Origin of the sequence: Nonomuraea jabiensis (assembly GCF_014204795.1) — a bacterium.
GTDB lineage: Bacteria > Actinomycetota > Actinomycetes > Streptosporangiales > Streptosporangiaceae > Nonomuraea > Nonomuraea jabiensis.
The window spans coordinates 3,630,605-3,741,562 of the sequence record NZ_JACHMB010000001.1; the positions used below are offsets into that span (position 1 = coordinate 3,630,605).

General features: G+C 70.1%; 116 protein-coding genes, 3 tRNA genes and 1 pseudogene (1 of these 120 running past the window's edge). 66 read left to right on the top strand and 54 right to left on the bottom strand.

Translation table 11 applies throughout. The features are described from left to right. The first annotated feature begins 249 nt into the window (after nt 1-249). The 5 genes from HD596_RS16390 to HD596_RS16410 all read left to right on the top strand — a co-directional run bounded on the left by HD596_RS16390 (nt 250) and on the right by HD596_RS16410 (nt 8,245). Nucleotides 250-2,142, top strand: a complete 1,893-nt coding sequence (locus tag HD596_RS16390) for an NADH-quinone oxidoreductase subunit 5 family protein (protein ID WP_185070071.1) — start codon at nt 250-252, stop codon at nt 2,140-2,142. Nucleotides 2,143-2,317: 175 nt separating this feature from the next. Continuing rightward, nucleotides 2,318-4,192, top strand: coding sequence for a complex I subunit 4 family protein (locus tag HD596_RS16395; protein ID WP_313044266.1), 1,875 nt, complete (start codon nt 2,318-2,320; stop codon nt 4,190-4,192). After that, nucleotides 4,189-5,775, top strand: coding sequence for an NADH-quinone oxidoreductase subunit N (locus HD596_RS16400; RefSeq protein WP_185070072.1), 1,587 nt, complete (start codon nt 4,189-4,191; stop codon nt 5,773-5,775). Before HD596_RS16395 ends, HD596_RS16400 begins: the two co-directional genes overlap by 4 nt. A gap of 130 nt (nt 5,776-5,905) precedes the next feature. After that, nucleotides 5,906-6,757, top strand: a complete 852-nt coding sequence (htpX, locus tag HD596_RS16405) for a zinc metalloprotease HtpX (protein ID WP_185070073.1) — start codon at nt 5,906-5,908, stop codon at nt 6,755-6,757. Between the two features lie 3 nt (nt 6,758-6,760). Beyond that, the gene (locus tag HD596_RS16410; RefSeq protein ID WP_185070074.1) at nt 6,761-8,245 is read left to right on the top strand and encodes a hypothetical protein; all 1,485 of its coding nucleotides are present in this window, start codon (nt 6,761-6,763) and stop codon (nt 8,243-8,245) included. Here the strand turns inward: HD596_RS16410 and HD596_RS16415 are convergent. Further along, nucleotides 8,220-8,693 carry an NUDIX hydrolase gene (locus tag HD596_RS16415; protein WP_185070075.1) on the bottom strand — a complete coding sequence of 158 codons (474 nt, stop codon included), beginning with the start codon at nt 8,691-8,693 and terminating at the stop codon, nt 8,220-8,222. The genes HD596_RS16410 and HD596_RS16415 overlap by 26 nt on opposite strands. A 731-nt stretch (nt 8,694-9,424) precedes the next feature. Beyond that, nucleotides 9,425-9,916 carry a YajQ family cyclic di-GMP-binding protein gene (locus tag HD596_RS16420; RefSeq protein WP_185070076.1) on the bottom strand — a complete coding sequence of 164 codons (492 nt, stop codon included), beginning with the start codon at nt 9,914-9,916 and terminating at the stop codon, nt 9,425-9,427. Nucleotides 9,917-10,183: 267 nt separating this feature from the next. Between HD596_RS16420 and HD596_RS16425 the strand changes: the two genes are divergently transcribed. After that, nucleotides 10,184-10,265 (top strand) — tRNA-Tyr (locus HD596_RS16425). Between the two features lie 196 nt (nt 10,266-10,461). Here the strand turns inward: HD596_RS16425 and HD596_RS16430 are convergent. The 5 genes from HD596_RS16430 to HD596_RS16450 form a co-directional block, all read right to left on the bottom strand. Beyond that, nucleotides 10,462-10,809: a hypothetical protein gene (locus tag HD596_RS16430; RefSeq protein WP_185070077.1), complete on the bottom strand. Its 348-nt coding sequence runs from the start codon at nt 10,807-10,809 to the stop codon at nt 10,462-10,464. 163 nt (nt 10,810-10,972) lie between these two features. Then, the gene (locus HD596_RS16435; RefSeq protein WP_313044270.1) at nt 10,973-11,239 is read right to left on the bottom strand and encodes a site-specific integrase; all 267 of its coding nucleotides are present in this window, start codon (nt 11,237-11,239) and stop codon (nt 10,973-10,975) included. A gap of 80 nt (nt 11,240-11,319) precedes the next feature. Beyond that, the gene (locus HD596_RS16440) at nt 11,320-11,712 is read right to left on the bottom strand and encodes a hypothetical protein (protein WP_185070078.1); all 393 of its coding nucleotides are present in this window, start codon (nt 11,710-11,712) and stop codon (nt 11,320-11,322) included. Next, nucleotides 11,713-12,138 carry a plasmid replication, integration and excision activator gene (locus tag HD596_RS16445; RefSeq protein ID WP_185070079.1) on the bottom strand — a complete coding sequence of 142 codons (426 nt, stop codon included), beginning with the start codon at nt 12,136-12,138 and terminating at the stop codon, nt 11,713-11,715. Nucleotides 12,139-12,259: 121 nt separating this feature from the next. Then, nucleotides 12,260-12,976 carry a GntR family transcriptional regulator gene (locus HD596_RS16450; protein ID WP_185070080.1) on the bottom strand — a complete coding sequence of 239 codons (717 nt, stop codon included), beginning with the start codon at nt 12,974-12,976 and terminating at the stop codon, nt 12,260-12,262. Nucleotides 12,977-13,216: 240 nt separating this feature from the next. Here HD596_RS16450 and HD596_RS16455 point away from each other — a divergent pair, with 240 nt between their 5' ends. Then, nucleotides 13,217-14,050, top strand: a complete 834-nt coding sequence (locus HD596_RS16455) for an NsdA family TPR-like regulatory protein (RefSeq protein ID WP_246554512.1) — start codon at nt 13,217-13,219, stop codon at nt 14,048-14,050. A 122-nt stretch (nt 14,051-14,172) separates the two neighbouring features. On the opposite strand, the gene HD596_RS64780 is transcribed toward HD596_RS16455, so the two are convergent. The 5 genes from HD596_RS64780 to HD596_RS16475 all read right to left on the bottom strand — a co-directional run bounded on the left by HD596_RS64780 (nt 14,173) and on the right by HD596_RS16475 (nt 16,238). Beyond that, nucleotides 14,173-14,400 carry an NUDIX domain-containing protein gene (locus tag HD596_RS64780; RefSeq protein WP_313047547.1) on the bottom strand — a complete coding sequence of 76 codons (228 nt, stop codon included), beginning with the start codon at nt 14,398-14,400 and terminating at the stop codon, nt 14,173-14,175. Next, complete coding sequence (locus tag HD596_RS64785; RefSeq protein WP_313044276.1) at nt 14,400-14,591, bottom strand: hypothetical protein; 192 nt, start codon at nt 14,589-14,591, stop codon at nt 14,400-14,402. The genes HD596_RS64780 and HD596_RS64785 overlap by 1 nt, the downstream gene beginning before the upstream one ends. Before the next feature lie 125 nt (nt 14,592-14,716). After that, nucleotides 14,717-14,971, bottom strand: a complete 255-nt coding sequence (locus HD596_RS16465) for a hypothetical protein (protein ID WP_185070081.1) — start codon at nt 14,969-14,971, stop codon at nt 14,717-14,719. 368 nt (nt 14,972-15,339) lie between these two features. After that, nucleotides 15,340-15,597, bottom strand: coding sequence for a hypothetical protein (locus tag HD596_RS16470; RefSeq protein ID WP_185070082.1), 258 nt, complete (start codon nt 15,595-15,597; stop codon nt 15,340-15,342). Nucleotides 15,598-16,022: 425 nt separating this feature from the next. Next, nucleotides 16,023-16,238: a bacteriocin immunity protein gene (locus tag HD596_RS16475; RefSeq protein WP_185078516.1), complete on the bottom strand. Its 216-nt coding sequence runs from the start codon at nt 16,236-16,238 to the stop codon at nt 16,023-16,025. Between the two features lie 1,769 nt (nt 16,239-18,007). On the opposite strand from HD596_RS16475, the gene HD596_RS16485 reads away from it, so the two are divergent. Beyond that, entirely contained in the window at nt 18,008-18,805 is a 798-nt protein-coding gene (locus tag HD596_RS16485) for a class I SAM-dependent methyltransferase (RefSeq protein WP_185070084.1), read from the top strand. Here HD596_RS16485 and HD596_RS16490 read toward each other — a convergent pair. The 3 genes from HD596_RS16490 to HD596_RS16500 form a co-directional block, all read right to left on the bottom strand. Continuing rightward, nucleotides 18,730-19,341, bottom strand: a complete 612-nt coding sequence (locus tag HD596_RS16490) for a hypothetical protein (protein ID WP_221519355.1) — start codon at nt 19,339-19,341, stop codon at nt 18,730-18,732. The two genes, HD596_RS16485 and HD596_RS16490, sit on opposite strands and share 76 nt — an antisense overlap. A gap of 239 nt (nt 19,342-19,580) precedes the next feature. Next, entirely contained in the window at nt 19,581-20,225 is a 645-nt protein-coding gene (locus tag HD596_RS16495) for an integrase core domain-containing protein (RefSeq protein WP_185070086.1), read from the bottom strand. Between the two features lie 76 nt (nt 20,226-20,301). Further along, on the bottom strand, nt 20,302-20,559 hold the full coding sequence (locus HD596_RS16500) for a helix-turn-helix domain-containing protein (RefSeq protein ID WP_185070087.1): 258 nt from the start codon (nt 20,557-20,559) through the stop codon (nt 20,302-20,304). Between the two features lie 481 nt (nt 20,560-21,040). On the opposite strand from HD596_RS16500, the gene HD596_RS16505 reads away from it, so the two are divergent. The 5 genes from HD596_RS16505 (at nt 21,041) to HD596_RS16520 (ending at nt 24,520) form a co-directional block, all read left to right on the top strand. Further along, nucleotides 21,041-21,637, top strand: coding sequence for an alpha/beta hydrolase family protein (locus HD596_RS16505; protein WP_221521416.1), 597 nt, complete (start codon nt 21,041-21,043; stop codon nt 21,635-21,637). A gap of 1 nt (nt 21,638) precedes the next feature. Then, complete coding sequence (locus HD596_RS65650) at nt 21,639-21,881, top strand: hypothetical protein (RefSeq protein ID WP_376775852.1); 243 nt, start codon at nt 21,639-21,641, stop codon at nt 21,879-21,881. Between the two features lie 676 nt (nt 21,882-22,557). Next, nucleotides 22,558-23,076, top strand: coding sequence for a hypothetical protein (locus tag HD596_RS16510; RefSeq protein ID WP_221519357.1), 519 nt, complete (start codon nt 22,558-22,560; stop codon nt 23,074-23,076). A 214-nt stretch (nt 23,077-23,290) separates the two neighbouring features. Continuing rightward, complete coding sequence (locus HD596_RS16515) at nt 23,291-23,545, top strand: DUF8617 domain-containing protein (RefSeq protein WP_185070089.1); 255 nt, start codon at nt 23,291-23,293, stop codon at nt 23,543-23,545. Nucleotides 23,546-23,902: 357 nt separating this feature from the next. Continuing rightward, nucleotides 23,903-24,520 carry a hypothetical protein gene (locus HD596_RS16520; protein ID WP_185070090.1) on the top strand — a complete coding sequence of 206 codons (618 nt, stop codon included), beginning with the start codon at nt 23,903-23,905 and terminating at the stop codon, nt 24,518-24,520. Between the two features lie 473 nt (nt 24,521-24,993). On the opposite strand, the gene HD596_RS16530 is transcribed toward HD596_RS16520, so the two are convergent. The 3 genes from HD596_RS16530 to HD596_RS16540 all read right to left on the bottom strand — a co-directional run bounded on the left by HD596_RS16530 (nt 24,994) and on the right by HD596_RS16540 (nt 26,706). Continuing rightward, complete coding sequence (locus HD596_RS16530; protein WP_185070091.1) at nt 24,994-25,467, bottom strand: hypothetical protein; 474 nt, start codon at nt 25,465-25,467, stop codon at nt 24,994-24,996. A 34-nt stretch (nt 25,468-25,501) separates the two neighbouring features. Next, on the bottom strand, nt 25,502-25,996 hold the full coding sequence (locus HD596_RS16535) for an SMI1/KNR4 family protein (RefSeq protein ID WP_313044280.1): 495 nt from the start codon (nt 25,994-25,996) through the stop codon (nt 25,502-25,504). A 152-nt stretch (nt 25,997-26,148) separates the two neighbouring features. Next, nucleotides 26,149-26,706, bottom strand: a complete 558-nt coding sequence (locus HD596_RS16540) for a DUF4240 domain-containing protein (RefSeq protein WP_185070093.1) — start codon at nt 26,704-26,706, stop codon at nt 26,149-26,151. 251 nt (nt 26,707-26,957) lie between these two features. Here HD596_RS16540 and HD596_RS16545 point away from each other — a divergent pair, with 251 nt between their 5' ends. From HD596_RS16545 to HD596_RS16560, 4 genes are all read left to right on the top strand, one after another. Beyond that, on the top strand, nt 26,958-27,338 hold the full coding sequence (locus tag HD596_RS16545) for a hypothetical protein (protein WP_185070094.1): 381 nt from the start codon (nt 26,958-26,960) through the stop codon (nt 27,336-27,338). Nucleotides 27,339-27,534: 196 nt separating this feature from the next. Next, nucleotides 27,535-28,089, top strand: coding sequence for an EF-hand domain-containing protein (locus HD596_RS64790; RefSeq protein WP_185070095.1), 555 nt, complete (start codon nt 27,535-27,537; stop codon nt 28,087-28,089). A gap of 403 nt (nt 28,090-28,492) precedes the next feature. Beyond that, a complete protein-coding gene (locus tag HD596_RS16555) occupies nt 28,493-28,876 on the top strand; it encodes a peptidase inhibitor family I36 protein (RefSeq protein WP_185070096.1) in 384 nt (127 codons plus the stop codon). Nucleotides 28,877-28,942: 66 nt separating this feature from the next. Next, nucleotides 28,943-29,800 carry a hypothetical protein gene (locus tag HD596_RS16560; RefSeq protein WP_185070097.1) on the top strand — a complete coding sequence of 286 codons (858 nt, stop codon included), beginning with the start codon at nt 28,943-28,945 and terminating at the stop codon, nt 29,798-29,800. 204 nt (nt 29,801-30,004) lie between these two features. Here HD596_RS16560 and HD596_RS16565 read toward each other — a convergent pair whose 3' ends face one another. Further along, nucleotides 30,005-31,543, bottom strand: coding sequence for a pectate lyase family protein (locus tag HD596_RS16565; RefSeq protein WP_185070098.1), 1,539 nt, complete (start codon nt 31,541-31,543; stop codon nt 30,005-30,007). A gap of 406 nt (nt 31,544-31,949) precedes the next feature. Beyond that, nucleotides 31,950-33,209 (bottom strand): serine hydrolase domain-containing protein, encoded by a 1,260-nt coding sequence (locus HD596_RS16570; protein ID WP_185070099.1) that lies wholly within the window; start codon nt 33,207-33,209, stop codon nt 31,950-31,952. A 201-nt stretch (nt 33,210-33,410) separates the two neighbouring features. Between HD596_RS16570 and HD596_RS16575 the strand changes: the two genes are divergently transcribed. From HD596_RS16575 to HD596_RS16585, 3 genes are read left to right on the top strand one after another with little or no spacing between them, the layout of a single operon-like run. Further along, nucleotides 33,411-34,028, top strand: coding sequence for a DUF1989 domain-containing protein (locus tag HD596_RS16575; RefSeq protein ID WP_185070100.1), 618 nt, complete (start codon nt 33,411-33,413; stop codon nt 34,026-34,028). A 7-nt stretch (nt 34,029-34,035) separates the two neighbouring features. Continuing rightward, nucleotides 34,036-35,163 (top strand): oxidoreductase, encoded by a 1,128-nt coding sequence (locus HD596_RS16580; protein ID WP_185070101.1) that lies wholly within the window; start codon nt 34,036-34,038, stop codon nt 35,161-35,163. Then, nucleotides 35,160-36,062 carry a polysaccharide deacetylase family protein gene (locus tag HD596_RS16585; protein ID WP_221519358.1) on the top strand — a complete coding sequence of 301 codons (903 nt, stop codon included), beginning with the start codon at nt 35,160-35,162 and terminating at the stop codon, nt 36,060-36,062. The genes HD596_RS16580 and HD596_RS16585 overlap by 4 nt, the downstream gene beginning before the upstream one ends. On the opposite strand, the gene HD596_RS16590 is transcribed toward HD596_RS16585, so the two are convergent. Then, nucleotides 36,050-37,624: a PucR family transcriptional regulator gene (locus tag HD596_RS16590; RefSeq protein WP_185070102.1), complete on the bottom strand. Its 1,575-nt coding sequence runs from the start codon at nt 37,622-37,624 to the stop codon at nt 36,050-36,052. The genes HD596_RS16585 and HD596_RS16590 overlap by 13 nt on opposite strands. Nucleotides 37,625-37,726: 102 nt before the next feature. Between HD596_RS16590 and HD596_RS16595 the strand changes: the two genes are divergently transcribed. The 3 genes from HD596_RS16595 (at nt 37,727) to HD596_RS16605 (ending at nt 40,651) form a co-directional block, all read left to right on the top strand. Then, nucleotides 37,727-38,812 (top strand): cytochrome P450, encoded by a 1,086-nt coding sequence (locus tag HD596_RS16595; RefSeq protein WP_185070103.1) that lies wholly within the window; start codon nt 37,727-37,729, stop codon nt 38,810-38,812. 161 nt (nt 38,813-38,973) lie between these two features. Then, entirely contained in the window at nt 38,974-40,203 is a 1,230-nt protein-coding gene (locus tag HD596_RS16600) for a serine hydrolase domain-containing protein (protein ID WP_185070104.1), read from the top strand. Between the two features lie 40 nt (nt 40,204-40,243). Next, nucleotides 40,244-40,651 (top strand): hypothetical protein, encoded by a 408-nt coding sequence (locus HD596_RS16605; RefSeq protein ID WP_185070105.1) that lies wholly within the window; start codon nt 40,244-40,246, stop codon nt 40,649-40,651. Nucleotides 40,652-40,762: 111 nt separating this feature from the next. Here HD596_RS16605 and HD596_RS16610 read toward each other — a convergent pair whose 3' ends face one another. The 4 genes from HD596_RS16610 to HD596_RS16625 all read right to left on the bottom strand — a co-directional run bounded on the left by HD596_RS16610 (nt 40,763) and on the right by HD596_RS16625 (nt 43,237). After that, nucleotides 40,763-41,122, bottom strand: coding sequence for a cupin domain-containing protein (locus tag HD596_RS16610; protein ID WP_185070106.1), 360 nt, complete (start codon nt 41,120-41,122; stop codon nt 40,763-40,765). After that, nucleotides 41,122-41,553, bottom strand: a complete 432-nt coding sequence (locus HD596_RS16615) for a hypothetical protein (protein WP_185070107.1) — start codon at nt 41,551-41,553, stop codon at nt 41,122-41,124. Before HD596_RS16615 ends, HD596_RS16610 begins: the two co-directional genes overlap by 1 nt. A gap of 403 nt (nt 41,554-41,956) precedes the next feature. Further along, complete coding sequence (locus tag HD596_RS16620; RefSeq protein ID WP_185070108.1) at nt 41,957-42,751, bottom strand: hypothetical protein; 795 nt, start codon at nt 42,749-42,751, stop codon at nt 41,957-41,959. 219 nt (nt 42,752-42,970) lie between these two features. Beyond that, nucleotides 42,971-43,237, bottom strand: a complete 267-nt coding sequence (locus tag HD596_RS16625; RefSeq protein ID WP_221519359.1) for a hypothetical protein — start codon at nt 43,235-43,237, stop codon at nt 42,971-42,973. Between the two features lie 620 nt (nt 43,238-43,857). Between HD596_RS16625 and HD596_RS16630 the strand changes: the two genes are divergently transcribed. The 6 genes from HD596_RS16630 (at nt 43,858) to HD596_RS16655 (ending at nt 50,655) form a co-directional block, all read left to right on the top strand. Next, nucleotides 43,858-44,592 carry an aminoglycoside 3'-phosphotransferase gene (locus HD596_RS16630; RefSeq protein WP_185070109.1) on the top strand — a complete coding sequence of 245 codons (735 nt, stop codon included), beginning with the start codon at nt 43,858-43,860 and terminating at the stop codon, nt 44,590-44,592. 131 nt (nt 44,593-44,723) lie between these two features. After that, nucleotides 44,724-45,959, top strand: a complete 1,236-nt coding sequence (locus tag HD596_RS16635) for a glycosyltransferase (RefSeq protein ID WP_185070110.1) — start codon at nt 44,724-44,726, stop codon at nt 45,957-45,959. Between the two features lie 115 nt (nt 45,960-46,074). Further along, nucleotides 46,075-48,234, top strand: coding sequence for an RNA polymerase recycling motor ATPase HelR (helR, locus tag HD596_RS16640; RefSeq protein WP_185070111.1), 2,160 nt, complete (start codon nt 46,075-46,077; stop codon nt 48,232-48,234). Nucleotides 48,235-48,359: 125 nt separating this feature from the next. Continuing rightward, nucleotides 48,360-48,779: a TOBE domain-containing protein gene (locus HD596_RS16645; protein ID WP_185070112.1), complete on the top strand. Its 420-nt coding sequence runs from the start codon at nt 48,360-48,362 to the stop codon at nt 48,777-48,779. Beyond that, nucleotides 48,776-49,627, top strand: coding sequence for an ABC transporter permease (locus tag HD596_RS16650; protein WP_185070113.1), 852 nt, complete (start codon nt 48,776-48,778; stop codon nt 49,625-49,627). The genes HD596_RS16645 and HD596_RS16650 overlap by 4 nt, the downstream gene beginning before the upstream one ends. Further along, a complete protein-coding gene (locus HD596_RS16655; RefSeq protein ID WP_185070114.1) occupies nt 49,624-50,655 on the top strand; it encodes an ABC transporter ATP-binding protein in 1,032 nt (343 codons plus the stop codon). The genes HD596_RS16650 and HD596_RS16655 overlap by 4 nt, the downstream gene beginning before the upstream one ends. Before the next feature lie 106 nt (nt 50,656-50,761). On the opposite strand, the gene HD596_RS16660 is transcribed toward HD596_RS16655, so the two are convergent. The 3 genes from HD596_RS16660 to HD596_RS16670 all read right to left on the bottom strand — a co-directional run bounded on the left by HD596_RS16660 (nt 50,762) and on the right by HD596_RS16670 (nt 56,121). Next, the gene (locus HD596_RS16660; protein ID WP_185070115.1) at nt 50,762-54,925 is read right to left on the bottom strand and encodes a bifunctional nitrate reductase/sulfite reductase flavoprotein subunit alpha; all 4,164 of its coding nucleotides are present in this window, start codon (nt 54,923-54,925) and stop codon (nt 50,762-50,764) included. A 223-nt stretch (nt 54,926-55,148) separates the two neighbouring features. Then, on the bottom strand, nt 55,149-55,436 hold the full coding sequence (locus HD596_RS16665; protein WP_185070116.1) for a DUF1905 domain-containing protein: 288 nt from the start codon (nt 55,434-55,436) through the stop codon (nt 55,149-55,151). Nucleotides 55,437-55,455: 19 nt separating this feature from the next. Continuing rightward, a complete protein-coding gene (locus HD596_RS16670; protein WP_221519360.1) occupies nt 55,456-56,121 on the bottom strand; it encodes a rhomboid family intramembrane serine protease in 666 nt (221 codons plus the stop codon). 121 nt (nt 56,122-56,242) lie between these two features. On the opposite strand from HD596_RS16670, the gene HD596_RS16675 reads away from it, so the two are divergent. Continuing rightward, a complete protein-coding gene (locus tag HD596_RS16675) occupies nt 56,243-56,425 on the top strand; it encodes a DUF4240 domain-containing protein (protein ID WP_185070117.1) in 183 nt (60 codons plus the stop codon). A gap of 4 nt (nt 56,426-56,429) precedes the next feature. On the opposite strand, the gene HD596_RS16680 is transcribed toward HD596_RS16675, so the two are convergent. Continuing rightward, nucleotides 56,430-57,077: a response regulator transcription factor gene (locus HD596_RS16680; RefSeq protein ID WP_185070118.1), complete on the bottom strand. Its 648-nt coding sequence runs from the start codon at nt 57,075-57,077 to the stop codon at nt 56,430-56,432. After that, complete coding sequence (locus HD596_RS16685) at nt 57,062-58,339, bottom strand: sensor histidine kinase (protein WP_185070119.1); 1,278 nt, start codon at nt 58,337-58,339, stop codon at nt 57,062-57,064. The genes HD596_RS16680 and HD596_RS16685 overlap by 16 nt, the downstream gene beginning before the upstream one ends. Before the next feature lie 189 nt (nt 58,340-58,528). Here HD596_RS16685 and HD596_RS16690 point away from each other — a divergent pair, with 189 nt between their 5' ends. The 7 genes from HD596_RS16690 (at nt 58,529) to HD596_RS16720 (ending at nt 65,408) form a co-directional block, all read left to right on the top strand. Next, nucleotides 58,529-58,912, top strand: a complete 384-nt coding sequence (locus HD596_RS16690; protein WP_185070120.1) for a hypothetical protein — start codon at nt 58,529-58,531, stop codon at nt 58,910-58,912. Further along, nucleotides 58,912-59,292 (top strand): hypothetical protein, encoded by a 381-nt coding sequence (locus HD596_RS16695; protein ID WP_185070121.1) that lies wholly within the window; start codon nt 58,912-58,914, stop codon nt 59,290-59,292. Before HD596_RS16690 ends, HD596_RS16695 begins: the two co-directional genes overlap by 1 nt. A gap of 96 nt (nt 59,293-59,388) precedes the next feature. Further along, complete coding sequence (gene lepB / locus HD596_RS16700) at nt 59,389-59,823, top strand: signal peptidase I (protein WP_221519361.1); 435 nt, start codon at nt 59,389-59,391, stop codon at nt 59,821-59,823. Between the two features lie 10 nt (nt 59,824-59,833). Continuing rightward, nucleotides 59,834-62,749, top strand: a complete 2,916-nt coding sequence (locus HD596_RS16705; protein WP_185070122.1) for an AfsR/SARP family transcriptional regulator — start codon at nt 59,834-59,836, stop codon at nt 62,747-62,749. A 74-nt stretch (nt 62,750-62,823) separates the two neighbouring features. Next, a complete protein-coding gene (locus HD596_RS16710; RefSeq protein ID WP_185070123.1) occupies nt 62,824-63,018 on the top strand; it encodes a hypothetical protein in 195 nt (64 codons plus the stop codon). A gap of 90 nt (nt 63,019-63,108) precedes the next feature. Continuing rightward, nucleotides 63,109-63,606 (top strand): hypothetical protein, encoded by a 498-nt coding sequence (locus HD596_RS16715; RefSeq protein ID WP_185070124.1) that lies wholly within the window; start codon nt 63,109-63,111, stop codon nt 63,604-63,606. Beyond that, the gene (locus HD596_RS16720; RefSeq protein ID WP_313044298.1) at nt 63,603-65,408 is read left to right on the top strand and encodes an ABC transporter ATP-binding protein; all 1,806 of its coding nucleotides are present in this window, start codon (nt 63,603-63,605) and stop codon (nt 65,406-65,408) included. The genes HD596_RS16715 and HD596_RS16720 overlap by 4 nt, the downstream gene beginning before the upstream one ends. Here HD596_RS16720 and HD596_RS16725 read toward each other — a convergent pair. The 5 genes from HD596_RS16725 to HD596_RS16745 all read right to left on the bottom strand — a co-directional run bounded on the left by HD596_RS16725 (nt 65,381) and on the right by HD596_RS16745 (nt 71,432). Then, complete coding sequence (locus HD596_RS16725) at nt 65,381-65,857, bottom strand: S26 family signal peptidase (RefSeq protein ID WP_221519362.1); 477 nt, start codon at nt 65,855-65,857, stop codon at nt 65,381-65,383. The two genes, HD596_RS16720 and HD596_RS16725, sit on opposite strands and share 28 nt — an antisense overlap. After that, on the bottom strand, nt 65,854-67,698 hold the full coding sequence (locus HD596_RS16730; protein WP_313044301.1) for an ABC transporter ATP-binding protein: 1,845 nt from the start codon (nt 67,696-67,698) through the stop codon (nt 65,854-65,856). Before HD596_RS16730 ends, HD596_RS16725 begins: the two co-directional genes overlap by 4 nt. Beyond that, nucleotides 67,695-68,252 carry a thioredoxin domain-containing protein gene (locus HD596_RS16735; protein WP_185070125.1) on the bottom strand — a complete coding sequence of 186 codons (558 nt, stop codon included), beginning with the start codon at nt 68,250-68,252 and terminating at the stop codon, nt 67,695-67,697. The genes HD596_RS16730 and HD596_RS16735 overlap by 4 nt, the downstream gene beginning before the upstream one ends. Nucleotides 68,253-68,348: 96 nt before the next feature. Beyond that, nucleotides 68,349-68,531, bottom strand: coding sequence for a hypothetical protein (locus tag HD596_RS16740; RefSeq protein WP_185070126.1), 183 nt, complete (start codon nt 68,529-68,531; stop codon nt 68,349-68,351). 180 nt (nt 68,532-68,711) lie between these two features. Next, nucleotides 68,712-71,432: an AfsR/SARP family transcriptional regulator gene (locus HD596_RS16745; RefSeq protein WP_185070128.1), complete on the bottom strand. Its 2,721-nt coding sequence runs from the start codon at nt 71,430-71,432 to the stop codon at nt 68,712-68,714. 86 nt (nt 71,433-71,518) lie between these two features. Here HD596_RS16745 and HD596_RS16750 point away from each other — a divergent pair, with 86 nt between their 5' ends. Genes HD596_RS16750 through HD596_RS16760 form a run of 3 tightly spaced genes read left to right on the top strand, consistent with a single transcriptional unit; the run spans nt 71,519 to nt 73,628 of the window. Continuing rightward, entirely contained in the window at nt 71,519-72,043 is a 525-nt protein-coding gene (locus HD596_RS16750) for a MauE/DoxX family redox-associated membrane protein (protein ID WP_185070130.1), read from the top strand. Between the two features lie 16 nt (nt 72,044-72,059). Next, the gene (locus tag HD596_RS16755) at nt 72,060-72,947 is read left to right on the top strand and encodes a hypothetical protein (RefSeq protein ID WP_185070131.1); all 888 of its coding nucleotides are present in this window, start codon (nt 72,060-72,062) and stop codon (nt 72,945-72,947) included. A gap of 48 nt (nt 72,948-72,995) precedes the next feature. Next, nucleotides 72,996-73,628, top strand: a complete 633-nt coding sequence (locus HD596_RS16760; protein ID WP_185070133.1) for a 2'-5' RNA ligase family protein — start codon at nt 72,996-72,998, stop codon at nt 73,626-73,628. Between the two features lie 131 nt (nt 73,629-73,759). On the opposite strand, the gene HD596_RS16765 is transcribed toward HD596_RS16760, so the two are convergent. Further along, nucleotides 73,760-74,650, bottom strand: a complete 891-nt coding sequence (locus HD596_RS16765) for a Rossmann-fold NAD(P)-binding domain-containing protein (protein WP_221519363.1) — start codon at nt 74,648-74,650, stop codon at nt 73,760-73,762. Between the two features lie 71 nt (nt 74,651-74,721). On the opposite strand from HD596_RS16765, the gene HD596_RS16770 reads away from it, so the two are divergent. Continuing rightward, nucleotides 74,722-75,651, top strand: coding sequence for a GlxA family transcriptional regulator (locus tag HD596_RS16770; protein ID WP_185070135.1), 930 nt, complete (start codon nt 74,722-74,724; stop codon nt 75,649-75,651). Here the strand turns inward: HD596_RS16770 and HD596_RS16775 are convergent, their stop codons facing one another. From HD596_RS16775 to HD596_RS16790, 4 genes are all read right to left on the bottom strand, one after another. Continuing rightward, a complete protein-coding gene (locus HD596_RS16775; RefSeq protein ID WP_221519364.1) occupies nt 75,652-75,924 on the bottom strand; it encodes a ribbon-helix-helix protein, CopG family in 273 nt (90 codons plus the stop codon). A 282-nt stretch (nt 75,925-76,206) separates the two neighbouring features. Next, nucleotides 76,207-76,710 (bottom strand): NUDIX domain-containing protein, encoded by a 504-nt coding sequence (locus tag HD596_RS16780; protein ID WP_185070136.1) that lies wholly within the window; start codon nt 76,708-76,710, stop codon nt 76,207-76,209. A gap of 12 nt (nt 76,711-76,722) precedes the next feature. After that, nucleotides 76,723-77,466: an ABC transporter permease gene (locus HD596_RS16785; RefSeq protein ID WP_185070137.1), complete on the bottom strand. Its 744-nt coding sequence runs from the start codon at nt 77,464-77,466 to the stop codon at nt 76,723-76,725. After that, entirely contained in the window at nt 77,447-78,391 is a 945-nt protein-coding gene (locus tag HD596_RS16790) for an ATP-binding cassette domain-containing protein (RefSeq protein ID WP_185070139.1), read from the bottom strand. Before HD596_RS16790 ends, HD596_RS16785 begins: the two co-directional genes overlap by 20 nt. Nucleotides 78,392-78,539: 148 nt before the next feature. Here HD596_RS16790 and HD596_RS16795 point away from each other — a divergent pair, with 148 nt between their 5' ends. From HD596_RS16795 to HD596_RS16815, 5 genes are all read left to right on the top strand, one after another. Next, nucleotides 78,540-78,887 carry a hypothetical protein gene (locus HD596_RS16795; RefSeq protein ID WP_185070141.1) on the top strand — a complete coding sequence of 116 codons (348 nt, stop codon included), beginning with the start codon at nt 78,540-78,542 and terminating at the stop codon, nt 78,885-78,887. A gap of 50 nt (nt 78,888-78,937) precedes the next feature. Then, entirely contained in the window at nt 78,938-79,900 is a 963-nt protein-coding gene (locus HD596_RS16800) for a GH25 family lysozyme (RefSeq protein WP_185070143.1), read from the top strand. A 103-nt stretch (nt 79,901-80,003) separates the two neighbouring features. Further along, entirely contained in the window at nt 80,004-80,531 is a 528-nt protein-coding gene (locus tag HD596_RS16805; protein WP_185070145.1) for a C40 family peptidase, read from the top strand. Between the two features lie 73 nt (nt 80,532-80,604). Then, on the top strand, nt 80,605-80,835 hold the full coding sequence (locus HD596_RS16810) for a transposase (RefSeq protein WP_185070147.1): 231 nt from the start codon (nt 80,605-80,607) through the stop codon (nt 80,833-80,835). Between the two features lie 39 nt (nt 80,836-80,874). Then, nucleotides 80,875-80,947, top strand: a tRNA-Thr gene (locus HD596_RS16815). 762 nt (nt 80,948-81,709) lie between these two features. Here HD596_RS16815 and HD596_RS16820 read toward each other — a convergent pair. Then, nucleotides 81,710-82,456: a DUF2071 domain-containing protein gene (locus HD596_RS16820; protein ID WP_185070149.1), complete on the bottom strand. Its 747-nt coding sequence runs from the start codon at nt 82,454-82,456 to the stop codon at nt 81,710-81,712. A 299-nt stretch (nt 82,457-82,755) separates the two neighbouring features. Here HD596_RS16820 and HD596_RS16825 point away from each other — a divergent pair. The 7 genes from HD596_RS16825 (at nt 82,756) to HD596_RS16855 (ending at nt 87,411) form a co-directional block, all read left to right on the top strand. Continuing rightward, nucleotides 82,756-82,829: transfer RNA gene (locus HD596_RS16825), tRNA-Met, on the top strand. A 71-nt stretch (nt 82,830-82,900) separates the two neighbouring features. Further along, complete coding sequence (rpmG, locus tag HD596_RS16830; RefSeq protein WP_019632658.1) at nt 82,901-83,065, top strand: 50S ribosomal protein L33; 165 nt, start codon at nt 82,901-82,903, stop codon at nt 83,063-83,065. A 487-nt stretch (nt 83,066-83,552) separates the two neighbouring features. Continuing rightward, on the top strand, nt 83,553-84,002 hold the full coding sequence (locus HD596_RS16835) for a MaoC family dehydratase N-terminal domain-containing protein (RefSeq protein WP_185070151.1): 450 nt from the start codon (nt 83,553-83,555) through the stop codon (nt 84,000-84,002). A gap of 1 nt (nt 84,003) precedes the next feature. Continuing rightward, nucleotides 84,004-84,432, top strand: coding sequence for a MaoC family dehydratase (locus HD596_RS16840; RefSeq protein ID WP_185070152.1), 429 nt, complete (start codon nt 84,004-84,006; stop codon nt 84,430-84,432). A 111-nt stretch (nt 84,433-84,543) separates the two neighbouring features. Continuing rightward, the gene (locus HD596_RS16845) at nt 84,544-85,554 is read left to right on the top strand and encodes a hypothetical protein (protein WP_185070153.1); all 1,011 of its coding nucleotides are present in this window, start codon (nt 84,544-84,546) and stop codon (nt 85,552-85,554) included. Nucleotides 85,555-85,565: 11 nt separating this feature from the next. Continuing rightward, nucleotides 85,566-86,603, top strand: a complete 1,038-nt coding sequence (locus HD596_RS16850) for a UDP-N-acetylmuramate dehydrogenase (protein WP_185070155.1) — start codon at nt 85,566-85,568, stop codon at nt 86,601-86,603. Between the two features lie 223 nt (nt 86,604-86,826). Beyond that, on the top strand, nt 86,827-87,411 hold the full coding sequence (locus HD596_RS16855; RefSeq protein WP_185070157.1) for a TMEM165/GDT1 family protein: 585 nt from the start codon (nt 86,827-86,829) through the stop codon (nt 87,409-87,411). On the opposite strand, the gene HD596_RS16860 is transcribed toward HD596_RS16855, so the two are convergent. Next, on the bottom strand, nt 87,394-90,249 hold the full coding sequence (locus HD596_RS16860; protein WP_246554518.1) for an ATP-binding protein: 2,856 nt from the start codon (nt 90,247-90,249) through the stop codon (nt 87,394-87,396). The two genes, HD596_RS16855 and HD596_RS16860, sit on opposite strands and share 18 nt — an antisense overlap. A gap of 115 nt (nt 90,250-90,364) precedes the next feature. Further along, a complete protein-coding gene (locus tag HD596_RS16865) occupies nt 90,365-90,511 on the bottom strand; it encodes a hypothetical protein (protein WP_185070161.1) in 147 nt (48 codons plus the stop codon). A gap of 198 nt (nt 90,512-90,709) precedes the next feature. On the opposite strand from HD596_RS16865, the gene deoC reads away from it, so the two are divergent. The 5 genes from deoC to HD596_RS16890 are packed head-to-tail and all read left to right on the top strand — an operon-like array spanning nt 90,710 to nt 94,923. After that, the gene (gene deoC, locus HD596_RS16870) at nt 90,710-91,639 is read left to right on the top strand and encodes a deoxyribose-phosphate aldolase (protein ID WP_185078525.1); all 930 of its coding nucleotides are present in this window, start codon (nt 90,710-90,712) and stop codon (nt 91,637-91,639) included. Next, entirely contained in the window at nt 91,639-93,066 is a 1,428-nt protein-coding gene (locus HD596_RS16875; protein WP_185070163.1) for an aldehyde dehydrogenase family protein, read from the top strand. The genes deoC and HD596_RS16875 overlap by 1 nt, the downstream gene beginning before the upstream one ends. Then, nucleotides 93,056-93,253: a hypothetical protein gene (locus HD596_RS16880; protein ID WP_185070165.1), complete on the top strand. Its 198-nt coding sequence runs from the start codon at nt 93,056-93,058 to the stop codon at nt 93,251-93,253. The genes HD596_RS16875 and HD596_RS16880 overlap by 11 nt, the downstream gene beginning before the upstream one ends. After that, nucleotides 93,246-94,091 carry an aldehyde dehydrogenase family protein gene (locus tag HD596_RS16885; protein WP_185070166.1) on the top strand — a complete coding sequence of 282 codons (846 nt, stop codon included), beginning with the start codon at nt 93,246-93,248 and terminating at the stop codon, nt 94,089-94,091. Before HD596_RS16880 ends, HD596_RS16885 begins: the two co-directional genes overlap by 8 nt. 13 nt (nt 94,092-94,104) lie before the next feature. Beyond that, entirely contained in the window at nt 94,105-94,923 is an 819-nt protein-coding gene (locus HD596_RS16890; RefSeq protein ID WP_185070167.1) for a helix-turn-helix transcriptional regulator, read from the top strand. Here HD596_RS16890 and HD596_RS16895 read toward each other — a convergent pair. Then, nucleotides 94,898-96,235 (bottom strand): MFS transporter, encoded by a 1,338-nt coding sequence (locus HD596_RS16895; RefSeq protein ID WP_185070168.1) that lies wholly within the window; start codon nt 96,233-96,235, stop codon nt 94,898-94,900. The genes HD596_RS16890 and HD596_RS16895 overlap by 26 nt on opposite strands. A gap of 105 nt (nt 96,236-96,340) precedes the next feature. Next, nucleotides 96,341-97,783 carry an amidase gene (locus tag HD596_RS16900; RefSeq protein WP_185070169.1) on the bottom strand — a complete coding sequence of 481 codons (1,443 nt, stop codon included), beginning with the start codon at nt 97,781-97,783 and terminating at the stop codon, nt 96,341-96,343. Between the two features lie 61 nt (nt 97,784-97,844). Between HD596_RS16900 and HD596_RS16905 the strand changes: the two genes are divergently transcribed. Further along, a complete protein-coding gene (locus HD596_RS16905) occupies nt 97,845-98,771 on the top strand; it encodes a threonine synthase (RefSeq protein WP_313044323.1) in 927 nt (308 codons plus the stop codon). Nucleotides 98,772-98,783: 12 nt separating this feature from the next. On the opposite strand, the gene hrpB is transcribed toward HD596_RS16905, so the two are convergent. Both hrpB and HD596_RS16915 read right to left on the bottom strand, forming a co-directional pair. Further along, entirely contained in the window at nt 98,784-101,264 is a 2,481-nt protein-coding gene (gene hrpB / locus HD596_RS16910) for an ATP-dependent helicase HrpB (RefSeq protein WP_185078526.1), read from the bottom strand. Then, nucleotides 101,264-101,620, bottom strand: coding sequence for an ArsR/SmtB family transcription factor (locus tag HD596_RS16915; RefSeq protein WP_185070173.1), 357 nt, complete (start codon nt 101,618-101,620; stop codon nt 101,264-101,266). The genes hrpB and HD596_RS16915 overlap by 1 nt, the downstream gene beginning before the upstream one ends. An 87-nt stretch (nt 101,621-101,707) precedes the next feature. Between HD596_RS16915 and HD596_RS16920 the strand changes: the two genes are divergently transcribed. The 3 genes from HD596_RS16920 to HD596_RS16930 all read left to right on the top strand — a co-directional run bounded on the left by HD596_RS16920 (nt 101,708) and on the right by HD596_RS16930 (nt 104,012). Continuing rightward, nucleotides 101,708-102,856: an MFS transporter gene (locus tag HD596_RS16920; protein WP_185070175.1), complete on the top strand. Its 1,149-nt coding sequence runs from the start codon at nt 101,708-101,710 to the stop codon at nt 102,854-102,856. Between the two features lie 23 nt (nt 102,857-102,879). Continuing rightward, nucleotides 102,880-103,257, top strand: a complete 378-nt coding sequence (locus HD596_RS16925) for a hypothetical protein (RefSeq protein WP_185070177.1) — start codon at nt 102,880-102,882, stop codon at nt 103,255-103,257. 80 nt (nt 103,258-103,337) lie between these two features. Then, a complete protein-coding gene (locus HD596_RS16930) occupies nt 103,338-104,012 on the top strand; it encodes a hypothetical protein (protein WP_185070178.1) in 675 nt (224 codons plus the stop codon). Here HD596_RS16930 and HD596_RS16935 read toward each other — a convergent pair. Both HD596_RS16935 and HD596_RS16940 read right to left on the bottom strand, forming a co-directional pair. Continuing rightward, nucleotides 104,004-104,834 carry an undecaprenyl-diphosphate phosphatase gene (locus tag HD596_RS16935; RefSeq protein ID WP_313044325.1) on the bottom strand — a complete coding sequence of 277 codons (831 nt, stop codon included), beginning with the start codon at nt 104,832-104,834 and terminating at the stop codon, nt 104,004-104,006. The two genes, HD596_RS16930 and HD596_RS16935, sit on opposite strands and share 9 nt — an antisense overlap. Before the next feature lie 119 nt (nt 104,835-104,953). Further along, entirely contained in the window at nt 104,954-105,757 is an 804-nt protein-coding gene (locus tag HD596_RS16940; RefSeq protein ID WP_185070181.1) for an NmrA family NAD(P)-binding protein, read from the bottom strand. Nucleotides 105,758-105,832: 75 nt separating this feature from the next. Between HD596_RS16940 and HD596_RS16945 the strand changes: the two genes are divergently transcribed. The 3 genes from HD596_RS16945 to HD596_RS16955 all read left to right on the top strand — a co-directional run bounded on the left by HD596_RS16945 (nt 105,833) and on the right by HD596_RS16955 (nt 107,507). After that, nucleotides 105,833-106,750 carry an AraC family transcriptional regulator gene (locus HD596_RS16945; RefSeq protein ID WP_185070182.1) on the top strand — a complete coding sequence of 306 codons (918 nt, stop codon included), beginning with the start codon at nt 105,833-105,835 and terminating at the stop codon, nt 106,748-106,750. After that, entirely contained in the window at nt 106,747-107,253 is a 507-nt protein-coding gene (locus tag HD596_RS16950) for an HAD domain-containing protein (RefSeq protein WP_185070183.1), read from the top strand. The genes HD596_RS16945 and HD596_RS16950 overlap by 4 nt, the downstream gene beginning before the upstream one ends. Before the next feature lie 62 nt (nt 107,254-107,315). Next, the gene (locus HD596_RS16955) at nt 107,316-107,507 is read left to right on the top strand and encodes a PspC domain-containing protein (RefSeq protein WP_185070185.1); all 192 of its coding nucleotides are present in this window, start codon (nt 107,316-107,318) and stop codon (nt 107,505-107,507) included. Between the two features lie 105 nt (nt 107,508-107,612). Here the strand turns inward: HD596_RS16955 and HD596_RS63770 are convergent. Further along, nucleotides 107,613-107,732, bottom strand: a pseudogene (locus HD596_RS63770) (RNA polymerase sigma factor); the annotation flags it as partial. Nucleotides 107,733-107,945: 213 nt separating this feature from the next. Here HD596_RS63770 and lipB point away from each other — a divergent pair. After that, the gene (lipB, locus tag HD596_RS16965; protein WP_185070187.1) at nt 107,946-108,581 is read left to right on the top strand and encodes a lipoyl(octanoyl) transferase LipB; all 636 of its coding nucleotides are present in this window, start codon (nt 107,946-107,948) and stop codon (nt 108,579-108,581) included. 8 nt (nt 108,582-108,589) lie between these two features. On the opposite strand, the gene HD596_RS16970 is transcribed toward lipB, so the two are convergent. From HD596_RS16970 to HD596_RS16985, 4 genes are all read right to left on the bottom strand, one after another. After that, a complete protein-coding gene (locus HD596_RS16970) occupies nt 108,590-108,979 on the bottom strand; it encodes a type II toxin-antitoxin system VapC family toxin (RefSeq protein ID WP_185070189.1) in 390 nt (129 codons plus the stop codon). Then, entirely contained in the window at nt 108,976-109,203 is a 228-nt protein-coding gene (locus tag HD596_RS16975) for a FitA-like ribbon-helix-helix domain-containing protein (RefSeq protein ID WP_185070191.1), read from the bottom strand. The genes HD596_RS16970 and HD596_RS16975 overlap by 4 nt, the downstream gene beginning before the upstream one ends. A 65-nt stretch (nt 109,204-109,268) precedes the next feature. Beyond that, a complete protein-coding gene (locus tag HD596_RS16980; RefSeq protein WP_185070193.1) occupies nt 109,269-110,798 on the bottom strand; it encodes an amino acid permease in 1,530 nt (509 codons plus the stop codon). A gap of 98 nt (nt 110,799-110,896) precedes the next feature. Further along, nucleotides 110,897-110,958, bottom strand: the end of a protein-coding gene (locus tag HD596_RS16985) for a zinc-binding dehydrogenase (protein WP_185070195.1). It continues 892 nt past the right edge of the window; 62 of the gene's 954 nt are visible here — the last part of the coding sequence; its start codon lies off the right edge, out of view; its stop codon occupies nt 110,897-110,899.

The window sequence follows — 110,958 nt, forward strand, 5'->3', positions numbered from 1 at the left end:
CGCGTCTGATCCCGCGCCGCCCAGCCCCGCCGAGTCCGATCCCACCCGGCCCGCCAACACGGTTGAACTCACCAAAGGCCGTCCGCCAACCCCCGCCGAGCCCAACCAGCACCACCACCCCCAGTCGGCTCAGCCACCCCAAGAGGCCTCAGACCACTCGGACGGGACAAGCGAGGCCGATCGGACAGGACAGCCGGAGACCGAAGGCGGCCGTGGCGGCGAGCACCCCGTCAAGCGAGGTGGCACCCTGTGACGACCTTCCCGCTCCTCGCCGTGCTCCTGCCCTTCATCGCCGCCGCGGCCGGCCTCCTGCTCTCCCGCTGGCCACATCAGCGCTCAGCGGCGACCCAGCGAGCCAACCCCCGGGCAGCCTGGATCGCGATCCTCCCCACCACGCTCTCGGCGATCCTGGCAGGCTGGCTAGCCTGGGGCCCGGGCGCCGCCTACCTGCACGGCGCGACCACCTCCACACCCACAGGCCAGACGTACGGCACCATCGTCACCGGCGGCGTCCCGATCACGCTCACCCTCCAGGCCGACAACCTGTCGAGCATCCTCGGCATCCTGGTCACCCTCGTCGCCCTGGCCGTACAGGTCTACTCCGTCGGCTACCTCAAGGACGACCCGCGCTACCCCTCCTACAGCGCGTTCATCAGCCTGTTCACCAGCGCCATGCTCCTCGTGGTCTACGCGGGCGACCTCCTGGTCCTCTACGTGGGCTGGGAGATCATGGGCCTCTGCTCGTACCTCCTCATCGGCCACTGGTGGGAAGACCGGAGCAATTCCCGCGCGGCGGTCAAGGCCTTCCTCGTCACCCGCCTGGGCGACGTCGGCTTCCTCTTCGGCATCTTCGTGCTCGGTCTCGCGGTAGGCAGCTTCCGCATCAGCGACGTGCTGGGCAAAGTGCCGGAGATGTCCACGGCTACGCTCGTGACCGCCACGATGCTCCTGCTGGCCGGTGTGGCGGGCAAGAGCGCGCAAGTCCCGCTGCACACGTGGCTCCCCGACGCCATGGCGGGCCCCACGCCGATCAGCGCCCTGATCCACGCCGCCACCATGGTCGCCGCCGGCATCTTCATCGTCGCCAGGCTGTTCCCCGCGTTCCTCGCGGCCCGGCCCACGCTCGACGTGCTGGCCGTCGTCGCGGCCCTGGGCATGCTGGGCTCCGCGCTGGCCGCGTTGGCCCAGGACGACCTGAAACGCGTGCTCGCCTACTCCACGATCAGCCAGCTCGCGTACATGGCAGGCGGCCTGGCCGCGGGCTCCGACACGGCGGCGATCTTCCACCTGCTGACTCACGGCGCGTTCAAGGCCCTGCTGTTCCTGTGCGCGGGTGCGGTGATCCACCACGTCGGCTCCAACCTGATGACCCAGATGGGCGGCCTGCGGCGCGAACTGCCGGTGACGTTCGTGACGATGACGATAGGTTTCGCCGCCTTGATGGGCATCCCTCCAGCCAGCGGCTTCTTCAGCAAGGACGGCGTCCTGCTGGCCATGGACCGCGCGCTGTCCACCGGCGGCCTGACGGACGCGGCCGCGCTCCTCCTGTACGGCTGCGCACTCGCGACCGTGGCCGTCACCGGCGCGTACGCCACCAGAGCCTGGCTACGCACGTTCTTCGGCCAGGCGCGGGCCGTGGCGCTCCCCGAGCCGGAGCCGGGCACGGCCCACGTCGTGGACGTCACCGAGGCCCCCCGCACGATGCTCGTTCCTGTCGTCGTCCTCGCCGTCCCCGCCCTCCTGCTGGGCTTCGCCGGGGACCTGCACCTGGACCTCGGCATGGCCGCCGTCAGCGTCGTGCTCGCCGCCCTCGGCGCCGGGACGGTGTACGCGTTCTGGCGCATTGATCCCATCGCCGACCCGGCCCGCCTGCTGGGGCCGTTGCGGGGGCCGTGCGAGCGAGCGTTCTTTGTGGACGGCCTCTACGCCGCACTGTTCGTACGCCCGGTCCTGGCCCTGGCCGGGCTCGTGGTGCGGACGGACGACGTGGTCGTGGACGGCGCGGTGCGCGCGTCCGTCAGATCGGCGCGCGGATTGTCCGGAGTGCTACGCCTGGCCCAGAACGGCAATGTCCAGCTCTACGTGAGCGGCGTGCTGGCCGGTGTCCTGCTGATCGCAGTGGGGGCGGTGGTCTTCTCATGACGGGCCCGGTGTCGCCTCGGGGCAGGGGCGGTGGTGTTCGCGTAATGGACCACATGGCGCCTCGGGGTAGAGGCGGTGGTGTTCGCGTGATGGGCCCGATGGCGCCTCGGGGCAGGGGCGGTGGTGCTCGCATGACGGCCCGATCGCGCCTCAGGGCAGAAGAGGGGGTGCTGGCATGATGGCCTGGCTCTCCGTCGCGCTCCCGGCCGTGCCGCTGCTCGGCGCCCTCCTGCTCCTCCTCGCGCCGAACCGGCTCCGGCCCCTGCTGCACACGTACGGACTGACCCTGTCCGGCCTGACGCTGGCACTGGCCGTGCTGATGGCGGCCACGTTCGACTACTCACGAGCCGCGCGGCCACAGTTCGAGGTCGACCAGGCGTGGATCCCCGGGCTGGGGCTCCGCTTCCACCTCGGCGTCGACGGGATCTCCCTGCCGCTGATCGTGCTGACGGCGCTGCTGACGTTCCTGTGCTTCGTCTACCTGTGCTGGGGCGCCGCGCGGAAGGGGTTCGTGGGGGCCCGGCCGAGGGCGCTGGTGTTCACGCTGCTGGTGCTCGAAGTGGGCATGATCGGTACGTTCCTCGCCCTCGACCTGCTGCTCTTCTTCGTGTTCTTCGAGATCGTCCTCATCCCGATGTACTTCCTGATCGGCATCTGGGGCGGCGGGGGTCGCCGGGCGGCGTCGGTCAAGTTCATCCTGTACACGCTGCTCGGCTCGGTCGTGATGCTGCTCGGCCTGCTGCTCGTATGGGCCCAGACCGGCACGCTCGACATCGAGGCCCTGAGCGCCGCCCACGGTGCCGGCATGGCGAGGTCCGTGCAGATCCTGGCGTTCGTGGCGATCGGCATCGGCCTGGCGGTGAAGACCCCCATGTGGCCTTTGCACACCTGGCTGCCTGACGCCCACACCGAGGCCCCCACCGTCGGCTCGGTGTTGCTCGCGGGGGTGCTCCTGAAGATGGGCACGTACGGCTTCGCCAGGATCGCCATCCCCATCCTTCCCGAGGGCGCGATGGCGGTGGCGCCGTGGCTCGGTGCGTTCGCCGTGGTGGGCATCATCTATGGCGCTCTGGCCTGCCTCGCCCAGCGTGACCTCAAACGCATGATCGCCTACTCGTCCGTCGGCCACATGGGCTTCGTCCTGCTGGGGTTCGCCACGCTGACCCCGGTCGGCATCAACGGCGCCCTCTTCGCGAACGTCGCCCACGGCCTCATCACCGGCCTGCTGTTCTTCCTCGCCGGGGCGATCAAGGACCGCTACCACACCGCCGACATGCCTTCCCTGGGCGGCGGCATGCTGGCGACGCTGCCGCGGCTGGGCTCGCTGCTCACCTTCGCGTCGATCGCCTCGCTGGGGCTGCCGGGGCTGGCCGGGTTCTGGGGGGAGATGCTGGCGCTGTTCGGGGCGTTCCAGCCGGCGAACGGGCTGCCCCGCGCGCTGTTCCTGACGTACATGGCCATCGGGGGTCTGGGGGCGGTCCTGACGGCCGCGTACTTCCTGGTCATGTTGTCCCGCGTGACCCACGGCCGCCCCCGAGCCCTCTCGGACGAGCGGGAAGGCGTCACACCGGACGAGCGTCCCGTCGTACCTCTCGGCTCGACGGCAAGACGCTCGGCGACGGCCACCCTGGATCCACCCCCGCGACCGGAGCCCTACAGCGGCCGGAACAAGCCTCCGAACACCCCCGAACCCGGCACCCCTCCGGACCACACCGCACCGTCCGGCGGCGAGGCGTACCTGGAAGATGCCGGACCCTTGAACAGCGGCACACCCTCAGACAACGCCCGACCGTCGGACGACGACGCCTGGCCACCAGATGCCAGAGCCGTGAGCAGCGGCGGTGCCCTCACGGGCGGCGCCGAACCTGCCGGCGGTCCTCAGCGGGCTATCGGCGCACCACCGCAGCAGGCCCCGGACGACATCAGGAGTTACGAACTGCTGGCATGGACGCCGCTGGTGGCCCTGATCCTGCTCTTCGGGCTCTGGCCGGGCCTCCTCCTGTCGCTCACCACACCGGCCGTGCAGACCCTGCTGGGAGCCGTCTCATGATCCAGCAGATCGACTACTTCGTGATCGCGCCCCCGCTGGCACTGGCCCTGGTAGCCGGTCTGGTGCTGCTGCTGGACGCCTTCCTCCCGGCCCGCCCCCGTACGAAGCCGGTGCTGGGACTCGTCACGCTGGCAGGCGTCCTGATCGCACTGGCCTTCGTCGTCGCCCAGGCGATCAAGGGCGGCCCGCCGCAGTCGACCTTCTGCGTCCCGGCCGACCTCGCCGGTCCCACCAGGCTCTGCTCCTTCGTGGCGGACGGGTTCACGCTGGTGTTCGCAGGTATGGTGCTGGTCGCGGCCGTGGTGGTTGTGCTGATGTCGATGACCGAGCTGGCGGGCGGCGGCATCCCGGTGGGTGAGTGGTACTTCCTTCTCCTTTGCACCCTCGTCGGCGCGGTCACCCTGCCCGCCTCCCGAGACCTGATCATGCTCGTGGTGGCGCTCGAACTGGTCTCGCTCCCGGTCTTCGCCCTCACCGCCATGAAGCGCTACGACGGCCGGGCCTCCGAGGCCGCCGTGAAGCTCTTCGTGGTTTCGGTGGTGTCGACGGCGATCATGCTGTTCGGCGTCTCGCTTCTGTACGGCATTGCGGGCACGATCTACCTGTCCCGCCTGGCGGTCGTGTTCAGCGGTCAGGCCCCAGCGCCGGGGTTGGCGGAGACCACGGCCCTCGCGACGGCCCAGAGCCTGCCCGCTGTCGTCTCGGTCGGCGTCGTGCTGGTCGTGGCCGGGTTCGCCTTCAAGATCGCCGCGGTGCCGTTCCACTCCTGGGCGGCCGACGTCTACCAGGGCGCCCCGGTCCCCGTGGCCGCACTGCTCTCGGTGATCTCCAAGGCGGCCGGGTTCGCCGGGTTGATCCTCGTCCTGGTCGCCGGACTGGCCGGACAGGCCGCCACGTGGGCGCCCATCGTCGGGGTCATCGCCGCGCTGACCATGACCGTGGGCAACCTGCTCGCGATGCGCCAACGCTCCGCCGTACGCCTGCTGGCCTGGTCCTCCGTCGCGCAGTCCGGCTACATCCTGGCGCCGCTGGCGGTGGCGGCCCAGGGCGTCACACCCCGGCTCGCCGGGGGAACCGGCGCATTCCCGGCCGGAACCAGGTCCGGCGCGGTCGGCACCTCCATGGCGTACCTGGTGATCTACGCCGCCATGAACCTCGGCGCGTTCGCGGTGGTCCTGCTCGTCTCCAGGACCGCCACCCGCAACGAGCTCGACGACTACCGGGGCCTGGCGTTCCGGCGCCCCGCCGCGGGGCTCGCGCTGGCGTTCTGCCTGGTCTGCCTGGCCGGCCTGCCGCCGGGCCTGGCCGGGCTGTTCGCCAAGGTGTTCGTCTTCCGCGAGATCGTGGAGGGCGGCTCGGGCTGGCTGGCCCTGATCATGGCCGTCAACACCGTGATCGGTCTCTACTACTACGCCGTCTGGACCGCGCGCCTCTTCACCCCGCCCACGGCACCGGTTCTCGCCCGGCACCGCCCGACGCCCACCACGTGGCTGGCCATCGGCGTCGCCTTCGCGGCGGCCGTGCTGTTCTCGATCGCCCCCCAACTGATCCTGGACATGACCACACTGTCCGCCTTCGGCTGAGAGACGGGCCATGGGTAAGGAGAAAGTCGCGCTCCGCCCGCAGCTGAGCACGCCGAGGAGCGGCTGGGGAACGAAGCACCGGGTCGTGGTCGTTGGAGGAGGTGAACCCAGACCACGAAGGGGGGAAACCTTGCACCACAACGGTCTGCGCACGGCCATCCTGCTGGGCGGCCTGTCGGCTCTGATTGTCGCGGTGGGCGCGTGGTTGGGCGGCGGCGCCGGTGTGCAGATCGCGCTCGTGCTCGCCCTGGCGAGCAACGGAGTCGCCTACTTCTTCTCCGACCGCATTGCCCTGTCGGCCATGCGTGCCAGGCCGGTCAGCGAGGTGGAGCAGCCCACGCTCTACCGGATCGTACGAGAGCTCTCGACCGAGGCTCGCCAGCCGATGCCGCGCCTGTACATCTCGCCGACGGTGCAGCCGAACGCGTTCGCGACCGGCAGAAGTCCTCGCCAGGCCGCGGTGTGCGTGACGTACGGTCTGACCAAGCTGCTCGACGAGGCCGAGCTGCGCGGCGTGATCGGGCACGAGCTGTCACACGTGTACAACCGGGACATCCTCATTTCCTCCGTCGCTGGCGCGCTGGCCACGATGATCACCTGGATCAGTTACGTGGCCGTGTTCTTCGGCGGCTCGGACGATGACGAGGGGCCGGGCTTCGTGGGTGCGCTGCTGATGATGGTGCTCGGACCGGTGGCGGCCGGGATGGTGCAGATGGCGATCTCCCGGACGAGAGAGTTTCAGGCCGACGAATCGGGCGCCAGGCTCACGGGCGACCCGCTCGCGCTGGCCTCCGCGCTCCGCAAGATCGAGATGGGTGCCCGCAGGCTTCCGCTCCCCGAGAACAGCCGCCTCACTTCGGCCTCCCACATGATGATCGCGAACCCGTTCAGCGGCTCGGGCTTCGGCCGCCTGTTCTCCACGCATCCGCCCACGTCCGAGCGGGTCGCCCGCCTCGAGCGGATGGCCGGCTACCGCCGCTGACCGATGCGCCGATTAACCAAGGCGGAGCGGAGGCTCTGGAACGCGTTCCCCGCGGGGCAGACCGTCGAGCTGGGCCCGGTCAAGATCGGTCCGTTCCGCACGGCCGGCGCGAACGCTCCCACGGACGGCCACACGTGGGGGCCCGAACGTTCGATCAGGGCGGAAGTGATCGCCCAGTTGCTCCTCGGCGCCCGTGACACCGGCACCGGCTCGGTCCCGGCGGTACGTCTGCGCGGCGCCCGGATCACCGGCCGGCTCGCGATCGTCGGCGGCACGATTCCGTACGAGCTCAACCTGATCGGCTGTCACCTGGACGAACCCATCCGTTTCACCGGCTCCACCACCCGCACCGTACGCGTGACCGACTGCCACCTCCCGGGCCTCAGCGGCGGCGGCATGCGGGTGGCCGGGCACCTCAGCCTGTCCGGCTCGAACATCACCGGCACCGTCGGCCTGAGCCGGTCCCAGTTCGAGAGCGGGCTGTGGCTGGGCGGCACCAAGGTGACGGCCGACGACGACGAGGGATGGGCGCTCTACGCGAACGCCGTCGTCGTGGACTCCGGCACGTACATGCGCAACGCCGACTTCACTGGAGCAATCGGCCTGGTCGGCGCCCGCCTCAACGGCGGACTCTTCCTGGACGGCGCAACCCTCCGCAATCCCGGCAAGCAGGCCCTCATCGCCGACAACATGGCTGTCGAGGACATCATGCGCTGCACCGACGGATTCCTGGCATTGGGCTGCGTACGGCTACGTGGAGCGCGCATCAACGGGACGCTCTCGCTCGACGGAATCATCCGAAGCCCGGACACCCGCTACGCCCTCCACGCAAGCCACATGGAGCTCCGCGAGCTCTACCTCAAGCCCGCAGAGCCCATCGAAGGCGTCGTCACCCTCGCACACACCACTCTCGGCACGCTGCACGACAATCCGGACACCTGGCCCGAGAAGCTACGCCTGAACGGCCTCACCTACGACCGCCTGCGCGGCTCCGGCGTAACCCGCCGAATCGACTGGGTGACCCGGGATCCGGAGGGGTTCAGGCCGCAGCCGTACGAGCAACTGGCCGCCTGGTTCCTCAGCGACGGCAACGACGCGCTCGCCCGGCGCACCCAACTCGCCAAACTCCGCGCCCGCCGGCAGACGCAGGGCCTCGGAAGCCGGGCGTGGGGGCGGCTGCTCGACGTCGCGGTCGGGTACGGCTACCGCCCCTGGCTGGCGGGCATGTGGTTCGCCCTGCTCCTGGCGATCGGGACGGTCGTCTTCGCCATCAACCCCCCAAGAGCGCTCAAACCCTCCGAGAGCCCCGATTTCAACGCCTTCGCCTATACCTTCGACCTCCTGCTCCCGATCCCCGCATTCGGGCAACGAGAGCTTTTCGACCCGGGCGGGTGGACGCAGTGGCTCGCGTACGGACTGATCGTCTCCGGCTGGATCCTGGCCACGGCGCTGATCGCCGGCGCTACGCGGGTCCTCCGCCCCCAGTGATCTCGCGCAGGATGGACGCGAGATTCGCCGGGAAGAAGACCTCCTGGGTGCTCTCGAGCTCCGCCGCGCTCCACCACCGATAGGCCGTCGTCGTGTCCTTCTCGATCTGCTCCATGTGATCGAACGACACGACCACATCGGCCCCCACCCAGAGCGCGAAGAACGTCTGATCCTGCGTGATGGCGTAATCGGACCAGTTGAACTCGATCACGCTGTTCCCGTACGGTCCGCTGAGCTCGTCCGCATTCGCCCGGATCCCGACCTCCTCGAACAACTCCCGCGCCGCCGCCTCCCGCAACGTCTCACCGTCCTCCGTCGCCCCGCCGATCGTGTACCAGAACGGCTCATCGGGCCTGGCCGGATCGAAGCCGTAGAGCAGCAGGACCCGATCTTGATCGTCAATGGGCAGGGCACGCGCCGTGAAGCGGCGCAGGGGGATCTTCGTCACGATTATGGAGCTTACGATCGAGCCCGGACATACTCATTCACGCCCACACCGCGCTCGAGCGGAATGCCGGGCTCAGCCTGAGCCGCCGTGAGCATATCGGCGGCTTTGACCGATACGGCAGAGCAGTTTGCCAACGTGCCGAGGGTGCTCGTAGTCAGGCAGTGGTTCTTTCGCACCGGTCCTGGATTCCGCCGTCCTGCCCGCCGGACCTACACCGCAGCGCCGGCCGATGGACGAAACGGCAGCTGATTGAGGGCGTCCGGTGCAGGTGGGAGCGCGTAGTCGATCATGCAAGCAGGCCACTCCGCGGGACATGGCATTAACCAGCACGATTCTCATTGGGCCGTGACCACCTAGCTCCGGCACGCTCGCCATCCGCTACAAAGCCGCCACCCCACATCGCCACAATCAACGAGTAGCCACACCCACGTCTGGCATACGGCCTCCAGACCGCGCATAGGGCCGTTGGCGACCAGCGGTGGGCGACCCACCTCTGACCGGCCTGCATCACTACCCACGGACCCATCTGGCCGACCCACAAGGGAATTTCGACCAAAGGCTGAACCGAGGACACGTACACACGCGGGGGGCGGCCCGAGGCACAGGAGAAGACGCGTGCCCTCGTGGACAGCGCGCTCGACCGTGTGCCCCGGATGTGCCCTCCGAGCCCTCCGAGCCCTGCGGAACGCTGGAACGCCAAGTCAGAAGCCTGAAGCCAGAAGTAGGCCCCGCTAGCGGTAGTTCACGAACTGGAGGGCGATGTCCAGATCCTTGCCCTTCAGAAGGGAGATGACCTCCTGGAGATCGTCCTTCTTCTTCGAGCTGACCCGAAGCTCCTCGCCCTGAATCTGCGCCTTGACCCCCTTCGGCCCCTCGTCGCGAATCAGCTTGGAGAGCTTCTTCGCGTTCTCCTGGTCGATGCCCTCCTTCAGGCTGACCAGCATCCGGTACTCCTTGCCCGACAGCTTGGGCTCACCCGCGTCGAGGATCTTCAGCGAGAGGCCTCGCTTGACCACCTTCTCCTTGAACACGTCGAGAGCGGCATTCGCCCGCTCCTCGCTGTTCGCCTTGATCTCGATGTTGTTCTGCCCTGACCAGCTGATCGCGGCCCCCGTACCCTTGAAGTCGAAGCGGTGCCCGATCTCCTTGACCGTCTGGTTCAGAGCGTTGTCGACCTCCTGGCGGTCGATCTTGCTCACGATGTCGAAAGACGAATCGGCCAAAACACTCATCCTCTCAGCGGCGAAAGCACTACCCGGATCCTGCTTCCCCGGCGTACGCGAAACGCGCGGACCCAGCGCACGAGCCTAGCCAGCATCGGCCCGCCGCGCAGGACACCGCTCCCCGTACGGAGAACCGTCCAGATTCGCGCTCCCTTCCACCCGTTTCGGCGCGATGCCAGACAGAGATCCGGCGCGCACCCAACCGTTGTCACGTACACCTCGGAAGTCCGCTATCCTTCTATCTGTCGCCGCGAGAGCGGATGGCAAGGCAGGTTGCCCGAGTGGCCAAAGGGAGCGGTCTGTAAAACCGTCGGCTCAGCCTACGCAAGTTCGAACCTTGCACCTGCCACACGCAGTAAGCGCAGCTCAGAGGCCCTTCGGGGCCTCTTCTGCGTTTCAGGGGTATGCAGCCGGATGCCGCTCTGAGCGGCCGGTTGTCGCTGGTCCACCAATATACGTGCAATGATCTTGAGCGCGTTTCCGCAGCTCGGACTCCGGATTCGGCTGGCCGTAGCCTCATGCGTGGGCGTGACCTGTCTGCTGAGTCATGGACGGAGGCATTCCATCTGTGGGTCGTAGCAGACCAGGCCGCGCTCGTGAGCGAGGTCGGCGGCGAACTCGGAGACCTCCTCGGCCTTGCTGTAGGCCATGCAGAAGTAGACGATCGGACCGCTGGCTTCGGGGCTCACGGACCACGCAGCGCCCGCGGAGTCATCGGCCTCGTCGAAGTCAGGCCATCGTTCGAGGACGGCCGCGACATAGGTGCTGATTCGAGAGGTAGGCGGCGTGTCGCCATCTTGATCCATCAGCTCCATGAGTGCTTCGTAGACGTCTCCGGCGATTTCATCGTTTGCGGGTCTTTTCCCTTCCCAGACCGCAAGGTCATAGCTCATGGAAACCTCCGGGTGAAGCTGTTGATCATGGTTCGGCTCACGGTACACGGGTAACCGCACGCTCAGTGTGTCGTAGGACGTGGCGCCTAGTTGATCGCAAGGCCACCGAACAGCACAAGGTCCCGGATAACGTCCGGAACCTTGTCGTCGATATGGTCGCACTTCATGCGGCCAGCGCATCGCCGATCCGCTTGTTGGCAATCTCCTGCTGGCCGTCGATGCACTTGGCGTAGACCCGCAGCAGGACATCGACGCTGTGGCCGGCTCGTTCGGCCACGTCTGGGGCTGAGACGCCTGCATTGAGCCAAAGGGAGACAGCCGCGTGCCGGAGATCGTACGGCCGTTTGGCGAGCGGAGAGGCGGCCTGGGCAGGCGTGAAGGCCAGCAGTCGGGCGTCCTGCCAGACCTCGGTGTAGGCGGTTGAGACCACGACGCCGCCGCGTTCGCTGCCGAAGATGCGGCCATTCTTGGCTGTGCCGTACTCGGCGACGTGCTCGCGAAGGATCTTGACTAGTTCTGGCGGGATGAGGACCGGGCGGACGTCTTGTCTGCCCCGGTGCTTGAGGCCACGTCGACGCCGACGTGCGGCGTGGACTCCGGTCGCAGGGACAGGGTGACGTAGGTGTAAGGGCGTTGACTCATGCCAACTCCCTGTCCGTCGGGCAGGCCGTAGAAGCTGCGCTCCAGCGAGCGGGCGAAGCGGTGGGCCTCGCGGGCGAGCTGGCGCGCGAACTCCAGGTCTTCCACGGTCACGGGTCCGTTCGTGGTGACCAGGACAGAGATGGCGCCGAAGTCGAGTGCCAGGACGGGCTCACGGCGGGTGAACGGGTGGTTGAGGGTGCGGGCGGCGTGCCCGGTGGTCAGTCGGATCACGCTGTTGCGCGGGGTACGGCGTCGGGTCATTTAGGCGGCGTCCTTTCCGGCCGAAGCCTTGCTCTGGGCGGGTTGGGTGGTCTGGCGGGGTGCGTGCATCTCGCGGACCTTGATCGAGTACGCGAGACGGCCGGCGGCGTTGACGTACGGCGTGATGGACATGCCGTCGAACTCGACCGGCGTGAACGGCAGGCCCGGCATCGGCTGCGGGGGCACCGGCTGAACGGGGGCCAGGATCTTGACCGCCACCGTCTTCTGGGCGGGTTTGAGGGTCGGGTCGCCGTCCATGACCGCGACCTGCCAGACCAACTCAGCGGTTTGCTTGTCGCGGGCCTGCACGAACCGACCGTTGGACGAGGCGTCGAAGTCCTTGACAGGCTCGACCTCGCCGCCGATGTAGCAGCCGTGCGGGAAGACCATGGTGTAGGTGACGGGGATGGGTCCCTGGATTGCCATGTGTTCCTCTCGATAGCGGTGGAGAGCCATTCGTTCGCTCGTCCACTTGTCCGTATGAGTTGAAAGTAAGCGATCGCAACTCGTCCGCACAAGTGGATGACAGGTAAGTGGCGAGTAAGAGTTAGCTCACCTTGAAGACATCTTCGAGCTCGTGCAGGCTCCCCGGCAGAGCCAGGCTCACCGCCATCAGCACGTTGCCGGCCGGATCATGCACGGTGGCCAGCACGCCGAGGACCGGGTTGGATGACCCGAGCAACTCGGCTTCTTCCTGAGTGGGCTTGCGCGCGCTGACCCGCTCGGTGATGTGATCGAAGCGCAGGTGCTTGACGGCCTGGAGGTGCTGGCGAATGCCGCGCCGCAGGGGTTCGGGCTTGTCCAGGTCGGTGCCGATGGCTTGCTCCAACGGCACCCAGAATGTCTCTACGGCCGAGATCACGTCCGCCTGTCGAGCCACCCGCTTACGTATGATCACTGGGGTTTGCTCGGCGACGCCCAACAGACGCGCTATATGCCGGGGGGCTGGAGCGCGGCCGGCTTCCACCACCGCATCGGCGCTCTCGCCCTGCTCGGTAGTCGCCTGGCTGGGCCGTACCCGCTCGGCCGCGCTCTCCGGACGACCCTTCACAAAGGAGCCACGCCCATGCTCGCGCTCGATCCAACCCTGCATGGCCAACGTCTGAAGGGCACGCACTACCGTGGTGCGGCCGACGCCCAACTCACGCACGAGCTGTGTTTCGGACGGCAGCATGTCGCCCGGGGCGTACTCGCCCGACTCGATACGCTCTTGAATAGCCCGCATCACCTGGGCGTATTTCGGTGGGGCGAAGTCCATGCTCATCTCAACCGCCCGTTCGCTCTTGCACTCATGCGCACAAGCACAGTACCGGCTAAGGATGTGCTTGTCAGGCCTCCTCGGGGTGCAGAAATAGTGACCGCGCTACCCTCTCTACGAGAGACATCGGGGAGCGTGAGGCACTTCGCGCACGTCTGGAGGACAGTGGGGGAGAAGGCCGGCGCCCGCTCTGGAGAAGTCGGCCACATACCCCTGGACGACGGTGTCAGGCTCTCACATCGGATCATGGATAGAGAGGTCATCCCAGGCAACAGCCCAACGCCGTACACCTTGCGGCAGGGTCTCGGAGGCCCCGCCATCGCCGACAAGATGCACGCCCAGATGGCCCAGATCCAGCGCGCCCACCGCCACGCCATCCGCCCCGGCCTCCGCGCCCAGCTGGCCCACCTACTCGCCGAAACCGCCTCACTCGCGGGATGGCAGGCCATCAACACCCTGGCACTCAACGACGCCTGGACGCACTACGAGCGCGCCAAGGCCGCCGCATACGAGGCTGATGACGCGGCCCTGCTGGCCTATGTCTCTGGCGAACAGGCGTACGTCCTCATGGAGCTCGGCCGCCCCGCCGAAGCCACCGAACTCCTGCAGCATGTTCACGAGCAGCACCGCGCCCACGCACCGGCTCGCCTCCGCACCTGGCTCTCAGCAGCCGAAGCGGAAGCCGCCGCCATCCTCGGCGACGAGAGCACCTGCCGCGCGGCTCTCTATCAGGCCGCCGCCCTTCTCCCCGAAGGGGACGGCGACCCGGAAACGCCGTACCTGTCCATCAACGCCCACCACATCGCCCGCTGGCGCGGCAACTGTCTCGTACGCTTCGGCGACCCAGACACCGTCGAAGACCTTCGCTCCGCCCTTGCCGGTATGGACGGCACCTACAACAGAGCCGAATCCGGCGTACGCTGCGACCTCGGCCACGCCCTCCTGGCCGCCGGCGACCCCGAAGCCGCCCAACCCCACATCCAACGCGCCCAGCAACTCGCCACCATGACCGGCAGCCGCCGCCAACGTCGCCGCATCGACGAACTCGCGAAAGCCGTCAACCACGCCCTCGGCCGTTAAGCCACACCTGAGCCTGAAGCAACCCGATCAACGTCCCAGACGTCCAAATGTCCCCGCGGGAAATCATGCCGGGAACCTCCGCCATCGGAACCCACTCGATCCGATCGGCCTCCACCTCACCCTCAGGCGAGCCCACCAGCTCGGCCCCGCGCGCCACGAACAGCAGGTGCTCCGCATCCACCATGCCGGCCATCGGCTGAGCTCACCAGGCGCTCGACGTTCTTCGGCCGATACCCGGTCTCCTCCTCCACCTCCCGGGCAGCGGTCACCATCGGATCCTCACCGGCTTCGACCAGCCCGCCGGGTAGTTCCCACCCCCACCGATCGAACACGAACCGATGCCGCCACATCAGCAAGACCCGATCCTGCTCATCGAGTACGACCGCGCGATGGCGGCCCGATCCAGATGCACTACGTGATGCTCGAACCGTTCCCCGCCGGGGATCTCCACATCGGCCAGCCCCAGCCGAATCCACCGGTTGTCGTAGATCAGCCGCTCCCCATGCACGACCCAGCGCGTCAGCTCAGCGTCGTCAGCCACACTGCGAAGCTACCGTCTTGCTCGTTCCCGGTACATGGCTAGAGCCGAGACAACGACATCAGACATTGTGGCGCTTGTGCCTGGCCACAGGCACCGCAACCCTCTCATCCCAGTTCAATAGTTAGCTAGATGGACTTCACCCAGGAACGGGCCACATTCGGAGGCATCGCCAATTCCTCCTGTACGAGCCGGATCGCCTGTTCTTCGTATCCGCGAACCTTTAGTTGGCGCACACGACCGGTGAGTTCGGTGGCCCTGACGGCGTCCGTGTACTTGAGGACACGGCGCTGCCGAAGTATCCGAACGGCCATCACGACCCAGAAGACGAGGAAGCAGGCGAAGAGCCCTAAGAAGCCCAGAGGGACCACGGTGTCAAGCATGAGCTGATCTTAGGTGTCGGGGGCCGAAATCTACGAGATCATTCATCGCTTTTCGGAAGTGCCTGGCTACAAGCCAGCAGAACCGCCTCCTGGATGTCGGCCTGAATCCGTTTCCGGATCTGTGCCTTCGGATCCAGCGAAGGCCGGCACGGCGCGATCTCGCCTGCCCTATGTTTACCAGCCAGCGACCCCAACCTCCGTCTCTTATGGGAAACCCTCATCGTGCACTTCTGCATGCGCTTGCCGAATTGTTCCTATAGGGATCAAGGCGGCGGCTGCGCCGCCGCAGCCCGCGCGGTTCCCGCGCGAGCTGCGGCCCGGGGGCCGGTCTCGCGCGGGAACCGCGCGGGCCTCAGCACAGGACCGGCCTACTCGCAGTACTCGTCCTCACGCCGGAGCCGCGTCTCTGTCCACGTCTGATTCACGCACTTGCCTTCAGCCTCCACCCAGTGGCCGGCCTGGCACTCGTTGTAGATGCCAAAGACCTCAGGCAGCGTGGCCAGCGCAGCCTCCTCGCGGTACTCCGGACGAGCACGCGGACCCGGATCACGCGAATACCGCTCGCCCTGTACCCATTCGAACAAGCGGCAAGGACCATCCTGGCCCTGCCAGTTGTCGTCCATCAAGACGTCACACCAGGGACAGCGCAGAGACGGAACCGGCATGTATCTGTCGAACATCCCCATGGACAACCGTCTCCGATCATCGGCCTCCGGCGGGGGCGCTCCGGCTCCGAGATGATCGCCGCGCGGTGTGCCAGGGCCGTGGGTGGCTGAGGTGGAAGCCTGATCATCCCGCCCACCATCGACCCGGGACAAGCCGAGCATGCCAGGGCCACGGGGCCAAGGTCGTTCCTCCAGTTGGGGGCTCCACCTTGTCCCCGTGGCCCTGGCATGCTTCCCCTGCGGGCGGGTCGACGGCAGACGAGATGATCAGGCGGGGTGAGGTACGTGTGCTGCGGCAGGCTCTCTCACTTCTGTCGGCGACATTGAGGTGTCCTGCATGGAGCTGGGATCACCGATCGCGATACATTGACGACGCTGGCGCTGCGTCAAAGCGCGATTGGACGGTAGGCCAACGCCTGATTAACGATTTGTTCCGCTGTGAGCTCAGCTTTTTCAGGCCAGAAGATCAGGTCGGAGACAGATCCACACACGAGCGATCGGTCTATTGCCCCCAGCCACCTGTCGAGTTCTCGCTCATCTGCGTACTCCCCGTCCATGATCCGCTGCACCAAGGAGATGGCTTCCGCGCGATTCAGATGCATGCTCAACCAGTACCCCCTTCCCGTCCTCCTGGTTCAAGGTTCGACTACCGCCTGTACGTCCGACGGCACTGTGCAATATACGTGCAATGATCACGGCTTCAGGGGCGGTTAGACCGGGTCCTGCCGCAGGTGGAAGGCCTTCTCTCGGCTGCAACGGTCACGCGCTGTAAAACCGTCGGTTCAGCCTACGCAAGTTCGAACCTTGTGCCTGCCACATCAGCGGGAAGAGGCCCGTCACCAGCGGAAACGCGGTGACGAGTCCCCCGCGTGGTGTCCGGGTGTCTACGGTTCACGCCGGTCCACTACGGGTGGCTACGCTGAATACGCGCTGAAGATCAGCGGGCTTGCCCGGGGGAGTCCCGCGGCTTCGGTGACGTCGGGGGTAGTGCTGCCTCGATGCGCCGCATGGCCTCAGTCGGGCCCGCCGGAGATGTACTTGGCGTAGACCCGTAGCAGCGCCTCAACACTGTGCCCGGCGCGCTCGGCAACCTGGGGTGGGTTCACGCCGGCGTTGAGCCACGCCGAGACGCACGCGTGCCGGAAGTCGTACCGACGGACAGAGATTCCCCACGCTCGTTCAGCGGGTGTGAGGGCGCGCTGACGTGCCGCGTGCGCCGAGATTGGCGAACGCAAACGACTGGCGGTACTTGCCTCCGCCGGTTTCCGGCTGCATCGACCGCCTCGGGAGACGACATACCGCATGCTCTCGGATCCTGCACCACCGCAACGGTTCGATACCGCGACGCGACCTCCACGGGATTGGCCCTACGTCTGCACCACTCGCCCAGACTTCCGGGCCCCGGATCGACCTGGAATGATCAGGCTCGGATGAAGCTACTCAAGGAGTACTTATGGCTACCAGGCTCCTCGCGTTCGTCGCCTTCTTGCTGATTGGCTCAGGAGTACTTGCTGGCCTGATGCCTGTTACTTCAGAAGGTGAGGCGTGTGGTTCTGCGTTCATTACTGCCTCTCTCCCTGATTACTTAATGGATGAGACTCGTAACTTGGCATTAGAAAAAATGGACTATAGGGACAGATGTGAGGATGTCCGAAACCTTGTTCAGATTCCCGCTACCGTCTTGATCGCCGCAGGGGCAACCACGTTGATCGCTGCTTTCTTCTCGCGGAGAACAGTCTCTATAGCGAGAAAGTGACCAACACGCTGTCGCACTACTGTCATCACGAGCAGCAGCAAAGTGCAGCAGCCGCGCCACGCGACAACGGCTGTGAGCGACCGCCTCCGACTGGCTTAACCAAGCACCCCTGACCGAACGCTCGGGCCGGGGTTGCTGCACTTGCCCCGCAGATGCAGCCCTCCCGATCGCCACTGCATGGCTGGCCGCCATACCTGCTTGGGGCGATCGACGATCCATGGTTCGTTCCTCACCTTGGCTCACCGGGGAACGTGGCTGATCCGCAGGCTCCGGGAGCGATCGTGGCTGGATCCGCCTCGCGGGATACACGCGGGATGATCTTCCTTGGTGAGGGAAAGGTGAGAGCCGTTCCCGGAGGCCAGAGGCCTGATGCAGGTAGGAACGTAGACCCGCTGTAAAACCGTCGGCTCAGCCTACGCAAGTTCGAACCTTGCACCTGCCACACCAGCGGGAAGAGGCCCGTCACCAGCGGAAACGCGGTGACGGGCCTCTCGCGTTGATCGCCCGTGAGTACCCGCGGTTCCCCCTGGTTTCCCGTGGCATCTGGCACGGATCTGGCACGTGGGCAAGATAATTCCGGCGACGGCAGTGTTGCGGCGCTGCCAGGATCGGAGCATGCCCCGCGATTTTCGGCTGCGAGCGACCTTCGACAAAGCTGCCGCCTTCTATCAAGACGCCCGCCCCGACTATCCGGACGAACTGTATTCCGACCTGCTGGCGATCACGGGGGTCACGCCACCCGCGCACCTGCTTGAAGTCGGATGTGGCCCAGGGAAAGCCACCCTGCCATTGGCACGGATGGGCTTCCGGATCACAGCCGTCGAACTCGGCGATGCCTTGGCGGCGGAGGCCCGGCACCGCCTCGCCGAATTCACCGACGTCTCCGTGATCACGTCGTCATTCGAAGGCTGGGAGCCGCCGACAGGGGTCCGCTTCGATCTCCTCTACGCGGCCACGGCGTGGAAGTGGGTGGACCCCGAGGTCAAGTACGCCAAGGCGGCCGCCCTCCTCGCCCAGGGCGGCCACTTGGCCGTATGGAACGCCGACCACGCAATGCCGGTCGGCTTCGACCCGTTCTTCACCGAGATCCAGAAGGTCTACGAGGAAATCGGCGAAGGTCATGGCGGTCCGTGGCCACCGCCACCGCCCGAGGAGCAGTCCGACCCCATGGCCTCCGAGTTCGATGCCTCCGGACACTTCACCGTGATCGGGACGAAGCTCTACGTATGGTCCTTGCGCTACACGGCAGACGAATACATCGCTCTCCTCGATACGTTCTCCGGCCACATCGCAATGGAGCCAGCCAAGAAGGAACACCTCTACCAGGAGATACGCCGCTACCTTGCCGCACGCCCGGACGGACGGCTCACCCGCCACTGGTCGGCAGTCCTCACCATCGGCCGGCGCCTGTGACGTTGAGGTAAACGTCGCGGTTGGAGCTTGCGGGCGTGGACCCGTCCGACCTGGATCTTCTGGCCGACGATCTGGAAGTGGCCACGGCTGCAGACCACCCGCTGAACGGTGACGGGCTCGGTCGGAGCGCCGGGCGGTGGTCCGGCGGGGCGGGCGTTGCGTAGGGTGACGCACTCGGCGAGCGAGAGTGGGCAGGGCACGGCGCGCAGCAGCAGGCGCTGCTCGTCCATGACGCGGGCGGTGATGCCGTCCAGGCGCACGGTGGCGCGGCGGCCGGCCAGGTGGGCGCCGATGCACAGGGCCCGGTCGGCCAGGCTGATCGTGCCGATCGAGCTGACCTGCCGATCCACCTCGACGGCGCTCGCCTCGATCGCAGGTTCGCCGACGGGCTCGTCCGGTGCCGGGCGGGCTTGTCCCGAGGCGAGCAGCGCGGCCAGGTCCTTGACGGTCAGCCGGGAGGCCACGCTCTTGAGCCTGCCACCGCTGGTGGTGAAGACGTGGAGCCGCTGGGTGCTGATCCACAAGGTGATGGGCATGCCCGCCCGATCGGGGCCGAGCCAGAGCTGCTGGCCACCGATCGACAAGTTCCCCGATGCGGGCACGATCCGATCGACCTCGATTGCCTGGCGCGAGAGCGGATCGATCGGGACCGTCAGGATGGGTTGGGGCCGTTCGGGCCGGGTGGGCTGATCAGCGGCAGAAACCGGGGGATCCGCGAGCGTGGGAGCAGGGCAGGCCGCAGGCGCGGCTTCAGAAGTGGAAGCGGGCGCCGCGGTCAGGCGGCGGGCAGGTGCAGTGGCAGTTCCAGCTCAGCCCGGCGCTGGCCGTCGCTGCGCTCGGCGAAGAGCCGATCGGCGGGGAAGGCCATGTCCAGCGCCTGATGCGGGCGGGCGGTGTTGTAATGCTCGGCGAAGGCGTCCATCTCGGCCTGGGCGGCCTCGAGCGAGGCGAACGGCAGTGCCTCGGCCAGCAGTTCGCGGCGCACGCTCTGGTGGAAACGCTCGATCTTGCCGGTAGCGGTCGGGGCGCGCGGCGCGGTGTGACGCAGCTTGATCCCGTTCTCCCGGCAGACCCGTTTAAACAGCACCTCACCTGCCTTCGGCCCGCCGAAGCGGCCGGTGAACTGCTTGCCGTTGTCGGTCAGCACCTCCAGCGGCACCCCATAGGCGCGCATCGCCTCGGCGAACGGCGCGCAGACCAGCCGCCCGGTCGGCCGCGCCACCACCGAGGCGATCACGCAGAACCGGGAATGATCGTCCACCCTGGTGATCGGCTTGGCCTCGCTGCCATCGCTCAGCAGTAGCCCGCCCATGATGTCCATCTGCCACAACCGCATCGGGCCCGGCCGCTCCCAGCGGCGGTAATCCTCGCGCCGGCGCCTGCGGGTGACCGGATCAACCAGGCCGTTACGCACGAGCACGCGATAGATGCTCGCCCGGGACGGCAGCGGCTCCACTTCGCGTCGACCCCAGCTCCCACAGCAGGGTGCGCGGCCCTCACCGCGGATGAGCGCGCCGCAGCTCACAGATCAGCGCCTCGATCGCGGCCGGCGTCTGCATCGGATGCGCTTTGGGCACATGCGAACGGTCAGCCAGCCCTGCCAGGCCGCCGTCCTGATACCGGCGCACCCAGGCATGCACCGATTGTCGCGACACCCCATACCGGCTGGCCACGTCGGTGACCTTCGCCCCCGACAACACCTCAATCACCGCGTGATAAGGCTGCTCCACGACGCTCAACTCCACCAATGCCACCTGAGCCTCCCCCGAAGCGCCGATAACGCCACGAGCAGGCACAGAAGACGATCAAGGTGTCAAGCATCAAGCGAGGCCAGAGTGTCAACCATCAAACGAGACAGGACACTGGGATCAACCGGAACATTGCCGAATAGCTCTTGTAGGTATCAAGGCGGCGGGACACCGGGCCGGGCATCGCACGCCAGCCTCACCGTACCGACCGAACGCTCCGACCGGAGTTGCCGCGGCGCCGCACGGATGCAGCCCGCACGATCGCCACTGCATGGCTGACCACCACACGTGCTTGGGGGCGATCGACGATCCAGGGTTTGTTCCTCACCCTGGCTCACCGGGGAGCGTGGCTGGTTGCCGCGTGTCGTGCGGGCTGTCCAGTGAGGTCAGCGTACGAACTGAAGGTGGTTGACTGCCGAATGCCTGCCGAGCGGTAGCACACGCACCTTTCAGTAGAGTGCGGTGCCGGCGAGTGCCAGAGGTGAGGATGAACATGGATGAGCAGGAACTGACCGAGCCATGGGAAGGCGTCCTGATCACGCCAGACGTCGTCGGCCACACGGGCGTTCTTGTTCTGGCGGGGTCGAGCGGACGTATCGACCGGGAGAGAGCTCGTATCCTCGCCCGGGAGGGAATGACCACGATGTCGATCCGATGGTTCGGCGGGCCCGGACAATCACCGGGCATCTGCGAGATTCCCTTGGAGACCTTTGTGTCCGCCATCGATCTGCTCGAATCCACCGGCGTACGCCGCATCTGCTTGCTGGGGTCGTCCAAAGGGGCGGAGGCCGCCCTGCTCACCTCCATCCATGACTCACGTGTTGACGGCGTCGTGGCGATGTCGCCGACCTCTGTGGTGTGGGGCAATGTCGGCCCAGGGCGAGATGGGCGGCATCATCCCTACCGATCGTCCTGGACCTGGAAGGGGCAGTCGCTGCCCTTCGTCCCCCTACGACGACGGCTGGGCAGCCCCGCAACCGGTGAACGGTCCGGCGGCCATTCGCGGCTGGTACGAGCGCAGCGAGCGGACGTTCGCAGACCTCCTCCCCGCCGCCGAGATCCCCATCGAGGAGACCAGAGCTGACATGTTGTTGGTCGCAGGAGGGAACGATGCGATGTGGCCGTCCCTCCCGTTCGCCGAGCGACTCATCGCCCGTCGCAGCACCGCTCGTCTGATCAGCCGGGCCGAAGCCGGCCATCGCCCACGACTTCCAGGTGAAGGCCCAGCTCTCGAATCGCCGCGATTCCTTTACGGGGGTGACGCTGCCTCCGATGCCGAGCTTGGAGCCGCAGCCTGGCCGCACATTCTCCATCTGCTTCGCGGCTGACCACTGTGCAAATACGTGCAATGATCTTGAGGTCTAGAGGCGAGTGGCAAGAGCGCGCCGCAGCTCAGGGTGCGTGTAGGGGCTGTATCGGTCGCGCGCTGTAAAGCCGTCGGCTCAGCTTGCGCAAGTTCGAATCTTGCACCTGCCACATGAGCCAAGAGAGGCCCGTTACCAGCGGAAACGTAGTGACTGGCCTCTCTCGTTGATCATCCGTGAGTACCCCTGATTCCCCTTGGTTTCGCGTGGCCTCTGGCACGGATCTGGCACGGGATCATGGGCGCCTGACGCGTGTACCCCGCCGGATCATCCCGTCGTCCCTGCCCTCTGGTCTGCTCGGCTTTCCTGGGCGGCGGCGGGAAGATCCGCCTCCACTCAGCCCGGGACCCACCAAGGTCTCCATTAGAGCCGGGCCGATTCGGGCCGATGTCCTTGATCCGCGGTGGCAGGTCATTTGATAATGACCGCTTTCCGGCAAGATCGGAGAACGACTGTGGAAACCCCCGCCTCGGGCGGCGAGCCGACGCCCCGTCGGCGTTCGGCACTGACAGGAGCCGCGTTACTCGCGCTCGGCGTCGTCGCGGGCGTCGCCCTGAGCACGGCCGGTCTCGTACCCTCTGCGCTCCGCCCCAAGCCGGCGGCGCCAACGGCCTCGCCCGATGCCTCGCCCCGGCCCACGATGAGTGATGCGCGCCTGAGCTTGCCCGCCGTTCGCGGCGCCACCGCGGTCACGCTACCGGCCCAGGTCGAGGGCATGACCCTGCGCCACGAGTTCGACGACGCCGTCGAGGACAACACTGCCGTCTTCCTCCGCGGCCTGCGCAACGGCGGCTACGGAGTCACGAAATCGGTCAGCGGCCTCTACGTTCTCCCCCAGGCCTCGTCCGCGCAGCCTCCGCTCACCTCCCCGGTGACCCTGTTCGCGGCCGAGTCCAAGGACCTGGATCCGGATGCGATCTTCAAGGACTGGTTGATGCCGTCGTTCGGCAAGGCCGCGAGGAAGTCGGAGACGCTCAACCCGTGGCCGTACGAGGGGCACACGATGTGCTGGCTCACCACGACGTACTTCTGCGCCTGGGCCAACCACACGTCCTTCGGCGTGGTCTCCTTCAATGCGACGGCCGAGACGACCACGCGGGCCCATGGGCACTTCGCCGCGATCCGAGCCGCCGTCGAGCGGCCGGTCCATCCGCAGTGAGCGGCCCTCGGCGATGCCCACCAGCTGTTCTGCCGAGTACTCCGCGTATATTCCGGATCTACGGAATGAGGGCAATCGCCTGTGAGACAGGGCAGGCAGCTCAGATCTGCGGTTGCGTATCTCGTAAGGGTGGCTCTCGTAGAAGGGGCAAGTCGGCCTCGCCGAGTTCCCCCGCGGAGGCGTCGCGACCGCGCGCTCCGCGTCTAGGATCAGAATGCCCAAGCTCGTCTGTCCTTGCGGCTATGTACATGACCTCTCGCCCATCCCTGATGCTGGGTACGTCACCTTCCTGGATGAGCTGTCCGACGCGATTCTCCATCCGGGTGCCGAGGAGCTGGACAGTGATGAACGGATGGGGCTTCTGATCTTCAAGACGGGGCTTCTCTACGAGTGTCCCGATTGCGGCCGGGTCATGTGGCGGAAGGACTATGACGCCACGTTCCGGATCTACATGCCTGACGACCTGTAGAGGCCTCTCGAAACAAGATCCGGGATATGCGCGGGATGATCTTCCGGTCTGGTTGAGCGAGACAGGCACTTGCCCCAGGTGGGAGGTGGCTTCTAGTCAAGGCTCCGGCTCCCGGTAAAACCGTCGGCTCGACCTACGCAAGTTCGAACCTTGCACCTGCCTCACGCAGTAAGCGTAGCTCGGAGGCCCTTCGGGGGCCTTTTCTGCGTTTCTGTGGTGTGCAGCCATACGCAGCTCTGGACAGCCGGATGTCGCTGGTCCCGGAATATGCCCGGCATGGATCATGGCGCGATTCCCCTGGTCGGCATCCGTGATCCGAAAAGCCGCGACCAAACCGAAGAGCCCCGGAGATGATCTATGCTGGTCGTCTCCACCGACGATCAAGTGGCGGCACCCTTGCTTCCGTTACCGGCGATTCCCCCGCGCTGGGGGTTGCCCTTGCTGACTCTGGCTGCGCTGGCGGCTCCCGCCTTGCGTACCGCGTGGTGGTACTTCCCTGAGGGGCCGACTTACTCCACGCAGGGATTTGTCTGCCCCTTGAGTGCTGAGCCGCCGTTCCATGCGGATGTCGGGTGGCTGATAGAGATCAACTGGCGGACTATGTCGGCGGAGTTGAATGGCTGGCCCACTGCGGTGATGGCGCTTGGTCTGAGTGCGACACTCGCCCTCCGGGGTTGGTGGCGCACGATTGCTGGGTGGACGACGGCGGCACTCTTCGTGGTGATCGCCGGGCTATTCACGATCCCCTACGCCATCGAGATCGTTTCGGATGGCTGCAGGGACACACTTCGTTTCGGAGGTTGGGACATCGTTGAGTACGGGCCGCACTTGCACTATTTGACCGGCGCAGTCCTGGTCGTGTTCCTGACGCTGGTTTCGCAGGGGGAGACGAATCGTTACGTTCCGCTTGGGGAAACGCTGCCGTCGCCACTTGTGGGGTGCGCGGACAAGTCACGGGGCTCCGGAGGCCTGTAGTTCTTTCAGGTATGACCTCAGGCGAGAAGCGTGTCCTCGATCCGCTGGTTGACGATCTGCTCCTGGCCGTCGACGCACTTGGCGTAGGCACGGAGCGGGACGTCCACGCCATGCCCGGCTCGGCCGGCCACCTTGGGGGCCGGGATGCCGCTGTTGAGCCAGAGGGAGACGGCCGCGGGCCGGAGGATGTACGGCCTGAGCGCTGAGCCAGGGGCGCATTAGGGGCTGCCAGCCTCTTGGGTCTTGTTGTTGGTGTCGACATGTCGAATGGTGGTGAGGGGCCCGACGGTCATGATCTGGCTGATGAGGAGTCGCCCGGTCGCATGTCTTGCGGCTGCTCCCCGCGAGCCGCCGGGTGGCGGTGGCGCGGTCAAGCGGTAGAGCGGTAGAGCGGTAGAGCGGTAGAACCGATGGCGGACGCTTCTAGGTCGAGCGGTGATCCCCGCTCGGGAGTCTGATGCTGGGCTTGGGGGTCAGGCGTCGCGGAGATCGCCTGCTCCGTCCTGCTCGGTCAGGAAATAGACGGAGTGGGAGACAACCTGGCGCGCGGATGTGGGTAGGGCGTCCGGTCCGTAGTAGTTGTTCAGCTGGCGCCAGAAGTCTTCTTCTGTAGAGGCCGCGCCGATGATCGGGTCGTCATCGATCACCACCTCCCACACCAACAGTTCTCTCAATCCCGGGCCGTCGAGTTCTTCCGAAATGGTCTCGTGTAAGACGTTCATCAGCCGGGACTCGTGTTCGCGTTGGCAGTCACGGGGCAACAGCCAGCGCTGCCACCAGGTCCGGAGGTGGTTGGCCGCGGAATCCGCGAAATCCTCAGCCGCGTCTTCGGCCGACTGATCGTAGTTCGGGTAGCTTGGCCGATTCACCCGGACCAGCAATTTGTGTTCACACTCTTCGGCGCACGCGTATCGATATAAACGAAACTGGGTGAGCTGGATACCCATGGGCTGATCGTAGTGGGTGTCTTCGCGCCCGGACTCAGCGGCACATCGCGTCGATGAGATCTGAGAAATGTGGGAACTCGGCTCGTGCGGCAGTCACGATCTGGGTGGGGGAACGGCGGCGGCCGGGTGCGTGTCGCTCGGCGATGGTCTGGAAGGCCTCGTTCGCTTGTGCGGGGGAGTCGGGGTCGGTGAAGGCCTCGGCGGGGCCCAAGCCGGCGGCGAACAGCCAGAGCAGGTCGCCGAGATCGCGGGCGATCACACCGCGATCACCCTCGGAACCGAGGTAGACGACGGGTTGCTCCATGATCGCCGCATCGGGCCGTACCAGCCAGAAGCCGGTGTAGTCACCCGCCCCGGTCGTGCCGAAGAAGCGGAACTCGCTGCCGTCGACCTCTTGGTTGCCGGTCCACAGGCGGAACCACCACGCCGTCCGGTCGGGCTCCTCGAACTGGTCGTACGGCTCGAAGTCACAGCCGCGGGCCTCGTCGGTTTCCTCGTCCCATTCCCACTCGAAGCCGACCTCGGCCACCTCGGCCAGGGCAGGAGGCAATGCGAGATCTTCGGACATGTTCGCCACCCCAGAAAGATTAGACGATCACTGGAAGCGGCCGAGGTGAGGATGTCCTGCACGGTGGCCTCCCGAGCTGCTACAGCGGTGTCACGTAATTGGTGCACTTGGCCTCAACCGGCTGGTAGGAAGAGCGCCGCCAGTCGGGGCAGGCGCTGACGCATCTGGGCGTCGTCGTCGAAGTCGAAGTCTTCTCCCATGTCGTCTCCTGCGACCTGGTCTACTACTGCTTCCTCGCGAGCAGCCGAAGCCTCGTAGAAGGCATCTACATCGCCATCGGTGTGCCGTTCGTAGGCGGCGTCGGCCGCAAATTGAACTTCTTCGTAGAAGATGGCAGGGTCGCCGCCCTGGGCTGCGGCTTCAATGACGGCCGGGTGGTCGGCCAGGTTGTCGGGGGACTGCGCCGCCCTCTCGAACCAGCCGTGGCCCAACGCGATTAACCCGGCCCGGAAGTCGCTGAAGCTGTCATCCGAGCATCCGCCGCCGATGAGGTAAGCGGCAGCCCAGACGTCCCACCGGTTCACCGCGCCTTCTACCTCATTGAACCGCTCATGGAAATCAAGGATCTCGTTCATCGAGAGAGCGGCAAGTCGATCAACGAGTGCCTCGTCGGTAGGCTTGGCATCCGTGCGGGCAGACTCGACAATGCTCCAGAATTCATCCAGATTCACGTGGACACTTTGCCACAGCAGTCTGCCAATGCGGTTTGGTCCGACTTGTAGTGCCGCCATGACCGGAGGGGGATCCGGGATATGCGCGAGATGATTCCGTGCGCCAGTGAATGAGCTAAGCGCGCCGGCCGCCGCGTGCCTGCCCCGGTCGTCGTACGGACCGAACACTTCCGCAGGGGTTGCCACGACCCTGCACACAGAGTGGCTTCTGGACATCGACCTGGCCGCCCCCGATCCGTGACAATCACTCTGTGCGTCTCTTGTTGAAGTCGGCCTTGGCAGGGGCGGCGGTAGGGTTTCTCCTGCTGCTCCTCCTCCATTGGCCGACTCGCGATTCGGATTCCGAGCTCAAGCTGGCAATGGCGTTCGCGCTCGCGCCTTTCCCGCTCAGCATGGTGGCCGCGCTACTTGCTCGGCTGCCTGCCTGGCCGGCCGTCGGGCTGGTGGCGCCCTTCGCCATGCTGGCGGTCGTCTTCATCCAACCGGACTATGGCTCCTGGGTGTCTGGCGAGAATCTCGCGTTGTACCTCTTGATCGCGGTCCCTGCGGTGACCGGCTTCACGCTCACGGCCCTGCTCTGTGCTCTGCTCTTCGGTAAGGCCGCAGAATCGCCAGGAGTAGACACAGCGTAGGGCAGGTGTAGAAGGCCGGTTAGGCGTTCCAGGGGGTTGGTCGGCCAGATCTTCTTCCAGCGCGCGGCTGGGAAGGCCGCGAAGGCACATTAGTGTTGCGGCGTCGCCACCCTGACACCCTCTGTCACTGAGCGGAGTCATCCGGATACTTAGGGATCGGTCGTGATCCACGCCGTTCGATCCGGGAGGTACACCTGTGACCCGCTCTCTGCATGAGTCCAACGTCGCTGCCCTGTTCGCTCTGCTCGACAGCACCGGCGACGGGCGGATCGCTGCCGATGACTTCAAGCGCATCGCGGACAAGACCTGTGCCGCGGTGGCCCCTGACCCGGACTCGCGTGAGCATCAGGCCATTCAGCAGCTGTGCGCCGACTGGTGGGAACGCATCCGCGAGGACGCCGACGTCGATGGCGATGGCGCGGTGAGCGAGGCGGAATTCGCCCAGGCGGTGGACCACTTGGTCGCGAGCCATCCGCAGTTCCAGCAGATGACCAGCGCGCTGACGTGTGCCGCCTTCGACGCCGCCGACACCGACGAAGACGGGTTCATCTCAGCGCCTGAACTCGATCGCTTCTTCAGCGCGTTGGGTATTCCCCACGAGGTGGTCGAGGGTGCTTTCGCCCAATTGGACACCGACGGCGACGGCAGAATCTCCCGCCAGGAGTACGCCGAAGGTGTTTGGGTGCTGCTCACGAGTGAAGACCCCGCCGCCCCTGGATCGGCGATCCTGGGGCAGACGCGTGGGCGCTGAGCTCCTGTGAGTGCAGGTCGCCAGGACGCGGGTAACCGTCGGCTCAGCCTACGTACCTTGCACCTGCCGCGGCAGCGCGAAGAGGCCCGTCACCAGTTGAAACGCGGTGACGGGCCTCTCGCTTTGTGTCCCGCCGTCTATTCCCGTCGAGACGGGGGTGGGGCCGGGAGACCGTTCTCGCCTCCGCCGCCACTGGGACCGGATCAGGGGCTTCGCCCTGTGACTGCCTGGGAGGGTGCTCCCCGCACCCGTGGGACTACCAGCGGCAGCAGCTCGAAGATCGCTAGGGGCGGCTGGGGTGCCGGCGCGGCGCATGCTCGCCACTTACCCGAATTCGTGGAATTTTCCGGCATGTACCTGACTATGATCACAACGATTTCGGCTCCGCGAGAATGAGGTGTGCATGAAGCGAGCGAGGGTGCGCAGCGCCGGTGTGGTGGCGCTGGCCCTGGTCAGCCTGGTGGGGGTCGGCTCCACCGCGCAGGCCGAGGCGGACCCGGCGGTGAGCTCCTGCGAGCTGGACTTCTGCCTGTACGAGCACGACAAGTTCAAAGGCGCAGAAGAGGAGTTCATGTTCGAGGGCTGGGGCCTGTGCTACAACGTGCTCAGAGTGAACAACAAGGCGAGCTCCATGCGGAACAACACCGCCGCCAGGGTGCAGTTCTACAACTCCGCCAACTGCTCCGGCGCGTACGGCTACGCGGCAAAGCCGAGTTCCTCGGATGGTGACCTGACGAACAACGGGTTCGACAACAAGACCAGCTCCATCAGGTACGTCAGGCCGTAAGGCCCTGAACCGCTCGCAGGACATCGAGTTCGACACCCCGCCCCGCGGCCGATCGGAGGAATCAGCGTGTCTGTTCGGCTGCGGGGAGCGGTCGGGGTGCTCTTGACCGTGGCGACAGCCGCCTGTTCGACGGCGGCGGCGACGGAGCCGCGGGTTGCGGTACCGACGCCGGGGGTGGAGGCGCGCGAGCTCTCGATCCCCTTCGACCGGTACAACCTGTCCCCGTCGGACATCGGCATCCTTGAGGGCGCCGAAGAGCTCCTCATCCGCGACTGCATGCGGCGGCGGGACATGGGGTGGGAGGTGCTGCCGCAGAGCGCGGCGGAGGACGTGGAGCCGGCCAACCGCCGCCGCTACGGTGTCGTCGAACCGGAGATCGCTCGCCTCTTCGGCTATCACAACCCGCCGGACCGCCCTACCGTGGCCCGGCGGGCCGCCGCACGTGCCGGCCGTATGCGAAGCCTGTCGGCGAAGGAACGGCAGTTCGCGTACGGCGAGAAGGACGGCTGCCTGCAACAGGCGCGCAACCACCTGGAGCAGGGCACCCCGCAGGTCGACGAGGCCCTGTTCAACAGGCTCATCTCGGAGACCTTCGAGCGGTCTCAGGCGGATCCGGAGGTCGTCCAGGTCTTCCGGGCCTGGAGCACGTGCATGCGGGAGCAGGGCCTGCAGTACGCCGACCCGCTCGCCGCCATCACCGACCGGCGGTGGATGAAGGGCGGCCCCGCCTCCCAGGAGGAGATCCGCGCGGCGCAGGCGGACGTGGGATGCAAGGCGCAGACCGACCTCGTCTCCATCTGGTCCGCCGTGGAGAAACGCATCCAGGACGATGCCGTCGCAGCTCACCCCGCCGAGTTCCATGCGCTTCGGGAGGCCAAGGATCGGCAGCTCGCCGCGGCCCGCGCCGTCCTCGCCCGCGGCTGACCGGCACCTCGTGCATACCTGGCGGCAGTGCTGGAGGGCCTTGCACCTGCCACAGCAGCGGGAAGAGGCCTGTCACCAGTGGAAACGTGGTGACGGGCCTCTTGTGTCGTGTTCGGCTGTCCACGGGGTTCACTGGGCGGCTGGGGCTGATGTTCCTCGTGCGTTCCCAGCCGAGGTGATCGGTGTGGACGGCGGAAGCGGCCGTTACCCTGCGTAGGTCTCGAACTCGGCGACCTTCGGGGTGCTCGCCGACCCGGTGATCCTGAACGTGATCTTGCTCAGTGAGGTCGGCGTGAAGGAGATGGCGCCCGCCCCGCTGCCGGACTTCAGGACCGCTCCGGTGCCGGCGTTGATGAGCTGCCAGGCTCCGATGCCGCCCTCGGCGCCTGACGCCTCCCGGATGACGACCCTGGAGACCGTCGTGGCGGAGCCCCACTTGATCGAGATGTCACCGGTCGAGCCGGCCGGCGACCAGAAGGTGCTCATGTTGCCGTCCCGCACGTTGCCGTAGCTCGTCCCGTCGGCCTTGCTGGAACCGTCGGAGCCGGCTCCGATGCTGAGGTTGGGCCCGCCGGGCGAAGGGGTGGGTGACGGCGTGGGGCTGATGGTCGGTGTCGGTGTGGCCGGCGGGGTCTGCGGCGTGCAGCTGCCGTTCGACTCCTGAAGACCCTTGTTGGCGCCGGCCGTCTGGAGTACGACGCTCGGCACGCAGCTCGCCCCGTCGAGGCTGTAGGAGTAGGGGACGCTGACGGTGGTGTTGGATTGCGGGTTGGGTCCGGCGGGGTTGTTCTCGCTGCCCGGGGCGGACCAGGTCACGTTGTCGAAGATGTTGCCGCTGACCTGCCAGTAGCCGGCCTCGCTGGTGTAGAAGGTGCCCAGGACGTCCTTGGAGTTCTTGAAGTAGTTGTTCTCCACTTTGGCGCGAGCGCCGGCCCGGGAGTTGATACCCGACTCGTGGAGGCTCACGTACGAGTTGTTGTAGATGTGGGCGATGCCACCACGCAGCAGGGGTGTGCGAGAGTCGATGTTCTCGTACAGGTTGTGGTGGAAGCTGATGTAGCCGTTCGAGCGGTCGCTCTCGCTGGATCCGATGAGCCCGCCGCGGCCGGAGTTGCGCAGGATGCTGTAGGACAGGGTCACGTACTGGGTGTCGTTCTTCATGTCGAAGAGGCCGTCGAAGCCCTCTGCCTCGCCGCCCGAGGCTTCCAGGGTGACGTGATCGACCCACACGTTGCGGACGCCGCTCTCCATGCCGATGGCGTCACCGCCGTTGGACGTGGGCGAGCCCGACTTCTTGACGTTGCGGACGGTCACGTTGCGGATGATGATGTTGCGGGCTTCGCGGATGTGGATGCCCAACTGGTCGAAGACGGCGCCGCCGCCGACCCCGATGATCGTGACGTTGCTGATCTGCTTGAGTTCGATCGCGTCGGCGGCGGTGTTGCAGCTTCCGCCCGAGACCTTGGTGGTGTTGCCGTGGTTGATGGTCCCTGAGACCTCGATGATGATCGGGGTGCTGCTGCTGGCGCGGTTGCACAGGGCCGTATGAATCGCGGTCCCCGTGGTGGCCCGCACCGTCTGCCCGCCTGCTCCACCGGTGGTCCCGCCGTTGGCGGTGGCGTAGCCGCTGGCGCCGCCGGCCGCCGCTGATGCCTGCAGTGCTGGTAAGGCCGCACCGGCCGCGGCCGCGATGGCCACCGCGGCCAGCACCGCCTGGAGTCGCAACGCGACTGCTCGTCTCATCCTCGTTTCACCTTCGCCTTCTCCTTCGAACAACGGATGCGGTCTTCTCTGCGCGGTCGCTGTCGCGGCATCGGGCTTGTTGCAGGGTCAGGTCGGCCGCTGAGGCCCGGCTCTGGCCCTTCGACGGCACGGTGAAGGACGGAGCCGGCAGCGAATGCGCGCCGCTCACATGAACGGACACCCCCGTGTTGGGGGGTGACCCACACCGTAGGAAAGCGCTTTCCGAGTGTCAATGCGGCGTGAAACTTTCATGTCACCGCATCGAGGCGTGCCGGAGACAGCGTTGAACTCACCGAACGATCTGCCGCTCCTCGGTGGATGCGCACGTCGGGTAACGAGGCTGCCGGGCATCGGGCTCGAGCAGGCTGTGGGTGAGCCAGGCGCCCTGAACGTTGGCTTCGGCGGGCTACGCGCCGGTGATCAGGCGTCTTTCCAGGTCGATGATCGGCTCGATGCTCTGCAGGTCGTAGTTGCTCAGAATCACGGCCGTCCAGTCCATGTCGAGGTAGACGGACCAGCTCGTGGATATGCCGCCCGCGCCGCCTCCGTGGGTGATGATGCGCTGGTTGTTGAAGGTGGCGGCCACTGGCCCGTACGCCTGGAAGCCCTCCCCGCGGAGGGAGTTGCCGGAGGTGTCCTCCTTCAGTGGCTTGGCGGAGATCTTTCCGTTCACGTACAGCTCGGTGTAGGGCCGGGTGGTGAGCTTGCCGCCTTGCAGCGCGATCGCGAAGCGTACGAGGTCGGGGGCGGTGGTGAAGCCGTTGCCCCCGCCCGTTCCCATCCATGCCCGGGCGGAGTTGCTGCCTTGGCCGGCGTCGCCGTAGACGGAGCCCTTGTCGAGGTTGCGGACGGCGTCGACGCGCGTGCCGTCCTTTTGATACATGTACGGGTGCGCGATGCGCTGGTCGGCCAGCCACTGGCGGCGGTCGTAGTAGGCGGAGTCACCCATGCCGGCCGGGAGGAAGATGTTCTGGCGGACGTAGTCCTGGAACGACGTGCCGGAGACCTTCGCCACGAGTTCGCCGAGCAGCGTGTAGCCCATGCTGCTGTAGGCCTTCTTCGTCCCTGGGGCGAACTCCAGCTCGAAGGTCTTCAGGTTCGCCCAGAAGTCCGCCATCTGTTCCTCGTAGCTGTTGTGGATCTGCTCCGGTGGCGGCTTCTCGCCTGGGCGCCGGGCGTCGCCCAGGCCACTGGTGTGGGTGAGAAGGTGATGCACGGTGATGCGTTCGGCCATCTCCGCCGGCAGGCCGTCCAGATGCTTGCTCACCAGGTCGTAGAACTTGAGCTTCCCCTGCTGGGCGAGTTGCACGACAGCCAGCCCGGTGAACGGCTTGGAGGTTGAGGCCAGAGCGTAGATGGTGTCGGTCTTGTTCGGGATCCGGCCTTCCCTGTCCGCCCAGCCGTAGGCGCGGGCCAGGACCTGGCGGCCGCGGTGTGCGAGCATCACGGTGCCGGAGAACTGGTCCTTGTCCGCCAGTTCTTTGAGGTGCCGGTCGAAGGCGCCGCCAGGACGCAGGTCCTTGGGAATGCGGCCAGGGCCTGAGGAGAGGCCGGCGTTTTCTTGCGAGGCCGGCAGGCCGCCAGCCGCCAGCGGGACCGCGCCCAGGAAGCCGAGGGCGGAGCGGCGCGAAGGGCCGTGGTCGGGCGAGGGATGCGACAACGCCATGGAAATCCTTTCGCGAGGAAAGAGCTGCGAGGGGATGCAAGCACGCAGTTTGTTTCTTCGGCGTTTCTGCGGCCTTCTGCCGTTGTGGCCTGGAAAGAAGCTCCCGCGGATCCTTCACAGCTGTAGGTTCATCCACTATCCCGAACAAAGGCGGGGCGAATCTCCATAGCCCGCCCGTGTGCCGCCTGGTTGGCTGTCGGTATGCGAGTTGTCGTGCCCGCCACCGAAGCGCGGGCGATAAAGGTCAGGACCGGCCAGCGCGTACGGGTCACCGACCTCGAGGGAGGTCAGGTCGGCGACGTGTTCGCGTTCGCCGCCGACGACGTGAACGAGCACCTCAGCGCGTCACACACCCGAGCCGCCACCAGCCGCCTGTTCCCGGCGATCGGCGAGCAGTTCGTCACTGATCGCCGCAGGCCCATCCTCACCCTGGTGGAGGACACCTCCCCTGGATGGCATGACATGCTCATCGCCGCCTGCGACCCGGCCCGTTACCGTGCCCTGGGCGTGTCGGGGTTCCACGCGTCCTGCGCGGACAACCTGGCGAGAAGCATGGCCGGACTCGGGCTCGCCACGCCGGTCATCCCGCAGCCCGTCAACGTGTTCATGAGGATCCCCGTGGCGGACGACGGCGGGCTGAGCTGGCTGAACTCGATCAGCCGCCCGAACGACGCGATCACGTTGGAGGCGGCGATGGACTGCGTGTTCGTGGTCTCGGCCTGCCCGCAGGACCTGGTCGGAATCAACGGGCACAAACCGACACCGTTGGCGATCGATCTCCTCAACGGTCAGGACGACACCAGTGACGTCAAGGAGTGAACGAACGATGAACGATGTCCAGCATCCCGCCCTGCGACCGGACCGCATCGGCGATCTCCACCTCGCCAACCGGCTGGCCGTCTCGCCCATGACCCGGGTGTCCGCCGCCGCCGACGGAACGCCGACGGCCGAGATGGCGGAGTACTACACGGCTTTCGCCCGGGGCGGTTTCTCCCTCGTCCTGACCGAGGGGACGTACACCGACACGCGCTACAGCCAGGGGTACGCCAACCAGCCCGGCATCGTCACCGACGGCCACGAGGCCGCCTGGCGGGACATCACCAGCCGCGTGCACGACGCCGGTGCGCCGATGATCCTCCAGCTCATGCACGCGGGCGCGCTGTCGCAGGGCAACCGTTACCGCGGCGACACGGCGGCGCCGTCGGCCGTCCTGCCGCGCGGGCAGAAGCTGCCGGAGTACGGCGGGTACGGCCCCTGGCCGACGCCCCGCGCGATGAGCGAGGACGACATCGCCCAGGTGGTGCACGGTTTCGTGACGTCGGCAGTCCGCGCCCGGCGGGCGGGTTTCGACGGGGTCGAGGTGCACGGCGCCAACGGCTACCTCGTGGACCAGTTCCTGACCGACTACACCAACCAGCGCGACGATCGCTATGGTGGCACGGTCGCCAACCGGGTACGACTCGCGGCAGAGATCGTCTCCGCCATCCGCGCGGAGGTCGGTCCGCGCTTCTGCGTGGGGATCCGCTTGTCGCAGGGCAAGGTCAACGACTTCACCCACAGATGGGCGGGCGGCTCCAGGGACGCGGAGATCATCTTCGCCGCGCTCGCCGAGGCAGGCGCGAGCTACCTGCACATCGCGAGCGAAGGACGGGACTGGGTGGAGACCGCGACCCTGGACGGGCAGGTGACGATCACGGGCCTGGCCCGGAAGGTGACCGGGCTGCCCGTGCTGGCCAACGGCGGCATGCACGACCTCGCCCGGGCGGCCATGGTGCTGCAGGACGGTCACGCGGACGTACTGACCCTCGGCAGGGGAGCGCTCGCCAACCCGGACTTCCCGCGGCGCCTGGCCCAAGGGCTGCCCATGGCGAACTTCGACCACCAGATGCTCCAGCCCATGGCGACGCTGAGCAACGCCCGCCTGTGGCGACAGGCGGCCGGAGTGCCGGCTTGAGCGCGCCCCGGCGGGTCGAGGAGACGGGCGAGATCCGCGGCGGCTGGCGGGGCCGGTCCGCCGCGGTCGTGGCGCTCACCTTCGACGTGGACGCGGAGACGCCTGTGCTCGCGCAGGGCCGCGGCTTCGCCGACCACGCGAGCACGATGTCCCACCAGGCGTACGGTCCCGAGGTCGGCCTGCCCCGCATCCTCGACCTGCTGGACGAGCTGGGCGTCCCGGCCACGTTCTTCGTGCCCGGCTGGGTCGCCGAGCACCGCCCCGCACTCGCCCCGTCGATCGTCGAGCGGGGCCACGAGGTGGCGCACCACTCCTACAGCCACCGGCCGCCCACGTCGATGACCGCCGCGGAGGAACGCGCGGACTTCGAGCGCGCGCTGGCGGTCTTCGACAGCCAGGGCATCGACATCCAGGGGCACCGAGCGGCGCTGTGGGAGGCGTCCTGGCGGACGGCTGACCTGGTCGCGGAGCACGGCCTGCGCTACGACTCCTCTCTCATGGGGGACGACAGGCCGTACAAGCTGGACACGCCCGCCGGTGAGATCGTCGAGCTGCCCGTCCACTGGTCGCTCGACGACTGGGAGCAGTACGCGTTCCTGCCCGCACCTCATGTCGGCTCCGTCATCGAGTCCCCGGTGAAGGTGCTGGAGCTGTGGCGGGCCGAACTCGACGGGATGCGTCACTACGGCGGCCTGTTCAACCTGTGCGTCCACCCGTTCCTGTCCGGCCGGCCCGGCCGTGCCCTGGCGTTGCGGCAGTTCCTGGAGTACGCGCAGAGCTGCGCGGACGTGTCCTTCGCCCGCTGCCGCGACGTGGCCGAGCGGGCGGCCGCGGACGCCGGCCTGACCGTGCGCCGGCCCCGTCCCCCGGTGGTGGATCCGGACGTCTACCCTGGCTGAGGCCGGTCCATCGCCTCGACGGTCAGCGCCAGGAACAGATCGACCCGGTCCTCCGTGCGTCCCACGTCCCTGCCGGTGAGCTCGGCGATCTTGGCCAGCCGGTTGCGCAGGGTGTTGACGTGGATGTGCAACGCTCCGGCCGTCGCCGCCCATTGCCCGTCATGTTCGAGGAACGTCCGCAGCGTCAGTTCGAGCTCGCCGCTCCGCCGCGCGTCATGGTCCTTCATCGGGCCGAGGATCTGGCCGGCGAACTCGTTCAAGGTCTCGGCGTCGAGCAGCCCGAGGAGCAGCCGGTGCGTGCCCAGCTCGGCGAAGGCCCGCACGGAGGGACCCGTGCGGGTGCGCCGCAGCACGCGGCAGGCCTCCCTGGACTGCAGGAGCTGAGGGCGCAGCTCGGCCGCGTGCGCCGCGAGCCCTCCCAGGCCGACGACCGGGCGCAGCCCGGGGAAGCGCCGCTCGATGCTCCGTGCCAGGCGCCGGCCGAGCAGCGGCAGCTCGTGCTCGGGATGACGCCACGGCAGGACGGCGACGACGTCCTGCGTGCCGCCGGCCACGACCGCCGGCACTCCCTCGACGGCGAAGAACTCCACGATCACCTCCGCGAGCCCGTGCATCGTCGCGGTCTCGCCGTCCGAGAAGGCCACGGCGCACACGGCCAGCGGACCGCTCGGATCCACGCCGAACGCGCGGAGCCGGCCAGGAACCTCCGTCGCCCGCCAGCCTCCCGACAGGACCATCTCCAGCAGCTCGCTGGCGAAGCGCATCTCGATCGCCTGGACCGCCTGCTGTTTCGCCACCTCCAGGCTGAGGAACCGGGCCGTCTGCTCCAGCGCCTGCCGCTCGGGGGTCGTGAGCTCGCGCAAGGGACGCAGGCAGATGAGAGCCGCGTCGATGTCGCCGACGGCGCCCACCGGGAACAGCGCCGCGGGCCCCAGCTCTGCCAGATCCACCTCCAGCGCCGGAGGCTTCTTGGCCAGCGCCGTGGCCACGGCATGCAGCTGGTCGCCGTCCAGCCTCGCGCCGGCCACCGCGAGGGACCGCGCCATCCTGTCGACCACCGCCAGGGGCAGGTCATGTTCGCGGCGCAGGATGTCGAGCACGCCGGAGGCGCCGGCGCCCCGGGAGATCGCCGTGGCCAGGGCGTCCCCGCGGCGCACCATGCCGACCAGCGACTGCTTGCGTTCGTCGGCCAGCATGTCGGCCATGGCCTGCGAGACCGCTGTTAACGGCACCGCGACGGAGATCTCCAGCAGCGGCAGCTCCTCTTCGCGACAGGCCTCGACCAGCGCGGCGGGAGTGTCCGGCATTTCCGCGCGCAGGCCGAACACGATGCCGCCGGCCTTGGCCTTCTTGACGTTCGTCACGAACTGCGCGGCAGGCACCCGTTCGAGCCACAACCCGTTGGTCAGCACGATCTCTCCTTCGCGTACGTAGTGCGAAGGGTCGGGCAGCTCGGTGTTGTGCACCCACGCGACGGGCGCGTCCAGCGCGCCCGGCCGGCCCGGCACCAGCACGCGGAGTTCGAGCGAGGTGCGATCCAGCAGGGATCGGAGCGTGAACACGCTGTCACCATATACAGCCTTATCCACCTCGCCTTGGGCAAACATCCTGGCCGGCAGCGATCTGGCAGCGGTTTGCCAGGCCGTTCGCTCAGGGTGGGGCGCATGTCTGTCAAGGAACGCATCTTCGCCCCTCCACCCGCGCCCGGCCCGGTCCAGTTCGACGAGCGGTTCGAGGCGTGGGTGGTCTCCCGGCACGCCGACGTCCGCAGGGTCCTCGGCGACCACGCCGCCTTCTCCTCCGACGAACTGGCCCACGGCGCACATCCGGCACCTCACCGCGACAATCCCGTGTTACGCAGCCTGCCGTCGCTGGACCCGCCCCGCCATCACGAGCTGCGCCGCCTGGTGGCCAGGGTCTTCACTCCCCGCGCGGTGTCGGCCCTGGAGCCCTCCATCGCCGAGACCGCCAGGACGCTGCTGGTCGGCGGCGCTGGTGAGGTGGTGGAGGGGTTCGCTTCGCCGCTGACGGTCGCCACGCTCGCCGGGCTGCTCGGGATCTCGCCGGAACGCAGGGCCGACTTCGTCCGCTGGACGATCACGATCTCCGAGTTCGCCGGTGCCAACGCCGAGGATCCCGTACGGCAGGCGCGCTTCCACCAGGACCTGGCCGAACTACGTACCTGCATCCGCGAGGTGGTCGCCAAGCCGGCGGGTGGCCTGATCCCGGCCCTGGCGGCGGCGCTCGACGAGAGCGAACTGCTCGATCTGGTCACCACGCTCATCGTCATGGGCCACGAGACGACCACCAGGCTGATCTATCACGCCGTCCTGTGCCTGGAACGCTTCCCCGCGGCGCCGACGCCGGGCCTGGTGGAGGAGGTGCTGCGCTACCTGCCGCCGGTGGGCGGCACGGAACGCTTCACCACCACCCGGGTGGACGTGGACGGCGTCACGATTCCACGCGGTGCGCGGGTGGTGGCCTCGATCCGCCGGGCCAACCGGGATCCGCTGGTGTTCGCCGCCCCCGACGCGTTCGACGCCACCCGCGACCCCAACCCGCACCTGTCCTTCGGCACGGGCATCCACGTCTGCCTGGGCCTGCGACTCGCCGCCGGCCAGGCGGCCGTCGCCATCCGGGCGCTGCGGGAGGCCGTCCCCGGCCGCTGGCGCGTGCCCGAGGACGGTCTGGAGGCCACGATCTCCCCCGTCGGGGTCGACATCCAGCGGATGCGCCTGACCGCCCAGTGAACCGCGCCGCTCCAGCAGCTGCGTGTCAGTGGCGGTGTCAGGACGGCGACGGCCCGGTATCAGAGCGGTCCGCGACAGTGAATGCCATGAACGGTTCAGCGATCGCGGCCCCGGAGCTGCGAGCTGGGCCAGATCGAACACCGTATTCAAGGAGAATGATGATGGGACACAGCAACAGCGGCTTCTCCGAGGCGGGACTGCGCCGGCTGCGTGAGGTGCTGGTGCGGCATGTCGAGTCGGGGGCGATCCCCGGGCTGGTCGCCCTGGTCGGCCGTGGTGATGAGACGCACGTCGAGGCGATCGGGACGATGCGTCATGACGGTGGCGCGCCGATGCGCCGGGACACGATCTTCCGGATGGCCTCCACGTCGAAGCCGGTCTCGATGGCGGCGGCGATGGTGCTGCTGGACGAGTGCCGGCTGCGGCTGGACGACCCGGTGGAGCCGTGGCTGCCGGAGCTGGCCGACCGGCGGGTGCTGAAGCGGATCGACAGCCCGTTGGACGACACCGTGCCGGCGCGCCGGCCGATCACCGTACGGGACGTGCTGACCTCCACGTTCGGGCTCGGCATGGACATGACGTCGCTGGGCACGCCGATCATGAACGCGATCTTCGAGCGGGGGCTCACCCCCGACCTGCCGGTGCCGATGCCCGAACCGGACGAGTGGATGCGCCGCCTGGGCGAGCTGCCGCTGATGCACCAGCCGGGCGAGCGCTGGCAGTACCACATCAGCAACGATCTGGTCGGCGTGCTGGTGGCCAGGGTGACGGGGCAGCCGTTCGAGGAGTTCCTGCGGGAGCGCATCTTCGAGCCGCTGGGGATGGCCGACACCGGCTTCCACGTGCCCGAGGACAAGATCGACCGGCTGCCGACCCTGTACGCCCCCGACCCGCAGAGCGGCGAGTTCCACGTGTGGGACGAGGCCAAGGGCGGGCGGTGGAGCCAGGCTCCGGCGTTCCCGGGCGGCGGTGGCGGGCTGGCCTCCACCGCCGACGACTACCACGCCTACTTCCGGATGCTGCTCAACGGCGGCATGCACGGCGGCGAGCGGATCCTGTCGCGGCCCGCCGTCGAGCTGATGACCACCGACCGCCTCACCCCCGAGCAGAACGCCGCCCGCAACGCCATGGCCCGCGACAACGTCCATGTCTCCTTCGGCCAGGGCCAGCACGGCGGCTGGGGCTTCGGGATGGCGGTACGCACCTACCGCGGCGACTACGCCTCCGTCGGCCAGTTCGGCTGGGACGGTGGCGCCGGCACCTCGACCTACGCCGACCCCGGCAAGCAGCTCACCGGAATCCTGCTCACCCAGGTCGGCATGTCCGTCCCGAACTCGGCGCGGCTGATCCACGACTTCTGGACCACCCTCTACCAGGCCATCGACGCCTGACCCCGAATCCCGGCAGCACCCCGTAAAGGAGCACACCACCATGTCCCTCACCCTGACCGACCAGGACAAGACCACCCTGCGCACCGCCGCCTACGGCGCCGTCTCGCTGCTGGCCGCCGCGGACGCCACCGGCTCGCCCCACAAGGTCGCCACCGAGGGCTCCATCGCCCTGGCCTCCGCGACCGGCCCCATCGGGCACGTGCTCGCCGCGAAGACCAGGGACATCAAGCTGAACGGCAAGTCCGTGGCCGAACTCGCCGACCACGTGCTGCCGGCCCTGACGGCAACCATGAGCCTGCTCAACAAGCAGGCCCCGGCCGAGGCGGACGACTTCCGCAACACCGTCAATGTCGCCGTCGAAGCGGCCGCCCGTACCCACCAGGGCCGGCCCAGCCCCACCCTGGCCGACATGATCCGCAAGATCACCGCAGCCCTCGACGCCGCTTGATGCGATGACGAGTGCGGTCGCCAATCGAAAAGAGGCCCTTTGCCCGCGGAAACGCGGGGAAGGGCCTCTCGTCGTGCCCGGCCGTCCATGGTCATCAACTCGCGCCGGCGGTCAGACGGGGATGAACAGCGCCTCGAACGGCGGGTCGCCGACGCCGGTCGTGACGTGCCCCATCCCCGTGGTGTCGGCGGCGAGTACGAGGTCGCCGGGGCCGAAGCGACGCCGGCTGCCGTCGCTGACCGTCACCTCGATCGCCCCGCGCAGCATCACCACCCACTGCTCACGGGGGGCCGGATGCGCGGTGCTGTCGAACGCGGCACTGCGCAGGAACTGCACGCCGTTTCTCGACGCCAGCTCACCGACGGCCATGGCCGGCACCCCATCGGCCACCTGCCGGTGTTCCAATGCGATCTCGCCGTCCTCGAACGCTGATCTGCCGTCCTCCATGCGGATGATCCTGGTGAAGCGCATCAATTCGCTCCGATGAACTGGTGGTCGGTGCGGATCCGGCCATCGCTGTCCAGGGCGAGGATGTCCAGGCCGCCGCCGACGGCCTGTCCCGTGTGGGTCGACACCATCGACCACCGGATGCTGAGCACATGGGGGAGGAGGGACGCCGCTTCGGCGCACTCGAAGACGTGCTCGCCCGACGCCACGAACATCTCGTACGCGCGGGTCACCCTGGCGTTCAAGGCGTCGTGACCCCGGACCTCCAGTGGCGGCACCGCGAACGCCAGCCCCGTGGCGGCCTCACGGATCTCCTGGGGCGGGTCGACCAGCACCTGGACCCCGTCAAGCGCCCACACTTCGCGGATGAGCGCGGCCCGCGCCGCCGGATCGGGTTCGTTCCACTGGGCGACGTAGCGGTCGGCGCATTGCTTGATATCGAGTGGGTTGCTCATGCACAGCAGTGTGCGGATTCGCCTGCGGTCGCGCGATTCCCTGCAGGGAATCGCGGCGCGCGTCGGCTTCGTGCCGCCCCTGGAGGATGGGCGCCGCCTCAGGTGACCGGGCAGGCGACGACGGCCTGCGCGACGTCCGGGCCGACCTTCAGGAGATCGGCTACCCGGTTGGGTGACACGGGTACGGTCGGTGCAAAACCCGAATGGCGTCAAGCGACAAATGCCGTGGCAAAATGATTTGCCACGGCATTTGTCATCCGCCTTTTCGGGGCGGCCGAGAGCGATTTCGACTCAATCGCCGGTCACAGCGCCAGGGGATGCCCTCGGCCGTGAGGGAGGACGTCGTCGCCGAGCTCGTCCCCGGGCGGGCCTGCTCACCTTGGTCTGTACCGTGCGCTACGACTTACCAGTCGTGGTGGTGGTCGAACTTCCGGTCGTGCTCGAACTTCCGGTCGTGCTCGAACTTCTTGTCGTGCTCGTCCTCGTCGTGCTCGAACTTCTTGTCGTGTTCGTTCTCGTCGTGCTCGAACTTCTTGTCGTGCTCGGACTCTTCGTGCTCGAACTTCTTGTCGCGCTCGTCCCTGTCGCGCTTGAACTTCTTCTCGCGCTCGTCCCTGTCGCGGTCGATCTTCTTCTCGTGCTCGGACTTCTTGTCATGGTCGAACTTGAGGTGGTCGATCCTGACGTGGTCGAACTTGAAGCGGTCGAACTTCTTGTCCCGGTCGAACTTCTTGTCGTGCTCGGACTTGTCGCGGTCGAACTTCTTCTCGTGTTCGTTCTCGTCGTGCTCGAACTTCTTGTCGCGCTCGTTCTCGTCGTGCTCGAACTTCTTGTCGTGTTCGTTCTCGTCGTGCTCGAACTTCTTCTCGTGTTCGTTCTCGTCGTGCTCGAACTTCTTCTCGTGCTCGAACTCGTCGTGGTCGAATTTGTCGTGGCCGAAGTCGTCGTGGCCGAACTTCTTCTCGTGCTCGGACTTCTCGTGCTCGGACTTCTCCTCACGACCCCACCAGAGGACGTCGCACACGCCCCATTCGCTCGCGCAGCCCGCGGCCGGCTGAGTCGGGACGTACCCCGCGGTCGCGCTCGCCACTGCCTGGCCGAGCGGAACGAACATGAGGCCGGTGGCGGAAGCGGCCAGAGCCAGTTTTGCGATACGCCTGGTGCGCGACGTCGGCAACTGCCGAATTTCAGTATTCACGTGCTCTCGTTTCCGTTCATGAATAAATCGACGCGAAATCCGACACCCACATCTAGGTAGGCATTCAGACAGAAACGTACATACCCGCAAGGATTGTCTCATTCACCTCAATGAACCCCAATAACCTGTCAAATTCGAAACCTTTCAACGGGCAATTGTCGAGCAGATATTTTGGCGTTTTTTTGCATGTCGGGAGACATGTCATGACGCTGGTTCCGGCTAATTCGCATTCGCGGATGCGCGGCAAGGATTACGCGCCCATTTGAGGGCGGTTCGCTCAGGAGCGCGTCCCCAGGCCGACACCATGGGCGCGGTCGCCAGGTCGCAGGCGGGGGAGGCGATCGGGAAGATCCGGTTGGCCAGCCGCTCGCGCTCCCCCTGCTCGTACGGGGAGCTCAGCGGTTGCAGCGCGGGGTCGGCGTCCTCCAGAGCGGTCGGCGACGTGTACCAGCACCAGGCGCGCGTGTACGAGGTCGAACGCCTCATCGGGAGGGTCGGAACGGGCGATGCCCCACCCGGGCGCGATGCCGAAGCTGTCGATCCGCCGGAACATCGGGGGATCGAAGATCGCGGACAGCGCCCCAGGGCGTGCCGAACGGCGTCAGGGGTTCCCGAGTCGATCCCAGACCAGGCGGCCGCCGACGAGTTCCGCCGCCGCCGGGGGCTCACCTTCGCCGGCGAACCCGCCCGCCGCCACCTGGCCGAGCACCCGGAGGACTTCACGATGCGGCGCGTGGTGTGGGCGTCCTGCGGGAGGGCCCGATGCAGGACTTCGCGGTCCGTTCCCTGGCCGCCCTCGAACTCCTGCCCGGGCACAGGCTGCAGCTGGACGCCGCCACCGCGCTGACCCCGCGGCTGCCCGAGCCCCTGCGGACGGCCGCCGGGGGAACGGCGATCGGGCCGGTCCTCCATGAAGGCGGCTATCTGGCCGGGGCCGTCCACGAGGTCGTCCCGCCCGACCCCGACGCGCCGGAAGTGTTTCACCCTGCCGAAGTACGTCGTGACGAACACCCTCACCGAGGGGACCTGGAACCCCACCGTCGTCCTGAAGGGCGACCCGGTCCACGCGGTCACCGAACTCAGGAGGGCATCGGAGAATGTGATCCATGCAGCTTCCTGATCAACTTCGCCGGCTGATCGAGGATGACGCGTCCTGGTCGTCTGATCACGAAGGAGCCAGCGGTACCGCCCTGAGGGTCAGGTCGGGGTCGAAGGTCTTCTACGTCAAGCACGGCCCCCTCGCCAGGGCCGAGCACCTGCGACTGCGCTGGCTCCACGGACGCGTCCCCGTCCCTGACGTGGTCGCCTTCCACGACCCTTTCCTCGTCCTCGCCGACGTGGGGGCCCCGTCCCTGGAGGCCGCCGCGCCCGCCGACATGGGCGCCGTGCTGGGCCGGACGCTGCGCCTGCTGCACGAGCTGCCCGTCGCCGGCTGCCCCTTCGACGGCCGGCTCCCGGTGGTGCTCGAACGCGCCGCCGCCAACGTCCGTGACGGCCTGGTCGACCCGGACGACTTCGATGCCGACCATCTCGGGCTGACCCCCGAGACGGTCCACGAACGGCTGCTGGCCACCCGCCCCCGCGTGGAGGATCTCGTCGTCGCGCACGGGGACTACACGCCGTCCAACGTGCTGCTGCCTGCCTCGGGAGAGCCCGTCGTCATCGATCTTCCGGCGCTGGGGGTGGCCGACCGGTACCGTGACCTCGCCATCGCGCACCGGGACCTGTACGAGGACCACGGCCCGGCGGCCTGGGAGGAGTTCGTTTCCGCCTACGGCCTCGTCGACCACATCGAGGAGGATCGGCTGTACTACTACCGGCTACTGGATGAGCTTCTCTGAGGCGGGGAAAGGGGAGTGCCTGCACCTTTCCACTCTCAACGTATAGCGCACCGGGGGGCTTGCCACAAGACCCGGGTCATGCCGCAGAATCGTCCGCCGAGGCCAGAAGCTGCGGAAATGGGGGACGCGAAGTGCGTGTGGTGTTGTCGACGTACGGGTCGCGCGGGGACGTCGAACCGATGGCGGCACTCGCGGCGCGGCTGCGGGAGCTCGGCGCGGAGGTGCGGGTGTGCGCGCCGCCGGACGAGGAGTTCGCGCAGCGGCTGGCCGGGGTCGGCGTGCGGTTCGTGCCGGTCGGAAGGTCGGCGCGGGCGCTGACGACCGCGGCGCCGGCCCCGTCATCGCTGCCGCAGCGCGCGGCCGAGTTGATCGCCGGCCAGTTCGAGGCGGTCACGGCGGCGGCCGAGGGATGTGACGTGCTGGTGGCGACCGGCATGATGCCGGCCGCCGCAGGTGCGCGGTCGGTGGCCGAGAAGCTCGGCATCCGCTCCGTGTCCGTGACGTTCCAGCAGCTCACCCTGCCGTCGCCGGACCGCCCGCCGCTGGCGTACGCGGGCCGGCCGTTCCCGCCGGAGGTGACCGACAACCGGGTGCTGTGGGACCTGGACGCCCAGAGCATCAACGAGCTGTTCGGCGCCGCGCTCAACACCAACCGGGCGTCGAACGGCCTGCCACCGGTGGACGACGTCCGCGACTACGTCATCGGCGACCAGCCGTGGCTGGCGACGGACCCGGCCCTGGACCCGTGGCGGGCGACGCCGGAGCTCGACGTCGTACAGACCGGCGCGTGGATCCTGCCGGACACCCGCCCGCTCCCGGCCGAGCTGGTGGCGTTCCTGGACGCCGGCGAACCGCCGGTGTACGTGGGCTTCGGCAGCATGCCCATGCACGCTTCGAAGGACGTCGCCCGGGTGGCCATCGAGGCGGTCCGGGCGCAGGGCCGCCGCGCGCTCGTCAGGCGTGGCTGGGCCGACCTGGCCCTGATCGACGACCGGGACGACTGCTTCGTCGTGGGCGAGGTCAACCAGCAGGCGCTGTTCGGCCGGGTGGCCGCCGTCGTGCACCACGGCGGGGCGGGCACCACGACGACGGCCGCGCTGGCCGGCGCGCCTCAGGTGGTGGTGCCCCAGGCGGCGGACCAGCCGTACTGGGCCGCTCGGGTGGCTGACCTGGGCATCGGCGCGGCACACGACGGTCCGGCTCCGACCGCCGAGTCCCTGCCGGCCGCGCTCAGGACGGCCCTGGCCCCCGAGACCCGCGTACGAGCGGCCGCCGTGGCCGGCACGATCCGCACCGACGGGGCGGCGGTGGCCGCGAAGCTGCTGCTCGACGTGGTCAGCCAGGAAAGGGCGTCCGCGTCCGTGTAGTCACGCGCGGCCAGGACCCACGTACGCACCCTGGCGAGCCGTGACGGCCACGGGGCCACGTCACGCCGGGCCAGACGCCAACCTTCGCAAGCGACCTCAAAACGGAGCTGATGACTTGAATCCCCTGACCACCGGCGCGTTCGACCTGCCCGAGCATCTTGCGCCCAAGGCCGACCCGGCGCTGATCGCCGGCGACGAGCGGCACTTCGCGGCCATCGCGCAGAGCCTTGAGCAGTCGATCGCCGAGCTGTCCGGCCGCCTCGACGCCGAGCGCAAGGCGCCCGGCGGAAAGGGGCGGGCGGCGCTGGACCGGGACCTGGAGATCCACCGGCTGTCCGCTCGCCTGCGTGCACTGCGCCGGTTCGGCCTGGACCTGTGCCTCGGACACATGGTCAGCGCGGACGACCCCGAACCGGTGTACATCGGGCGGCTCGGCCTCACCGACAGCGAGGGCCGCCGGCTGCTGCTCGACTGGCGTTCCCCCGCGGCCGAGCCGTTCTTCGGAGCCACCCACGGCAACCCGATGGGCCTGGCGAGCCGCCGCAGGTACCGCTGGACCCGGGGCCGGATCAGCGACTACTGGGACGAGGTGTTCACCTCGGACGGGTTCGAAGGGCACCAGGCCGCGCTCGACGACCAGTCCGCCTTCATCGCCAGCCTGGGCGGCAGCCGGTCGCCACGGATGCGGGACGTGCTCGGCACCATCCAGGCCGACCAGGACGCCATCATCCGCGCGGGATCCAGCGGCGCTCTCGTCGTGGACGGCGGTCCGGGTACGGGCAAGACCGTCGTCGCGCTGCACCGCTCCGCGTATCTCCTCTACTCCGACCCGCGCCTCGGTCACCGCCGGGGTGGCGTGCTGTTCGTCGGTCCGCACCAGCCGTACCTGGCCTACGTCGCCGACGTGCTCCCCAGCCTCGGCGAGGAGGGCGTGCAGACCTGCACCCTGCGTGACCTCGTCGCCGAGGGGGCCACGGCGGCGATCGAGACGGACCCGGACGTGGCCCGCCTGAAGTCGTCCGCGGACCTGGTCAAGGCGATCGAGCCGGCCGTCAGGTTCTACGAGAACCCGCCGACCAAGGGGATGACGGTCACGACCCACTGGTCCGACATCTGGCTGAGCCCCGAGGACTGGGCCGAGGCGTTCGAGGCGGCGGAGCCCGGCACCCCGCACAACGAGGCGCGCGACCAGATCTGGGAGGAACTGCTCACGATCCTGGCGGACAAGCACGACGAGGAGGACATCTCTGCCGACCTGCTCCGCAAGTCGCTGCTGCGGAACAGGGAGCTGCTCACGACGTTCAACCGCGCCTGGCCGCTGATCGAAGCGGCCGACCTCGTCGGAGACCTGTGGTCGGTGCCCGCCTACCTGCGGATGTGCGCTCCCTGGCTCAGCGCCGACGAGGTACGGCGGTTGCAGCGCGCCGACCCCCAGGCCTGGACGGTGTCCGACCTGCCGCTCCTGGACGCGGCGCGGCAGCGCCTCGGCGACCCGGAGGCGGCGCGGCGCAAGCGGCGGCAGGAAGCCTCCGTGGCCGCCGAACGCGAGCGCATGGCCAGGGTCGTCGACAACCTGCTCGAAGCCGACGACGACGGCGAAGGCGCGGTGACGATGCTGCTCGGCCGGGACCTGCAGGACGCCCTGGTCGACGAGACCGCATCGCCCGGCATCGAACCGGACCAGCTCGCCGGCCCGTTCGCGCACATCGTGGTGGACGAGGCCCAGGAGCTGACCGACGCCGAATGGCAGATGCTGCTGCTCCGGTGCCCGTCCCGGAGCTTCACCATCGTCGGGGACCGGGCCCAGGCCAGGCACGGGTTCACGGAGTCGTGGCAGGAACGGCTGGAGCGGGTCGGGCTCGACCGCGTCAAGCTGGCATCCCTGACCGTCAACTACCGTACGCCGGAAGCGATCATGGCGGAGGCCGAGCCGGTCATCCGGGCCGCGCTCCCGGACGCCAACGTGCCGACCTCCATCCGCAGCACCGACGTGCCCGTCGTACACGGGTCCGTTTCGGAGCTGAATTCGATCCTCGACACGTGGCTCGCCGCGCATGCCGACGGGATCGCCTGCGTGATCGGTGATCCCACCTTCCAGGGGACGTCCCGCGTCCGGTCGCTGACGCCGGAGCTGTCGAAGGGGCTCGAGTTCGACCTGGTCGTTCTCGTCGACCCGGAGGCGTTCGGCGAGGGCATCGAAGGAGCGGTCGACCGCTATGTGGCGATGACCCGAGCGACCCAGCAGCTGGTCATCCTCACGAGCTCACGTGGATGAGCGCCGGATGACTCGTGGATCGGCCGAGATGCTGGTAGGGCGGGTGGACCGGCCGGCCGGGCGCCGTGGGTGCCAGGGCTGAGCCGTACTTTGGCTGGAATGTGCGAAAGGTATGGTGAGGGCCTATGACGACGTTTCGGATCAGCGAGGCCGCGGCGCTGCTCGGGGTCAGCGCCGACACCGTCCGCCGGTGGGTGGACGCGGGGCGGCTGGCGGCCGAGCGGGACGAGCACGGTCATCGGCAGGTGAACGGCGCCGACCTGGCCGCCTTCGCCCGGGCCCAGGTGGAGGAGATCGAGAGCGGCAGCCGTTCCTCGGCGCGTAACCGCTTCCGCGGGATCGTGACCGAGGTGATCCGGGACGCGGTGATGGCGCAGGTGGAGATCGCCGCCGGGCCGTTCCGGGTGGTGTCGCTGATGAGCCGCCAGGCCGCCGACGAGCTGGGCCTGGAGGCGGGGGTGGTGGCGGTCGCCGTGATCAAGTCCACGAACGTCGTCGTCGAGGTCCCCGGTCACGAGCGCGTGACCAGCAGCCAGTCCGCATGACCGATCCGCAGCGCGCCGGCCGGGCGGACCCGAAAGCCGGGTCCGCCGGTCGCCCGGCCCGTCAGGCTTCCGGGCGGTTGCCGTGGATGCTGGTCGTGCCCGCGCTGGCAGGTCTGGCCTTCCTGGTGTTGCCGCTGGCCGGGCTGCTGGTCCGCGCGCCCTGGTCCACGCTGCTGGAGCGGCTGGCCGAGCCGCAGGTGCTGGAGGCGTTGCGGCTGTCGCTGGTGTGCGCGACCATCGCGACGGCTCTGTGCCTGGTGTTCGGGGTGCCGCTGGCGTGGCTGCTGGCGAGGGTGGACTTCCCGGGGCGGCGGGTGGTGCGGGCGCTGGTGACCGTCCCGCTGGTGCTGCCGCCGGTGGTCGGCGGCGTGGCGCTGCTGCTGGTGCTGGGGCGGCGCGGGCTGGTCGGGCAGTGGCTGGAGTCGTCGCTGGGGGTCACGCTGCCGTTCACCACGGCGGGGGTGGTCGTCGCGGAGGCGTTCGTGGCGATGCCGTTCCTGGTGATCAGCGTGGAGGGGGCGCTGCGTGGCGCCGACCGGCGCTTCGAGGAGGCCGCCGCCACGCTGGGCGCCTCCCGCTGGACGGTCTTCCGCCGGGTGACGCTGCCGCTGATCGCGCCGGGCGTGGTGGCCGGGGCGGTGTTGTGCTGGGCGCGGGCGCTGGGCGAGTTCGGCGCGACGATCACGTTCGCGGGCAACTTCCCCGGCACCACCCGGACGATGCCGCTGGCCGTCTACCTGGCCCTGGAGACCGAACCGGAGGCGGCCATCGTGCTCAGCCTCGTCCTGCTGGCCGTCTCCGTGATCATCCTGGCCAGCCTGCGGGATCGGTGGGTGAGCAGCCCATGACACTGCAGGCTCATCTGGTGGTCAGCCGGGCCGCCTTCACCCTCGACCTCGCGTTCGAGGTGGCCGCGGGTGAGGTCGTGGCGCTGCTCGGCCCCAACGGCGCGGGCAAGACGACAGCGTTGCGCGCCCTGGCCGGGCTCGTCGCGCTGTCCGGCGGCCACATCGTGCTGGACGGCCGCGAGCTGCACCCGCTGGCCGCCGAGCAGCGTCCGATCGGCATGGTCTTCCAGGACTACCTGCTCTTCCCGCACCTGACCGCGCTCGACAACGTCGCCTTCGGGCCGCGCTGCCAGGGCGTCCCCAAGGCCGAGGCCCGCCGTACGGCCGCCGCCCTGCTGGACCGGGTCGGCCTGGCCGAGCGGGCCGCCGCCAAACCGCGCCAGCTCTCCGGCGGCCAGGCCCAGCGGGTCGCGCTGGCGCGGGCGCTGGCCGTGCGGCCCGGCCTGCTGCTGCTGGACGAGCCGCTGGCCGCGCTGGACGCCCACACCCGGCTGGAGATCCGCTCCCAGCTGCGCCGCCATCTGGCCGCCTTCGACGGCGCGACCGTCCTGGTCACCCACGACCCCCTGGATGCGATGGTGCTGGCCGACCGGCTGATCGTCATCGAGAACGGCACCGTCGTCCAGCAGGGCACCCCCGCCGAGGTGGCCCGCCATCCCCGCACCGACTACGTGGCCCGGCTGGTCGGGCTCAACCTGTATCGCGGCGTGGCGCACGGGGCTGGGGTCAAGGTGGGTGAGCTGCTGCTGCACACCTCCGAACGGCTCGACGGGCCCGCGTTCGTCGCCTTCCCGCCCGCTGCCGTCGCCCTCTACCGGACCCGCCCGGACGGGAGCCCGCGCAACCTGTGGCAGGCGCGCATCGAGGGCATCGAACGGCACGGCGACAACGTACGCGTCCACCTCGACGGGCCGATCGCCGCCTTCGCCGACATCACCCCCGCCGCCCTGGCCGACCTCGACCTGACCCCGGGCCAGCAGATCTGGGCCTCGGTCAAGGCCGGCGAGACCCACGCCTACCCGGCATGAGTGCTACATCCATAACCGGCTGCTCGGTCAGGTCCCGGCAGTCCATGCTGACGGCGAGCAGCGCCGCCGCGGCCTGGAGCACGTCGATGAGCAGCGGCGGCCGCTTTCAGTACACGTCGCGTACGTAGCGTTTCGTCGAGGCCAGCTGCTTGACGTACGCGGTGGCGTCGTCGGGGGACAGGCCGCCGTGGCGGGCCGCGATGTCGCGCAGGGTCTGGTCGACGTCCTTGGCCATCCGGGCGGCGTCGCCGCACACGTACACGTGCGCGCCCTCCTGCAGCCAGCTCCACAGCTGCACGCCGTGCTCGCGCATCCGGTCCTGCACGTAGACCTTGGCCCGCTGGTCTCGGGAGAACGCCAGGTCCAGGCGGGTCAGCAGGCCGTCGTCGTGCAGCGCGGCCAGTTCGTCGCGGTAGTAGAAGTCGGTGGTGCGGCGCTGCTCGCCGAAGAAGAGCCAGTTGCGGCCGTGGTGGCCGAGGGCCCGGCGTTCGTCGAGGAAGCCGAGGAAGGGGGCCACGCCGGTACCCGGGCCGATCATCACCATGGGGGTGCCGGGGTCGGAGGGCGGCCGGAAGTGCGTGGTGGGCTGGACGTGCACCGGAACGGTGGTCTGCTCGGGGCTGTCGGCCAGGTACGCCGAGCAGGCGCCGCCCCGCCTCGTGCCGCGCGGGTTGCGGAAGCGCACCACCGAGACCGTCAGGCTGATCCGGTCAGGGCTGGTGAGCGGGCTGGAGGAGATGGAGTACAGGCGCGGTTGGAGCCGCTTGAGCACGTCGGCCCACTCCTGTGCCGTGGCGCGTACGGGGAGCTCGGCGAGCACGTCCACGGGCTGCCGGCCCCACACCCATTTGTCCAGCTCGCCCTTGTTGCCGGGGCGCAGGAGCCGGGCGAGGTCGCGGTCGCGGGTGCGTTCGGCGACGAACTTCAGCAGGCCGGGGGTGATCCTGGTGATGTCGAGGTGCCGGTACAGGGCCTCGCGGAGCGGCAGCGCGCCCAGGCCGGGGAGCTCGACGGTGTCGGCGGGGCTGAGGCCGGTGCCGGCCAGCCACTCCATGACCAGGTCCAGGCTGTTGACGGGCAGCACGCCGAGGGCGTCGCCCGCCTGGTAGGCCAGCTCGCCGCCGGTGTCGAAGGTGAACTGGCGGACCTCCTTGGCCGACCCCGGCAGGCTGAGCAGCCTGTTCCCCGTCAGCGTCGCGGTGAAGGGGGTGGCGCGGGTGCCGGACGGCACGGCCGTCCTCGTTTCGCTCCGCGCCGGTCCGGGGGCGGCGAGGGTGGACAGGAGCTGGTCGAGCCAGTCCAGGGCGCGTTCGTGCTCGTCCGGCTCGCAGTCGACGCGTGGCGCGAGGCGGAGCGCGCCGAGCTCCTCCAGGCGCCGGTCGAGGCGGCGGCCGTGGCCGCAGAAGTCGTCGTAGCTGGAGTCGCCGAAGGCGAGGACGGCATAGCGTACGCCGTCGAGCCGCGGCGCCCCGGGTTCGGCGAGCGCCTCCCAGAACGCGGTGCCGTTGTCGGGGGCCTCGCCGTCGCCGAACGTGCTGGAGATGATCAGCAGGTCCGCGTCCGGCGTCAGGGCCTGCGGGGCGCAGTCGTCCATGCTGACCAGCCGGGCGCTGCGGCCGGCGCCCGCCAGCCGCTCGGCGCTGGCCGCGGCGAACTCCTCGGCGTTGCCCGTCTGCGAGGCCCACAGGATGACGATCTCGCGTGCGGGGGTCTCCGGCTCGGCGGGCGGGGGTGCGGGCGCGGGCGCCGGTTCGGTGGGCTGCCGCGCCGGGAGGACGATGCGGGAGAAGGCGCCGGCCAGCGCGCCGTTCACCCACAGGGCGTGGTCCGGCGCGAAGGGAGCGTGATCCGGCAGCACCGGTACGTCCGCTCCGTCGAGCGGGGTGCTCGCCAGGCCGGACAGGAATCCGGACAGATAGCGGCGTTCCGACGGGGAGAGCTCCGGCGGGGTCACGTCGGCGAGCCCGAACAGGCCGTGCAGCGCGCCGACGGCGACCGGCGTCCGCGCCCCCTCGGCGGTCGCGGCTGTAGGAACGTCGGACGCGGACGCGGACGCGGGGGCGGGAGTGGTCGTGGCGGGGTCCGGGGCGACCTTGGTGAGGGAGACCGCGCACACCTTCAGCTCGGGCTGGAAGGAGATGGGGTCGACGGCGTCGCTGGTGACCGCGTTGACGCTGAGGTACTCGCCGAAGAGATCGTTCCAGTGGAACGGCGCGAACAGGTTGCCCGGCATGACCCGGTCCGTCACCACCGCCGGCAACACGGCCCGCCCGCGCCGGGAGGAGACCGTCACGAGGTCGCCCTCGCCGATGCCGTGCTCGGCGGCGTCGGCCGGGTTGATCTCCACGAACGGGCCGGGGTTGAGCTTGTTCAGCTTCGCGATCTTGGCCGTCTTGGTGAGCGTGTGCCACTGGTGCTGCACCCGCCCGGTGTTGAGCACGTACGGGAAGGTGTCGTCGGGCAGCTCGGCGGCGGGCAGATGCGGGCGCGGGAAGAAGACGGCCCGGCCGTCGGGGGTGGCGAAGGCCAGCCGCGGTCCGCTGCCGTCCTCGCGGGTGAGCGTCGCCCGGCCGCGGCCGTCGTTGAGGTAGCGGACCGGGTTGCGCTCGCCGGAGCCGGGCGGGGCGGGCCACTGCACGGGAGTCTCGCGCAGCCGCTCGTACGTCACGCCGCGCAGGTCGTACCCGGTCGCCGGGTTCCACGCCCGCTTGATCTCCTCGAACACCTCCTCCGCGCTGGAGTAGGAGAAGCCGTCCTCGAACCCCATCTCGCAGGCGACCCGGGCGATGATCATCCAGTCCGGCAGCGCCTCGCCGGCCGGCTCGACGGCCTGCCGGAGCAGGGTGAGGTTGCGCTCGGAGTTGATCATCACGCCTTCGGTCTCGGCCCACAGGGCGGCGGGCAGGACCACGTCGGCGTAGGCGTTGGTCTCGGTGGCGGCGAAGACGTCCTGCGTGACGACGAACTCGGCGGCCTCCAGGCCCGCGATCACGGTCCTGCGGTTGGCGACGCTGGCCACGGGGTTGGTGCAGATGATCCAGCATGCCTTGATCTCGCCCTCGGCCATCCGGGAGAACATCTCGATCGTGCCCTGCCCGACGTCGGTACGCAGCGTTCCGGGCGCGATGCCCCACAGCTCCTCGACGAACCGGCGGTCCTGCTCCACCAGCACCGAGCGCTGGCCGGGCAGGCCGGGGCCCATGTAACCCATCTCGCGGCCGCCCATCGCGTTCGGCTGGCCGGTCAGCGAGAACGGGCCGCTGCCCGGGCGGCAGATCGCGCCCGTGGCCAGGTGCAGGTTGCACAGCGCGTTGGTGTTCCAGGTGCCGTGGGTGCTCTGGTTGAGGCCCATCGTCCAGCAGCTCATCCACTCGCCGGCCTCGCCGATCCACCGGGCCGCCTGGCGCAGGTCGACCTCGGGGATGCCGGTGAGCTCGGAGACCTTGGCGGGCGGGTAGTCGAGCAGGAACTCCGGCATGGCCTCCCAGCCGCGGGTGTGCTCGGCGACGAACTCCTCGTCGACGTGCCCGTTCTCCACCAGCAGGTGCAGCAGCCCGTTGAGCAGGGCCAGGTCCGTGCCGGGGCGGATCTGCAGGAACAGGTCGGCCTTGGCGGCGGTGGCGGTGCGCCGCGGGTCCACCACGATCAGCTTGGCGCCGGCCTTGACGCGGTCCATCATGCGCAGGAACAGGATGGGGTGGCAGTCGGCCATGTTCGCGCCGATGACGAAGAACACCTCGGCGCGCTCGAAGTCCTCGTACGAGCCGGGCGGGCCGTCCGAGCCCAGCGACAGCTTGTAGCCGCTGCCCGCACTGGCCATGCACAGCCGCGAGTTCGACTCGATCTGGTTGGTGCCGACGAAGCCCTTGGCCAGCTTGTTGGCCAGGTACTGGGCCTCCAGCGTCATCTGCCCGGACACGTAGAACGACAGCGCGTCGGGCCCGTGCTCGTCCAGGATCGCGCGCAGGCGCCGGGCGGTCGCCGTGATCGCCGCGTCGATGCCGCTCTCCTCCGGCTGCACGCCCCTGGCGGGCCGGACGAGCGCGCGTTCCAGCCGGCCGGGAGCGGCGAGCATGTCGGCGCTGGTCGCACCCTTGGTGCACAGGCGACCGGCGTTGGCCGGATGGCTCTTGTCGCCGGCGACCTTGACCACCCGGCGCCGCCCGTCCGCGCCCCGGGCCACGTCCAGGACGATCCCGCACCCTACGCCGCAGTAGGAGCAGACGGTCTTCACACGCGCGATGGCGTTGTCCGGGTCTGTCGCCGTCATCGGCCCTTCCCCTTCGACAGGGCCTGAACGACGTTCCCTCTCAGCGGGCGCGCCGCAGCCGCACCGGGCAGATCCAACGCGCAAAACGTAGGAAACAGGCGTTACGTGGATGTCACAGCAACCGACCGCCGCCGGTTACATCCAGATCACCGCCGATCCTCGCCCGCCACACGCCCAGGGTCACGCGACGCCGCTCCAGCACCGCTACCGGGGACCCGGCGGGTCAGAACTCCACGGTCAGGCGAACGGTCACCACGTCCCCCACGTCGAGCCCTTCCGCCTTCCGCACCCCCGCCTTCACCGGCACGATGTAGCGCCCGTCCTTCGGGAACAGCGACGTCTTCCACCGGGTCTCCCGGATCTGGGCCGTGACCGGAATCATGCCCCAGCCGTAGCTCACCGCCGCGGCAGTCGTCTCCAGATCGCGGCACTCCTCGTCCGGAACGGTGATGAAGTGCCAGGGCGCCGGCCCCCGCCAGAACCACAGCTCACTGCTGAACTCCACGTTCATCGCCCCAGGATAGGAGCCGCTACAGCCCGAGATCGTCCAGTTCCTTCAGCAGCGCGCTTCGAGAGCCCTGCTGCTGCGGCGGGGTGGGCGGAGTGCGCCGGGACCGGTTGCGTTCGCGGAATATCCAGCCGCCCGCCAGGCCGCCGAGGAAGCCGAACAGGTGAGCCTGCCAGCCGATCCCCTCCTGCGGCAGCAGGCCGGCGAACTGGTAGGCGAAGCACAGCGCCATGACCACGCCCACCACGATGTCGATGAGATGCCGGTCGAACGCGCCGCGCACCAGGATGTAGCCGAAGTAGCCGAAGACGACCCCGCTCGCGCCCGCCCCGGTGGCCTCGGGGTTGGCGGTGAACCAGGCGCCGAGACCGCTGACCAGGATGATGAGCCCTGTCACGCTGAGGAACTTGCGTACACCGCGATAGGCGGACAGGAAGCCGAAGATGAACAGCGGTCCCGAGTTCGCCTCGATGTGCGCCCAGCTCCAGTGCAGGAACGGCGCCGAGATGATGTCGGGCAGGCTGGCGGGGTTCCACGCCTGGATCCCGTACTCGTAGCTCAGCGTGTAGCCCGAGACCCAGTTGGCGATCTGGATCGTCCAGATGACGGCCAGCGCCCCGACCATCACCCAGAGCGCCTTGCGCGCCTCGGCGATCATGATCTCCGCTGTGGGGCCCTTGGCTTCCACGTGATTCCTCCCGAGCGCCTGTGCTTTTCCGGGCCTCAGTATCGGGGCCGTCGATAACGAATACAGCAGCAGCCGCTTATGAGATGGATTGCATTTCGGCCCGGCGCCCAGAATGGCGATCATGACGCGTGACGACTTCTGGGCGATCCTCGCGCAGTGCCCTCCGCCGGCAGGCCCCGACGACGACTGCGACGAACTCGTCTCAAGGCTCGGCCGATTATCGCCGCCGGAGATCGTCGAGGAGATGCGCCGCCGTTACCCGCGACTGCCCGCGCTGCTCGACGAGGCCGACGCGCTCGCCTGAGGCGTCACGGTCTGTTCAGGTAGGTGAGTACGGCGAGGACGCGGCGGTTGTTGTTGCCGTCATCGGTGATGCCGAGTTTGCCGAACATGGAGGTCGTGTACTTGCTGACGGCGCTCTCGCTGAGAAAGAGCCGCCGGCCGATGGCCTGATTGGACAATCCTTCGGCCATCAGGCCGAGCACGGAGTATTCGCGTTCGGTGAGTTGATCGAGCCGTTGGTCGGACGACCCGGTGGACAGCAATTTGGCGATCACGGCCGGGTCCATGGCGGTCCCGCCGCCCGCGACGCGTTCGAGGGCGTCGATGAACTGATCGGCGTCGAAAACGCTCTCCTTCAGGAAATAGCCGATGCCGCCGGCGCCGTCGGCCAGGAGTTCGCGGGCGTACAACTGCTCGACGTGCTGCGAAAGGATCAGGACCGGCAGGCCGGGCACCTCGCCGCGGGCGGCGAGGGCCGCCCGCAGGCCCTCGTCGGACTGGGTGGGCGGCATGCGGACGTCGACGATGGAGACGTCCGCCCGCCACCTCAGCAGCGCGTCGAGCGTCTCGGGGCCGGTCGTCGCCGTCGCCACCACCTCGTGCCCGTACGCCTGGAGCAGGCGGACCATCCCGTCGCGCAGGAGGTAGAGGTCTTCGGCTACAACGATTCGCATGGCACGACCATCCTCACCCGCGTCGGGCCGCCCGCCGGACTGGTGATCTCCACGGTGCCGTCGAAGACCGCCAGGCGCCGGCACAGCCCCGCGAGTCCGCCCCCGGCGCTCGCGCTCGCCCCGCCCCGGCCGTCGTCCTCGACGTCGACGACGATGCCGGTGTCGTCGCGGGCGATGGAGATCCGCGCCCGGGTCGCGTGGGCGTGCTTGACGGCGTTGGTCAGCAGCTCGGCGACGCCGAAGTAGACGGCGGACTCGATCGGCGGGTCCAGGCGCAGCCGAACGTCGGCGCTCACGGCCACGTCGAGCGGGCTGTCCAGGGCGAGGGCCCGGACGGCGTCGACGAGTCCCCGCTCGGTCAGCACCGGCGGGCTGATGCCCTTGACCAGTTCGCGCAGCTCGTTCAGGGAGGTGGCGGCGCCGGCCCGCGCGTCCCGCAGCAGCGCCTTGGCCTGGTCGGGGCTGGTTTCCATGAGTTTCTCCGCGGTCGCCAGGGAGAGCCCGAGCGCGACGAGGCGTGCCTGGGCTCCGTCGTGCAGGTCCCGCTCGATCCGGCGGATCTCGGCGGCCTGCGCGACCGTCGTGTCCGCGCGCTGGGCCGTCAGCTCATCGACCCGGTCCGCCAGCGCCATCGCGGGCGTCGGGCGCAGGAAGCGGAGAGCCACCGGTACGACGGGCCGCCAGGCGTACGGGGCGGCGGCGACCGCCACGACCAGCCCGAGCACCCCGACGAGGAGCGCCGGCCGGCTGAACCCGAGGACCCCGGCCAGGAACGCCGGCCGGCTGAACCCGAGGACCGCCGCCACGGCGCCGGCCGGCGGGACGGCGGCGATCAGGCCCGCGGTGAGCGGCGCGATCGCCGTGAACCGCAGGTCGCGCCAGAAGGCGGGATCTCTCCACCGGGTCCGCCACCGCTGGTCCATGAGGGCGTCGCGTCTGGTGCGCTCGTAGCTGAAGCCGTTCCACCAGTACCCGGTGGAAAGCCGCGTCACCGGCGTGGCCTGCCGATATCCGGCGGGGATGACGGTCCCCGTCCACTTCGCGACAAGAGCGCGGACCATCCGGCTCACCGGGCGCGCCAGGGCGAGCGTGCCGATGCACGCCCACACGAACGGCACCGTCCCCGACCACGGGTCCCCGCCCCACCACCAGATCCACAGCGTCGCGGCGGCGGCCCACACGGCCGGGACCGGCATGGTGACGGCCACCACCACGCATGCGCGCACGAACCCCACGCAGGCGCTCGACACCCACTGTCGCATGACTCTTCCTTCTCGCTTCACGGCCACGGCTTGGCGTCTTCACTGTGCACCGCGCCAGAGCCGCTCCCCGCCGGATCGGCCCTGAAGTGGGTCTGGACCCACCCAACCGTACGTCCAGCCCCATACCGCCCCACCCATGCGCTCCCTAGCGTGATCACCACTCCAGACAACACAAGGGACGAAAGAGACATGGAATCCTTCGGCAAGGTCAAGATCCTCGTCGCCGCCTACGGCGCGCTCAGCGCCGCGGTCCTCGCCACGGTCGCCGTCCTCGCGATCGGCGATCAGACGGTGACCTCGTTCATGTGGGGCCGCTCGGCGGGGGTGCTCGCGAGCGCCGCGGTGACCTACTGGCTGACCGTCCTCGCCGCACGGGGGGCGCGGTGGGCCTATCTGCGGGTACGCGTCATCTCGATCGTCATGCCGGTCGCGATCGTCGCCGTCGACATGATCCCTGGCATCTGCCCGATGTGGTTCGCCATGATGCAGGCGGTATGTGCCCTCGCCGTCGCCGCGGCCGCGTTCGTCGTCAACGGATCCGGCCTGCGCGCCGCCTTCCCCAAGGAGCGCTGATGTACGTACGGTTCCAGAGCCCCACGCCGAACGCGAGAGGGACGTATCCCGGCGTGTTCGGCCTCGTCAACGCCCTGGCCGCCCAAGGACTGCTGTCCCCCGGAGAGGAGGCGTTCAGGCGCGGCAACAACGACTGGTACGAGGCGAACTTCACCGATCCCGCGAGCGTGGACCCCACGGTCTATGACCGTGCGCTCAACCCGGGAGCCGCGGCCTGGTTCAAGCCGTCGGCCCGTCACTTGATGGAGCGGGTGCCGGGTTATCTCGCGATCCTCGCCGCCCACGGTGTGGAGTGCGTGCGGCTCGAAGCGGCCGACCCCGGCAAGGTGATCTACGAAGATGACGATCAGATCGTCGTGGTCCCCCGTTCGACCGAGTAGCCCATGATCGGGAGTGGTTGACAGCGTGCGGAGCCAACGGCGATCCTCAGCCGGATAAAGATCAATATTTCCCAGAGGCCGACGGTGGAAAAGCGGATGAAGCTGATCAGCATGGGATTGCTCGCCGGTGTGCTCGCGGCGGCGGCCGGCGCCTTGGTGGCCCGCCGGCGCTACGTGGTGGTCACCGTCGAGGGGACGAGCATGGCGCCGACCTTGCACGACGGCGACCGGGTGCTGGTCCGGCGGCGCCGGATCGGCCAGGTGGCCAGGGGCGACGTCGTGGTGCTCGAACCCCCGTCCGGCCCGCGGCTGGACGCGGACGGCACGCGCTGGAACATCAAGCGCGCCGTCGCCCTGCCGGGTGACCCGGTCCCGCCGGACGTGGACGGGGCCGCGGAGCGCGTGCCCGCGGGTGCGCTGGTGGTCTACGGCGACAACCCCCACAGCGTCGACTCGCGGCAGCGCGGTTTCTTCCCGGCCGACCGCCTGCTCGGCGTCGCGCTGCGCCGGTTGGGCGGGGCTGCCCTCTAGGCGGCGGGACGTGAAGTTCCGGATGCTCGGACCGCTGCGGATCGAGGGCGACGGCTCGCCGGCGGGAGGGGCGAGGATCACGGCGCCCAAGCAGCGGACCGTCCTGGCCATGCTGCTCGCCCGGGCGGGCCACGTCGTCCCGATCCGGTCGCTGGTGGCGGAGGTCTGGGACGACCAGCCGCCCCGCTCCGCGGTGGCGAACCTGCGTACGTACCTCATGCAGTTGCGCAAGCTGATGCCCTCCGCGGCCGACCCGGCCGTGGAGCGGCTGGTGACCTCGGACGCCGGTTATCTGTTGCGGGTCGAGCCCGAGGAGTTCGACCTCTTCCAGTTCGAGGCGCTGACCGCGCACGCCCGCCAGGCGCTGGGCAGGCGCGATCTCAGCACCGCCCTGGACTCCTACACCCGGGCCCTGGCGCTGTGGCAGGGGATGGCGGCCGAGGATGTGCCGCTGGGGCCGACGCTGCGGGAGGTGGTCGCGCGCCTCACGGACCACTACCTGAGCGTGGTGGAGGAGCACGCGGACATCCAGCTCGCCCTCGGCAGGCACGCGACGGCAGCCAAGCGGCTGCGCGAGGTGATCGGGCAGTACCCGCTGCGCGAGCGGCTGCACGGCCAGCTCATGGTGGCCCTGTACCAGAGCGGCGACGTGGTCGGCGCGCTGGACGCGTTCGGGGCCGCCCGAAAGGTGCTCGCCGACGAGCTGGGCATCGATCCCGGCCCTGACCTGCGCAGGCTGCATCAGCTGATCCTGCGCAGGGACCCGGCCCTGATCTCAGCGGAGGAGGGGGAGGGGAAGGAAGCCCCCGCCGACGACGGGCGGGCCCGGCCGCGCCAGCTGCCGCGGGCGCCGAGCGTGTTCGTGGGCCGTTCGGCCGAGCTCGCCCGCATCCACGCCGTGCTGGGCGCCGGCGCGGGGCCGCCCGTGCTGGCACTGCACGGCCCCGGCGGGATCGGCAAGTCGACGCTCGCCCTGAAGGCCGCGTACGGCGTGGCCGACCGGTACCCCGACGGCCACCTCTACGCCGACCTGCAGGGATCGACACCGAGCCTGTCGCCGTTGCGCCCCGACGAGGTGCTCGGCCGGTTCCTGCGCGCGCTGGGGGTGCCTCCGGGAGAGGTGCCCGCGGCGCCGGGGGAGGCGGCCGCCCTCTACCAGTCGGTGCTGGCCGACCGGCGCGTCCTGGTCGTCCTCGACAACGCCGTCGGCGCCGCCCAGGTGGCTCCCCTGCTGCCGGCGGGCGGTGGCTGCGCGGCGCTGGTCACCAGCCGGTCGGCTTTGACCACGTTGGACGCCGTACCGATCGCCGTGAGCATGTTCGACGAGGAGCAGTCGGTACGGATGCTGGCCCTGCTGGCCGGTCCGGCGCGCGTGGCCGCCGAGGCGGAGGCGGCGGCCGAGATCGCGCGCTGGTGCTGCCACCATCCGCTGGCGCTGCGCATCGCCGGCGCCCGCCTCGCGGGCCGGCCGGACTGGTCGCTCGCGGGCTTCAACGAGCGCCTGAGCAACCAGCGGCGGCGGCTGGACGAGCTGCAGGCGGCCGACCTGCGGGTCCGCTCCTGCTTCGAGGTCGGGTACGCGACCCTGACGAGCGCCGCGCGGACCGTCTTCCGCCTGTTCGGCGTGCTGGAGGTGCCGGAGGTGGGCGTCGAGCTCGTCGCCGCGCTGGCCGACACCGACGTGAAGGCCGCCGAGGTCGTGCTCGACGAGCTGGTCGAGGCACGCCTGATCGAGCCGGTCGGCGAGAGCCGGTTCCGCACGCACGACCTGCTGCGGCTCTTCGCGGGGGAGCTGGCCGCCTCCCACGACGCGCCGGCAGACCTGGACCTGGCCGTACGGCGGGCCCTGGACTGGTACCTCGACCTCTGCCACCAGCTGCGCGACCTGCTGCAGCCGCACCTGCGAGCCGGCGGCGGGAGCGGGGAGCGCCGGCGCGATCCCGGCCTGGTGCTGCCTGACCCCGCCGCGGCGGTGCGGTGGCTCGACACAGAGCTGCGCTGCCTCGTCGCGGCCGCCGTCCAGGCCGCGCGCGGGGAGCCGGACGTGGCGCGCTTCGCCATCGAGCTGATGACCCTGGTCAAGGCCACGGTGATGAAGGGCGGCTACTGGCGCGAGCTGGAGACCATCGCGCGGCTGGCCATCGAGGTGGCGCGGCGCGACGGCGACCGCGGCGCGGAGGCGTCCACGCTCGCGACCCTGGGGCTGCTGGAATGGCGGGCCGGCCAGGCGGAGGCGGCCGACGGCCACCTGCGGCGCGCGCTCGGGATCTGGCGCGACCTGGGCAACCGCGAGGAGGAAGGGATGGCGCTGCACAACCTCGGCTGGCTGCACATGCAGACCGGCGACCTCGACGCGGCCCTCGGCCACATCAGCGCGAGCCTGCGGCTGCTCAAGAGGCACGGGTCCAGGCGCGTCGGGCTGGTCGGCCACAACCTGGGCGAGCTCCTGCTCCAGCTGGGCAGGGACGCCGAGGCGGTGGACCGCTTCGAACGGTGCCTGGCCGTCCGCCGGGCCGATCGCGACCTGAACGGCGAGAGCATCACGCTGGCGGCGCTCGGCCGCGCCTACTGCCTGCTCGACCGGCGGGACGAGGCGCTGGCCGCGATGGACGAGGCGCTCGCCCGCTGCGAGGAGACCGGCAACCGGGAGGACGAGTGGGAGGTGCTGCTGAGCAGGTCCGAGATCCGGCTGCGGCAGGGCGCCCTCGCCGCGGCCGAGCGCGACCTGGCCAGGGCCCTGGAGGTGACCGCCCAGATCGGCGACGCGTACGGCTACGCCGCCTGCACCCGCCAGCTCGCCAGGGCCCGGGCGGCGTCGGGCGACCCGCGTGCCGCGGGGGACGCCCGCAGGGCCGAGGAGCTGTTCGCGGATCCGGCGATGCGCCTCAACCCGGTGCTGGAAAGGCTGCTCACCGCCCAGGTGTAGCGCGGCTGTATCGGTCGCTGTATCTCCCCCAAATAGCGTTTCGGCCTGACCGCATCGCTATACAGGGAGCGAACATGACTGCTGTCTTGGGCAAGCTCGGCGACAGGATTCTGGACAGGCTCGTCCCGAAGGCGTCCGCCAAGGCGGCCGCGGAGTGGTACGTGCACTGCTACTGCAGGGAGCGTTCCGACTTCAGGAAGCTCTGCACGACCGCCGGCGGCACCACCCGCTGCGGGGCCTGCTACGCCTTCAGGGTCTGCGGCGGCTAGGTAGAGCTCGCGGACCGGCGGCGGCCACCTCCGCCGCCGGTCCGCGAACACGAGGGTGCTGCTGTTCACCGCCTGAAGAGGGGTTGTCCGATGCCTTTCCTGATCGTCGCCGTCGTGCTGGTCGGCCTGCTGTGCCTGCTGGACCTGGTGCTCACCCTGGGCGTGCTGCGCCGGCTCCGCGAGCACACCGCCGAGCTGGAACGCCTCGCAGGGACCTCGACGCTCATGCCGTACGATCCCCGCGTGCTGGTCGGGCGCACGCTGCCGCAGGACGTGGCGGGAGCGCGGCTCGTGGGCTTCTTCGACGTCGGCTGCGACACCTGCCACGAGCGAGCGCCGCAGTTCGCCGCGCGGGCCAAGGGGCAGAGCGCCCTGGCGGTCGTCTCCGGCGCCGCCGACGAGGCCGCGGACCTGGTCGAGGTGGTGGGCGGCGTGGCGAGCGTCGTCACGGGCGAGGACGCGCTGCGCATCGTGCAGGCTCTCGACATCCACGCGTTCCCCACGTTCCTGAGGGCCGACCAGGACGGCAGAGTCGTGGCCGCGGACACGGACCTGACCGACCTCGTCGCCATGGCACCGGCGAGGTGACCCGTCGCGCCGCCACCCTGGCGCTGCTGTGCTGGCGGGCCGGGCCGGTGCTGGCGGCGTCCCAGCTGGTCGCCACGGTCCTGGCCGGGCTGCTGCCCTCGGCCACCGTGTGGGCCACCAAGATGCTCGTCGACGGGCTGGCGACGGGCCGGCCGGAACGCGTTCTGGCGCCGGTCGCCGCCCTCGTCGTGCTGGGGCTGGTCGCCGGGGTGCTGCCGCAGCTGACCGGCTACCTGCGGGGCGAGACGGATCGCCGGCTGGACCTGCTGCTGCAGGATCGCCTGTACACGCGGGTGAACACGTTCCACGGCCTGTCGCGGTTCGAGAACCCGGTGTTCCTCGACGAGCTGCGCATGGCCGCGCAGGCGACGGGCAACGCGATGGGGCCGATCACCTCGGGCCTGTTCGACCTCGGGCGCAACGTCATCGCCCTGGCCGGGCTCCTCACCGCCCTCGCCGTGCTGAGCCCGCTCATGGCGGGCCTGGTGGCGCTCGCGGCGCTGCCCGTCCTCGCGGCGCGGATGTCCCTGGAGAAGCGGCGGATCAGGATGATCGCCGGACAGTCCGCCGCGGCCCGGCGGCAGATCTTCTACTCCTCCCTGATCACCGACGTGGAGGCCGCCAAGGAGGTCCGGCTCTTCGGGCTGGGCGACTTCCTCAAGCGCCGGGTGCTCGGCGAGCTGGCCGTCCTGCAGTCGGGGGAGCGGCGGCTGGACCAGCGGGAGGCGTTCACGCAGTCGGCGCTCGCGGCGCTGTCCGCCGCGGTCAGCGGCGCCGGGCTGCTCTGGGCGGTGTACTCCGCGCTGGACGGCCGGCTCACCCTCGGCGACGTGACCGCGTTCGCCGCCGCCGTGGCGGGCACGCAGGCCGCGCTGACCGCCACCGTGGACAACGCCGCGAACGCCCGCCAGGCGCTGCTCCTGTTCGCCCACCACGAACGGGTGATGTCGCTGCCCGGCGACCTGCCCACACCGGGGGAGCCGCAGGCGCTGCCCGCGCTGCGCCGCGGCATCGAGCTGCACGACGTGTGGTTCCGGTACGACGAGAGCCATCCCTGGGTGCTGCGCGGGGTGGACCTGACGATCCCCCACGGCGCCTCGGTCGCGCTGGTGGGACTCAACGGAGCCGGCAAGAGCACGCTGATCAAGCTGCTGTGCCGCTTCTACGACCCGTCCCGCGGCGCGATCCTCTGGGACGGCATCGACATCCGCGACGTGCCACCCGCCGAGCTGCGCGCCAGGATGGGCGTGCTCTTCCAGGACTACATGAGCTACGACCTGACCGCGGCGGAGAACATCGGGGTGGGCGAGGTCGAGGCGATGTCCGACCGCGCCAGGCTCCAGGCCGCCGCCGAGCTGGCGGGCGCGCACGAGACCGTCCGGGCACTGCCCCGGGGCTACGACACCATGCTGAGCCGCGTCTTCTTCGGCCCCGAGGACGACGACGACCCGCAGGCGGGGGTGACGCTCTCCGGAGGCCAGTGGCAGCGCCTGGCCCTGGCCCGCGCTCTGGTGCGCGAGCGCCGTGACCTGCTCATCCTCGACGAGCCCAGCTCCGGCCTGGACGCGCAGGCCGAGTACGAGGTGCACCGGCGGCTGCGCGAGCACCGCGCGGGCAACACCAGCCTGCTGGTCTCGCACCGGCTCGGAGCGGTCCGCGACGCCGACCTGATCGTGGTGCTCGGCGACGGCCGGATCATCGAGCGGGGCACCCACGACGAGCTGATCGCGCTGGGCGGCCGGTACGCCCACCTGTTCGCCACCCAGGCCAGCGGCTACCGCGAGGGCGCCGACCTCGGCTGATCGACCTTGCGCAGCACCACGCCGAACAGCCGATCCGCCGTCAGGTAGCCGGACTGCCGGGAGTCGAGCGAGTGGTCCGGATTGTCGCCCAGCACCACCAGGCGTCCGCCCGGCACCCGCGTGCCCGGCTCGGCCCGCAGCGCGGGGACGGTGTCGCGCGGGATCGGGTCACCCGGGACGGCCACGACCCGCTTGATGATCCAGCGCGGCCCCATCCGAGGCCCGCGCGGGCGCTCGCCGGGCCGGGCCTGGGCGAAGCCGCTCAGCACGACGACCTGGCCGGCACGCAGCGAACCGGGCGGCGTCCGCCGTACGAGCACGCGCTCGCCCGGCCGGTACGCCGGCAGCATGCTCTCCCCCTGGACGGTCACCACCAGGTACCGCCGGCGCAACCGGGCGACGGCGAGAGCCACGCCGAGCACGGCGAGCATGGCGATCGCGCCGGTCACCCCGGCACCTCCACGTCGTCCCGGTAGCCGGTCGCCTGCCGGGCGAACAGCTCGGCGTACGTGCCGCCGCCGGCCAGCAGGCCGGCATGCGTGCCCTCCTCGGCGACGACGCCGCCGGCCAGCACCACGATCCGGTCGGCCGAGCGGACCGCGCCGAGGCGGTGGGTGATGACCACGCTGGTGCGCCCCGACCGCAGCGTGGCGAGCCGGCCGTGCACCTCGTACTCGGCCTCGGGGTCCAGGCCGGAGCTGGGCTCGTCGAGGATCATCAGGTCCCGGTCGCGGCGCAGGAACGCCCTGGCCAGCGCCAGCCGCTGCCACTGCCCGCCGGAGAGCAGCACCCCGGAGTCCGCGTCGCTCTCCCCGTCGTCCGGGTCCTGGGCAAAGCCACGGCTCAGCAGCGTGCGATAGCCGTACGGCAGCGCCGCGAGCGCGTCGTGGACGCCGGCGTCGCGGGCCGCCCGCTCGATCCGCTCCTGGTCCGGGGCGGCGCCGAGGTCGCCCACCGCGATGTTGTCGGCCGCCGTCAGCTCGTACGCCACGAAGTCCTGGAAGACGGCGCCGATCCGGGCGCGCAGCGCCTCCGGCGGCACGTCGCGGAGGTCCACGCCGTCCCACAGGATCGCCCCGCGCGTCGGGTCGTAGAACCGGCACAGGAGCTTGACCAGCGTGCTCTTGCCGGTGCCGTTGCGCCCGACCAGCGCGACCGTGTGCCCGTTCGGGATGAACAGGTTGACGCCGCGCAGGATCCACGGATGGTCCGGGCTGTAGCGGAACCAGACGTCGCGCAGCTCGATGCCCCGGCGCAGGGGCGGCAGCGCCGGGCGGGCGCCCGGCGCCGGCAGGTCGGGGCCGTCGTCGACGATGGCGACGTGGTGGTGGAAGGTCAGCAGGTGCTCGTACGCCATCACGCCGGCCGCCACCGTGCCGCTCAGCGCCGCCTGCACGCCGGCGACCGCCGCCACGAACATCGACACGTCCCCCACGCTCAGCCGCCCCTGACCGGCCGCGAGGATCGCCCAGACCAGTCCCGCGCCGGCCACGACCGCCGCGGCGCCGGCCAGGCCCGCCTGGACGGCGAGCTCGCGCCGGTCCAGCCGGCGTCGGGCGGCGTTCACGGTGCGCAGCTCGGCCAGCATGCGAAGGCGCAGGAAGGCGCCGAGGTCGAACAGCCGGATCTCCTTGGCGGCGTCCGCGGTGGACATGAGCTGCGCGTAGAAGATCTCGCGGCGCTCGGCCGGCCCGATCCGCCACAGCATCGCGGCCCGCTGCCGCGACATCCGCAGCTCGATGAGCAGGCCCGGGAGGGCGGACAGCAGGACCAGAACGGTGAAGGCGGAGTTGACGAGCGCCAGGGACCCGACGAAGCCGGCGACGGTCACCGTGCCGCGGGCCGCCGTGAGCGCGGTGTCGACCAGCCTGCCGGGGTTGCTCGCGCTCTGCTGGGCCAGGCGCAGCCGGTCGAGGAACGCCGGGCTCTCGAACCGGGCCAGCCCCGTGACGCGGGACACCGCCGCGAACAGCTCGTCCTTGGCCCGCAGCGCCGCGCGGCGGTCCACTTCGGCGCGCAGGTAGTGTCCGGCGTGCGCCGCCGCCGCGGCCACCGTGGTGACGACGGCGATCGCCACCGCCAGAGCGAGCAGCGCGCCGGTCCGCCGCGCCGCCACCCCGTCCAGCACGGCCCTGGTCAGCCAGGCCACCGCGATCGGGGTGGCGGCGCCCACCAGCGTGACCGCCAGGTATCCGAGCACGTGGACCGGCGCCGACCGCCACACCGTCGCGGCGGCGCGCCCGGCGCATCGCGCCAGGCCCCGCGCCGCCTGCGGCCGGCCGTCGCTCACGCGGGCGACCCGGCCGGCAGCCGGTCGAGGCGGGGCGCCACCGCGAGCAGCCTGCCGCCCGCGGCCAGCTGGAGGAGGGTCGGGAACACGTGCACGCCGAACGTGTCGGCGAGCGGCTTGGCCGCGTCGTCCACGATCACCTGAGCCACGGGCGCGAGCGCCGAGACCACCTGCGCGGGATCGCCCGACCGGCTGTCGACCACCACCAGGACGCGCGCCGGGTCCTGGCCCGCCGCCCAGGAGGCGAGCTCCGGGATCTGCTCGCGGCAGCCCTGGCAGTCGGGCGACAGGAACGCGACGACCGTCCCTTCGGGCAGGAGGTCGCGCGTGACGCGGTTCCCGTCCACGGTGGTGGCGGCGAACTCGCCGACGACGTCACCGGCGGCCGGACCTCCGCCGCCCGCGCCGGGGGCGCCCATCATGCCGACCATCTCGTACAGGGCGTCCAGCAGCTTGGTGTGCTCCCGGAGCCGCCGGACCAGGCCGAGCATCAGCATCATGTTCACCAGGCACAGGGCGCCGAGGAGGGCCACGACGGCGATCAGATAGGACACAAGACACCTCCATGTCGACAGGACTGCGAAAGGCGCGTGCCCGGCCCGCACCGGCCGGGCCGGGCACCGGTCATCACCGCTCGGCGATGCCCGTGCTCAGGCGCAACGCCAGTACGACTGGCACGACCCGCACGACGAGCTGCCGTTCGGGTAGTAGCAGCAGTACCTCGCGGAGCCGTAGCCGCGGCAGCACTCCCAGTCGCAGTCGGCCGCCCGGGCCACGGAGTGCGGCGCGATCAGCTCGAGGAGCCGGTCGGCCATTCTGGTCACGACGCGCATCGAACCTTCCTTTCGCTCGTCCCGGCGGGTCCGCGCCCGCCCGTGCGGAAGCGGTACGCCGGACCAATGCCGCCGTCCCGCCTCGCCGTCGCAGCCTGCGCCAGAGGTCTGAGCGATTTCTCAACGAATTCTTAACGGCCTGTTCCGGCAGCTCAGGCGGGTGATCGCAGGCGCGGCGGATCAGGGACGGTGGAAGGAGACGATGCGCTCGCGGACCTTCGCCGCCTGCGCGTCGCCGACGGTGTCGAAGAACTCCGCCGCCTGCTTCCAGGCGTCGAGCGCGGCCGCGATGTCACCCGCGGCGACGTGCGTCTCGCCCAGGCGGACCAGCGTCTCGGCGGCCGCGTGCGGGTCGTCGCAGCCGTGCAGCAGCTCGGCCGCCCGCTCGAAGCACGCCACCGCCTGCGCGTAGTCGCCTTTGAGGTGCAGGACGTGGGCGACGCTGTCCCACGCGTGCCCCTCGCCCTGGGCGTACCCGAGGTCGGCGAGGAGCCGCTGGGCCCGGCGGCAGTCGGCCAGCGCCTCGTCGTACGCGCCGAGCTGGGCCCGCAGCCAGCCGGCGTTGTTCAGCGCCCGCGCCTCGCCGACGACGTCGCCGGCCTGCCGGAACAGCTCCAGCGCGTGCAGGGTGTGGCTCAGCGCCTCCTCGGGCCGCGTCCGGCTCAGCGCGACGGTCAGGCCGAGGTGGACGTGGGCCCGCAGGACGGGTTCGCCGAGGTCGCGGTGGAGCTCGACGGCCCGCTCGAAGTGCTCGACCGCCTCGCCGTCGCGGCCGAGCCGGGCGTGGGCGCGGGCGATGCTGTTGTGGCAGCGGGCCTCGGCCAGCCGGTCGCCGAGCCGTCCGGCCGCGGCCAGCGCCACCGCATGGGTGCGCAGGATCTCCTCCCAGAGGCCACGCCGCTGCATGAACTCCGCGAAGGCCCACGCCAGCTGCCACGCGTGGGCGTCGAACCCGGCCGCGGTGGCCTCCACCAGCAGCGCGGGCAGCGCCACCAATGCGTCGGCGTACCACCCCAGGGCCTCCGCAGGATCGGCGAACCGCTCCACCACGGTGCCCCGCGCCGGCGCGTCCAGGGGCAGGTTGTCGCGGTGCGGGTAACACATCCCGTTCGCGGCGCAGGCCGAGTGCAGGTAGTGGTCCAGCAGCCGCCGCGTCGCCGACCGCCGTGCTGCCCGGGTGTCGGCGGCCCGCGCCTGCTCCGAGGCGTACACGCGCAGCAGGTCGTGCAGGCGCAGCCGGCCGGGCGCGCGGATCTCGACCAGGTTGGCGCGGTCGAGGTGCGCGGCCAGCTCCCGCGTGCGCGCCACCGGCAGAGCGGCCAGGCTCGCCGCCGCCGACAGCGGCACGTGCGGCCCGGGGTGCTGCCCGAGCCGCCGGAACAGCCGGGCCGCCGGCACGGGCAGGTCCCGGTACGAGCGCCCGAACACGTGGCGCAGGTCGATCGCGGGGTCGCTGTGCGCGAACGGTTCGAGGTCGGCGGCGGCCCGTTCGAGGTCCGCGGCGGCCTCGGCCAGCGGCAGATCGGTGCGCCGCGCCAGCTGCGCCGCGACGATCGCCAGCGCCAGCGGCAGCCGGCCGCACCGCCGGATGATGTTCGCGGTGGCCTCCGGCTCGGCCGCCGGGCGGGCCTCGCCCAGCCACGCCACCAGGAGGTCGTACGCGTCGTCGCCGGGCAGGACGTCCAGGCCGACCAGGTGCGCCCCCGCCGTGACCGCGAGCCCGGACAGCTCGGAGCGGCCGGTCACCAGCGTCAGGCACCCCGGCGCGGTGGCCAGCAGCGGGCGGACCTGGGTGGCGCTGCGGGCGTCGTCGAGCACGACCAGGACCCGGCGGCAGTCCAGCAGGCTGCGGTAGAGCCCGATCTGCGCCTCCACGCCCGACGGCACCTGCGACTCCGCGACCCCGAGCGCGCCGAGGAACCGGGGCAGCACCACGGCCCCGTCGGCCGGGTCGATCGTGCTGAGATCGGCGTACAGCTGCCCGTCGGGAAAGCGGTCGCGGTGCAGGTGGGCCCAGCGCAGGGCGAGCGACGACTTGCCCACCCCGGGCGGCCCGGAGATCGCGCAGACCGCCGCGGTGGCCGGGTGTTCGCCGATCGCGGCCAGCCGTTCCAGCTCGGCCGACCGGCCGACGAAGTGCCGCAGGCCGACCGGCAGCTGTGCCGGGACCGGGCGCGCGGTCTCGGTCGTGCCGGCGGGCCGCAGCAGCTTCCGGTGGACGCGCCGCAGCTCCGTACCCGGTTCGACGCCCAGCTCCTCGGCGAGCGTCCGGCGTACCCGGGCGAAGTGGGCCAGGGCCTCGGCGGTCCGGCCCCACGCGTGCAGCGCCTCGATCAGCGCGGCGGCCACCAGTTCGTCCAGGGGGTACTCCTCGGCCAGCGGCGACAGCGCCGACACCGCGGCGGAGGCGTCCCGGCCGGTCACCACCCGCGCCCAGCGCAGCAGGAGCTCCCTGCGCTCGTCGCGCAGGCGGTGGCGGGCCCGTTCGGCCCATTCGCCGGGCAGCCCGGTCAGCGGATCGCCACGCCACAGCGCCAGGGCCGCGGCCAGCGGCGGCACCGGGTCCGGTACGGCCATCGCCTGGTCTGCGAGGCCGCGGAAGCGCGGCACGTCCACCGCGGACTCGTCCACGTCGAGCAGGTAACCCCCGAGCCGGCGGACGACGGCGCCCTCATCGGCGAGCACGTCGCGCCGGACGCGGGTGATGATCGTGTACAGGGTGCGCCGCGCGCCGGGCGGGACCTGCTCGCCCCAGACCCGGGCGAGGAGCGTGTCGACCGGCACGACCCGGCCGACCTCCCAGGCGAGCGCGGCCAGAGCGAGCGCGACCTGCGGAGGGCGCACGGGCCGGCTCTGCCCCGAGCGCTCCACCTCCACCGGGCCGAGTAACCGGATCAGCACGACGGTCCACCCCTTGCTCGTGGATCTTCGAGAGTAACGCAGTGAGGCTCTTGCCGGATTTGCGTGGCCGTGGCAGGTTGCGGTCTATGCAGTATGTCGATGTGGCGAGCAGACTGCTGCTGCTCACGGTGTTCGTGCTCGCGCTGGCGAGCAAGGTCTCCAGCCGCCGGGCCTGGAGCGAGTTCGTCCAGTCGATCAAGGCGATGGCCGTGATCGACAAGGCCAGGGCGCCGGCGGCCGCGACGGCGACGGCGGTGGCCGAGGCCGGTGTCATCGTGCTGGCCGCGGTCCCCCTGCGCTGGGCGGGATCGGCGTCGTTCGCGCTCGCGGCGGGGCTGCTCGGCTGCCTCACCGTCGCCGTCGTCATGGTGGTACGGAGGGGCGCCGCCGTCCCCTGCCGCTGCTTCGGCGCCTCCCGGACGCCCCTGAGCATGGCGCACGTGGCCCGCAACGGCATCCTCATCGCGGTGGCGCTGATCGGGCTGGCCGCGTCCTTGGTGAACGGCACCTTCGACCCGGCCATCGGCGCGATCGTCGGCGTCTTCGGCGCCGTGCTGGGCCTGCTCATGGCCCGGTGGGACGATCTCGTCTCGCTGCTCCGGACGACCTGAGCCGGCGGCGGCTCACGTGGCGGGCTGGCGGGTGGCCGAGCGCGCGGTGCGCGCGAAGGGCGCGGGGCCCGGCGAGGACCGGGTGGTCGTCCTCGAGGACGACGGCGGTGTCCGCTGCGCGGCGGTGATCGACGGCGTCACCGACAAGTCCGGCCGCGACTACGGCGGGGCGAGCGGCGGGGCCCTGGCCGCCGACCGCGTCGCGCAGGCCCTCGCCACCCTGCCGGACGGCGTCACCGTGGCGGAGGCGGTCGCGGCCGTCTCGGCGGAGCTCATGGAGCTGCGCCGCAAGTGGTCCGTCGCCGGCGACGACCTTCTGGCGCCGGCCGCCGTCGCGGCGGTGGCGTGGCCGCGCCGGCGGCTGGTGTGGCGCGTGGGCGACGTCCACGTCGCCCTGGGTCACCGCGACGGCCGGTGGCGTCCTCACCCCGGCGGGAAGCTGATCGACACGGTGCTGGCCGGCGCCCGGGCCGCCTACCTCCACTGCCTGCTGCTGCAGGGCGAACACCCGCAGGAGCTGGCGGCCACCGACCCGGGACGGGCGCTGATCCGGCCGGTGCTGGAGCGCCAGGCTGTGCTGGCCAACCGGGAGGAAGCCGGTCCTTTCGGATTTGGCTTGCTGGACGGGCGGCCGGTCCCGGAGCGGTTCGTGGAGACGTTCGAGCTGGCGGAGGACGTGGACGAGGTGGTGCTGGCCTCGGACGGCTACCTCGGCCCGGCGCGGACCCTCGCGGCCGCCGAGGCGGAGCTCCGGGCGTCGTTACGGGCCGATCGGCTGCGCATCAGGGAACACCCGGCCACCAAGGCGATGGCGGCCGGCGCCGACAGTTTCGACGACCGGTCCTATGTGCGAGTGTTCCTCGGTTTCCCTCGTGACCGCGACTCATCGAGTCGGATATCGTGACCACGCTGCGTGAGCAGACCAGCTGCCCGCTCCCAACGAGGAGGACGCGTGAGCCCGCTACCGACGCGTATGGCGAATCGCTGGGAGAGGCGGCGACCGCTCATGCTGCCACCGGGGCAGGGCCGGCTCTACTGGCACGTTCTGCTGGGGGAGGACCCGCAGGCGCGGGCCATCGTCGAGGAGGCCCATGCTCGGCTGGCCGGCCTGGCGGGGCTCGATCTGGTGCCGCGGCGGTTCATCCACCTCACCACGTTCGTCGCCGGATACTCGCACGAGATCACTGAGCGTCAGGTGACCGTGATGGCCGAGGAGGCGGCGGGCCAGCTCGCGCGGGTCGAGCCGATCACGGTCACGCTGGGGCGGGTGCTCTACCACCCCGAGGCGGTCGTGCTGGAGGCGCGGCCGGCCGAGCGGCTGCGGCCCCTGCTGGAAGCGGCGCGGTTCGCCACGCGGGCGGCCACGGGCCGCGACGGCGTGCTCGCCCATGACACGTGGCTGCCGCACGTCACCGTGGCCTACAGCAACGCCGACGGCCCGGCGGCGCCCATCATCCACGCGCTCGGGGAACGCCTTCCGGAGCGCGAGGTGACCATCCGCAGCATCCATGTCGTCAACCAGGACGGCCCGGAGACGGCATGGGACTGGCGACCGGTGGCGGAGGTCCGGCTCGGCGCGTCGTGAGCGCCCCCCAGACCTTCGAGGACGCGTGGGTGCTCGGGCGTCCCGCCGCTGATCGCCCGGCTGTTCCCCGAGACGTCACAGACCGCCCTGCTCGCCCGCTTCAGCAACCGCCTCAACGCGGTCTCGCCACGCTAGATCAGCTGCCGGAGCACCTCGTCGACCGGGGTGGCGCCGACGCCGAGGATCTTCTCGGTCTCTGAGTAGTCGAGGACGAGCGGGTGGCCCGGCTTGGTGAGCACTTCGTGCATCTCCCCCCACAACGGATCGGTGATCCCGAGCAGGGTCAGGTCGCGTTCCGTCATCTGCTCCAGCCGCGGCGCCGGCGCCCCCGCGAGGTCCGCGAGCCGCCGCGCCAGTTCCCGCACCGACAGGGTCGCGGTGGGCACGTGCCAGGCCCTGCCGTACGCCTGCTCCTCCCGGCTCGCGGCGACCAGCGTGCGCGCGGTGTCGTCGATCGCCGAGTAACTGTGCGGAACGTCGAGTTCCTGCGGCACCAGGGCGAGCCTGCCTTCCAGCACGGGCCGCTGCACCAGGAGGCTGAACACCGAGAAGGCGCCGGCGCCGTAGAACTGGGCGGCCCGCACCTCGGTGACCTTCACCCCTGAGGCGGCGGCCTCCTCCCACGCCCGCGCCCTGGCCCGCCCCTTGGGCCCGGTCGCCATCAGGGGGAAGTGGGGGGTGATCGGCCCGTCCACCGGCCCGTAGCCGTAGATGTTGCCGAGCATGACGTACGCGGCCCCGGTCCGCCGGACCGCGGTGAGCAGCGACGCCGACAGGATCGGAAGCAGCTCGGGCCAGGTGTGGTAGGGCGGCACGGCGGTGGTGAACAGCGTGTCCGCCCCTTCGGCCAGCTCGGTGAGCCGGTCGGTGTCGGTCGCGTCCGCGGCGACCCTCTCGACGAGCGGGTGGTCGGGCCCGCCGCCCGTGCGGCTGATCATCCGTACCCGCTCGCCGTCCTCGGCCAGCAGCAGAGCGGTCTTCGACGCGGTGGCTCCGCGACCCACGATCACATGAGATTTCATGATGACCACCGTGCCGACCTGCGACCCCGTGGCATAGTGGCCAGAATGCCAACTATCCGGAGGATCTGGCCATGCACCGCCTCGCCGCAGTGATCGTCCCTCCCGTGCTGGGGTTCGACGTCTCGATCCCGCTCATGGTGTTCAACAGCGTCCCCCACTACGACGTACGCGTCTGCACGGCGCGGCCCGGCCCCGTGCCGACCGTCGGGGGTCCCGACGTGGTGGTGGCGCACGGACTGGAGGCGCTGGAGGACGCCGAGACGGTGATCGCGGTCGGCAGCGGCGGCGAGCAGGCTCCCCCGGAGGTCCTCGACGCCCTGCGCAAGGCCGCGGCCGGCGGGGCGCGGATCGCCTCGCTGTGCACGGGTGCGTTCGTGCTGGCCCAGGCCGGCCTGCTCGACGGGCGCCGCGCCACCACCCACTGGGGGCTGGCCGGCGACCTCGCCGCCCGCTTCCCCTTGATCGACGTGCGGCCCGACGTCCTGTTCGTCGAGGACGACGGCATCTTCACCTCGGCGGGCGCCGCGGCCGCCATCGACCTGTGCCTGCACCTGATCAGGCTCGACTACGGGGCGGCGGTGGCCAACACTGCTGCCCGGCTCGCGGTCGTCTCACCCGTACGGCCGGGCGGGCAGGCCCAGTTCATCGAGACCCCGCTGCCTCCCGAGCGCGGCACCTCGCTCGCGCCCACCCGGGCCTGGGCGCTGGAGCACCTCGACCGCCCGCTCACCCTGGCCGACCTGGCCCGCCACGCCAGGATCAGCGTGCGCACCCTGACCAGGCGCTTCCACGCCGAGACCGGGCTGAGCCCGCTCCAGTGGCTGCTGCACCGGCGCGTCGACCGGGCCAGGGAGCTGCTGGAGACCACCGGACTGCCGATGGACCAGGTGGCCGGGCGGAGCGGCCTGGGCAGCGCCGACTCTCTCCGCAAACACCTGATCAGCCGGGTCGGCCTCACTCCCACGGCCTACCGCGCGAGTTTCACCCGGGTAAATGGCTGATCAGAGGAACAGTATTCGTCGCGGATTTCCATCGGATTCCACGATGGCCAGCTCGTGCCCCTGCGCGAGTTGATCCTCGACGAATTTCCAGATGGTGATGGCGCGGCGGATCGCCTCGGTGAACGACAGGCCCTTGCGCTCGGCCAGCGCCTTGAACGTCTGCGCGGTTTCGTGGCTCAGATTGACGGACAGCCGGACGAAATTGCTGTTGTCGTTGCTCCTTTCTTGCTCGAGCCTGGTGTCCTTGCCGGTGGACTCACGCGTCATGGTCATGTCTCCTGGCCCTGGGGGGTAGGGGGCAAGCGGAGTAGAGAGCGGGATGCTCCGTTGGTGCATGCTTTTTATACACGCTGACCTGCCGTGGAGACCGGGTCCGATCCCTGTCGAGTGTTGTCCTGTCACACCTTGACGAAAGAACGTTATACCGGCGCGGAAACTTATCCGCCTGCGGCTTATACATGGTTAATTCTGGCAAATGGCGTGCGTCCTGTCATCATGAAATGTGGGCTAAAGCATGCTCGAATTCCACAGGCCCCTAAGAAGGCGTTCAAATAGCTATTGGGGGCTCAGGCCGTCCAGAAGTGACAACCAGGTGCGATCAGGGCAGACGCGGGTGATCTCCGTGGGTGAGAGCCAGTCCGCCCTGGTGCTCTCCGAGCCGGCCGGCGGATGGGTCGGCCGGCCCGGATGCGGGAGACGGGCCCTGAACATCACCATGTACGTCAGCGGCGCGTAGCGGTAGCCGGCGGGGGCCGCGTCCAGCAGCTCGATGCGCTGCCAGGCGAAGGCGGACAGCTCGGTGGCCGGCAGGCGCAGGCCGGTCTCCTCATACAGCTCCCTGGCCGCGGCGTCGAGGGCCGTCTCGCCGGGTTCGAGGTGGCCGCCGGGGATGTCCCACCCGCGGCCCTCCTCGTCCACGCACGTCATGAGCGTCCTGCCGGTCCGGTCCGAGACGAACGCGAACGCCGACGTGGTCTTGTCCAGCGGCGGGAGGGCCGGGGACAGGATCACGTCCAGGCGATGGCGTACGGGGATCCAGGGGACCGTCAGATGATTCATCCTTCAAGGGTCTCAGACACCCCGGCGCATGGCCCGGTTGCCCAGATACAGGCCGATCGCGGCTATCGCGCAGGCGGCGGCGGTCCCGTACAGGATCGAAGGGCTTGTCAGGTTTCCGGAGAAGAGGGCTCGCTGGGCCTCGACGATGTACGTGACCGGATTGACGTACCCGATCGTCCGCAGCCACGCCGGAGCCGTCTCCATGGGGAGCAGCACCCCCGAGAGGAGGAGCAGCGGGAACATGACCGACTGGCTGACGACGTAGAAGAGCGTGCCGCTGGGCGCCGACTTGATGGCCAGCACGAACGAGAGCGAGCCCAGGCCGACGCCGAAGACGACCAGCTGCGCCAGGCCCGCCAGGACGCCCGCCGGATACAGCTCGAAGCCCAGCGGGACGGCCAGCACGATGATCAGGACGGCCTGGGCCAGCAGCACGATCATGGTCTTCATCGTCCGGCCCACCAGCATCGCCGTGCGGTTCAGAGGGGTGACCATCAGACGTTCCAGCGAGCCGCCGATCAGCTCGACCAGCAAGGTGTAGCCGGAGGACATGGGGCCCGTCAGGCACATCATGACCAGGATCCCCGGCACGAACCACTGCCACGACGACCCGACCGCCCCGTCCAGCAGCGACCCGAACAGGAACAGGAACAGCAGCGGCTGCCCCATCTCGAACAGCAGCCCGACCGAGTCGCGCACGACCGGCCTGAACTCCCGCGAGAAGACGGTGGCGGTGTCACGAAAGAATGTCGTCATCGGTGAGGCTTCTCCCGGTAAGAGCGAGGAACACGTCGTCGAGCGTCGGACGGATGGTCTCGGCGGTGGTGACCTTGATGCCGGAGCCGTCCAGGGTTCTGAGGTAGTCGGGGAGCGCGGCGGCGGCGTTGGGGACGCGCAGGCGCACGGCGGTGCCCTCGGCGACGCCCCCGCCGCCGAGCTCGGCGGCCCTGCGCGCCTCCTCCTCCGTGCTGGTGGTGATCGTGATGTGGTCGCCGGCGAGGTCGTTCTTGAGCTGCTCGGCGGTGCCGTCCGCGATGATCCGGCCGTTGTCGATGATCACCACACGTTCGGCCATGTTGTCGGCTTCCTCCAGGTAGTGGGTGGTCAGGACCAGCGTCGTCCCGTACGTCTCCCGCAGCCGGAGGATGTGCTGCCAGATGTCGGCGCGGCTCTTCGGATCGAGGCCGGTCGAGGGCTCGTCGAGGAAGAGCAGGCCGGGACGGTGGATGAGGCCGAGCGCGATGTCCAGGCGGCGGCGCTGGCCGCCCGAGAGCGTGCCGGGGCGCCGCTTGGCCAGCGCTCTGAGGTCGAGCAGGTCGAGCAGCTCCTCGGCGCGGGCGGCCGCCTGCCTGGCGTCCAGGCCGTAGCAGCGGCCCTGGGTGACGAGCTCGTCGCGGACGAGGAAGTTCTCGCCCGCGCTGTTGCGCTGGCCCACGTAGCCGATGCGGGCACGCACGCCCGCCGGGTCCTTGGCCACGTCGTGGCCCGCCACCATGGCGGTGCCCGAGGTGGGCGGCAGGAGGGTCGTGAGCATGCGCAGGGTGGTGGACTTGCCCGCGCCGTTGGGCCCCAGGAAGGCGACGAGCTGGCCGGCCTCCACCTCCAGGTCGATGCCGCGTACGGCTTCCACACGCTCCTTCTTGACTTTGAACACTCGGGTCAGTTCCCGGGCATGGATCATGGTCTGCCTCTCCGGGCATGGCGAAATAACCCCTGGTCGGGGGCGCGATTGAGGATCGAATTAAGTTTGTGCAGGTTCAATCCGGTTTGGCAAACGCGAATGTCACGTTCATAAACCCCTCCTACCTGCGGAAACGCCGTTCCTGGCGGTGGCCCGCAACGGTGGATTTCGGGGCGCTGAGGTGCGGTTTTCCGGGTGTTGCGAAGATTTCCGGCCGAGGCGTGCGCTCGGGCTGCCGGTCTTCAGCAAGGACGACCTCAAGGAGACGCTGGCCGACATGCTCGAACGGCCGCCCGGCGTGGGCGAGCGGGAGTGGAGCAGGCGGCTGGGCGCGGCCGCCGGGGAGAGCATGTGGACGCTGCTGGCGAGCGCCAGGCGGGGCGCGGTGCTGGAGAGCCCATGGCCGGCGCTGGGAGTGGGGACGATCTTTTGGGTCGATACCTCAAAAACAGTCGATATTTCGGGACTTGCGGGGTTGTATCAGGCTCCGCAATGATCTCCCGCGTGAAAAGTCTGTGGGTAATTGCGGTAATTGCCGCCTTAGGTATGGGTGGAGTCGCGGAGGCGGCCGACGGCGTTCCCGGGGTCGACGTCAGTAACTGGACGGGCGACGTCGACTGGGGAAGCGTGGCCTCCGGGGGCGCGAAGTTCGCGTTCGTCCAGGCCACCGAGGGGACGAACTACCGCAACCCACGTTTCGACGCCCAGTACGGCGGCGCCGCCGGGGCCGGGCTGATCCGGGGCGCATATCACTTTGCGCAACCACACGAATCCGATGGGGCGGCCCAGGCCGACTATTTCCTGCAGAACGGTGGCAACTGGATCAGCGACGGTCAAACGCTGCCCGGAGTGCTCGATATCGAGGACAACCCGTACAAGGACAAGAACGGCAAGAACAACTGCTACGACCTGTCCACCGAGGACATGGTCACCTGGATCAAGGACTTCACCAAGAAGTACCACGAGGCCACCGGCCGCCGCGCGATCATCTACACCACCACGAGCTGGTGGCAGACCTGCACGGGGAACTCCGCCGCGTTCAAGTCGAACCCGCTCTGGCTCGCCCGCTGGGGTGACGACCCCGGCGAGCTGCCGAAGAGCTGGAAGAGGCACACATTCTGGCAGTCGGCGGAGAAGGGCACGCTGGCCGGCGGGCAGAACTCGTTCAACGGCTCGGAGTCGCAGCTCAAGGAGCTGGCCAACCCGCCGGCCGAGGTGACGGTCTCGGGCGCGGCCCGGAACCGGAAGACGTACACGGTCACCGTCTCGAACACCGGCCCGCACCCGGTCAAGGACGTCAAGGTGTCGGGGCGGGCGTTCGGCGGGCAGCGCGTGGTGAAGGCGCCCGGGTGCAAGTTCAGCGGCACGGCGGTGCTGTGCCAGGTGGGGGAGCTGACGCGGGGGCAGAAGGCGACGTTCACGATCACCACGAAGCCGTCCAGGTCGAAGGGCACGGTCGGGCTGAACATCACCGTGGGCTCCGTGAAACTGACCCTCAAGGCCCGCTGACGCCTGCCCCGGCCCCGAAAGCGGCCGGGTCCGCGGGGCGGCATGAATTCCCATGAGGCAGGATGGCCCAAAGGGCCATTGAGCTTGTCGGGGGCGGGACGGTATGAGGCGGTGGCGGCCGGTAGCAGGGGCGGCGGCGCTGGTCCTGCTGGTCGCCACGGCCTCCGTGCCGCTCGGGCTGTACGTGCCGGAGAACGTCGTGCGGATCGCGTACGAGATCGAGCAGCGCCGGATCGTCTACTCGTGGGGAGGCGGCCACGCCGAGGAGCCCGGGCCGTCGAAGGGGACCTGCAAGGGATACCGGGGGAAGATCCAGCCCTGTCCGGCGGCCCGGACGCGCGGGCTCGACTGCTCGGGGTTCGCGCGATGGGTGTACGCGCTGGCCAGCGGGTCGGACGTGCTGGGGCCGGGGAACACCAACGATCACGTACGGCGGATGCGGCGGGTCCAGGTGGCCATGCCGGGAGATCTGGTCTTCTTCGGAAAAGCCACCAAAAAAGCCCCCAAAACCCACCACGTAGGCATATATCTCGGCAACGGGAAGATGATGAACGCGCCCGAGACCGGGGCGGTGGTGCGCGTGGACGACATCACCCGCCGGAAGGACTTCTTGGGCTTCTACCGGCTCTGAACCGATTCGGTATGGCCTGTAACGCGTGTGGCACGGCAGAAATTGAGAGACCCGGCGGCTACTCTGTGCCGCTATGGACAGGCGATGGGTCGGCCTCGACGGCTACGAGGTCGTAGGCGTGGTGCACGGCGGCCGGCAACTGCTGCGGGTGCGCCGGCACGGGTGGGTGGTCGCCGACTGCACCTCTGTGGCGGAGGTGGCCAGACACGTGGACCTGGCCGATCTGTGCGAGGTCATCGAACTGCCGGCGCGACGGCGGGCGGAAGAGCGCGCGGAGGCCCGAACGAGTTCGCATCATCGGTGAGTGCCGTGTATGGTTACACCTGTCCGCAGCGCCGGACAGGCCCCTATAGCTCAGTCGGCAGAGCGTCTCCATGGTAAGGAGAAGGTCAACGGTTCGATTCCGTTTGGGGGCTCTCGCTCTGAACACCCACAACGCCCGACCCGCAAAATCGCGGGGCCGGGCGTTTCGCATTCCCCCCAACCCACCCACCTCCCAAACCACCCACTCTTAACCACCACCCGCCCTCTGCGGCGCCCGCCCTCTGGAACGCCCGCCCTCTGGAACGCCCGCGCCTGCCCTCTGCGGTGCTGCGCCCACCTTGTCCGGGCCGGACTCGCCTCCGGAGGTCCCCCACGCCCTGCGCTGCGTGCGCCCTGCGGAAGTGCGCCGACGCCCACCCTGCGGGCCGAGCGCGCTCCGGAGGCCACCCACGCCCTGCGTCGCCCACGCCCTGCGTTGCCCACGCCCCTGCGTCGCCCACGCCCTGCGTCGCCCACGCCCTGCGTCGCCCACGCCCTGCGTCGCCCACGCCCTGCGTCGCCCACGCCCTGCGTCGCCCACGCCCTGCGTCGCTCACGCCCTGCGGAAGTGCGCCGACGCCCACCCTGCGAGCCGAGCGCGCTCTGGAAGCCGCCCTCGTCCTCCGAAGGCGCGCTCATCCTGCCGCGCCCCGCTTGCCTTGCCGGGGTGCGCTGGAGCCCATCCCCTGCGACGCCTGCCCTCTGCGGTGCTGCCCCCAGCCTGCGGGCCGGACTCGCCTCCGGAGGCTGCGCCCGCCCTGCGCTGCGCTCGCCCTCTGGGACGCCCGCCCTGTGCGGCGCCCGCCCTCTGGGACGCCCGCCCTGTGCGGCGCCTGCGCCTGCCCTGTGGCGACTGGTTGGGGCCGAGGGTGTGGTCAACCGTTCGGGTGGAAGTGGTGTGGTGGGGTGTGGATGTCGAAGGGGATCCGGGCCTGCGCCAGGATCGAGTGCGGGGGCGTGTCCGGCGTGATCAACCCCAGCCGCTCGAACAAGGGGAACCGGGCGAAGGTGGCCTCCAGGTGCCGGGGCCGCATGACCGGGTGCCAGATGCTGTAGGCGCCCACCCTGCCGTCTCTGCGCCGGTACCAGCCCCGGGTCGGGTGGGTGAGTTGCTCCAGCCAGTCCGAATCGTCCGTGAAGCCGTCCAGCAGCCCCGGAGCCTGCGGAAGCTCGACCGCCTCGCACCGCCCGTCGGCGGATTCCAGGCGCCAGCGGGCCGGGGTGCCGAGCCAGTCGGCCTCGATGCGGATGTGGTCGCGGCGCCACGGCATGCCCCACAGATGCTGCGGGATCGCCACGACGGGGTGGTCCAGGCGGGTGCCGAAGAACCAGACGCCCGCCTTGCCGTACGCGGTGACGTAGGCCCGGTAGTTGATCTGCCCGCAGTCGATCGACACCTGCGGCAGGAACCGGAAGTGGAAGTCCCGGTCGCGGAAGGCGACGGCGGAGACCAGGGCCCCGGGGCCGTCCCCGAAGGGCGCCTCCATGGGCGTGAAGCCCTTGGGCAGGTGCCGGGCGAGCGCGTCGGCGTCCACCCGGTAGCTCACGATCGCGAAGTCCTCCAGATCCGTGTGCGCGTGGTGCCAGCGCGGACGCGGCCGGGGAGTGCCCACGAAGCTCATGCCCAAAAGGTACGGCTCTTGCGGCTGCGCGGGCGGGTGGGAACATGTGCGCCACGGCGAGACCCAGGGGCGCTCAGGGGTTGTGCGCGTCGCGCCGGTCGCTGCTACGCTTGCCTCCTCCACTGCTTGATCTTCATGTGGAGTCGGCTGTTCGGGGGCGAGCATCGCCGATTGATAATGGATTTCGGTTGTCGGGGGTTCCTGAGGCATACTGGAAGCACCCCACCCGATCGGGCGAGTTACGAATGTGCTCGCTGCGTCGGGTATCCTCTACGGGCCGGGGTCGTTACCGGCTCAAAGGCGGAGTAGCTCAGTCAGGCAGAGCAAACGGCTCATAATCGTTGTGTCGCCGGTTCAAGTCCGGCCTCCGCTACTGCCCACTCCCAGGTCAACAGGCCTGGGTACGGGCGTGTCCATGTCCCGAACGTAGAAAGGCACTCCCAAGTGGCTGCCACCGACGTTAGGCCGAAGATCACGCTGGCCTGCCAGGAGTGCAAGCACCGCAACTACATCACGCGGAAGAACCGGCGCAACGACCCGGATCGGCTTGAGCTGAAGAAGTACTGCCCCAACTGCCGCTGCCACCGCGCGCACCGCGAGACCCGCTAGGTCTCCGGGCAGGGCTTCTGCCCCACATTTCGTCATATCGCACAACCGGCGTCCCGCCTCAGGGGCGCCGGTTCGTCGTGTCTGCACAGGGTTCCAGGGACTCCACACGGGCCCCAGAGCTATCTCTCGGCGCTGAGGACTGGCCGGCCAGAGGCCAGCGGCGGCGGCTGATCGAGTGGCTGACGGCCTGGGTCCGGTCGGTGCAGGCGTAGGTCCCAGTTCGGCGCCTCGCCGTCGTCGACGTGCCGACCGCCGCCCAGACGAGCAAGCAAGCGGTCGCCGCGACGGTGTTGGGCCCATGATCGGCAGAACGGTGGGTGGTGGGCCTGGCGGGTCGGATGTGGCGTTTATGGCGGAGGTTTTGGGAGGGCCCGGCGGTGGGAAAGTTCGCGGGGCAAAATCGAGATAATCACCGGCGACAGCCGAACCTTGTTCTGTTACCGTCGGCCTCAGCAGCGCTCGGTTGGTGACACGCAAGGGAGCACTGATGGCCTTGAACCGAGACTTCGTGGGCAGGACCTATTCGCCCAGCGCGCCCTACGAGGTCAGCCGGGTGAAGATCAGGGAATTCGCCGCCGCGATCGGTGACAACAACCCGCTCTACCGGGACAAAGAGGCCGCCCAGGCGGCCGGGTACCCCGATGTGATCGCGCCGCCCACGTTCCCCATCGTGTTCAGCCTGCAGAGCGGCGGTGAGGCGCTCGTCGATCCCGATCTCGGGCTGAACCTCGCCATGGTCGTCCACGGCGAGCAGCGCTTCGAGTACGTCCGGCAGATCTGCGCCGGAGACCAGCTCGTCACGACCGCCACGATCACCGACATCCGCACGGCCGGGCGGAACGAGCTGCTGACGGTCAGGAGCGAAGTGACGACCGTCGACGGCGAGCCGGTCTGCGTCACCTACAACACGATCGTCGAGCGCGGAGGGGCCGGCTGAGATGACCGCCACGGTGAAGTACGACGAGGTCGAGGTCGGGCAGGAGCTCCCGGCGGCCGACTACAACGTGCGCCGGCTCGACCTGGTGATGTACGCCGGGGCTTCCGGGGACTTCAACCAGATCCACTGGAACGAGCGGTTCGCCAAGATGGTGGGGCTGCCGGACGTGATCGCGCATGGGATGTACACGATGGCGCAGGCCGGGCGGTTCGTCACGGACTGGGCCGGGGATCCCGGGGCGGTGGTGGACTTCGGGGTGCGGTTCTCGTCGATGGTGGTCGTTCCCGACGACGACCAGGGGGCGACGATCTCGGTCAGCGGGGTGGTGGAGGAGAAGCTGGAGGACAAGCGGGTGGTCATCGGGCTCACCGCCAGATCAGGCGAGCAGAAGGTGCTGTCCAAGGCCCGCGCGGTGGTCCAGCTGTCCTGACGAGGCGGGCGGCGTCCTGATATTTCGGGCGAGTCTCGGGTACGCGTGACGTCTATGAACGAAGCTGCGCGACGAGTTTGGCCCACGGTTCGATCGATCCCCGTCTCCGCTGTGACCGATGCCAAGCCGCCCGCCCACCTTCGGCCGGCGCGGGTCGAGAGGGTGGCGGGCAGCTCCGGCACCGGACGGGACACCGCGGGCGGCACCGAAACCGGCACGAAGGCCCAGCCGGCCGGGGCAGGGGCGCACGCTCGGCTTGAGCCCGCTGCCGAGCTGGGGTTCTCCGGCGCTCCCGGGCAGCCTGGAGACACGGGTGACACCATGCTGCACGCCCAGCGCACCTGGGACAGCTCGCTGGCCACCAACCGCCTCGACGAGCAGGGCGTCAAGCTGGAACGTCAGCGTACGGAGACCAAGGACGTCACCGTCAGCGTGAGCCTGCTGGTCGACGGCTGGCCGGAGGACGTCAGGAAGAGCGTGGGATCGATCGTCGAGCACACGAACGCGCGCGTGCTCGCCCTCGACCTCGGCGACGTCGACGGCGCCGGTGAGGTGCTGGACGAGCTGGCCGACCGGCATCCGGACCGGATCGCCGTGTGGCACGTGGCCGAGGAGCCGCACTGGCGAGGGGGCACGGCGACCTGGGGCGAATGCCGCGCCAAGCTGCTGCGGCTCGACGAGTCGGACGTGCACGTGCTCATGGACACGAACGTCGAGCTCCGCGGCGACGCGCTGACCCCGCTGGTCGCGGCCGTCGCGGAGGGCGCCGTGGCGGCCGGGTGGAGAGGCGTGGACTTCCCGGACGGGGAGCCGGAGCCGGTGCAGATGGTGGAGCCGGGGGCGGGCGCGGCCGGGCCCAGGAGGGTGCGGGCGCTCACAGGGGAGCTCATGGCGGTACGCCGGGGCCCGGCGCTCGGAGCCCTGCCCGAGGACGCCGGCTACGGCAGGAACGCCGATCTGGCGCTCTCTCTAGCTCTTCAGCAAGAGCACAGGGAGCTGGTCGTGCCCGATGAGCCGCTGCCCGCGGTGCGGCTGGGCTCGCACGACGTGGACCCCGGCTACGACGCACGGGAGTCCCGGCGGAACTTCGACCGCGTGCTGCGCATACTGGGCACCTCATAAGCTAGTGGCCCATGGAGATGCTCGCGCCGTACACCACGCTGCGCCTAGGCGGCCCCGCCCGCGACTTCGCCGAGGCGACCACGGCGGAGCACCTCGTGTCCCTGGTGGCCGAGGCCGACATGAAGGGGCTGCCCACGCTGGTGCTCGGCGGGGGCAGCAACGTCGTGGTGTCCGACGAGGGCTTCGACGGGCTGGTCGTCAAGGTCTCGACCCAGGGCGTGGCCGTCTCGCGCGACGGCGAGCAGATGCTGGTCACGGTCGAGGCGGGGGAGGACTGGGACGCGCTGGTCGCCCGCGCCGTGGCCGAGGGCTGGTCGGGCATCGAGTGCATGTCGGGCATCCCCGGGCTGGTCGGCTCGACGCCCATCCAGAACGTCGGCGCGTACGGGCAGGAGGTGTCCCAGACCATCCGGTGCGTGCGGGCCTACGACCGCCGCACCAGGCACGTGGTGGATCTGGAGGCGCGGCAGTGCGGGTTCTCCTACCGTGACAGCGCCTTCAAGCGCGACCTGGCGCGGCATGTGGTGCTCGCGGTGACGTACGCGCTGGATATTTCGGAAATGTCCGGCCCGCTGGCGTACGAGGAGCTGGCCGGCAGGCTGGGCGCGAAGGCCGGCGGGAGGGTGCCGCTCGCGCGGGCCCGCGAGGCCGTGCTGGCGCTGCGGCGCGGCAAGGGCATGGTGCTCGACCCGGACGATCCCGACACCCGCAGCGCCGGCTCGTTCTTCACCAACCCGATCCTCACGCCCGAGGAGGCCGTGGAGCTGGCCTCCCGCGCGCCGGGGCATCCGCGCTGGGAGCTGCCCGGCGGGTCGGTCAAGGTGCCCGCCGCGTGGCTGATCGAGCAGGCGGGCTACCCGAAGGGGTACGCGCGCGGGCCCGTACGCATCTCCACCAAGCACACGCTCGCGCTGACCAACCCCGACGGGGTCGCCACCACCGGCGACCTGCTCGCGCTGGCCAGGGAGGTCCGGGACGGGGTGCGGGAGAAGTTCGGGGTCACGCTGGTCAACGAGCCCGTGCTCGTCGGCTGCGACCTCGCGGAATAGGTCCCGCTCGCGGGCTGTTATGGTTGGTTGGAATTTCCGAAGGGGAGTAGTCCCAATCGTGTGATCGACACACTGGCGCTTCATCGCGCCCGGTCACGCGGGCCTCATACGGGCGGACGAGACCTTCGGCCTGGCAGTTGTGCAAGAAGACGCTGCCGGGCCGAAGTCGTGCCCGAAACTCCCCGGGTCGCCGCTTCCGGCTCGGTCGCGCGGAAGGGGACCGTTGGAAGCGTTCTGGATCAGTCTCGCCGTCATCTTCGTGGCCGAGCTCGGCGACAAGAGCCAGCTCATGGCGATGACGTTCGCGACCCGTTTCAAGACCTGGCCCGTGCTCGCGGGCATCACGATCGCCACGACCGTCGTTCACCTGGTCAGCGTCGCCGTGGGCGGGCTGATCGGTGACGCGCTGCCGACGACGGCCATCTCGGTGGTGGCGGGGCTGGCCTTCCTCGGGTTCGCCGCGTGGACGCTGCGCGGGGACGAGCTGACCGAGGACGAGTCGAAGAAGGCCCAGCGCACCACCAGGAACGCCCTGATCGCGGTGACCGTGGCGTTCTTCCTGAGCGAGCTGGGCGACAAGACGATGCTGGCCACCATCACGCTGGCCACGCAGCACGGCTGGCTCGGCACCTGGATCGGCTCGACCGTCGGCATGGTGGCGGCGGACGCGCTGGCGATCCTGGTGGGCCGGCTGCTGGGCAAGCACCTGCCGGAGAAGGCGATCCGGTACGGCGCCGCGGCGGCGTTCGCGATCTTCGGCGTCATCCTCCTGGCGGAAGCGCTGCTTCCTCTAGCCGGGGGACAGTAGCGAGAGGCGGTGGGCCGCGGCGGCGGCCTCGCCGCGGGTGGTGACGCCGAGCTTGGCCAGGATGTTGGACACGTGCACGCTCACCGTCTTCGCCGAGATGAACAGCTCGGCCGCGATGTCCCTGTTGGTCCTGCCCTGGGTCACCAGTCGCAGCACCTCCAGCTCGCGCGGCGTCAGCAGCTCGGAGGGCTCCTGGGCGGGCTGAACCCCGCCCACCCGGCGCGACAGCGTCTCGATCTCCTCGATCAGCGGGGTGGCACGCAGGGCCTGGGCCAGCGGCAGCGCCACCTTCAGCCGCGCCGCCGCCCCCTCGCGGTCGCCTCCGCGGGCGGCCGCGGTGGCCGCCCGCAGCAGGGCCTTGGCCTGGTTGTGCGGGCGGCCGAGCCGCTCCCAGGCCGCCGCGGCGGCGTCGAAGTCGCCGGTGTAGGTCAGCCGGTACGCCTCCACGACCGGCCCGATGACCGACAGCTCGGCCGCCACCTCCGCGGCCAGCGCCCGCACCGCGGCGGCCCGTTCGGGCTCGGTGGCCTCGGCGGCGTCGCAGACCGTGCGCAGCAGCGAGAGCAGCCGCCAGCTGAGCATGGCCTTGCTGGACTGCTTGTGGTGCGAGAGCACGCGCTCGGCCACGCTGAGCGCGGCCCCCGGCTCGCCCCTCGTCAGGTGCCAGCCGATGTGCAGGCGGGCGTTGTTGATGATGTCCTGGACGAACTCCTCGGGCCGGTCCTTCAGCACGCCGACCTCTGACAGGATGCCCTCGACCAGCTGCAGCTCGCCCCTGGCCAGGGCGATGTCGGCGCGGACGCGCAGGAGCGCGTACCTGTGGCGCAGGACGGGGCCGTGGCTGAGCGCGCCTTCGATGATCTCGATGGCTTCGTCCCAGCGGCCGAGCACCTCCAGCGCCTCGGCCCAGTTGTTCTTGATGAACAGCCCGCTGCCCCGCAGCCTGCCGTACTTCTTGGCGAGCTCCCAGCCGTGCTCGGCCAGGCGCAGCGCCTCCTCGTGGCGGCCCATGTCGATCAGCGCGTCGATGTTGTTGCCGACCGCCCTGGTGATCAGGCGGGCGGATCCCGCCGCCGTGCCGATCTCCAGCGCCTGCTGGTTCACGATGATCGTGGACTCGTTCTCGCCGTTGAGGGAGTGGCCCAGCGCCAGGTTCATCAGCAGGTCGGCTTCGAGGCAGCTGTCGCCGAGCTCCCTGGCCAGGCGCAGCCCCTCGGTGATCAGCTCGCTCGCCTCGGCGATCTCGCCGCGCAACATGAGGTGGCGGCTCAGCACCGAGACCACTTCGGCGCGCTCGGGGCCGTTCTCGGGCACGAGCCGCAGCGCGTGCCTGAGGTCCTCGATGACGCCGAGCTGCCCCTTGGAGTTCTTGAACCCCACCCGCCGCACGATGAGCTGCGCCACGCGGCCGGGCTCCTTGGCCTCGTCCAGCTCCGCCAGCGCGGCCTTGACGAACTTGGCGCCCTTGTCGGCCTCGCCGCCGGCGTTGGCGGCCTCCGAGGCGCGTTCGAGGACGGCGGTGTGGTCGGCGTCGATGAGCGAGGCCGCGTCGGGCACGCGCTCCCACAGCATGAGGACGCGTTCGAGCAGCGGGACGGCCTCGGTGTAGGCGAACGCCTTGAACGACTTCTGCGCCGCCTCCCAGGCGGAGATCAGCGCCCAGGTGTCGTTGCGGGCGCCGTACCAGTGGTGTGCCAGCTCGACGGCGGCGCGCCCCGGCGGGACCAGCCCGCGGTCCTTGGAGATCTCCTCGGCGAACCTGGCGTGCAGCCGCTGGTGCTCGCCGGGCAGCAGCTCGTCGTGCACGGCCTCGCGGATGAGCGAGTGCCTGAAGACGTAGGCGCGGTTGTCGGCGATCTGCAGGACGTTGCCCGCGATGGCGGGGCGCAGCGCGGTCTCCAGCTCGACGTCGGACAGGCCGCTCACGGCGGCCAGCAGCTTGTGGCTGACCCGGATGCCGCCGGCGGCGGCGACGCGCAGCAGGCGCTGGGTCTCCTCCGGCAGCCGTTCGACGGAGTTGAGGATGAGGTCCTGCATGGACTCGGGGAAGGCGCAGTCCTCGCCCTCCAGCATGGCCTCCACGAACAGCGGGATGCCCTCGCTGCGCTCGTAGACCTTCTCGACCTTGGCGTACTGGGGGACCTCGCCGAGGATGCCGGCCATCTGCTGGGCGACCTCGTCCCGCGACAGGCGGGGCAGGTCGAGCCGGTGCACGCCGCTCACCCTGCCCAGCTCGGCCAGCACCGGCCGGAGCGGATGCTGGCGGTGCAGGTCGTCGGAGCGGTAGGTCATGACGATCAGCACCTGCGGGGCGTGCAGGTTGCGGCTGAGGAAGGCGATGAGATCGCGGCTGGACCTGTCGGCCCAGTGGATGTCCTCGATGACGAGGACGGTGGGCCGGGAGAGGGCCAGGCGTTCGAGGAGGGTGAGGAACTGCTCGAAGAGCCGGGCGCGGCCGGTGTCGGTCTCCCCGTCGCCGCTCGGCTCGCCGAACTCGGGCAGCAGCCGCGCGAGATCGCGCTCCGCGCCGTCCGGCAGGAGCCCGGCGACGGCCGCGGGGCCCTGCTCCCTGACGAGCTGCCGCAGCGCGGCGGTGAACGGCGCGTAGGCCAGACCCTCCGTGGACAGCTCCACGCAGCCGCCGAACAGCACGTGGGCGCCGCAGCCCTGGCACTGCTCGGCGAAGCGCTGGACGAGCCTGGTCTTGCCGACCCCGGCCTCGCCGCCGAGCAGGACGGCCGTCACCCTGCCTTTTCGTGCCTCGTCGAAGCTTTCAGACAGAGCCGCCAGCTCCTCTTCCCGCCCGACGAAGACGGGACTGACAGAACGTCCCCGCATGTCATCCAGCATGTCATGCCCGATCGATTGCTTTCGACGCTTTTATGGGGGTCCCTTTACGGGGGTTTCGAGGCCCGGCCACGAGGGAGGTGGTGGCCGGGCTCTCGTGGGATGGTCATGAGAAACGGAGCTTGCCGAAGACCGAGCGGCGCTCGGACTTGTTCGCCCTCTCGGCCTCGCGTACCCGCCGGTGCTCGGCGGCGGCCTTGCGGAGCTCGCTCGCCTGGTTCTTCATGAGCTCGTACTCGATCTCGGGGTGCATGGTGTGTCTCCTGAAATTTCGTGCTTCTTCCTGACACCTTTAAGACTCGGTCTAAGGCCCTGCCTGCCACATCGGGTGGATGCCTTATCTCTGGTACGCCGGCGCGTACGGCATGCCTAAGACCCCCGGGCCGTTCGCCTAAGGCGGTCCGGTTTGGAGCTCACGGCCCTGGTCGGCGATGCTGTGTTGGTGTCAACTGTGACTACCTCGCTCGCGGACGTCGCCTCGTCCGACTCGGCGTTGCGAGCTTTCCTGCACGGCCTGCCCGGGGTTGACCGGGTCGGCGCGGACCAGCGGGCGGCGATGCTCGGCACCCGTTCGATCAAGACCACCGCCAAGGCACAGGCCATCGACCTGGCCATCTCCATGGTCGACCTGACCACCCTCGAAGGAGCCGACACCGCCGGCAAGGTGCGGGCGATGTGCGCCAAGGCCGTCCACCCCGGCGGCGACGCTCCCCGGGTGGCGGCCGTGTGCGTCTACCCCGACCTCGTCGAGGTCGCGGTCCGGGCGCTGGCCGGGACCGGGGTCAAGGTGGCCTCGGTCGCCACCGCCTTCCCCAGCGGCCGTTCCTCGCTGGAGGTCAAGGTGAGCGACACCGCGCTGGCGGTGGCGGCGGGCGCCGACGAGATCGACATGGTGATCGACCGGGGCGCGTTCCTGTCCGGCCGCTACCTGAAGGTGTGGGAGGAGATCGCCGCGGTCAAGGCCGCCTGCGGCGGCGCGCACCTGAAGGTGATCCTGGAGACCGGCGAGCTGGCCACCTACGACAACGTGCGGCGCGCGTCCTGGCTGGCGATGCTGGCCGGCGCCGACTTCATCAAGACCTCCACCGGCAAGGTGGCCCCGGCCGCCACGCTCCCGGTGACGCTGATCATGCTGGAGGCGGTGCGCGACTTCCGCGACGCGAGCGGCCGTCAGGTGGGCGTCAAGCCCGCGGGCGGCATCCGCACCACCAAGGACGCCATCAAGAACCTGGTGCTGGTGCACGAGACGGCCGGCGATGACTGGCTGTCGCCGGACTGGTTCCGGCTGGGCGCCTCCTCGCTGCTGAACGATCTGCTGATGCAGCGCCAGAAGCTGGCCACCGGCCGCTATGCCGGTCCCGACTACTTCACCCTGGACTGATGATGGCGATCTTCGAGTACGCCCCCGCGCCCGAGTCGCGCGACATCGTCGACATCAAGGCGTCGTACGGGCTGTTCATCGACGGCGAGTTCGTCGACGGCTCCGGCACCCCGTTCAAGACGATCAACCCCGCGACCGAGGAGACACTGGCCGAGGTCGCCACCGCCTCCTCCGACGACGTCGACCGCGCCGTGCAGGCCGCCCGTAAGGCGTTCGGCGCCTGGAGCGCGCTGCCCGGCGCGGAGCGGGCCAAGTATCTGTTCCGGATCGCGCGGATCATCCAGGAGCGGGCCCGCGAGCTGGCGGTGCTGGAGTCCCTCGACAACGGCAAGCCGATCCGCGAGTCGCGCGATGTGGACGTGCCGCTGGTGGCGGCGCACTTCTTCTACTACGCGGGCTGGGCCGACAAGCTCGAATACGCGGGGTTCGGCACCAAGCCGCTCGGCGTGGCGGGGCAGGTGATCCCGTGGAACTTCCCGCTGCTGATGCTGGCCTGGAAGATCGCGCCGGCGTTGGCGTGCGGGAACACGGTGGTGCTCAAGCCGGCCGAGACGACGCCGCTGACCGCGTTGTGGTTCGCCGAGATCTGCCGGCAGGCCGACCTGCCGCCCGGCGTGGTGAACATCGTGACCGGCGCGGGCGAGACCGGCGCGGCGGTGGTGGGCCACCCCGACGTGGACAAGGTGGCCTTCACCGGCTCGACCGAGGTCGGCCGTCTGATCGCGCGGGCGGTGGCGGGCACGGACAAGAAGCTGACCTTGGAGCTGGGCGGCAAGGCGGCCAACATCGTGTTCGCCGACGCCGCGATCGATCAGGCGGTGGAGGGGATCGTCAACGGGATCTTCTTCAACCAGGGTCACGTGTGCTGCGCCGGATCGCGCCTGCTGGTCCAGGAGTCGGTGCAGGAGGAGCTGCTGGCGGCGTTGAAGCGGCGGCTGGGCACGCTGCGGGTGGGCGACCCGCTGGACAAGAACACCGACGTCGGCGCGATCAACTCGGCCGAGCAGCTCGCCAAGATCCGGGAGCTGTCGCAGATCGGAGAGTCGGAGGGCGCCGAGCGCTGGTCGCCGGCGTGCGAGTTGCCCGAGCGGGGGTTCTGGTTCCCGCCCACGATCTTCACGGGGGTGGCCCAGTCGCACACGATCGCCCGGGACGAGATCTTCGGTCCGGTGTTGTCGGTGCTGACCTTCCGGACCCCGGCCGAGGCCGTGGAGAAGGCCAACAACACCCCATACGGGCTCTCGGCCGGCATCTGGACCGAGAAGGGCTCACGCATCCTGTGGATGGCCGACAAGCTGCGGGCCGGGGTCGTCTGGGCCAACACGTTCAACAAGTTCGACCCGGCCTCGCCGTTCGGTGGTTACAAGGAGTCCGGATACGGCCGCGAGGGCGGTCTGCACGGATTGGAGGCCTACCTTGACGTGTGAGCATCGCCGTCCCCGCCGCGCCAGGCGGCGGGCGCAGGCCACCAGGGGTCACGCCTTCGCCCGGGCCGGGCGGCCCGTACGCACCGGCTGGTACGCCCACCGCTGCGGCGTGAGCCGGTGCGGCCAGGTCTTCGTGCCGGTCCAGATGTCGCAGGAGTCCACGTGGAGGGGGCGGGGCGATGAGTAGGTTGTCCGTCAGAAAGACCTACAAGCTGTTCATCGGAGGGGCGTTCCCGCGCTCGGAGAGTGGGAGGTCCTACCCCGTGACCTCGGCCAAGGGCGAATTCCTCGCCAACGCGTCCCGCGCCTCGCGCAAGGACGCCCGCGACGCCGTGGTGGCCGCGCGCAAGGCGTTCCCCGGCTGGTCGGGTGCCACCGCCTACAACCGGGGGCAGATCCTCTACCGGGTCGCCGAGATGCTGGAGGGCCGCCGCGCCCAGTTCGCCGAGGAGCTCGGCGGCGGCAAGAAGGCGGCGCTGGAGCAGGTGGACGCCGCGATCGACCGGCTCGTCTGGTACGCGGGGTGGTCCGACAAGATCGCCGCCGTGCACGGCGCGGCCAATCCGGTCGCGGGCCCGTACTTCAACCTGTCCACGCCCGAGCCGACCGGCGTGGTGGCCGTGATCGCGCCCGCCGACCCGCTGCTCGGGCTGGTGTCGGTGGTCGCGCCCGTGATCGTGACCGGCAACACGTGCGTCGTCGTGGCGTCCGAGCGCGCGCCGCTCGCGTCGATCACGCTGGCGGAGGTCCTGGCCACGTCCGACCTGCCCGGGGGCGTGGTGAACGTCCTCACCGGGCACCAGGCCGAGCTGGCGCCCTGGCTGGCGGCGCACATGGACGTCAACGGGCTGGACCTGACCGGGGTCGAGGACGCCGACCTGGCGCTGAGCTGCGAGCAGGCGGCGGCGGAGAACCTCAAGCGCGTCCTGCGCCCCTCCCGGCAGGACTGGGCGGCCGACCCGGGGACCGGCCGGATGACGCGGTTCCTGGAGACCAAGACCGTCTGGCATCCGGTCGGGATCTGAGCACGGCACCTCGATGAGTCTCGGTGAGTTCCTCCGGGCCCGGCGCGCCCGGCTTCAGCCCCAGGACGTGGGGCTGGGGCCGGGGGTCCGGCACCGGCGCGTGGCGGGGCTGCGCAGGGAGGAGCTGGCGCCGCTGGCGGGCCTGAGCGTCGGCTACTACACCCGGCTGGAGCAGGGGCAGAGCCCGAACGTCTCCGACGAGGTGCTCGACTCGCTCGCCCGCGCGCTGCGGCTGGACGACGACGAGCGGGCCCACCTGCACCGCCTGGCCCGCGCCGTCCGGTCCCGCCCGCCGGTCGGCCCGGAGCTGCTCAGGCCCGGGATCAGGCGCATGGTCGAGTCGTTCACCGAGGTGCCGGCCTGGGCGGTGGGCCGGCGCGCCGACGTGCTGGCCTGGAACCGGCTCGCGCACGCGCTGTTCACCCCGCACCTGGACTTCGACGCGCCGGAGCGCGAGCCGCGCCCGAACTTCGCCCGCATGGACTTCCTCGACCCCCGCTCCCGCGACCTCTACGTCGACTGGGAGGGCAAGGCCCTGGACGACATCGCGTACCTGCAGGTGTCGCTCGGCAAGTTCCCCGGCGACGAGGGGCTGCGCGCGCTGGTGGACGAGCTGGCGGCGGGGAGCGCCGAGTTCAGGGCCATGTGGACGCGGCATCCGGTGAGCAACTGCGCCTCCATCTCGCGCGGCTACCGCCATCCCGAGCTGGGCGTCGTCACGCTCACCTCCGAGCTGCTGCGTACACCCGACGACGAGGGGCAGGGCGTGGTGCTCTTCCAGCCGGAGCCCGGCTCGGAGGAGCCCCTCAGACGGCTGCTGCGGCAGGGGTAGCGCGGCGCAGCAGCAGGGCGCCGCCGGCCGCCCCGAGCAGGGCGACCGCCCCCGCCACCACGAACGCCGCGTGCAGGCCCGCCAGCAGCTCGGCGTACGCCGACGCGACGGCGGTCAGCCCGGCCACCCCGATCGCCCCCACGAACGTCGGCATCTGCGCGAGGCTGCCCGCCACCCCCTGGTCGGCCGGGTCGAGCCCGGACGTGATCGTCGTGATCGCGGCCACCACGGTCAGCACGTGACCGAAGCCCATCGCCGCCGAGGTGGCCAGCAGCACCCCCAGCCCTCCCGAGGCGGGCAGGAACACCATCGCCGCCGTCCCCACGGCCTGCGTCGTCAGGCCGGCTGCCACGGCCGCGGGCACGCCGTACGCGCCGATCAGCCGGGCCGCCAGACCGCCCGCGACCAGGGCGGCCACGCCCTCGCCGAGAAAACCGAGCCCCGTCCCCAGCGCGGACCAGCCGAGCACGTCCTGCATGTAGACGCTCAGCAGCAGCGTCGCCCCGCCGCACATGCCGAACGTCACCAGCGCCACCGCCATCCCCCACTTCACCGTCGGCCGGCGCAGCAGCCGCGGCGGCACCAGCGGGGCGGCGTGCCTGGCCTCGACGACGAGGAACGCCCCCAGCAGCAGCACGGCCGCCGCGACGCCGGCCCACGCGAGCGTAGAGATGCCGTAGACCAGGGCGAACAGCCCGGCGCTCGCCAGCACGGCCCCCGGCACGTCCAGCCGTACGGCGCTCCTGCCGGAGTCGCCGGGGAGCACGGCGAACGCGCCCGCCAGCACGACCACGCCGATCCCCACCAGGATGAGCATGGTCCAGCGCCAGCTCAGCCCGCTGGTGACCAGGCCGCCGCCGATGGTCCCGGCCACGAAACCGAGCGAGAGCAGCGCCCCGTTGACGCCCATCGCCCTCGTGCGCTTCGGGCCCTCGGCGAAGGCCGTGGTCATGAGGGCCAGCGCGGTCGGGCCGATCATGGCCGCCGCCACGCCCTGACCGGCCCTGGCGCCGACCAGCACCCCGGGCACCGGAGCCAGGGCCGCCAGCAGGGAGAACCCGGTGAACGCCGTCACGCCGGCCGCGAACAGCCTGCGCCGCCCCACCACGTCCGACACCCGCCCGAACAGCGGCATCAACGCGGCCGTCGGCAGCAGGCAGGCCGTCACCACCCACTGCAGGTCGCCCCGCGTGGCGAAACCCAGATCCCGGCCGAGCTCGGGGAGCGCGACCGTGATGATCGAATAATCCAGACCTGTCATGAACGTCGCGCCGCACAGCGTGACGAGCACGAGCCATTCACGTGTGTTCATGCGGACCAGGCTGCGGCACGGCCCGCACGCCGGCCAGCGCCCCGTTGGAGGTACACCTGCCAGGTGCACCCCCAGTGACTCAGAACAGCGACCCGGCACAGCGGCTCAGAACGCGAAGCCGGGCGGCCTGACCGGGGGGTGGGCGGCCTGGAGCTGGGCGGCCAGGCCGAGGAGGTGGGGTTCGCCGCCGGGCGGGGCGACGATCTGGACGCCGATGGGCAGCGCGGTGGAGTGCGTGGCCAGGGGGACCGTGATGGCGGGCCAGCCGCACATGTTCCAGGGGCCGGTGGCAGGGGCGTACCTGAGGTTGGCCAGCGCGTTGCGGACGAAGCCGCGCTCGCCCCAGCGCTCGGCCTTCGGCGGGACGGCGGCCAGGGCGGGCGTGATCAGCACGTCGGCGTCCCCGAACCACTGGTCGGCGCCGTAGCCGCTCCAGCGCTCCCGCCCGCGCACGCCGTCGAGCTTGAGCGCGGCGAGCACCCGGCCCGCGCGGGCGAGCCCGCGGGTGCGGCGTTCGAGCCGGCGCCGGTCCAGACCGTCGGCCGACGCGGCGGCCCTGGTGAGCCAGGTGGCGATCGTGGCGGGGCCGAGCCAGGCGGGCAGCCTGTCGCGGTGCTCGACCACCGTGTGCCCGGCCTGGCGCAGCGTCTCCGCCGCCCCGCGCACCGCGGCCTGGAACTCCCTGTCCACGGGCAGGCCGACGGGCAGCGGCTGGGGCGCGTACGCCACCCGCAGGTCGAACGGCTCGGGGCTGTCCGGGGGCGGCTGCGGCTCCCAGATCTCGTCGTCGTCCGCCCAGACCGAGCGGAGCATGGGTGGCCGCGGCTCGACCCGCCGGCCGCCGCGCCACGACTCGGCCAGCGCCGGGTCGGCGGCCAGCACGGACAGCGCCAGCGCCAGGTCGGACGCGGTCGTGGCCAGGGGGCCGTTCTCCGTCAGCCCGTCCCAGTGGTCGGTCGGCGGGGGCACGAGCCCGGTGCCGGGCTTGACGGCCAGCACGCCGCAGCAGGCGGCCGGGATGCGCAGCGAGCCCATGCCGTCGTTGCCCAGCGCCAATGGCACCATGCCCGCCGCCACGGCCGCGGCGCTGCCCGACGACGACCCGCCGGCCGTCCTGGCCAGGTTCCAGGGATTGCGGACGATGCCGTACGCGCTGTCGCCGAGCGCGACGAGCCCCAGCTCAGGCAGGTTCGTCAGGCCGACGACCACCGCGCCCGCGGCCCGCAGGCGCGCCACCGTCACGTGGTCCTCCGGCGCGGGCGCGTCCGCCGTGACCGCGGACCCGCCCCGGGTGGCCTCGCCCGCCACCTCCAGGTTGTCCTTCACCGCCACCGGCACGCCGGCCAGCGGCAGCTCCGCCAGGTCGCGCCGTTTCTGTACGGCCTGCGCCTCCTCCACGGCCTGCTCCCTGACCCGGCGGAACGCCCCTACTCTGGAATCCCGCTCCGAGATGGCGTGAAGGTGCTCCTCGACGACGGTCGTGGCCGTGACGTCCCCGCGCCGGACGGCCGTCGCGATCTCGATGGCGGACCTGCCTGCCCACAACATGACTAGAGTCTGCATCCTGGCGGCGCGGGTAGATAGGGGCGCCTCGATAGGGTCGATACACGTGAACGGACCCTCCCTCGCCCTCCGCCAGCGCTCGCTGGGCGACCCCTCGGCCGAGTTCCCGCTGTTCCCGCCGCTGACGCGGGGGTGTCCGAGGACCAGCACGGACGAGATCGCCTATCCGCTGGAGATCACGTACGACTACGGGCGGGTGGACCGGCGCCTGTTCGAGCAGGAGCCGGGCACGGACCTCGCGCGCTGGTCGCCGCTGCTGCCGCCGCTGGAGGCGCCCACGCTCGGAGAGGGCGGGACACCGCTGGTGGAGTTCGACGGGATCTACGTCAAGGACGAGTCTCGCAACCCGACCTGGTCGCACAAGGACCGCCTCAACCGGGTCGCGGTCAGCGCCGCCGTCGCCTCGGGCGCGCCCGGCGTGGTCGTGGCCTCGTCCGGCAACCACGGGGCCTCGGCCGCCGCCTACGCCGCCCGGGCCGGACTGCCCGCCATCGTGCTGACGTCGGCGGACTCGCCGTGGAAGGGGTTCGTGGAGCTGCGGCTGCTGGGGCTGGCCGAGGCCGTGCCGCGGATGTTCTCCTGCGAGACGGCGGCCGGCGGGCCCCACGCGCGGGCGCTGGCCACCGGCGCTCCGGCCGCGATCGTCACGCTGGGGGCCAGCGACGCGTACGGCATCGCCGGGCCCGTCGGCGGGCACCGCGGGGTGGTGGCCGTGCGCGACAGCGGCGGCGAGGCCCTGCTCGTGACCGACGAGGAGCTGCGGGCGGCGCAGCGGGACCTGGCCGGGCAGGGGCTGTGGCAGGAGCTGTCGGGCGCGGCCGGGCTCGCGGGATACCGGAAGCTGCGGCGGGACTTCGACGGGCCCGTCGTGTGCGTGGCCACGTCGAGCGGGTTCAAGGACGTGGGCGTGGGGACCGAGCGTTTCCCCGCCCTGGAGAACCCGACGCTGCACGACCTTGCCCCGGACGCCTAGCGGGGGCGCCGGTCAGGATCGCCTCTCCTTGGCGCGGCGGGTGGGCGGCGCGGTCAGCGGGTCCTCCGGCCAGGGGTGGCGGGGGTAGCGACCGCGGAGCTCGGCGCGTACCGCACGGTAGCCTTCGCGCCAGAACGACGCCAGGTCCGCGGTGACGGCCACCGGGCGGCCCGCCGGGGAGAGCAGGTGGACCAGGACGGGCACGCCGGAGATCTCGGGCGTCTCCTGCCAGCCGAACAGCTCCTGCAGCTTCACCGCCAGCACCGGCCGGTCGCCCGAGTAGTCGACGCGGATGTGGGAGCCGCTGGGGACCTCGATGCGTTCGGCGGCCGCCCGCTCCAGGCGTTCGCTCCAGGGGATCAGGCGTTTCAGCGCCGCGGCCACGTCTATGCGCTCCAGGTCGGCCCGGCGGCGAGCCCTGGACAGCTCGGGCTCCAGCCACTGGTCGGCCAGGTCGATGAGCGCTTCCGTCGAGGGCCAGGGGGCGCCGATGGCGCGGTGGCAGAAGGCCAGGCGATCCCTCAGGTCCCTGGCCTGTTTCGTCCAGGTCAGGACGTCGGGCTCGGTGCGCAGGCCGTGCAGGACGGCCGCGCGGACGTCGGCGTCCTTGAGCGGGGCGGCGGACAGCTCGATCGCGCCCAGGCGCTCGACCTTGCGGGCGAGCACGTCGCCGCGACGCTCGCCCGGCGGGACGTGCCAGGCGATCTCGTCCTGCGTGGTGGTGGGGTGTGCCAGCCTGGCGGTCTCCTCGTCGATCTCCACGGCCTGCCTGATGCGGGCCGACGCCGAGCCCGCCTGCCGGTCGGCGACCGCGATGGCCAGCCACTCGGCGGTGTGCAGCCTGGACCCCTCCGGGAGCTGGGCCTGCGTGCCGGAGGCCATGAGATAGCCGCCGCCCCGCCTGCGCGCCACCCGCTCGGGGAACGCCAGCGCCACCGCCGTCCCAGCCAGCGCCGCCGTCCCAGCCAGCGCCGCCGTCCCAGCCAGCACCCCCGTCCCGGCCGGCACCATCCCCGTCCCGGCCGGCGCCACCGCCGTCCCGGCCAGGGCGTCGCCGGGCAGGTCCGGGCGGCCCGTGCCGGCGGCCCGCTGGAGGCGCCTGGTCTCCTCGCGCCAGCGGGCGGCGAAGCCGGTGCCGCCCCGGCGGGCCGCGCGCCAGACCTCCACCAGGTCGTCGCCCGCGTCGCGCGGCAGCTGCTCCGACAGCAGGGCCACCACCTCGGCCGCGCTCGGACCGAGGTCGAGCAGGGCCCTGGCCAGGCGGGGATGCACGCCCGCGAGCGCCATCCGGCGCCCGCGCCCGGTCACCCGCGAGGCCGGGTCCAGCGCGCCCAGCGCCTCCAGGGTGCGGGTGGCGGCGGACATCGCGGCGGGCGGCGGCGGGTCCAGCAGGGCCAGCCCCGACGCGCCGGGCGCGCCCCAGCAGGCCGCCTGCAACGCGAACCCCGTCAGGTCCGCGAGCGCGATCTCCGGCCGCGCGTGGTCGGCGAGGCGGTCGTGGTCGGCCGCCGACCAGCAGCGGTAGACCGTGCCCGGGGCCTCGCGGCCCGCCCGGCCCGCGCGCTGCCCGGCCGACGCCTTCGAGACCCTGACCGTGGTGAGGGAGCCCAGGCCGCGGGCATGGTCGGTACGGGGCTCGCGGGCCAGGCCGGAGTCGACCACCACGCGGACGCCGGGGACGGTCAGGCTCGACTCGGCGACCGACGTGGCCAGCACCACCCTGCGGGCCGGGCCCGGCGCGAGCACGGCGTCCTGGACGTGGGCCGGGGCCTGCCCGTGCACCTGGAGCACGGTCACGCCGTCCAGCATCCCGGCGACCCTGGCGATCTCGGCCACGCCGGGCAGGAAGCACAGCACGTCGCCGTCCCGCTCCGCCAGCGCCCTGCGGACCACCGAGGCCACGTGGGACAGCAGCGCGGGGTCGACGCGCAGGCCGTGCGGCGGGGCGACCGGGCGGGCAGGCGGGGCCCACACCTTTTCGACGGGGTGGGCGGCGCCGGTGGCCGCGACGACCGGGCCGCCGATCAGCCGGGACCACGGCTCGGCGTCGGCGGTCGCCGAGGTGGCCAGCAGGCGCAGGTCGGGCCGGAGCGTGTCGCGTACGTCCAGGAGGAACGCCAGGGAGGTGTCCGCGTCCAGGTGCCGCTCGTGGCACTCGTCGAGCACGACCGCGTCCACCTCGGCCAGCTCCTGGTCTCGCTGGAGGCGCTGGAGCAGGACGCCGGTGGTGACGACCTCGACCATCGGGTTGGCGCCCGTGTGGCGCTCGCCCCTGATCGTGTAGCTCACGCCCATCCGCCTGGCCGCCGCGCGCACGGCCAGCCGCCGCGGCTCGGCGACCAGCACCCGCATGCCCGCCTCGGCCAGGGCCAGGGGCACGACGGTCGTCTTGCCCGTGCCGGGCGGGGCCGTGAGCACCGCGCTGCCGTGCCGGTCGAGCGCGGCGAGCAGGTCGGGCAGGACGTGCCGGATGGGCAGCGCGCCGGGGCGCATCAACGCGGGGCGGGGACGTCGGCGCCCGGGCCCAGGGCGGTGCTCGGGATCCCGGCGGCGGACAGGACGGAGTCGAGCAGGCCGGGGAAGCGGGACTCGAGGTCGTCGCGGCGCAGGCTCATGAACTTCAGCCGCCCCTCCTGCTTGGTGATGACCACGCCCGCCTCGCGCAGCGTCCGGTAGTGGTGTGAGGCCGTCGACTTGTGCACGCCCAGGTCGTCGCCCGCCTCGCCGCAGTTCATCACGCCGCTCAGGGCGAGCCGGACGACGATCTCCAGGCGGACGGGGTCGGACAGCGCCCGCAGGACCTCCGTGAGCTCGATGTCCTCCGTGGCCGGGTGGGGTAGCAGGCGCATGGTCAAACCTTACCTTCGTTTTATTGTTTGACAACAATCCAACTATAGGTCAGTTTGATGCATGTCCAACTCTCGTCTGGAGGCTCCATGACTTCGCGGCTCTACCCGCTTGCTGTCGGAAATTTCGCCATCGGTACGGGCATGTTCGTGACCGCTGGGCTCTTGCCGCCCATCTCGAAGGACCTGGGGATCTCGTCCTCCGCGGCGGGGCAGCTCATGACCGTCTTCGCGCTGGCGTACGCGGTGCTGTCGCCTATCCTCGCCGCCCTGACCGCCCGCCTGTCGCGCAGGACCCTGCTGCTGGTGGCCCTCGCCGTGTTCGTGCTGGGCAACGTCCTGACCGCGCTGGCTCCGACGTACCCGCTGGTCATGGCCACCCGCGTGGTCGCGGCGGCGGGGGCGGCGATGTTCACGCCGACCGCGTCGGGCGTGGCGAACACGCTGACCGAGCCCGAGCGGCGGGGCCGCGCGCTCGCGCTGGTGATGGGCGGGATGACGGTCGCGAACGCGATCGGCGTGCCCCTGGGCACCTGGCTGGGCTCGGTCTCGGGCTGGCGGTCCACGCTCTGGCTGGTGGCGGGGCTGGGCGTGGTCGGGTTCGCCTGGGTGGCGGCGGTGGTGCCGGTCGTCAGGATCCCGACGTCGGGGCGGCTGCGGGAGCGTCTCGCGCCGCTGGGCGACCGGCAGGTGCTGGCGGTGCTGGTGACGCAGCTGCTGCTGTTCGCGGCGGGGTTCACCGCGTACACCTACATCGGGTCGCTGATCGACCTGCCGCTGCCCGCCGTGCTGTGGGCGTGGGGGATCGGCGGCATCGTGGGCAACCAGCTCGGCGGGCGCTTCACCGACCTGTACGGGCCGCGCCGGATGGTGCTGCTCGCCCTGGGCGCGAGCACCCTGTTCCTGGCCCTCATCCCCGTCGCGAACCTGGCCCTGCCCGTCGCCCTCGTGTGGGCGTTCCTGTGGGGCGCGCTCGGCTGGCTGGTGGCCCCCGCCCAGCAGTTCAGGACCGTCTCCGTGGTGCCCGGCAACGTGCCGATCGGCCTGGGGCTGCTGTCGTCGGCCCAGTACGTGGGCCTGTTCCTGGCCGGGCTGGCCGGCGGCGCGACGCTCGACTGGTACGGCAGGACGGGCGTGACCGTGCTGGCCACCGCGTTCGGGCTGGTGGCGCTGCTGTTCACGCTGGTCACCTACCGTCCGGCGGCGGTCTCCCCGAAGGAGGGCGTGTCCGTCGGGTAGCGCCGTCGGCCAGAATGGCGATCGTGTCCGAAGACATCGACCCCCGGAACGAGCCCGCGCCCTTCGGGACCTTGGTGCTCCTGACGGCCGCCTCGGCGGTGGCGGTCATGGGGCTCAGCGCGTTACTGTCCCAGCCGCCCGGGCTGAAGTGGCTGCTGTTCGGCCCGATCGCCCTCGTCGCGTTCGAGATGGTCGTCCACGAGGTGTGGTGGCAGCGCTGGTGGGGCGCCATCCCCGGCGCGGTGGCGGGCCTGGCGCTCTACTTCGAGGGCCGCGCCACGCTGAGCGACCTCGTCGGCGACGTCTGGGCCCACCCCGTCGCGTACGTCGCCGCCTGGACCCTCTTCGCCGCCGTCTTCGCCCTCTGCAGCCGCTACCCCCGGACCCTCCGGCCGACGTGATCTTCTCCGCCGCGTAGGGGACGCCGGGTCGGCCCGCAGGCGGACGACGGGCGGCGGGCGCGGCGCCTACCGTCGTCGGCATGTTGAACGACCAGGTGACCTTTCGGCGCATCGCGGCGGGCGTACTGCTCATCGTGGCCCCGCTGCTCCAGGCCGTCGCCGTCGTCGTCGATCCCGGCACCTGGGGCGACGACCGGGAGGCGGTCAGCTACGGCGCGAACCCCGCGCTGGCCCAGATCGAGTCCGCGCTCTACCACTGGAGCTGGATGCTCATGGCCGTGGCCGCGCTCGGCCTGGCCCATCTCACCCGGCGCAGGGCCACGCGGCTCGGCCACGTGGCGGCGGGGATGACGGTGATCGGCTATCTCTCGACGTCCGCGCTGCTGATGACGGACCCCGTGGAGTGGTGGCTGGGGCAGCACCACCCGCCGGAGGAGGCCCAGCGGATCCTCGACGAGATGCTGAACCTGCCCGGCGTCATCATCGGCTTCCAGATGCCGTGGATCTTCTTCGCCGTCCTCGGCCTGCCGCTGCTGACCGCGGCCGTGTGGCGGGCGGGCTTCGTCGGCTGGTGGGTGCCGCTGCTCGTCTTCGTCGGCTACGACGTCTCGTTCCCCATCCCGTACGGGCCCCTGACCGTGGTGTTCTGGATCCTGCCCGTCGTCGCCCTGGGCTGGACCGGGCTGAAGATCCTGCGCATGGGCGACGAGGCGTGGGCGGCGTACTATCCGGCTCCGGCCCTCGTGTCAGCCTAGGGCGGGGATCCAGTCCGCGGTGACCGCGAGGATGAGGAAGAAGCCCAGGACGATCCGGTAGATCACGAAGCCGGTGAAGCGGTGGGTGCTGATGTACCGCAGGAACCAGGCCACGGCCAGGTATCCGACGACGAACGAGATGACCGTGGCGAGGATGGTCGGCCCCCACTCGGGGGCCGGGCCCTGGCCGATCTCGCGCAGCTCGTAGACGCCCGAGCCCAGCACGGCGGGGATGGCCAGCAGGAACGAGTATTTGGCGGCGTCCTCGCGGCGGTAGTCGAGCAGCAGGCCGGCGGTCGTGGTGCCGCCCGAGCGGGACACGCCCGGGATCAGGGCGAGCGCCTGGGCGAAGCCGTACACGATGGCGTGGGTGAAGCTGAGGTGCTTCTCCAGCGTGAGCTTGTTGCGGGCGGTGCGGTCGGCGAACCAGAGGAGGAGGGCGAAGACGATCAGCGTGGTGCCCACCAGGCGCAGGTCGCGGAAGACGGTCTCGATCTGGTCCTTGAACGTCACGCCGAGCACCACGATCGGCAGCGAGCCGACGATGATGTACCACCCCATGCGCGCGGCCCAGTGGCCGCGCAGATCCCTGTTGAACAGGGATCTGGTCCAGGTGGAGATGATCTCCCAGATCTCCTTGCGGAAATAGATCAGCACGGCCAGCTCCGTGCCGATCTGGATGACGGCGGTGAACGCCGCCCCTGGGTCCTGCCAGCCGGCGATGGCGGAGACCACCCGGATGTGGGCGCTGGAGGAGATCGGCAGGAACTCCGTGAGCCCCTGGACCAACCCCAGAACCACCGCTTCTAGCCAGCCGATCACGACGACAACCTTCCGAGAACGCGGGAGTGACGAGGGTGAGGCTAGCGGATGTGGGGGCCGATGAGTTGCTCGCGTGGCGTACAGAGTCCAGGGACGGCTTCAGGCGATCCCGTGAGATCTCACAGGCGCTGCCACATCGCGGCGGCGGCCTCGGCGTAGTCGGTGAAGTCGCGGGCCGGGCGGCCGAGCGCCTGCCGCACGCCGTCCGCCACGGAGGCGTTGCGGCCGTCCAGGATGCCGGTGAACAGCGCGGCCAGGCCCTCGGCCTCCTCCTCGGGCACGCCGTCCTTGACGGCCCCGGCCACGTACTCCTCCGGCGTCACCCGTACGAACGAGATCTTCCTGCCGGTGGCCCTGGACAGCTCCTCGGCCGCCTGCGTGAACGTCAGCAGCCGCGGCCCGGTGAGCTCGTAGAGCCTGCCCGCGTGGCCGTCCCGGCTGAGCGCGGCGGCGGCCACGTCCGCGATGTCGTTCACGTCCACGAACGGCTCGGGCACGTCGGCGACCGGCAGCGCGATGACGCCTTCGAGCACCTGGTCGTAGAAGAAGCCCTCGCTGAAGTTCTGCATGAACCAGCTGCAGCGGACGATCGTCCACTCGGCCCCGGACTCCCGCACGGTCCGCTCGCTGGCCTCCGCCTCCGGCTCGCCCCGCCCGGACAGCAGGACCAGCCGCCGCACGCCGCGGCTCACGGCCAGCTCCGTGAACGCCTTGACGTCCTCGTACGCGCCGGGGAAGGCCAGATCGGGGACGTAGGCGAGGTAGACGGCCGTCGCGCCGTCGAGGGCCGCCGGCCACGTGGAGCGGTCCTGCCAGTCGAAGAGGGGGCGGGACCCGATCCGCACGGGCAGGCCGAGAGCGTTGAGGCGGTCAACCACACGGCGGCCGGTCTTGCCCGTGCCGCCCAGAACCAGAATCGTCATGCATCCAGTAAGCCGCCATACCCGTAAGACTCTCCATGGTTGAGAAGCGCAATGGCATATGCGATCGTCTAACCCATGGATCCGCTGGCGGCGCTACTGGACGGCCCGCGGGCCCGCGGCGCCTTCCTGCTCCGCTCGATCCTGCATCCGCCCTGGTCGATGCGCATCCAGGACGAGGCCCCGCTGTCGCTGATCGCGCAGGTGCGCGGGGAGTCGTGGATCGCGTTCGACTCGGGCGAGCCCGTGCGCCTGTCGCCGGGGGAGGTCGCGATCGCCCGGGGGCCGCGGCCGTACACGGTGGCCTCGGAGCCCGGCCTCAAGCCGCAGGTCGTCATCCTCCCCGGCCAGGAGTGCCGCACGATCGGCGGCGGGTCGCCCTACGACACCATGTCCATGGGCGTGCGCACGTGGGGCAACGACCCGTCGGGGGGCACCGTGCTGCTCACCGGCACGTACAACCTGGAGGGCGAGGTCAGCCGGCGGCTGCTGGAGGCGCTGCCGCAGCTGCTCACCCAGCCGGGGGACCCGATCATCTCGCTGCTCGGCGCCGAGATCGTCAAGGACGAGCCGGGCCAGGAGGCGGTCCTCGACCGGCTGCTCGACCTGCTGCTCATCGCGGTGCTGCGCTCGTGGTTCGCCACTCACGCGAACGAGGCCCCCGCGTGGTACCGCGCGATGGGCGACCCGGTGGTGGGCCGGGCCATGCGCCTGCTGCAGAACAACCCGGCGCACCCGTGGACGGTCGCCGCGCTGGCCGCCGAGGTGGGCGTGTCCAGGGCGTCGCTGGCCAGGCGCTTCACCGAGCTGGTCGGCGAGCCGCCGATGTCCTTCCTCACGGACTGGCGCCTGGCGCTGGCCGCCGACCTATTGCGCGAGCCGGACGCGACGATCGGCTCGGTGGCCAGGAAGGTGGGGTACGGGAGCCCGTTCGCGCTCAGCGCGGCCTTCAAGCGGGTACGCGGCGTCAGCCCGCAGGAGTACCGGGCCGGATGAAACCACTGCTGCTGCTGGACGTGGACGGCGTGCTCAACCCGATGGGCCGGCCCGCTCCCGACTTCCGGCGCTACCGGTGCACGATCGACGACCAGGTCTACACCGTGCACCTCAACCCGCGCCACGGCCGCAGGCTCCTCGACCTGGCCCTGGCGACCGGCTCGGAGCTGGTCTGGGCGACGACGTGGGGGCAGCACGCCAACGAGTGGATCGCTCCCAGGATCGGCCTGCCCTCGCTGCCCGTCATCCCCGTGAGCCCGGACGGGGCCTCGGAGCACGGGGAGCTGTTCAAGACGCCGCACGTGGCCCGCTACGTGGGCCGGCGGCCGTTCGTCTGGTTCGACGACCAGGTGTGGGCGGAGGACGAGGAGTATCTCAGGGTGCATCAGGGTCTGGCCGACTTCCTGCTCGTCCACGTGGACCCGCTACGGGGACTGACCAGCCGACATCTGGGCATGGCACATGATTGGCTGACCCTTACAGGGTTTTCTCAGGGTTCCTGACGGGAGTCTGTCGGCCGCGCTGTCCGTTGAACAGGTAGGTCGTCACACACGGAGGAAACATCATGTACCGCTCACGAGAGCACAGGATTCTGGCCGGCGTCTGCGGCGGTCTCGCCGACAAGATGGGCCTGCCGCCCACTCTCGTCCGGATCCTGTGGCTGCTGCTGTCGCTCATCCCAGGGCCGCTGTGGGTCGTCTACGTCGCCATGTGGATCCTCGTCCCGGAGAAGCCGCAGGGCTACCGTCCGGCGTAACGTCCGCGACAGGCGTCGGCGGGCCGCCCGCCACGGATGGGCGGACGGCCTGCACCTCTGTCCCGCCCGGCACGTCGTCCCGGCCTTGAGATGACGTCCGCGGTGCAGGCGTACCTTGGCGGTCCCCGGCCGGATGCCGAGGGCGAGCGCCGCTTCGGTGACCGTGAGCTGGTCGATGGCGACCAGCTCCAGCACGGCGCGTTCCCCCTCGGGCAGGCCGGCCATGGCCTCGAAGGCCCGCCGGGCGTGCCGCTCCGCGTCGATCCGCTCCTCGAGTCGCGCGACGTCGTCGGTGTCCAGCGGCCGAGTCCAGCACCGCCACGAAGACCTCGGCGACCAGATCCGCGACGGTGTCCGGAAAAGGGTTACAAGACCACGCCTTCTGGCCGGTGCAAGGTCGCGTGCGCCGATGCCCGGAACGCGGCTTATCCTCGAAGGATGAGGGCAAGGCCGCTGACACTCATCCAGGACGATCTCGTCGACTACGACGCCGCGATGGAGCGCATGACCGACCTCGTCGGGCAGCGCCAGCGGGACGAGCGGCCGGACACGCTGTGGCTGCTCAGCCACCCGTCGGTCTACACGATCGGGCGCCGCACGCCGATGTCCCACCTGCCCGCCCCCGAGCGCGGCATCCCCGTCATGGAGACCGGACGCGGCGGCCAGCTCACCTACCACGGGCCGGGCCAGCTCGTCGGCTACCTGATCGTCAAGCTCGGCGAGGACCAGGGCATCGTCGACTACGTGCGCGAGGTGGAGCTGCGGCTGGTGGAGGCGCTGGGCAAGCTGGGCCTGCCCGCCGAGCGCCGCGACACGCCGCCGGGCTCGGAGCTGCTGACCGGCGTCTGGACCGCCGAGACCGGTCGCAAGATCATCTCGATCGGGATGCGGCAGAGCCGGGGCGTCACGAGCCACGGGTTCGCGCTCAACGTGGACGGCGACCTGGAGCCGTGGCAGTGGGCGGTCGCCTGCGGCATGCCCGACGTGGACATGACCTCGCTCAAGCGCGAGCTGGGCACGGCCTCGATGGACGAGGTCCGCACGGTCGTGGCCGCCGCCTTCGAGGCCTCCTGAGCGAGCTTTCAGCCGCGTGGAAAGACCTGCACGTCGGCATGGTGCCCGCCACCGTCGAGTTTGGCGTCGCAGGTGTAGAGCGGGGCTTCGAGCGCTTCGGCCAGGGCGAGGTATGAGGCGTCGTACGACGTGTAGTTGTGCCGCAGCTCCCAGATGCGCTCCGCGATGCCCTTGATCTCGTAGCGGACGATCCGCAGCGCGAGGTAATCGGCTCGCGCTTGCTCGGTCGCGGCCGTGCTGAGCTTGCCGCCGAGCGCAAGGCCACGCAGGGTTGAGAGCACCTCGACATCGAGCAGGTGAGGGGCGTGGATGCTCGCCTGGAGGGCGTCGATGAGCTCGGCCTTCGCCTGGCGTCCCGCCAATGCCTCGACCATCGCGGACGAGTCGATAATGATCATCGCCTGCCTTCGTGGACGGCGTCGAGGATGTCAGCGGTGGACGGCCCTTGGGATCGATCCCGAGACTTGAGTCGCTTGACTATTTCGGCATTGGTCGGCCTGGCGGCGATGTCCGCCAACTCCCTTGCGACGTAAGCCGAAAGAGACATGCCCGCTTCGGCCGCCCGCTCCTTCAACGACTCGGCCACGGGCTCGGGGACGTCGCGGATGTAGAGCGTTGCCATGAGGGGAATGCTAGCAGTTTGCTAGCGAGCGGGTACGGCCGTGGTGGCCGTACCCGCGGGCCGGGTCAGGAGATCGGGACCTCGTCGATCGTGCGGCGGGGGCCGGTGAACCAGTGCCGGGCCGACAGCGCCCACCACAGGGCGATGCCGACCAGCACCACCCCGACCGCGATCGGGGCGTAGTTGACCGAGGTCCAGTCGAAGGCCGTGTTGCCGGGCACCCCGGCGGGCGAGATCGGCATGAGGAAGTAGATCGAGACGACGACGATCTCGACGCAGGCGATCCAGCACAGGACCTTGTACTTGCGGCCGAGCGTCCACGGGCCCGGCCTGAAGGCGTCGCCCGCGCGCAGCCGGAGCCAGATCGGGATGAGGAAGGCCAGGTAGAGGCCGACGACCGCGATCGACACGACGGCCAGGAACGCGACCGGCGTGGTCAGCCCGGGAGGCGCGTAGAGGGCGGGCAAGGTGATCAGGGCGGCCACGAGGCAGCCGCCGATGATCGCGTTGACCGGGGTGCGGTTGCGGTCGACCTTCGACCACAGCCGCCAGCCGGGCACGCCGCGGTCGCGGGAGAACGCGTACGTCATGCGCGACATCGACGTCACGCAGCTCATCCCGCAGAAGAACTGGCCGATCGTGGAGATCGCGAAGACCGCGGTGGCCAGCGGGGCGGAGAGCGCGGTCTCGAAGATCGCCCCCACGAAGCCGGACTGCTTGTTGATCTCGTCCACGTTCGTGGCCGCGAACAGGAACGACAGCAGCAGGATCCAGCCGCCGATCGCCGAGTAGAAGATCGACTGCCACAGCCCGCGGGCGGCGGTCCTGGCCGCCCCCTGGGTCTCCTCCGACACGTGCGCGCAGGCGTCGAAGCCGGTGATCGTGTACTGGGTCAGCAGGAAGCCGAGCGGCAGCACGTAGAACCAGAACGACAGCCCGTCGGAGCCGGCGCCGAAGCCGGAGTTGTTGTTCGTGCCGCCGAAGACGAAGCCGAGCGACTGGTGGTGGTCGGGCGCGAAGATGAGGATCGCGACCACGATCGCGGCGCCCGCGACGTGCCACCAGACCGAGACGTTCTGCAGCAGCGAGATGAGCCTGTGGCTGTAGATGTTGATCAGCGCGTGGGCCACGAGGATGATCAGGAACAGCAGGAACGCCTGTGACAGCGTGCCTTCCCACGCGCCGTCGGTGAGCAGCCTGATCGTGGTGTTGAGGAACGTGGCGCAGCCGTAGTCGACCGACGCGGTCACCGCGATCAGGCCGATCAGGTTGAGCCAGCCGGTGAACCAGCCGTGGATCGGCTTGCCCAGCGTGGCGGCCCACCAGTAGATGCCGCCCGCCGTCGGGTACGCCGACACCAGCTCCGACATGCAGAAACCGATGATCAGGATGAACGCGGAGATCAGCGGCCAGCCCCAGGAGATGGCGATCGGGCCGCCGTAGTTCCAGGCCTGTCCGAAGGTGGTGAAGCAGCCGGCGAGGATGGAGATGATCGAGAAGGAGATGGCGAAGTTGGAGAAACCGCTCCAGGTGCGGGCCAGCTCCTGCTTGTAGCCGAGCTCGGCGAGTCGCCTGGAATCCTCTTCAGTGGTCATTGAGGTCTCCCTGGGGGGCGCGGAGGACGCTCCATTTGGACTACATCTAGACCATTTCTCTGACGAGGACAAGGCGTTACAGGTGGGTTTCGGGCCCGTCAGAGGGTTCGGCCAACCGTCAGGACGATCTTCCCGGTGAGGGAACCGCCGAGCTGGGCGG

Bases quoted from the DNA above. Each gene is read 5' to 3' on its own strand.
- HD596_RS16715 (WP_185070124.1), top strand. From the start codon at position 63,109: ATGCCTTTCCTGATCGTCGCCGTCGTGCTGGTCGGCCTGCTGTGCCTG.
- HD596_RS16810 (WP_185070147.1), top strand. From the start codon at position 80,605: ATGGACAGGCGATGGGTCGGCCTCGACGGCTACGAGGTCGTAGGCGTG.
- HD596_RS16625 (WP_221519359.1), bottom strand. From the start codon at position 43,237: ATGAGGCGTTCGACCTCGTACACGCGCGCCTGGTGCTGGTACACGTCG.
- HD596_RS16600 (WP_185070104.1), top strand. From the start codon at position 38,974: ATGGGACACAGCAACAGCGGCTTCTCCGAGGCGGGACTGCGCCGGCTG.
- HD596_RS16765 (WP_221519363.1), bottom strand. From the start codon at position 74,650: ATGAAATCTCATGTGATCGTGGGTCGCGGAGCCACCGCGTCGAAGACC.
- HD596_RS16660 (WP_185070115.1), bottom strand. From the start codon at position 54,925: ATGACGGCGACAGACCCGGACAACGCCATCGCGCGTGTGAAGACCGTC.
- HD596_RS16740 (WP_185070126.1), bottom strand. From the start codon at position 68,531: ATGCGCGTCGTGACCAGAATGGCCGACCGGCTCCTCGAGCTGATCGCG.
- HD596_RS16665 (WP_185070116.1), bottom strand. From the start codon at position 55,436: ATGAACGTGGAGTTCAGCAGTGAGCTGTGGTTCTGGCGGGGGCCGGCG.
- HD596_RS16785 (WP_185070137.1), bottom strand. From the start codon at position 77,466: ATGACGACATTCTTTCGTGACACCGCCACCGTCTTCTCGCGGGAGTTC.
- HD596_RS16455 (WP_246554512.1), top strand. From the start codon at position 13,217: ATGGATAGAGAGGTCATCCCAGGCAACAGCCCAACGCCGTACACCTTG.
- HD596_RS16885 (WP_185070166.1), top strand. From the start codon at position 93,246: ATGAGTAGGTTGTCCGTCAGAAAGACCTACAAGCTGTTCATCGGAGGG.
- HD596_RS16950 (WP_185070183.1), top strand. From the start codon at position 106,747: ATGAAACCACTGCTGCTGCTGGACGTGGACGGCGTGCTCAACCCGATG.
- HD596_RS16850 (WP_185070155.1), top strand. From the start codon at position 85,566: ATGGAGATGCTCGCGCCGTACACCACGCTGCGCCTAGGCGGCCCCGCC.
- HD596_RS16440 (WP_185070078.1), bottom strand. From the start codon at position 11,712: ATGACCCGACGCCGTACCCCGCGCAACAGCGTGATCCGACTGACCACC.
- HD596_RS16410 (WP_185070074.1), top strand. From the start codon at position 6,761: ATGCGCCGATTAACCAAGGCGGAGCGGAGGCTCTGGAACGCGTTCCCC.
- HD596_RS16820 (WP_185070149.1), bottom strand. From the start codon at position 82,456: ATGAGCTTCGTGGGCACTCCCCGGCCGCGTCCGCGCTGGCACCACGCG.
- HD596_RS16680 (WP_185070118.1), bottom strand. From the start codon at position 57,077: ATGCGAATCGTTGTAGCCGAAGACCTCTACCTCCTGCGCGACGGGATG.
- HD596_RS16685 (WP_185070119.1), bottom strand. From the start codon at position 58,339: ATGCGACAGTGGGTGTCGAGCGCCTGCGTGGGGTTCGTGCGCGCATGC.
- HD596_RS16955 (WP_185070185.1), top strand. From the start codon at position 107,316: ATGTACCGCTCACGAGAGCACAGGATTCTGGCCGGCGTCTGCGGCGGT.
- HD596_RS16485 (WP_185070084.1), top strand. From the start codon at position 18,008: ATGCCCCGCGATTTTCGGCTGCGAGCGACCTTCGACAAAGCTGCCGCC.
- HD596_RS16875 (WP_185070163.1), top strand. From the start codon at position 91,639: ATGATGGCGATCTTCGAGTACGCCCCCGCGCCCGAGTCGCGCGACATC.
- HD596_RS16975 (WP_185070191.1), bottom strand. From the start codon at position 109,203: ATGGCAACGCTCTACATCCGCGACGTCCCCGAGCCCGTGGCCGAGTCG.
- lipB (WP_185070187.1), top strand. From the start codon at position 107,946: ATGAGGGCAAGGCCGCTGACACTCATCCAGGACGATCTCGTCGACTAC.
- HD596_RS16780 (WP_185070136.1), bottom strand. From the start codon at position 76,710: ATGAATCATCTGACGGTCCCCTGGATCCCCGTACGCCATCGCCTGGAC.
- HD596_RS16395 (WP_313044266.1), top strand. From the start codon at position 2,318: ATGATGGCCTGGCTCTCCGTCGCGCTCCCGGCCGTGCCGCTGCTCGGC.
- HD596_RS16490 (WP_221519355.1), bottom strand. From the start codon at position 19,341: ATGCCCATCACCTTGTGGATCAGCACCCAGCGGCTCCACGTCTTCACC.
- lepB (WP_221519361.1), top strand. From the start codon at position 59,389: ATGAAGCTGATCAGCATGGGATTGCTCGCCGGTGTGCTCGCGGCGGCG.
- HD596_RS16505 (WP_221521416.1), top strand. From the start codon at position 21,041: ATGAACATGGATGAGCAGGAACTGACCGAGCCATGGGAAGGCGTCCTG.
- HD596_RS16445 (WP_185070079.1), bottom strand. From the start codon at position 12,138: ATGGCAATCCAGGGACCCATCCCCGTCACCTACACCATGGTCTTCCCG.
- HD596_RS64780 (WP_313047547.1), bottom strand. From the start codon at position 14,400: ATGTGGCGGCATCGGTTCGTGTTCGATCGGTGGGGGTGGGAACTACCC.
- HD596_RS16750 (WP_185070130.1), top strand. From the start codon at position 71,519: ATGCAGTATGTCGATGTGGCGAGCAGACTGCTGCTGCTCACGGTGTTC.
- HD596_RS16945 (WP_185070182.1), top strand. From the start codon at position 105,833: ATGGATCCGCTGGCGGCGCTACTGGACGGCCCGCGGGCCCGCGGCGCC.
- HD596_RS16865 (WP_185070161.1), bottom strand. From the start codon at position 90,511: ATGCACCCCGAGATCGAGTACGAGCTCATGAAGAACCAGGCGAGCGAG.
- HD596_RS65650 (WP_376775852.1), top strand. From the start codon at position 21,639: ATGTTGTTGGTCGCAGGAGGGAACGATGCGATGTGGCCGTCCCTCCCG.
- HD596_RS16650 (WP_185070113.1), top strand. From the start codon at position 48,776: ATGACCGATCCGCAGCGCGCCGGCCGGGCGGACCCGAAAGCCGGGTCC.
- HD596_RS16790 (WP_185070139.1), bottom strand. From the start codon at position 78,391: ATGATCCATGCCCGGGAACTGACCCGAGTGTTCAAAGTCAAGAAGGAG.
- HD596_RS16430 (WP_185070077.1), bottom strand. From the start codon at position 10,809: ATGAGCTATGACCTTGCGGTCTGGGAAGGGAAAAGACCCGCAAACGAT.
- HD596_RS16915 (WP_185070173.1), bottom strand. From the start codon at position 101,620: ATGCGCCTGCTACCCCACCCGGCCACGGAGGACATCGAGCTCACGGAG.
- HD596_RS16890 (WP_185070167.1), top strand. From the start codon at position 94,105: ATGAGTCTCGGTGAGTTCCTCCGGGCCCGGCGCGCCCGGCTTCAGCCC.
- HD596_RS16580 (WP_185070101.1), top strand. From the start codon at position 34,036: ATGAACGATGTCCAGCATCCCGCCCTGCGACCGGACCGCATCGGCGAT.
- HD596_RS16690 (WP_185070120.1), top strand. From the start codon at position 58,529: ATGGAATCCTTCGGCAAGGTCAAGATCCTCGTCGCCGCCTACGGCGCG.
- HD596_RS16400 (WP_185070072.1), top strand. From the start codon at position 4,189: ATGATCCAGCAGATCGACTACTTCGTGATCGCGCCCCCGCTGGCACTG.
- HD596_RS16900 (WP_185070169.1), bottom strand. From the start codon at position 97,783: ATGTTGTGGGCAGGCAGGTCCGCCATCGAGATCGCGACGGCCGTCCGG.
- HD596_RS16970 (WP_185070189.1), bottom strand. From the start codon at position 108,979: ATGATCATTATCGACTCGTCCGCGATGGTCGAGGCATTGGCGGGACGC.
- HD596_RS16570 (WP_185070099.1), bottom strand. From the start codon at position 33,209: ATGGCGTTGTCGCATCCCTCGCCCGACCACGGCCCTTCGCGCCGCTCC.
- HD596_RS16920 (WP_185070175.1), top strand. From the start codon at position 101,708: ATGACTTCGCGGCTCTACCCGCTTGCTGTCGGAAATTTCGCCATCGGT.
- HD596_RS16940 (WP_185070181.1), bottom strand. From the start codon at position 105,757: ATGACGATTCTGGTTCTGGGCGGCACGGGCAAGACCGGCCGCCGTGTG.
- HD596_RS16655 (WP_185070114.1), top strand. From the start codon at position 49,624: ATGACACTGCAGGCTCATCTGGTGGTCAGCCGGGCCGCCTTCACCCTC.
- HD596_RS16695 (WP_185070121.1), top strand. From the start codon at position 58,912: ATGTACGTACGGTTCCAGAGCCCCACGCCGAACGCGAGAGGGACGTAT.
- HD596_RS16595 (WP_185070103.1), top strand. From the start codon at position 37,727: ATGTCTGTCAAGGAACGCATCTTCGCCCCTCCACCCGCGCCCGGCCCG.
- HD596_RS16775 (WP_221519364.1), bottom strand. From the start codon at position 75,924: ATGACCATGACGCGTGAGTCCACCGGCAAGGACACCAGGCTCGAGCAA.
- HD596_RS16610 (WP_185070106.1), bottom strand. From the start codon at position 41,122: ATGCGCTTCACCAGGATCATCCGCATGGAGGACGGCAGATCAGCGTTC.
- HD596_RS16835 (WP_185070151.1), top strand. From the start codon at position 83,553: ATGGCCTTGAACCGAGACTTCGTGGGCAGGACCTATTCGCCCAGCGCG.
- HD596_RS16895 (WP_185070168.1), bottom strand. From the start codon at position 96,235: ATGAACACACGTGAATGGCTCGTGCTCGTCACGCTGTGCGGCGCGACG.
- HD596_RS16515 (WP_185070089.1), top strand. From the start codon at position 23,291: ATGCCCAAGCTCGTCTGTCCTTGCGGCTATGTACATGACCTCTCGCCC.
- HD596_RS16980 (WP_185070193.1), bottom strand. From the start codon at position 110,798: ATGACCACTGAAGAGGATTCCAGGCGACTCGCCGAGCTCGGCTACAAG.
- HD596_RS16575 (WP_185070100.1), top strand. From the start codon at position 33,411: ATGCGAGTTGTCGTGCCCGCCACCGAAGCGCGGGCGATAAAGGTCAGG.
- HD596_RS16800 (WP_185070143.1), top strand. From the start codon at position 78,938: ATGGGTGGAGTCGCGGAGGCGGCCGACGGCGTTCCCGGGGTCGACGTC.
- HD596_RS16450 (WP_185070080.1), bottom strand. From the start codon at position 12,976: ATGAGCATGGACTTCGCCCCACCGAAATACGCCCAGGTGATGCGGGCT.
- HD596_RS16605 (WP_185070105.1), top strand. From the start codon at position 40,244: ATGTCCCTCACCCTGACCGACCAGGACAAGACCACCCTGCGCACCGCC.
- HD596_RS16805 (WP_185070145.1), top strand. From the start codon at position 80,004: ATGAGGCGGTGGCGGCCGGTAGCAGGGGCGGCGGCGCTGGTCCTGCTG.
- HD596_RS16930 (WP_185070178.1), top strand. From the start codon at position 103,338: ATGTTGAACGACCAGGTGACCTTTCGGCGCATCGCGGCGGGCGTACTG.
- HD596_RS16770 (WP_185070135.1), top strand. From the start codon at position 74,722: ATGCACCGCCTCGCCGCAGTGATCGTCCCTCCCGTGCTGGGGTTCGAC.
- HD596_RS16710 (WP_185070123.1), top strand. From the start codon at position 62,824: ATGACTGCTGTCTTGGGCAAGCTCGGCGACAGGATTCTGGACAGGCTC.
- HD596_RS16510 (WP_221519357.1), top strand. From the start codon at position 22,558: ATGAGTGATGCGCGCCTGAGCTTGCCCGCCGTTCGCGGCGCCACCGCG.
- HD596_RS16475 (WP_185078516.1), bottom strand. From the start codon at position 16,238: ATGCATCTGAATCGCGCGGAAGCCATCTCCTTGGTGCAGCGGATCATG.
- HD596_RS16465 (WP_185070081.1), bottom strand. From the start codon at position 14,971: ATGCTTGACACCGTGGTCCCTCTGGGCTTCTTAGGGCTCTTCGCCTGC.
- hrpB (WP_185078526.1), bottom strand. From the start codon at position 101,264: ATGCGCCCCGGCGCGCTGCCCATCCGGCACGTCCTGCCCGACCTGCTC.
- HD596_RS16615 (WP_185070107.1), bottom strand. From the start codon at position 41,553: ATGAGCAACCCACTCGATATCAAGCAATGCGCCGACCGCTACGTCGCC.
- HD596_RS16860 (WP_246554518.1), bottom strand. From the start codon at position 90,249: ATGCGGGGACGTTCTGTCAGTCCCGTCTTCGTCGGGCGGGAAGAGGAG.
- HD596_RS16555 (WP_185070096.1), top strand. From the start codon at position 28,493: ATGAAGCGAGCGAGGGTGCGCAGCGCCGGTGTGGTGGCGCTGGCCCTG.
- HD596_RS16520 (WP_185070090.1), top strand. From the start codon at position 23,903: ATGCTGGTCGTCTCCACCGACGATCAAGTGGCGGCACCCTTGCTTCCG.
- HD596_RS16645 (WP_185070112.1), top strand. From the start codon at position 48,360: ATGACGACGTTTCGGATCAGCGAGGCCGCGGCGCTGCTCGGGGTCAGC.
- HD596_RS16630 (WP_185070109.1), top strand. From the start codon at position 43,858: ATGCAGCTTCCTGATCAACTTCGCCGGCTGATCGAGGATGACGCGTCC.
- HD596_RS16675 (WP_185070117.1), top strand. From the start codon at position 56,243: ATGACGCGTGACGACTTCTGGGCGATCCTCGCGCAGTGCCCTCCGCCG.
- HD596_RS16840 (WP_185070152.1), top strand. From the start codon at position 84,004: ATGACCGCCACGGTGAAGTACGACGAGGTCGAGGTCGGGCAGGAGCTC.
- HD596_RS16530 (WP_185070091.1), bottom strand. From the start codon at position 25,467: ATGGGTATCCAGCTCACCCAGTTTCGTTTATATCGATACGCGTGCGCC.
- HD596_RS16565 (WP_185070098.1), bottom strand. From the start codon at position 31,543: ATGAGACGAGCAGTCGCGTTGCGACTCCAGGCGGTGCTGGCCGCGGTG.